The organism is Bradyrhizobium sp. RP6 (genome assembly GCF_003837805.1).
In the GTDB taxonomy this organism is placed as follows: domain Bacteria; phylum Pseudomonadota; class Alphaproteobacteria; order Rhizobiales; family Xanthobacteraceae; genus Bradyrhizobium.
On sequence record NZ_RQIT01000008.1, the window covers coordinates 172,107 to 269,249 of the forward strand.

The window sequence follows — 97,143 nt, forward strand, 5'->3', positions numbered from 1 at the left end:
CCGAGCTTCCCGTCAACGTCGATCCCTCAGATTCCAAATTAACGGATCCGGAAGCCCGCGCGCGGATGGCGCGGGTGTTCTACGAGGGTCTCAACACACCGCGCGGCTTCGTGCTGCCGGTGCAACGCTGGAACGCGCCGCCGCGCTGGCGCAGCGAGCGCTGGCAACTCCGGCGCAATCATCTGTTCCTGGTGCCGGGCGATTCGCCGCTCGGTTTGCGCCTGCCGATCGGTTCACTCGGTCACGTCCCGCCCAACCAATATCCCTACATCGTCGAGCAGGACCCGATGGAGGCGCGGGACAAGCTGCCGGTGTTCACGCTCGCCGCGCGTCCGGAATCCCCGCCGCGGGCCGCGCCCGAGCAACTCAACACTTCCGTCCCCGTTCGCACCGCGATGTCGGTCGAAGTCCGCGACGGCGTGCTCTGTGCGTTCATGCCGCCGGTCGAACGCATCGAGGACTATCTCGAACTGGTCGCCGCGCTCGAAGCCACCGCGGAGGAAATGCAGCTGCAGGTCCATGTCGAGGGCTATCCGCCGCCGTTCGACCCGCGCATCGAGGTCATCAAGGTGACGCCCGATCCTGGTGTCATCGAGATCAACGTCCAGCCGGCGAAGAGCTGGCGCGACGCGGTGGAGATCACCTCCGGCCTCTACGAGGATGCAGCGAAAGTGCGGCTTGGCGCCAACCGCTTCCTGGTCGACGGCCGTCACACCGGCACTGGCGGCGGCAATCACGTCGTGGTCGGCGGTTCGAGCCCACAGGACTCCCCGTTCCTTCGCCGCCCCGATCTCCTGAAGAGCCTCGTGCTGTACTGGCAGCGGCATCCGTCGCTGTCCTATTTCTTCTCCGGCCTCTTCATTGGCCCGACCAGCCAGGCGCCGCGCATCGACGAAGCCCGCCACGACAGCATCTATGAGCTCGAGATCGCGCTCTCCCATGTGCCGCCGCCGGGCACCCAGGCGCCGCTGTGGCTGGTCGACCGCCTGTTCCGGCATCTGCTCGTCGACATCACCGGCAATACCCACCGCGCCGAGATCTGTATCGACAAGCTCTATTCGCCGGAGGCGCCGACCGGGCGGCTCGGCCTCGTCGAATTCCGCGCGCTCGAAATGCCGCCCGATCCGCGCATGTCGCTGGCGCAGCAACTCCTGATCCGCGCGCTGATCGCAAGATTCTGGCGCGAGCCGCAGGCCGGCAAGTTCGTGCGCTGGGGCACCGCGCTGCATGATCGCTTCATGCTGCCGCACTTCATCTGGGACGATTTTCTGGAGGTGCTCACCGAGCTGAAGGAGTTCGGCTACCCGTTCGACCCGGAATGGTATCTGGCCCAGCTCGAATTCCGCTTCCCCGCCTTCGGCCGCGTCCACCATGGCGGCGTGACGCTGGAGCTGCGTCAGGCGCTGGAGCCCTGGCATGTGCTCGGCGAGGAGGGTTCGGCCGGCGGTACCGTGCGCTATGTCGACTCGTCGGTCGAGCGGCTCCAGGTCAAGGCCGAAGGCTTCGTCGAGGGCCGTCACATCGTCTCCTGCAACGGCCGCCGCCTGCCGATGACCCTCACGGGCCGCTCGACCGAAGCGGTGGCCGGCGTCCGCTTCAAGGCCTGGCAGCCGGCCTCCGGCCTGCACCCGACCATCCCCGTTCACGCGCCCCTGACCTTCGATCTGATTGACACCTGGAACGGCCGCTCGCTCGGCGGCTGCGTCTATCACGTCGCCCATCCCGGCGGGCGCAGCTACGACACCAAGCCGGTCAACACCTACGAGGCCGAGGCGCGGCGGCTGGCGCGCTTCCAGGACCACGGCCACACCCCGGGTCCGATGCAGCCGCCGCCTGAGGAACGCACAAATGAGTTTCCGCTGACCCTCGACTTGCGGACCCCGCTCCTGCAATGAGTATGATGCGGGGGCAGGGAGACGCGCATGGGCGAGGGCGCAGCCGAACAGGACGACAAGGCGGGGAAGACGCAAGGCCAGCGTGAAGGCCAGCGCCGCCTCGCGCAATGGGTCCGCGACTATAGAAGGCTGCCCGGTATCCCCGACGAGTTCTTAGGACCGGACGGCGCCCCGCGCGCGGTCTGGAGCCGCTTCTTCGACGCTTTCGGCGCGCTGGCGCCCGATGAGATCGAACGGCGATTCGGCATGGCCGACCGTCATCTGCGCGAGGCCGGCGTCACCTACCGCGCGCCGGGCGACGCCGCCGACCGGCCGTGGTCGATCAGCCATCTGCCGCTCTTGATCGACGAGGCCGACTGGCGGCAGCTCTGCGCCGGCATCACCCAGCGCGCCGAGCTGCTGGAGTGCGTGCTGCGCGACATCTATGGCGAGGGCCGGCTCGTCGCGGAAGGTGCCCTGCCGGCGGCCGCGATCGCCGGCAGCCCCGAATATCTTCGTCCCGTCTGCGGCGTGCCGCCGCCCGGCGGGCGCTATCTCTCGCTCTATGCCGCCGATGTCGGCCGCGGCCCCGACGGCCGCTGGTGGGTGGTCGGCGACCGCACTCAGGCGCCATCGGGCGCGGGCTACGCGCTGGAGAACCGCCTGGTGCTCTCGCGTGCCTTCTCCGACCTCTACAAGTCGATGAACGTGCCGCGCGTCGCGCCGTTCTTCGAGGCGTTCCGCGACTCGCTTCGTGCGCGCGCCGACCGCGACGAGCCCAGGATCGGCGTGCTCACCCCCGGCAGCTTCAGCGAGACCTATTTCGAGCATGCGACTCTGGCGCGGTATCTCGGCTTTCTGCTGGTCGAGGGCGACGACCTCGCGGTCAGCGACAACCGTGTCCACATCCGCACCGTTGCTGGCCTGAAGCGGTTAGATGTGCTGTTGCGCCGGGTCGATTCCAACTCGCTCGATCCGCTCGAGCTCGATGCCTCCTCGCGGCTCGGGGTCCCCGGCCTGATCGACGTGCTGCGCAAGGACGGCGTCGTCGTCGCCAACATGCCGGGCTCGGGCGTCCTGGAGGCGCGCGCGCTGCTCGGCTTCCTGCCGGCGCTCAGCCGCCGCCTGCTCGGCGAAGACCTGAAGATGCCGCATATCGCGACCTGGTGGTGCGGCCAGCGCGCGGCGCGCGACGAGATGCTGGCGCGGCTCGACGAGGTCGCGATCGAAGGCGCCTACCGGCGCGGTGTGCCCGGTATCGACAGCAACGGTCCGGTGCTCGCGAGCGAGCTGGATGCCGCCGACCGCCAGCGCCTGGTCGAAGCCATCACCGCGCGCGGCATGGACTATGTCGGCCAGGAAGTGGTGCGGCTCTCGACCATGCCGGTGTGGGAGCACGGGCAGCTCACGCCGCGTCCCTTCGTGCTGCGCGTGTTCGCGGCCGCCACGCCCGACGGTTGGGCCATCATGCCCGGCGGGTTCTGCCGGATCGCCGAGCAGCCCGATGCGCGCGCTGTGTCGATGGGCGACGGCGCGCGCGCCGCCGACGTCTGGGTGGTCTCCGACAAGCAGGTCGCGACCGCGACGCTGCTGCCGGCGACCGACAAGGTGCGCATCCGCCGTATCGCCGGCGTGCTGCCGAGCCGCGCCGCCGACAATCTGTTCTGGCTCGGCCGCTACCTCGAACGCGCCGAGGCGACGCTGCGGCTGGTGCGCGCGTTGGGCTCGCCGAGCGGACCCAACAAGGGGACCGCGGCCTCGCTGCAATCGGCCGAACGCATCCAGCGCCTGCTGGTGGCCTGGGGCGCGATCTCGCAGACTTCGCGGGCGGCTCCCGGGCGCATCACCGCCGAAGCGTTGCAGAGCGCGGAGCGTTTCGGCTCGGCACTGTCGCTCGTGCGCGCGGCACAGCGCACGGCAACCTCCTTGCGCGAGCGCCTGTCGCCCGACGCCTGGCAGGTGATCACCGAGATGGCCGAGCGCCTCGCCATCGAGGTGGAGGACGACGACAGCGTGCTGAGCGCCGCGGAGCTGACCTTGCAGGAGCTGGCGAGCTTCGCAGGGCTCGCGCAGGAGAACATGAACCGTGCCGCCGGCTGGCGCTTCCTCGACATCGGACGCCGCACTGAACGCGCCATCAACACCACGCGCTTCACGCGCCAGTTCGCCTATGACGAGGCCGGCGACGAGGAACTCGACATCCTGCTGACGCTGGTGGATTGCCAGATCACCTACCGCTCGCGCTATCTGCTGGCGCCGATCCTGGCCCCGGTACGCGACCTCGCCGTGCTCGATCCCTTTAATCCGCGCTCCGTAGCGTTCCAGGTGGCGACGCTGAACGAGCATATTGCCGCGCTGCCGAGCCTGAAGGAGCACGGCCTGATCGAGAAGCCGCAGCGGCTCGCGGTGGCCTTGCAGGCGATGCTCGCGACCGCGGAGGCCGAGAAGCTCGAGGTCAAGACCCTGTTCGCGCTGGAGCAGGATCTGCTCAGCCTAGCCGACGCGATCGGGCAGCACTACTTCCCGCACGGCCCCAATGCCAGCCGGCCGGAAAAGCTGACGGGGCTGGCGTGATCTACGACATCCGTCACGTCACCACCTACGAATACGAAAATCCCGTCAGCTTCGCCCGCTGCACCCTGCGGCTGGAGCCGAGAAGCGGCGGCGGCCAGGAGCTGATCTCGCACCATCTCGAGATTCATCCGCGGCCGGCCGAGCGCAATGTGCGGCGCGACTTCTTCGGCACGCTCACCGAGAGCGTCGTGATCGAAGCCGCGCACCGCAATCTACGCATCGACTCGCGCTCGCGCGTCTCGGTGTCGCGCCGGCCGCCGGCACGCGACGCGTCGAGTCCGTCCTGGGATAGCATCCGCGAGATCGCGTTCGAAGCAACCAGCCTCGGGCCGTCCTCGCCGGTCGGTTATGTCTTTGCCAGCCCACTGGTGCCGGTGCTGCGCCCCGTCAGCGCCTACGCGGCAGACAGCTTTGCGCCGGGGACGGGTATCCTCACCGGCGCCGTCGACCTGATGCGACGCATTCGCAGCGAATTCCGCTACGATCCCAAGGCGACCGTGATCTCGACGCCGCTCGACGAAGTCTTCGACAAGCGGCACGGCGTCTGCCAGGACTTCGCCCATGTGATGATCGCAGGGCTGCGCGGGCTCGGCCTGCCCGCGGCCTATGTCAGCGGATATCTGCGCACCATTCCGCCGCCGGGCCAGTCGCGCCTGCAAGGCACCGACGCCACCCATGCCTGGGTCTCGCTGTGGTGCGGGTCGAAGCTCGGCTGGGTCGATTTCGACCCGACCAATGATCTCTTGATCGGCAACGACCATATCGTGCTTGCGGTCGGGCGCGACTTTTCCGACGTCTCGCCGGTCGACGGCGTCATCGTCGGCTCGCCCAAGCAGAAGCTCGGCGTCGCCGTCGACGTGCTGCAGGTGGAGTAGGGCGGGTACTCAAAAGCGTCGGCTTACCAGCAAGGCGGAGGTCTCGGGAAAACAGGAACAATGCTCGATTGCCTATAGCAAGGAGCGACCGGACCAAACCTCGCGCAGATTTGGTTGCCGCCCCTCAGCCATCTCACGCTGATGCTGCAAGACAACGAATGCTGCCGTCATCCTGCTGGGCGGGAATACCAAGCACGCGCGTGGCGAGAGAGCCGAACAAGGTGCCGAAAGAGGAAGAACCGCCTTTCGGCGGTCCTCCCTGGCGTTAGATAAAAGTGCTCTCGTAGTACTTGTTGACTCGGCTCTCGCTCTGGTCCGACCAGCTCCAACTGCCTTCGTCAGTGTACTTTGGTGCCGCCTTTAGCCGGTCTTCTGTGATGTTCGTCAGGTAACCGCCGAGGCTCTCGTCATACCTCAGCGATTGCCAAGGCAGGGGATAGTAGTCGTCTCCTATCCCTAAGAAGCCGCCGAAACTTAAAACTGCGTACTTCACTTGGCCGCTTCTTTTGTCGATCATAACGCGATCAATACTGCCGATCTCTCGCCGATCGGCGCCGTAGACAGCTGTGCCCTCAACCTTATCACTGCCGATTAGGCTGCTCGTTTCACGATCCTGCATTCCCATTTTAACCCTCCGAATTAGGAGTTCGAATGAGCCATGCCGCGTCTTCAGCGGCACTTACGAAACGGGATAAAGAGGCAAGGGTTTCTGTAAAAAAGATCCTGTGACCGCCTTTTAATGTTCCTGCGAAACAAGCAGCCCGCCCGAGGCGTTGCACTCTTTATTCCATTGAGAGCACAGCGATGGACTACAACCACCTTCAAGACGAGCTGCGACGAATCGAAAACGATGTGGTTGTAGGTGAGCGTCGCTTGGCCGAACTTGAAGCGACGGTCGCGGAGATGAAAAGAGAGAAGCTAGATTTCACTGAGAGGGAAGTCGAGCTGGAAGCCATGCGCGAGAGCCAGCGGCTGCGACAGCAAGAGCGGCTTCGTATCCTTTCGCTGCTGCAACGCTAATCGCGTCAACGCGAGACTGCTCCCTGAACGAAATAGGCCGCAGCATTCGCAAAAATGCTGCGGCCGCTCAAAAGAAGCCGGGTCAAAAAACCTTGGTGAACTATTCAGCCAGCCCCGGTGAAGGAAGCCTAATCCTCACTGAAGTACAGCGCGAGTGATCTGGTCGACCGCTTGGGAAGTTTCGGCAGGTTCCTTAATCTATGTTGGCCTCGAGGGGTGGCCCGCCGACCAGCCGCGACCCCAACCCCGAACCAATGCTCGCCCGGCTTTGATGTTGAAGGCCAGTGAACAGCTCTGCTCATTTGCACACGCTAATGCGACCGCCGTTTCTGGAACAAGTCGCCCGCCTTCGGGTAGCTTTCGCCTGCTAACGAGCGGGCAACGATCTTGCTCGGAGCCGCGGAAGAGTACCGGCTACGCGCCGAGTGCACGCCCTGGTATTGGTCGTGCGCTCGCCGCTCACCGAACCATGGTCTCCCGATCCCACGCCTTGTAGTCGGGCGAACCTTGGGGGCGGATGGGACCATCGTAGCCGTACTCCACCATGTGCACGGTCACATAGTCCTCCCCGAGGAATGCGACGCCGTAGGATTGCGGCAGGTCGCAGGCGCTCAGCAGCTTGGTCTCGGAGAACAGCGGAAAGCTCGCATGGTTGGTGCCGCGCAGCGACGAGACGGGAACGCCTGCAATCGAGCCTGCAAGCGGCAAATGACAATGCCCGAAGAAGACGTGGCGGATCTTGTCCCGATAGCGACTGACGAGGCGGCGGAATGGAGCCGCGTCGAGCAGGCCGATCTGGTCGAACGGGACGAGATGCACCGGCATGGGATTGTGGTGCATGAAGAGCAGGAACGGTCCCTCGTGCTCGGAAAGCCGCGCCTCGAGCCAGCCGAGACGATCGTCGCAATAGCGGCCGGCGTGTGTTTCCGGATGGGCGGTGTCGAGAAACAGGCAGCGGCCGGCGGCGGTATCGTGGATGCCCTGGACGAAGCTGTTGTCGTCGGCGAGGTCGGGGAAGACGCTCAGGAAGGCGGAGCGTCGGTCGTGGTTGCCGATGCACAACCGCACTGGCAGCGGATATTCGTCGAGGCGCTGCTTCAGCCATTGATAATCGGCGAGGTCGCCCCAGTCCGAGAGATCGCCGGTGATCACCATCAATTCGGCGTCGTGATGATCGTCCAGCGCATGCGCCAGCGCCCGCTCGAAATTGGCGCGCGGATCGCGGCCGCCGATGGTCGAGCCCGGCGCCGTCAGGTGAATGTCGCTCAAATGAAGCAGTTTCATCGCTATCTCCAGTCATTGAGGCGACACGGGGTGCCGGAGCACCCCGTGCCGGCGGAACGTCGGGACGCTCAGCGCGCCGCGCCGGTGGTCTTCGGCAGCAGCTTCTGCACGTCCGCGCTCATGTCGGCGAGAACGGCTTCGGGCTCCTTGGCGCGGGCGCCCGAGATGATCGAGTTGAGATGATCCTTGATCACGTCCGTGATCTTCAGGCCGTTGTCGCCGGGGAAGGCGTACCATTTGGTGAGCAGCGCGAGTTGGCTGACCGCGGTGTAGTTATTGGGGTTCTTGACGTAGAAGTCCTTCAGGTAGACGTCGTTGGCGACCTTGTTCGGCGGCATGTAGCCCGTGGTCTCCGCCATGATCGCGGCACCCTTGGGGCCGGTCCAGAACTTCACCGCTTCCCAGGCGGCGTCGCGCTTGGCCTTGTCCTTGGCGAGGATCAGCACGACATTGCCGCCGGCCGGCAGCCTGCCGCTCGGAGCGACGACGTCCGGGAAGGGTATCGTCTTCAGCGCGAACTTGCCGCCTGTCATCTGCGTGACCTTGTTGAGGTCAGAGGTCGAGGTGATGTGGAAGCCGGTCTTGCCGGCCGCGAACGCCGCACGCATCGACGGCTGGTCGAGATTGGGCATGCCGCCCTCGTTGACGAGCCGCGCAATCGTGTTGATGGCCAACTTGCCTTCCGTCCCGTCGAACGCGACCTTGGTCTCGTCGGCGTTGAGCATGGTGCCGCCGCGCGCGAACACCGGCGCCTGCCACAGCCAGTTGCCGGTGATGTCCCAGGCATAGGTGACGCCGTTGGTGTCGTTGCCGAGCGCCTTGATCTTCTTGGCGAGCGCGATCAGCTCGTCCCAGCTCTTCGGCAAATTGTTCACGTCTCCGCCGGCTTGCTTCACGAGGTCGAGATTGACGTAGACGATGGGCAGGGAGATCGCGAACGGAAGGGCGTAGACCTTACCGCTGGCGGCGCCGATGTCGAACATCGCCTGGTGGAAGCCCTGCTTGTCGAAATCCTTTTCGGCCGCGATGTAGCCGTCGAGCTCGGCCGGGATGTTCTTGTCGACCAGGACGCGGATGCGGTTCAGGCCCTGGAAGGAGACATCAGGCATCTGGTTGGTCACGGCTTCGCGCAGCACCTTCTGGGTGGCGTCCTCGTAGGATTCGTAAGGTGCCCGCATCGTGACCTTGATCTCCGGGTGCACCTTGGCGAACTCGTCGGCGATGCGCTTGTGGGTCTCGGTGAACAGCTCCGGATAGGGATACTGCATCACGATCTCGGTCTGGGTCTGCGCGAGCGCAGATCCGGCCGCAAGCGACAGGGCCGCCGCGGCGATGATGGACTTCAGCATGGATACACTCCTGTTTGAGGTGACGTGGTTACTTGATCCCGGTGAGGGTGATGCCCTCGATGAAACGGCGCTGGGCGAAGAGGAAAGCGATGACGAGCGGCGCGATGATCACCATCGCCGCGGCCATCAGCGGGCCGTAGCTGGTGCCGGCCTCGCTGTTGCGGAAATGCGCGACCGCAAGCGGCGGCGTACGCAGCTGCTCGCTGTTGAGCACGATCAGCGGCCAGAAGTAGTCGTTCCAGTGCGCAACCACGGAGAAGATGCCGAAGGCGGTGACAGCCGGGATCGCGGCCGGCAGCATCACCCGCCAGACGATGCCGAATTCGGAGATGCCGTCCATGCGCGCGGCATCGACGAGATCGTCGGGCACCGTCTTGAAGAACTGGCGCATCAGGAAGATGCCGAAGACCGAGATCGTGAAGGGCAGGACGAGCGCGGCATAGCTGTCGAGCAGCCCGGCCTTGTGCAGCATCAGGAAGACGGGGACCGCGGTTGCCTGCGGGGGGATCAGGATCCCGAACAGCACGAGCGCAAACAGCGTCTCGCGGCCGAGGAAGCGAAGCTTTGCGAGCGCGTAGGCCGCCGGCAGCGCCACCATGATCTGCAGCACGAAGATCGAGATCGTGACGATGACGCCATTGAGCAGGAACCGCAGCAGATTGGCCTTGGCGAAGGCCTCGCGCAGGTTCTCCGCCAGCGCGAGCTGGTGCGGGATCAGGTGCAACTCGCTGGAAAAGATCTCGGTCTGCGGCTTGGAGGCGGTCGAGATCATCCAGATGAAGGGCGCCAGCATTAGCGCGGCGCCCGCGATCAGGAGCACGTGGCGGAGGATCGCCCGGAACGGGATGGAATGTGCGTTGCTCATGTGTAGTGCACCCCGCGATCGGCGAGCCTCGATTTGACCAGCGTGAGCAGGAGGACGAAGACCAGGAAGACGACGGTGATCGCCGCGGCATAGCCCGAGCGGAAGAATTCGAAGCCTTCCGTGTACATGGTGTGGATCAGCACCTCGGTCGATTTCGACGGGCCGCCCTTGGTCAATACGTGCACGGTGTCGAACACCTGGAAGGAGCGGATGCCGGAGATCACGACGACGAAGGTCGTGACCGGCCCCAGCATCGGCCAGGTCACGAGGCGGAAGCGAGCCCAGCCGCTCGAGGCGCCGTCGATCTCGGCCGCCTCGTAGAGCTGCTTGGGAATCGAGACGAGGCCGGCGAGGAACAGCACCATGTTGAAGCCGACCGCCTGCCAGATGCCGATCGCGCACAGCGCATAGAGCGCCGTGCTGCGGTCCTGCAGCCAGGCAAAGGCTGGCAGGCCAGCGCCGCGCAAGATCCCGTTTACCAGGCCGAATTGCGGGTGCAGCATGAACTCCCACACGACGGCCATCGCGATCAGGGTCGCCATGACAGGCAGGAAATAGATCGTCCGGTAAAGGCTGCGCAGGCTGGTGCCGCTCTGGATCAGCAGCGCGATCGCAAGACCTGCGATCACGGCACCGGGCACCACGATCAGGACGTAAGCCAGCGTGTTGCGCAGCGCGGTCCAGAACACCTTGTCGGCGAACAGGTCCTGGTAGTTGGCCAGCCCGATCCAGGAGAAATGCGGCGCGCCGAGCTGATAGTCGGTGAAGGAGAGGGCGATCACGCCGGCGAGCGGGCCAAGCAGCATGATCAGCATCAGCGCCGCGGCCGGCGTCACCAGGGCGTAAGCGGAGTATGTGCGTCGGCTGCCGTGGGCCGGCAGTGTGCGCCGTGCCGCGCCTGCGGGAACGGCGGCCGCGCCAATCGTCATGGAGCCGTCAGACATGGGCGGGCTCACGGATGCGCTCGGGCTGCTCCACTCTGAGTTCGATCCGCTTGCCGGCCGGATCGAAAATCCGCACCGCGTCGGGGGCGAAACCGAACGCGACGGAGCTGGCCATCGCTGGCAAATGCCTGACGTCCGCAAGCCGCGCGATCAGGCGCAGTCCGGCGCCTTCGATCGCAAGGTGCACGAATGCCTCGGCGCCGAGATTCTCCAGATGGACGACGGTTCCGGAGAATGGCCCCGTGCCGAGGTCGATCCGCTCCGGGCGGACGCCGACGCGGCATTCGCCGGCCGCCGCACTGCACGCAAGCTTCAGGGCGGTCCCCAGCACGTCGACGCCGCCGTCCGTCCGGATCCGGCCGGGAAGGACGTTGATCTTGGGGCTGCCGATGAATTCGGCAACACGGATGTCGTTAGGGTGATTGTAGATCTCCGCAGGCGTTCCGGCCTGGATCAATTCCCCGCCCATCATGACGGCGATCCGGCTCGACATCGTCATCGCCTCGGCCTGGTCGTGCGTGACGTAGACGAACGTCGCCTTGAGACGGCGATGCAGCTCGGCGAGCTCTGCGCGCATATGGACGCGCAGCTTTGCGTCGAGATTGGAGAGCGGCTCATCGAACAGGAAAGCCCGCGGCTCGCGCACCATGGCGCGTCCCACCGCGACGCGTTGCCGCTGTCCACCAGACAACTGCCCGGGCTTGCGCCGCAGCAATGGAGCGATGTCGAGTTGCTCGGCAATCCCCTCGACGTCGGCGCGAATGTGCCGTTCCTTGGCGCGTCGGCCCGGCAGCAGGGGGCCGAGCAGCGGCAGCCGTTCGATCGCCGAGAGGCGCCGCATCCGCAACGGCACGGCAATGTTGTCGAAGGTACTCAGATGCGGATAGAGCGCGTAGGATTGGAACACCATTGCGAGGTTGCGCGCGCTCGGGCGGATGGCGTCCACGGGGCGGCCGTCAATATGGACCTGGCCGGAATTCTGCGGTTCGAGCCCGGCAATGATGCGGAGCAGGGTCGATTTGCCGCAGCCGGAGGGACCGACCAGCGAGATGAACTCGCCGTCCTCAATTCGGAAATCGATGCCCTTCAGGACGTCGGCGCCGTCAAAGGATTTGCGGATCGCGGAAAGTTCGATTTGCGCCATGCGCTCTGTCCCCTGCTGGCCTGTTGCGGCGCACGAGGAGTTAAGGAGCGCATCTGACATTCACATTACGGTCAATGGCGGTCCCTATGGTCATCCCAGGTTTTGGTTTTGCCGGGTCCAGAGGACGGGGAGTATCGATTTTGGGGTTGTTGTGGTGGCGTTGACGTCGTCGCGCGTCCGGGCGGTGAATGCGGTGTTCGAGACCGGCAGCTTCGCGGCCGGCGCAAGGCGGTTGCGGGTGTCGCAACCGTCAGTTGCCCAACTGGTGCGCGATCTGGAGGCCGAGTTCGCGGTTGCGCTGTTCGACCGGCACGGCCAGAGTCTGATCGCGACACCGCTGTGCCGGCGGCTCTACGCAGCGACGAGCCGGATGCAGGCGATCGAGGCGGACGCACTGGCCATCCTGCAGCAGCGCGACGAGCTCACGGGGGGTGAGCTTCGCATCGGGCTCGGCAATGCCATGCCGGGCATGGCGCTGATCGCGGCGTTCCGCAATCTTTATCCGAAGATCCAGATCAACATCGAGATCGGCAGCTGGTCGGCGATCATGGCCGCGGTGGTCGACCAGCGTGTCGACATCGCCGTGTTGCCGGAGGTGCCGCAGGACAACCGCTTCCGGCGCGAGCCCTGCGTGCAGCAGCGCGTCGTGGCGATCTGTCATCCCGTTCACGAGCTCAGTCGCCAATCGCGCGTGTCGATCGCCGGCCTCGTGCAATATCCGCTGGTCTTTCGCACCCGGGATTCCGCGACGCAGCGCGCCGTGGACAGGGCGTTTCGCGTCGTCAACCTGCGCGCCAGTCCGGCGATCATCGTCAATACACGCGAGGGGATGCTGGAGGCGGTCGCCAACCGGCTCGGTGTCGGCTTTGTCTGGGAGCACGGCTCGAGCCGTATCGATCGGATCGCGAAGGTGGCGATCACGGAGATCGAGGCGGATTCGCCCGAATTCATCTTCTCGCTGGCCGGCAAGCGCGGCAAGCTGGTCGAGCTGTTCTATCTCGCCAGAAGTCTTTCGCGCACGACCGACGGCGTCGACATCCTGGCCGCGCCCTGACGAGGCCGCCAGGTCCGGGGCCTTCCCGCCACCTTTGGTTGTTGTTAACTGTGACGACAGCCGTGATGTTGCGCAGCGGGACGACAAGATATTTACGTATTTTTGCTCCGGGAATTGGTTACCCTGGCCAAGATGGGCTATGCTCCCGCCGCGTCGAAGACAAGAACGAGACGTCGGGAGTGGCATGGGACACGAGCGGCGGACAGGGCTGCATCCATGATAACTTTACCGAGACTGGCGGCCGAAACCCTCGAGAAAATGCTGGGCTCGTTCATGCGTCGCCGGTACGACGAAACCTATGCCAGGGTTCTGGAGGGCTCGACGCGCACGGCGATGGAATGCATCGGCAACAGCGACGCGCTCTATCACAACATCGAGCATACGATGCTGGTGACGCTCGCCGCCCAGGCGATCCTCACCGGACGCAATCTCCATGCGCATCTTGATGCAGAAGATTACCTCCACATCCTGATAGCCTGCCTCGCGCATGACATCGGCTATGTCCGCGGCCTGTTTCCGGAGGACGACGAAGACGGGTTCATCATCGACGAGGCCGGGACCAAGGTATCGCTGCCCCGCGGCGCGTCGGATGCCAGTCTGATGATGTATCACGTCGATCGCTCGAAGCTCTTCGTGCGGCGGCGGTTGCCGCCCATCCGCGGCATCGACTCCGAGCGCGTCGCCCGTGCCATCGAGGGGACGCGCTTTCCGGCCCGTGAAGGGCAGGAATATGACGACGAAGCCTCGATCCTGCGCGCGGCCGATTTCATCGGACAGCTCGGCGATCCCAACTATCTGCGCAAGGCCAACGCGCTCTACTACGAGTTCGAGGAGGTCGGCATCAACCGTCAGCTCGGCTACGACTCGCCCGCCGACATCATAAACCGCTACCCGCAATTCTATTGGAATAGCGTCGCACCGCACATCCAGACCGAGATCGGTTATCTCAACAAGACCGAGATCGGTCGGCAATGGATCGCCAACCTCTACAGCAACGTGTTCCGCGCCGAACGCGATATCTCGCTGTCCGGTCCGCAGAGATAGGCCGGGCTACGATCGCGATCACTCCGCGAGACATGCATGCAACAGAAAACCATCGCCACCGACGTCCTCGACATCGCCTACCGCGAGTACGGCGTGTCGGACGGCTGGCCCTGCATCCTCGGGCACGGCTTTCCCTATGACGTGAACGCCTACGCGGACGCCGCGCCGATCATTGCCGAGGCAGGCGCGCGGGTGCTGGTGCCCTGGCTGCGCGGCTACGGCCCGACGCGGTTTCGTTCCGCCGGGACGCTGCGCTCCGGCGAGCAGGCGGCGCTTGGCGCCGATCTTCTTGCCTTCATGGATGCGCTCGGCATCGAGCGCGCCATCGTCGGTGGCTATGACTGGGGCGGGCGCGCGGCTTGCGTTGTCTCGGCGCTCTATCCGGAGCGCGTGATCGGGCTCGTCTCCGGCAATTCCTACAACATCCAGAACATCGCCCGCGCCATGGAGCCGGCCTCGCCGCCGGAGGAGGCGGCGCTCTGGTATCAATATCTCTTCCACAACGAACGCGGCCGCCGCGCGCTGGAGCGCAACCGCCGCGGCTTTGCCCGCCAGCTCTGGACGATGTGGTCGCCGAAATGGGCATTCGACGACGCGACGTTCGAGACGAGCGCTGTGTCCTTCGACAATCCCGATTTCGTCGATGTCGTGATCCACTCCTACCGCCATCGCTACGCGCTGGTGGCGGGCGACCCCGCCTATGCTGCGATCGAGGCCCGGCTTGCCGCGCAGCCGCCGATCCGCGTCCCGACGATTGCAATCGATGGCGACAGCGACGGCGTCAATCCGGGCACCGCCCACCACGCGCGCAAGTTCGAGGGATTCTTTGAGCGGCGCGTCTTCAAGGATGCAGGCCACAATTTGCCGCAGGAGCGACCCGCCGAATGGGCCCAGGCCGTGCTCGACATTCGCAACGCCGCCGAGCGCGCCTGATCATTGCGGGACACAGCAGACGGATTCGCCGCATTCGATCTTGATTTGCGTCAATGTTGCTGCCGGTGAGGAGTGTTCTGCTGGCTGTCGTCCCGGTCCGGATGGTGCTATCTTGAATTGTGCCTCCGGGCTTTGCAAGAGGAGTGGCGGCCATGACGAGTGCTTCGGATACGTCTCACCATGCGAGCCTCGGCTCGGGTATCGCCGCGCTGCACGCCAAATGGGGCTGGATCGTCGCGCTCGGCGTCGTCTATCTGATCGCCGGCTTCGTCGCGCTCGGCAGCGTCGTGATGGCGACGGTGGCGAGCGTGATCGTGGTTGGCGCGATGATGATCGTGGCCGGTGTCGCCGAGGTGATCGGCGCATTCCAGGTGAAGAGCTGGGGCAAATTCCTGATCTGGGCGCTGCTCGGCGTGCTCTATATCGTTGCCGGCTTCCTGACCTTCGAGAATCCGCTGTTCGCGGCAGTCCTGCTGACGCTGTTTTTGGGGGCATCGCTGATCGCCTCGGGCGCCGTCAGGCTGTTTCTCGCCTTCAGCATGAAACGCGAGAGCCCGTGGGTGTGGGTTGCGCTCTCCGGCGCGATCACGTTGCTGCTCGGCCTGCTCATCGTGGCGCGCTGGCCGGTGAACAGCGTCTACATCCTCGGCCTGTTTCTCGGTATCGACCTGATCATGGCTGGTGCCGGCTGGATCAGCCTCGGCCTTGGCTTGAAGCGACGCGGCTAGGCGCAGGTCTCTCATCGCCTCCGATGGAGGTGAAGCGCAGACTCATATGCTGAGCCGACCCCGAGCCATCAGCAACTCGACGCAAGACCGTGTTGTGGAACTCCGCTGATCTGACGCGCTGACGAAAAGCAGCACGCCGCGTGACTGCCTCGCGCGGCGATAATCAGTGGGAGAAACCATGAAAGCCGCTTTGGTCCTGGCCGCAGCGCTGGCTGCCGCCTGCGTTTCCGCCCCTGTCTCCGCGCAGAAATCCTACGGTCCTGGCGTCAGCGACACCGAGATCAAGATCGGCAACACCATGCCCTATAGCGGCCCGGCCTCGCCGCTCAGCATCACCGGCCGGGTGATCTCCGCCTATTTCGACGAGATCAACGAGAAAGGCGGCGTCAACGGCCGCAAGCTCAATCTGATCTCGCTGGACGACGCCTTCTCTCCGCCGAAGACCATGGAGGCGGCACGGCGCCTCGTCGAGGGTGAAGGCGTCGCCTTCATCTTCGCGACCATGGGCACCGCGCCAAGCTCGGCCATCGCGAAGTATCTCAACGGCAACAAGGTGCCGCAGCTTTTCTTGATCAGCTCGGCGTCGAAGTGGAACGATCCCGCCAACATGCCCTGGTCGATGGCGCTGCCCTGGGCGCCGAACTACACCAGCGAGGCCGCGATCGACGTCGCCTATGCCCGCGCCAAGAACCCGAATGCGCGCTTCGCGGTGCTCTATCAGAACGACGATGCCGGCAAGGAATATCTGCGCGGCGTCAAGGAGGCGCTCGGCGCCGACGCCGACAAGGCGATCGCGATGGCCTCGAGCTTCGAGGTCGCCGACCCCACCGTCGATTCGCAGGTGCTGACGCTGGCCAATACCAAGGCCGACGTCTTCCTGATCTATTCGGTGACGCCGCGCGCCTGCGCGCAGGCGATCCGAAAAGCTCATGAGGTCGGCTGGCAGCCGACGCGCTTTATCGCGAGCGGCTGCGCCAACAAGGCCACGGTGATGGTGCCGGCCGGGCTCGACGCCGGCAAGGGCGTGCTCTCGCTCGGCTCGCTCAAGCCGTTCGTCGCCGAGCCGAAGAACGATCCGGCGATGACGGCCTATATCGATTTCATGAAGCGGCGCCTGCCCAACGCCGACGTCAACAACGTCGCCGGGCTCTACGGCTACACCGTCGCCGAGGCGCTGGTGGTGCTGCTGAGGCAGTGCAAGGACAACCTGACGCGCGAGAACATCATGGCGCAGGCCGCCAACCTGAAGAACGTGCCGCTGTCGCTGCTGATGCCCGGCATCACCCTCAACACCACGCCGCAGGACTTCCGCCCGATCAAGGACGGCTACATGCTCCAGTTCGACGGCAACGATTGGGTCGTGGCGAGCGAGCTCCTGCGCGGGACGTGATGGGTGGGCCGCAGAGACGGTGTACCCTCTTCCCTTGTGGGAGAGGGTGGATGCGCGAAGCGCAGCCGGGTGAGCGGCATGGCTCCGCCAGTCGTCTCTGCATTTGAACGCTCGGAGACAACCCTCATCCGGCGCCATAGCCGAAGCTTTGCTTCGGCGTTCTTAGGAACGGCTGCCGAAGGCAGCCTATGCCACCTTCTCCCAAAGGGGAGAAGGGAACAGGAGCCCACGATGGACTTTCAACACTCTCCCCGTTCGCTCGAGTTGCAGGACCGCGTCCGCCAGTTCATGCGGACGCATGTCGAGCCGGTCGAGGAGCTCTATTACGAGCAGGTCAAGCCGGAAGCATCGCGCTACAAGACGCCGCCAGTCTTGCAGGATCTGAAGCGGCTGGCGCGGGAGCAGGGGCTCTGGAATCTGTTTCTATCCGGCGAGCACGGACCGGGGCTCACCAACCTCGAATATGCGCCCGTGAAGGAGATCATGGGCCGCATCCTCTGGGCGCCCGAGGTGTTCAATTGCTCGGCGCCCGATGTCGGCAACATGGAGGTGCTGGCGAACTACGGCACGCCAGCGCAGCAGGAGCGCTGGCTGAAGCCGCTGCTGGAAGGGCGCATCCGCTCCGGCTTCTCGATGACGGAGCCCCAGGTCGCCTCCAGCGACGCCACCAACATCCAGTGCGAGATCCGCCGCGACGGCGGCGACTACGTCGTCAACGGCCGCAAATGGTTCACGTCAGGCGCGATGAACGAAGATTGCGAGATCCTGATCGTGATGGGCAAGACCGCGCCGGATCATCCCGACCGCCATCGCCAGCAATCCATGATCCTGGTGCCCCGAAATACGCCCGGCGTGCGCATCGTCCGCGACATGCTCACTTACGGCTATGACGATGCGCCGGTCGGCCACCCCGAGATCGTCTACGAGAACGTCCGCGTGCCCGCGGAGAACATTTTGCTCGGCGAAGGCCGCGGCTTCGAGATCGCGCAAGGCCGGCTCGGCCCCGGCCGCATCCACCACTGCATGCGGCTGATCGGCTGTGCCCAGCGCGCGCTGGAATTGATGTGTCGGCGCGTGGTCTCGCGCACGGCTTTCGGCAAGCCGCTCGCCGAGCAGGGCTCGGTGCGCGAGGACATCGCGCACTCCTTCTGCGAGATCGCGCAAGCGCGCCTATTGACGCTGCAGGCCGCCGACAGGATGGACCGCGACGGCAACAAGGCTGCGCGCGACCTGATCGCCGCCGCCAAGATCGTGGTCCCCAGCATGGCCGCCCGCGTCATCGACCGTGCCATCCAGATCCACGGCGCCGCCGGCGTCTCGCAGGATACGTTCCTCGCGCGTGCCTACGTCTACGCCCGCTTCATCCGCATCGGCGATGGGCCGGATCAGGTGCATCTGGCTGCGGTGGGCAAGGAGCTGATCCGGCGGGGCGGGGTGATGGGGTAGTGGTGCTGTGCGCCGCGCCACGCACCCTCGATGCGGGCCAGAGCATTGTCCGCTTTCTGCTCAGGAGCTGCGCCGTCACCACTTGGCGCAACAGAGCCGTTCAAATGCGGAAAGCCTCATCTGATTGCGGGATAGGCGCGCGAGGGCGCCTGGCGACGATGGCCCCGCAATCCATCGGGTTTTACGATGGGATGCTGTCGACATGTTTCGCTGCGTCGTACCCTTCTCGGGCGATCTGTGGGCAGCTCACGAACGAGCATGAATCCGGCTCCAATGGCAGGCTTCGAGAACGCCGAACGCACATCATTCGCTTGGCGCTTTGATGCTGCGGGGCAGGGGCAACGCACGCGCCACCGGCACGATGCGATGTCAGTATTCTGAAATGGGCAGCGGAGAACCGCGACCAAGTTAAGTCCACCCGGCGGTCCATTCATGCCTTACCGGCGACGGCGGACAGGGGGCGCCGCAGGTAAGTCCCGCTGCCAAATCGTCCCATTGTCAAATTGGATCAGCATTCCATCCGGTGAATAGACTGCGCTTTGATCGAACGCATCGACCCAGATCCGGTTGGCCGGCGAATACCAATCGGGCCAAGCACGAGATGGCAAACCGGCTTCAGTCAACAGATTGAGTTCGGGCCCATTCTGGGTGACATAGGCCGGCAGGTCCCCCCGGCACATCTGAATGCATCTGTAGACTCCGGTGAGGTTGATCGACTGAGCCGAAGCGCCCGAGGCGACGATCGCCGCGACCGCACCAGCAATGAGAGACAGCTTCCTGTTGGCCATGAACTTGCTCCTGGAAGGGATTTGCTACTGCTTGTTTCGATTCTTGCTGCCCCCTCTGAGGGGTGAGGCCGGCGCCACCGCACTTGCCGTGTCCGTCATCTGAATGCAGGTGAGCAGATCGACATAGCTTTGGATTCCGCCGGTGGTCGCTTCACCCTCGCACGCGTCGCGAAGAGCGGGCTTGACGGTCAACCAGACTGTAGCCAGTTGCTCTTGCGCCGCGGTCTCGTCACGCATGCAATCTGAAAAGCTCTGCGGCAGCGCGAGCCCCATCGCCTTGTCGGTTTCGGAGGTGGCCTTGCAGAGCGCTTCTACCCGCAGCTCGGGAAGGCGATCGGATACCGGCACGAACGAGTGGCTTCCGAGCATCGCGAATGAGAACACGATCGCCTTCATCTATCTCTCCTTCCGCAGCAATGACAAACACGCGCGAGGCTTGAAGGACATGGCAAAACGCCTCAACGAACAGGGGGATAGCCAGCCACACCGTCCAAAACCGTGCGTTGACGCAAATCAAGAGGCTTCGTGGGAATTGCGGCGCGGTTTGCTTGCCGGCCAGGCTGCACGGCAGCATTGAATGATTTCAATGATTTGCCATCGATGTCTCATGCGTGGCGCGGGATACGTACGTCGCCTCGACTGTGTCGGTGGCCGAAGAACGGCTGCGAAAAGAAGGCTTGTCGGGTCCGACGCCGATGCGCGCGAGCTGTTCGCGGAGCCGGCGGTCTCGCGGGGAATGCGGTGCGCCAAGGATGACATTATGCCGGTGTTTTGCCCGACGAGTCAAACGGGCTTCGTAAAATCAGCAGAGCGTCGGGAGCGCCGCTAATTCCTTGATTTAGTTGCTGCCGCTACTGTGCATGGGGTTGTTTTCGCACTTTTTGCTCGATCGGCCCCACCGCCGGCTTTGCGGACCGCGTCTGCTATCCCGCCTTGGCGACGCGGCTGTCTGCCGCGCCGGATCGCAGGTTCTGGAAGAACTTCTCGAGCTCACGCGACAGCGTGTCCGCCGTCGCCGTCAGGCTGCTCGCCGCCGTCAGCACCGAGGATGCCGCAGTGTCGGTCTCGCCGATGGTGTCGCGGAGCGAGGTGATGTTGGCCACGAGCGTCTCGTTGCCCTGCGCGGCGCTTTGCGCGTTGGACGAGATCTCGCGCGTGGCGGCGTCCTGCTGGCTCACGGCGCCGGCGATCGCCGAGGTGACCTCGTTGATCTCGCGGACCGCGCCGCCGATCTCGCGCACGGCGTCGACCGCGTTGCGGGTCGAGGCCTGGATTATCGCGACGTTCTCGCTGATCTCGGCGGTGGCCTTGGCGGTCTGGCCCGCGAGCGCCTTCACTTCGTGGGCGACGACGGCGAAGCCGCGGCCGGCATCACCGGCGCGCGCGGCCTCGATGGTGGCGTTCAGGGCGAGCAGATTGGTCTGCTCGGCGATCGCCTGGATCAGGCTGAGCACGCCGTCGATGCGCTGCGTGGCCGCGGCGAGGCTCTCGATCTCGGAGATCGACTTCTCGGTGCGCTGGCCGGTCTGCTCGACCGCGCCGGCGCTCTGGCGCACCTGGCGGCCGATCTCCACCACCGAGGCTGACAGTTCTTCCGCTGCGCCGGCCACCGCCGTGACGTTGTGCGAGGCCTGCTCTGTGGCGTTCGCCGCCGTGCCGGCGCGGCTGTTCGCGTCCGCGGTGACGCGGGTGATGGTCTGCGCGGTCTCGCGCATCACCGAGGCGTTGTCGCTGAGGCCGCGCATGATCGCGCCGATCGCCTCGCGAAACTGCTCGACGGACCGTTCGATGTGGCGGGCACGCTCCTCGCGCGCGGCGGCGTCGTGCGACACTTGCGAGGCGAGGTTGCGGTTGCGGCCCATGGCGTCCTGGAAGACCTGGATGGCGCGGGCCAGTGCGCCGATCTCGTCGGCGCGGCCGGAGTGCGGCACCACGACGTTTTCGGCGCCGTCGGCGACCTGCTTGATGGTGGCGGTGATCGAGGCGAGCGGCCGGGCGATCGAGCGGGCGATGATGACGATGCCGATTGCGACGAGGGCCAGCGCCACGCCGCCAAGGCAGGTCAGCACGAACGACAATTCGCGATTGGTCTCGGTCTGCTGCGCGATCTGCCTGGCCCGCTCGGCATAGACCTTGGACAGCGCCTCGAGATCCTTGTTGAGCGCCGAGCGAACGGCGCGGTTGGCGTCGTTGTCACCCCATTCGCGGCCGGCGGCTGCATTGATCTCGACGCCGCGGCGCACCAGCTCTTTGCGGAACTCGACGAACTGCTCGATGCGCTTCTTGAAGGTGGCAAACTGTTCAGCGTCGTCGGCCTTGACGATCGTCTCCCAACGCTTCACGACGTCGAGGATCTGCGCGTTGAACTTGAGCAGGCCATCGCCATATTTCTTCACCACGGCCGGCTCGGTCGACATGTAGACGCCGCGCGATTCCATCACGACCGCATAGACCAGCGAGTTCACCCGCTCGACGTTCAGCGCGGCGGCATTCGCCGTCTCGATCGCGCTGGTCAGGTCGGCGCTGCTGCGGCTGTTGTAGTCGGACAGCATCGCGATCGCGGCCGTGAGCAGCGCCAACAGCGCGAAGATCGCATAGAGCTTGGCGGCAAGCGTGAAACGGCCTGCCAGCTTGGTGGCATTCCCAGATCGGTCTGATGTCATGGTGTGCAGGAGCCCGGAATGGCCCGGAGCGGCCGGTGAACAGGGTCGTGTAGAATTGATGCAAAACTTTGCAGGATGAAGGTGGATGTGGCGTTAACGCGCCCGTCGGCTCCCTTCGTCCTTGGTCGAACGAAAGTAAGATATTTCAGCGTCTTGATCCGAAGGTATAGTTTCAGGACAGTCTTTCAGCATAGTCTTGGGGTCGGCCCTTGGCCGACCAACTCCGGAGAGGCCCGTGGTCTACCGCCACCGCATCGACGCCACGACCTACACCTTCCCTGATCTGCGCGACCTGCTCGCCAAGGCGACACCGCCGCGCTCCGGCGACCGGCTGGCCGGAATTGCCGCTGCCAGTTCCGAGCAAATGATCGCGGCACGGATGGCGCTCGCCGATGTGCCGCTCGGCCAATTCCTCCAGGAAGCCGTCATTCCCTATGAGACCGACGAGGTCACCCGCCTCGTCATCGACAGCCATGACGCCAGGGCCTTTGCGCCCGTGGCATCGCTCACCGTCGGGGCCTTCCGCAACTGGTTGCTGTCCGATGCCGCAACGCCCGATGTCCTGCGCAAGCTGGCCGGCGGCATCACGCCGGAGATGGCGGCCGCGGTGTCAAAGCTGATGCGCAACCAGGATCTGATCCTGGCGGCGCGGAAATGCGAGGTCACCACCGCCTTTCGCAACACCATCGGCCTGAAGGGGCGGATGAGCACGCGGCTCCAGCCCAACCATCCGTTCGACGATGCCAGGGGCATCACCGCCTCGATCCTCGACGGCATCCTGCTCGGGGCCGGCGATGCCTGCATCGGCATCAATCCGGCGAGCGATGATCCGGCCGTGATCGCCCAATTGCTGCGGCTGCTCGACGAGATCATCGCGCGGCTGCAGATCCCGACGCAAGGCTGCGTCCTGACCCATGTCACGACGACGCTGTCACTGATCGGGCAGGGCGTGCCGGTCGACCTCGTCTTCCAGTCGGTCGCCGGCACCGAGGCGGCTAACCGCAGTTTCGGCATCGATCTCGCGCTCCTGAAAGAGGCCCAGCAGGCCGGGCTGTCGCTGCGGCGCGGCACGGTCGGCCGGAACGTGATGTATTTCGAGACGGGCCAGGGGTCGGCGCTGTCGGCGGGCGCCCATCACGGGGTGGACCAGCAGACCTGCGAGGCGCGCGCCTATGCGGTCGCCCGCGCTTTTGCCCCGCTGCTCGTCAACAGCGTGGTCGGCTTCATCGGTCCGGAATATCTCTATGACGGCAAGGAAATCATCCGGGCAGGGCTGGAGGATCATTTCTGCGGCAAGCTGCTCGGCCTGCCGCTCGGGGTCGACATCTGCTACACCAACCATGCCGAGGCGGACCAGGACGACATGGACAATCTCCTGACGCTGCTTGCCGCCGCCGGCGTCACCTTCATCATGGGCGTCCCGGGCGCCGACGACGTCATGCTGAACTACCAGTCGACGTCTTTTCACGACGCGCTCTATGTCCGCGACGTCTTCGGTTTGCGCCGCGCGCCGGAGTTCGACGACTGGCTGGCGCGCTCGGGAATGACAGGCGCCGATTTCCGTCTGGCCGGCGATGCAGGCCTGCTGCCCGATTTTGCCTCGCGGTTGATTGCGTGAGGGGCGGGCCAGCTCGCACCCCGATGAAACTATCGGCGCCTCCCGGAATTGTGCTTCTGCCACAATATTGAGAAATTCCGGCGACAGCATTACCCTGGGTCTGGCTGGCAATTTCCGCACTATCGGTCGAGTGTGGCGGGGGGAGCTTTGATGCGAGCTGAAAGTAACGGAACGTCCCGGCGGATTCTCTGCGTGTTTCCGCGCTACACCTCGTCCTTCGGTACGTTCGAGCATTCCTATCCATTGACCGACGGCGTCCGCGCCTTCATGCCGCCGCAGGGGCTGCTGCTGATCTCCGCCTACCTTCCGAAAGAGTGGCAGGTCAAATTCGTCGACGAGAACCTTCGCCGTACGACGAAGGAGGAATTCGAATGGGCGGAAGCGGTCTTCGTCAGCGGCATGCACATCCAGCGCCAGCAGATGAACGACATCTGCCGCCGCGCCCATGAATTCGATCTGCCGGTCGCGCTCGGCGGGCCCTCGGTCAGCGCCTGCCCGGACTACTATCCGTCCTTCGACTATCTGCATGTCGGCGAACTCGGCGACGCCACCAACCAGCTGATCGAGATCCTGTCGCGCGACACCTCGCGTCCCAAGGCCCAGGTGGTGCTGACCACCAAGGACCGCGTGCCGATGACGGAGTTTCCGATTCCGGCCTACGAGCTCGCCGAGGTGAAGAAGTATTTCCTCGGCAGCATCCAGTACTCCAGCGGCTGTCCCTATCAGTGCGAGTTCTGCGACATCCCCGGACTCTACGGCCGCAATCCGCGCATCAAGTCGCCACAGCAGATCATCGCCGAGCTCGATCGCCTGCGCGAATGCGGCATGACTGACACGGTCTATTTCGTCGACGACAATTTCATCGGCAACCGCAAGGCGGCGCTGGACCTGTTGCCGCATCTGGTCGAATGGCAGAAGCGGACCGGTTACATGGTGCGGCTCGCCTGTGAGGCGACGCTCAACATCGCCAAGAGGCCCGAGATCCTCGAGAAGATGCGCGAGGCCTATTTCGTCACCATCTTCTGCGGCATCGAGACGCCCGATCCCGACGCGCTGAAGGCGATGCAGAAGGACCACAATATGATGGTCCCGATCCTGGAGGGCGTGCGCACGATCAATTCCTACGGCATGGAGGTCGTGTCCGGCATCATCATGGGACTCGATACCGACAAGCCGAACACCTCGGAAGCGCTACTCGCTTTCGTCGAGGAGTCCCGGATTCCGCTGCTCACCATCAATCTGCTCCAGGCGCTGCCGAAGACGCCGCTGTGGGACCGTCTGGATCGCGAGGGCCGCCTGGTCCATGACGACAGTCGCGATTCCAATGTCGACTTCCTGTTGCCTTATGACGAGGTCGTCGCATCCTGGAAGCATGCGATGGCGGTCGCCTACGCGCCCGAGAAGGTTTACGCGCGGTATCAGTATCAATGCGACAATGTTTACGCGCGCCGACTCAAGATGCCGACGCCGGACGAGATGAAGACCTGGCCGAACATCCGGCGCGGTCTCATCATGTTGCGCAACATCTTCTGGAAGGTCGGCGTGCTCGGAGACTACAGGCGCGTGTTCTGGAAGTTCGCCCTTGGACGCATCAAGCGCGGCGACATCGAAGGCCTGATCGGCTGCACGCTGATCGCGCACCATCTCATCACCTTTGCGCGCGCGGCTTCCAGCGGCAAGCAGAACGCCTCGAATTATTCGATCCGCCTGCGCGAAGCCGCCGTTCCCGCCGAATGATGCGATATGTCTGATCCGGCTCCGCCGCGCCGCCCGACCCTCGATTTGCGGGCGTTCACGCCCGCGCGCGTGGCGCTCGGGCGCAGCGGCGCGAGCATGCCGACGAGGGCGCTGCTTGATTTCACGCTGGACCATGCCCGCGCACGCGATGCCGTGCATGCCGCCTTCAATGTGCCGCGTCTGGTCGCCGATCTCGGCGCGCTTGGGCTTGCCGTGACCGAGGTGAGGAGCCAGGCGGTCGATCGCAGCGACTATCTGCGGCGGCCGGACCTCGGACGACAGCTTGACCCCGGCTCGGCGCAGCTTCTGGCACGAAGCGCCTCGGCGCCGTGCCAGCTCGCGCTTGTGATCGGAGGCGGCCTGTCCGCGGCGGCGGTTCACGCCCATGCGACGATCCTGGTGACGCGCCTGTTGCCATTGCTTGCGCAAGGGGATGACGTCGCGATCGGCCATGTCGTTGTCGCATCGGGCGCGCGAGTCGCGCTCGGCGACGAGATTGGCGCCATTCTCGGTGCGCGCATGGTCGTGATGCTGATCGGCGAACGGCCCGGCCTGTCCGCGCCCGACAGTCTCGGCGCCTATCTGACCTTCGACCCGAAGCCCGGCCGTACCGATGCCGAACGCAATTGCGTCTCGAACATCCATCATGCCGGGTTGAGCCATGACGAGGCCGCCTTCAAGATCGCCTGGCTCGTCCGTGAGGGCCTCGCCCGGGGGACCACCGGCGTGGCTCTGAAGGACGAGAGCGCGGACCGGGCGCCGCATCGAATTGGCACAGCCTCGCCGGGATGCTAGGCGGTCGGGACCGGATCGCCGCTTCTTGATCGATTCGGCCAGGCTTCGCCTGCTTGCGAGAAGACCTGTTGACCTGCTAAACCCCTCGCGGCGATTTTCCGCGCATTTTCAAAGGGCAAGCCTCCCATTTGTATGGCGTTCTCAAGCCGTTCGCGGGGCGCAATAAGCTCTCAAGACCGAGCCGATTAGGAACTGGACAAGGCATGCTCGAAAAGCACAGCGAGAATGAGGTTCATGTCGACAAGGTCGAGCAGGGACCTGCGTCCTCGATCGCCTTCGGGCTGGAGCGCCTCGGGCTGATCGCCGTCCGGGCCCCGATCGTCTCCTGCATCGTCCTGCTCGCCCTGATCGTCGGCGCCGTGTTCGGCATCCACAGGATCAAGATCGACGATTCGCTGTCGCAGCTGTTCCGCTCCGACACCCGCGAATTCCGCCAGTACGAAGAGGTGACGAAGAAGTTCCCGGCCGAGGAGTTCGACGTCCTCGTCGTGGTCGAGGGCAAGACCCTGCTGGCACGGAACAACCTGGAGAAGCTGCGCGATTTCGTCACCGACCTGCAGCTGGTCGATGGCACGCGCGGACTGGTCTCGCTGTTCTCGGCACGTCAGGCGCCGGCCCCGGGCAAGCTGCCGGCGGCGCTGTTCCCGGCCGAGTTGCCGGAGGGCGACGCGTACGACAAGTTCATCGAGACCGTCAAAAACAACGAGATCATCCGCGGCAAGCTGCTGTCGGAAGACGGCACGCTGGCGCTCATCGTGCTGTCGCTTGATCCCGAAGTGGTCGCCTCCAACAAGCTGACCAAGACCGTCGCCGACATCCGCGCGCTGATGAAGGAGGACCTCGGCGACACCGGGCTCAACGTGCAGCTCTCCGGCGTGCCGGTGATGCAACTCGAGATCCGTAACGCGGTCGAGCGCGACGGGCTGACCTACAACATCCTCGGCATTCTCGCGGGCTGCATCATCGCCATCATCTTCTTCCGCAAGATCTCGTTCATGATCGCCGCGGCGTTTCCGCCGATGATCGCGATCCTGCTGGCGCTCGGCGCGCTCGGCTGGGCCAATTTCAACCTCAACATGTTCCTGAACGTGATGACGCCACTCATCATGGTCATCAGCTTCTCGGACTCGATGCAGCTCACCTTCGCCGCGCGCGACCGGCTGATTGCAGGACAGGACAAGTTCACCGCGTTCAAGAACGCGGTGCTGGTGGTGGGACCCGCCTGCGTGCTGACGCATGGCACGGCCGGCATTTCCTTCATCGCGCTGCAATTTTCCGACTCCGACCTGATCCGCAAGTTCGGTGAGGCAGGTCTCGCCGCCACTATCATCGCGCTGGTCGCGGTGCTGTCGCTGGTGCCGGTATTCGGCGTGCTGTTCGTGCGCAACGAGAAGGTCTTTGCGGTCAAGTTCCAGGGCGCCGATGCAGGCGTCCAGGCGCTGCGCAATTTCTGCTACTGGATCGCGGTGCGCATGGTGGGCCGTCCCGGCTTGTTCAGCCTGATCGCGGTGCTGTTCGTCGGCGGCCTCGGCGTCATCTATGCCAATCTGGAGCCGCGCTACCGGCTCGCCGACCAGGTGCCGGATAAGCGTCAGGCGGTCGCCGCCAGCGACCGGCTCGATGCCAAGCTGACCGGCGCCAACCCGGTCAACGTGCTGATCCAGTTCCCCAAGGGCGAATCGCTCTATTCGCCGGAGACGCTCCAGACCATCGCCGACGTGCATGCGACCGTGGAGAAGACGGCCGGTGTCGGCAACGTCTGGTCGCTGGAGACGCTGCGCCGCTGGCTGGCCGAAAAGGCGGGCAGCGCCGACGTCGCGACGTTGAAGGAATATGTCAACGTCATCCCCGAGCACCTGGTGCGGCGGTTCATCGATGCCGAGCAGGACGCCGTCGTGGTCGCCGGCCGCGTACCGGACAAGGATTCCAGCCAGCTCCTGCCGATCGTCGACAAGCTCGACCACGAGCTCGACGCCGTCCGCAAGAAGCATCCCGGCTACGAGATCGCGGTCACGGGTCTTGCCGCCATCGCTGCGCGCAACTCGGCCAGCATGATCGAGAAGCTGAACCACGGCCTCACCATCGAATTCGCGCTGGTCGCGATCTTCATCGGCCTCGCCTTCCGCTCCTGGGTGGTGATGCTCGCCTGCATCCTGCCGGGTATCTTCCCGGTGGTGATGTCGGGAACGGTTCTGTGGGCGATGGGCGAGGGCCTGCAATTCGCCAGCGTCGTCGCGCTCACCGTCTCGTTCGGCCTGGGCTTGAGCGCGACCATCCACTTCCTCAACCGCTTGAGGCTCGAGAGCAAGCCGGGCGTCGGCTCGGCGCTCGCGGTGGAGCGGGCCACCGTGCTGGTCGGCCCGGCGCTGATCCTGACCACGGTGGTGCTGGCCTGCGGCCTCGTCGTCACCGTGTTCTCGGACCTGCCGTCGCTGCGGCTGTTCGGCTGGCTCAGCGCCTTCTCGATGGTCATGGCCCTCGTCGCCGACCTCTTCATCCTGCGGCCGACGGCGATGTGGCTGATCAATCTGCATGGCAAGCTGCAGGGCACCGACAAGCCGGCGATCTGAGCGGCTTCATCTGATCCAGGTCAACAAAAAGCCCCCGGCTCGCGAGAGCCGGAGGCTGTATCCTTTCGCAGCGGAAAGGGCGTCAGCCCTTCGTCATCGTGATGTTGACGCCGCGGATCTCGCCCTTGGAGCTGATCTGCACCGTCTGCTTGCTGCCGTTGGTGCGCAGCGAGAGGTTGGCGGCAAAGCCGTTGGCCTCGACGAACACGTCGATCTGGCCGCCGCCGGCGGTGCCCTGCAGATTGCCGAAGATGTTGCGGCTGGACTCGCTCCAATTGCCGGAGATGCGCTCGCCCTGGCTCGTCACGTCGCTGGTGAGGTTGAACTTGTAGCTGTCGGACGCGCAGTGCAGCGCCTGCTTCAGGTTGAGGCCGCTGCCGCCGACCTTGTAGTCCGCCTTGCAGCGAATGCGCTCGGTGGAGCCGTCGGACAACGACACCGTGCCGGTGCCGGTCCATGCGCCATCGAAACCGGCAAACGGTCCGGACGACTGAGCATGGCTCGCCGAAACGGAGAAGAGCAGCGCCGCACCGATGCCGGCCGCCTTGATTGCCAGTCCAGTTCGCCCAATGAATTTCATCGCAATTATCCCGTTTTGGAACGACGCTCGCTTACGATCGAGAACGTCTCGCCACATCGAAAGTTTAGTGCTTCGAGCCAGTGTCAGGTTCAAAGCCTGGCCACCAGAGATGGCGGCTCGCGAGGTCCAGCGCCAGCCTTGATCCGACGATTTGCCTTGTTTCGGCATCTTTCTGGCAGGAAAGGCATGGCGGACAGATGCAGCGCTGCAACAGGTGTGCAGTAAAACGCAGATTCCCTGAATTATGACGTAGTATCAACCCCTTACATCTGCGAATGAAGGCGCGGGGAAGGCCGGATTCGGCGGCCGCGGTGCCAATTTGGCCGCATTTGCCGGTGCTTGTGCCTTCTCTGGGCCGCCGCTCCTGCGGCGACTTGCCATCAGAACAATCCGCTCCGGTCGTCCGCCCTGTGCAGTCCGGGTCCGGTGCGATTCTGCCGTCAGAATGAAGGAATACAATGCGTAATCTTCTCGTCGCTCTCACCCTGCTGTCGGCATCCCTTTCGACCGCGGCGTTCGCTCAGCAAGGGCGTGGCACGGATGCCGAGCAGAAGGCCTGCACGCGCGACGTGCAGAAGTTCTGCCGTCCGGTCATCGATCAGGGCGATTTCACCATCCTCGCCTGCCTCAAGGAGAACCGGGCCAAGATCTCGCAGGCCTGCGACCAGGTGCTGAAGAACCACAACCAGTAAGAGCTCTTGGCCACTGGCCGACAAAGGCGGCCCAGGCGCCGCCTTTTCGGGCTGATCGGCAAAGGGCAGCCATCGAGCGACAGGATTGGTTTTGCGGCATTATTCCCCTATATGGGGGCCGCGGCCGGATCGCCGGCATGAGCCCGCGCGAGCGAAAAAGCCTTCCTGTCCAAACGATTGTAAACCAGCCCTCGATGACCTCTGCGAGCGAATTGCGATCCGGCAAGGGTGACCGCGACGAGAATTTTCCCGTCGCGTCCTGGATCATTCATCCGCGCCATCGCGCCCTGATCCTGGCCTACTACAACTTCGTCCGCACCGCCGACGACATTGCCGACCATGCGACGCTGCCGCCCGATGAGAAGCTTGCTTATCTCGATCTGCTCGAGGCGGAACTGCTCGGCAAGGGCGACACCCAGGCCGAAGCCGTCACCCTGCGCCGCGCGCTGGCCGAGCGCGGCATGGCGCCGCGACATGCGCTCGACGTGCTCATCGCCTTCCGCATGGACGTGACCAAGCTGCGCTATGAGAATTGGGACGAGGTCATCCACTATTGCCGTTATTCGGCGATGCCCGTCGGGCGCTTCATGCTCGACGTCCACGGCGAGAGCACCTCGACCTGGGCCGCATCGGACGCGCTCTGCGCGGCGCTCCAGATCAACAATCACCTGCAGGATTGCGGCAAGGATTTCCGCGAGCTCAACCGCGTCTATCTGCCGCGCGATGCGCTGGCAGCACACGGCGCCTCCGTCGAGCAGCTCGGGCTTGCGCAGTCACCGCCGGCGATGCTGGCCTGCCTTCAGGCGCTTGCCGCGCGCAATGAAGCGCTCCTCAGGCAGAGCAAGTCGCTGAGCGCGGAGGTGAGGGATTTTCGCCTCGGCGTCGACATTTCGGTGATCCAGGCCTATGCCGGCCGCATCGTGCGCCTCTTGAAGGTGCGCGATCCCCTGCGCGAGCGCGTGCATCTGAACAAGTTCGAGCTGCTCGCCTTCAGCCTCGCCGGGATGATCGGCGAAGTCGGCCGCCGCGCGATCGGACGCAAGGCCATTTCCAGACCGGGGACTGCACATGACGCTTGAGGCGACCACGCCCGGCGCCAGTTACGGCTCGGCCGCATCCGGCAGCTCGTTCTATGCCGCGATGCGCATCCTGCCGCGTGACCAGCGCGAAGCGATGTTCCAGATCTACAGCTTTTGCCGCCAGGTCGACGACATCGCCGATTCCGACGGCCCGCGGGAGGAGCGGCTCGCCGCACTTCAGCAATGGCGCAACGACATCGATGCGCTCTATCAGGGCCATCCGCCGCCGCGGCTGAAGGACTACGTCGCCTCGGTGAAGGCCTTCGGGCTCAAGCGCGAGGACTTCCTCGCCATCGTCGACGGCATGGAAATGGATGTGCCGCAGGACATCCGCGCGCCCGACATGGCAACGCTTGATCTGTACTGTGACCGTGTCGCCAGCGCCGTGGGGCGGCTGTCGGTGCGCGTGTTCGGAATGCCCGAGGAAGACGGCATCCTGCTCGCGTACCATCTCGGCCGCGCGCTGCAGCTCACCAACATCCTGCGCGATATCGACGAGGATGCGGGCCTCGGCCGGCTCTATCTGCCGCGCGAAGCGCTGCTGCATGCCGGCATCACCTCCGATGATCCGGACCGCGTGATCGCCGAGCGCGCGCTGCCGAAGGTCTGCCTGCCGCTGGCGCAGCGCGCGAAGGTGCATTTCGAGAAGTCGGACGAGATCATGAACCGCAACAAGCGCCGCGCGGTGCGCGCGCCGCGGATCATGTCGAAATACTATCATTCCATTCTGGACCTGCTGATCGCGCGCGGCTTCACCGCGCCGCGCGAGCCGGTGCGTGTGTCGAAGATCGCACGCATCCTGATCCTGCTCCGCTACGCTTTCATCTGATGCAAAAGACAGCTCATATCATCGGTGCTGGAATTTCCGGCCTCTCCGCCGCTGTGCGGCTCGCCAATGCCGGCTTCAAGGTCGCCGTGCACGAGGCGACCCACCAGGCCGGTGGCCGCTGCCGCTCCTATTTCGACGGCGCCACCAATCTCACCATCGACAATGGCAATCATCTGCTGCTGTCGGGCAACAGTCATGCGCGTGCCTATGCGCGCGCGATCGGCACCGAGGCGGGCCTCGTCGGTCCTGAAAGCGCGCAGTTTCCCTTCGTCGACATCAAGTCGGGGCAGCGCTGGCAGATCGATCTCGGCGCTGGCCGGTGGCCGACCTGGGTGTTCGACGAGAGCCGCCGCGTGCCCGACACCGGCCTCACCGATTATCTGAAGCTGGCGCCGCTGATCTGGGCGTCGGAGGAGACGCTGGTCGGCAAGTCCATTCCTTGTGAGGGCATCCTCTATCAGCGTCTGGTGCAGCCGCTGCTGCTCGCGGCGCTCAACGTCGATCCGCCCGAGGGCTCGGCGGGGCTTGCGGGCGCGATCGTGCGCGAGACGCTGCTCGCGGGCGGGCAGGCCTGCCGTCCCTTGATAGCGCGCGACGGTCTCAGCGCGGTGCTGATCGAGCCTGCGGTGAAGTTCTTGCAGGAGCGCGGCCACTCGGTTCAGCTGGGTCATGAGCTGCGCTCGTTTGCGACCACCGACGGCAAGGTCGGCGCGCTGAATTTCGGCGGCGAGGATGTGATCCAGATCGGTGAGGGCGATGTCATCGTGATGGCGGTGCCGCCGCGCGCCGCCGCGAGCCTGCTGCCCGGCCTGAAGACTCCGACCGAATTCCGCGCCATCGTGAATGCGCATTTCCGTTTTGAGCCGCCGCCGGGTTCGCCGCCGATCCTCGGCGTGATCGGCGGCGTGGTGGAATGGCTGTTCGCATTCCCCAACCGGCTTTCCGTGACCATCAGCAATGGCGACCGTCTGGTCGACATGCCGCGCGAGGAACTCGCACAGGCGATCTGGAGCGACGTCTGCAAGGCCGCTGCCCTGTCCGGTGAGCTGTCGCCGCCACTGCCCCCCTGGCAGATCGTGCGCGAGCGCCGCGCCACATTTGCGGCGACGCCGGCCCAGAATGCCCTGCGTCCGGGGCCGGTCACTGCGCTGAAAAACCTGTTCCTTGCCGGCGACTGGACTGCTACGGGATTGCCGGCAACCATCGAGGGATCGGTCCGGTCCGGCGATCGCGCCGCCGATCTGGTTCTGGCCGCCAAAGGATCCTGAAAGGCGGCCCTGACGGGCAAATGTCCCGGCCAATTTTCAATCGACTATCGGAGCAATCGAGCGACATGGATTCCGTGAACGCGACCAGCCGCGAGACCCTGGAATCGAGCATTGCGTCGGCCACCCAGGGCGTCCTCGGCTTCCAGCAGTCCGACGGCCATTGGGTGTTCGAGCTCGAGGCCGACTGCACGATTCCAGCCGAGTACATCCTGCTGCGCCACTATCTCGCAGAGCCGGTCGACACCGTGCTCGAGGCCAAGATCGGCAACTACCTGCGCCGCGTTCAAGGCGCCCATGGCGGCTGGCCCCTCGTGCATGACGGCGAGTTCGACATGAGCGCGAGCGTGAAGGCTTACTTCGCGCTGAAGATGATCGGAGATTCCGTCGACGCGCCGCACATGGTGCACGCGCGCGAGGCGATCCATGCCCGAGGCGGCGCGATCAACAGCAACGTCTTCACGCGCTTCCTGCTGGCGACGTTCGGCGTCGTGACCTGGCGCGCGGTGCCGGTGCTGCCGATCGAGATCGTGCTGCTGCCGTTCTGGTCGCCGTTCCACCTCAATAAGATCTCCTACTGGGCGCGCACCACCATGGTGCCGCTGATGGTGATCGCCGCGCTGAAGCCGCGCGCGAAGAATCCGCTAGGCGTCGGCATCGACGAGCTGTTCCTCCAGGACCCGCGTTCGATCGGCATGACCGCCAAGGCGCCGCACCAGAGCATGGCCTGGTTCCTGCTGTTCCGCTCGCTCGATGCCATCTTGCGCGTGATCGAGCCGCTGTTTCCGAAGAGCCTGCGCAAGCGTGCGATCGACGCCGCGCTCGCCTTCATCGAGGAGCGGCTCAACGGGGAGGACGGCATGGGCGCGATCTACCCGCCCATGGCCAACATTGTCATGATGTATGACGCGCTCGGCAAGGATGAGAACTATCCGCCGCGCGCGACAACGCGGCGGGGCATCGAAAAGCTGCTCGTGATCGGCGACGACGAGGCCTATTGCCAGCCCTGCGTCTCGCCGGTGTGGGATACGACCCTGACCGCCCATGCTCTGCTGGAGGCCGGTGGAGACAAGGCGGTACCCGCCGCCAAGCAGGGCCTCGACTGGCTGATCCCGAAGCAGGAGCTCGAGGTGAAGGGCGACTGGGCCGTGAAGCGGCCCGACGTCCGCCCCGGCGGCTGGGCCTTCCAGTACAACAACGCCCATTATCCTGACCTCGACGACACCGCGGTCGTGGTGATGTCGATGGATCGCATGCGCCGGGAGCACGGCGCGACCGGCTATGATACCGCGATCGCCCGTGGCCGCGAGTGGATCGCGGGCATGCAGAGCGACGACGGCGGCTGGGCCGCCTTCGACGTCAACAATCTCGAATATTACCTGAACAACATCCCGTTCTCGGACCACGGCGCGCTGCTCGATCCGCCGACCGAGGACGTCACCGCGCGCTGCATCTCGATGCTGGCGCAGCTCGGCGAGACCGAGAAGACCAGCAAGCACGTTGCCGACGGGATCGCGTACTTGCGGAAGACCCAGCACCCGGAGGGGTCCTGGTACGGCCGCTGGGGCATGAACTTCATCTATGGAACCTGGTCGGTGCTGTGCGCTCTCAACATGGCCGGTGTCGACCACAAGGACCCGATGATCCGGAAGGCCGCCGACTGGCTGACCTCGATCCAGAACCAGGATGGCGGCTGGGGCGAGGACGCCGTCAGCTACCGGCTGGACTACAAGGGCTGGGAGGCTGCCCCCTCGACAGCCTCGCAAACGGCATGGGCCTTGCTTGCCCTGATGGCGGCAGGCGAGGTTGATCACCCCGCCGTCGCCCGCGGGGTGGAGTACCTGATTGCAACACAGAACAAAAAAGGACTGTGGGACGAGCAGCGGTACACCGCCACAGGCTTCCCCCGTGTATTCTATCTACGGTATCATGGTTACCCGAAGTTCTTTCCGCTGTGGGCGTTGGCGCGGTATCGGAACTTGCGGAACACCAACAGTAGGGTGGTAGGGGTCGGAATGTGACTTTGGGGACGGGGGACTGTTTCACCGCGGGTAATACCATCGACCCGCGGCCGATACTGATCGTGACCGGACTGGTTCAGGAGGCCCGCATTGCGGCCGGGCCCGGAATGGCGGTCATCTGTTCATCCAGCAGCCCGACCCAGTTGCGGGCGCTGCTGACGGTGGTGGATCCTGATACGATTCGCGGCGTGATCTCCTTCGGCGTGGCCGGCGGGCTCGACCCGACGCTGCGGTCCGGCGACGTCGTGCTGGCGACCGAGGTGCTGTCCGGCGATGCCCGCTGGGCGGCCGGGCTGTCGCTCGGCGACGACCTGATCGAGCGCCTGACCTCCGGCCGCCGCCGCGTCGTGCGCGGCAGCCTCGCCGGAGCCGAGGAGGTGGTCACGAAGCGGGCCTGCAAGGCGGCGCTGCATTCGGAGACGGGAGCCTCCGCCGTCGACATGGAAAGCCACATCGCGGCCGCCTACGCTGCCGAGGCCGGGCTGCCCTTCGCCGCGGTTCGCGTCATCAGCGACCCCGCCCATCGCGCGCTGCCGGCGCTCGCCCGCGCCGCCATCAAGCCGAACGGCCAGATCGATCTCGCCGCCGTTCTGCGCGGCATCGTCCGCAATCCGGCGACGCTGCATGCGCTGGTCTCGACCGGCCTCGACTTCAACCGCGCACTGCGCTCACTTCGCGGCTGCCGCGATTATCTGATCGGAACGGAGCTCATCGAGAGCGAGGCGCTGGTGTCGAAGGCGGCCTGAGCGGCTTCCTCGATTCGACAAAAAAGGCCCGGTCGCCATTGGCACCGGGCCTTTTCCATTCGTGACTATTTCTGTCGCGCCTACGCGGCGGTCGAAGCCTTCTGCGCGGCCTTCGCCTGCGCGGCGGCGGCTTCGTCCTTGCGGATCTCGGACAGCTTCTTCTGGACCTGCTCCGAGAAGATGTACTGCGCCGGGCGCTGCTTGCTCATGTCGATCTCCGGCGCCATCGGGCCGGTCGTCCTGACGCCGCGCAGCGCCACCCACATCGCCTTCAGCGGGTTGTTGAGGGCAGCCGTCGCCGCGGTCGGCTCGTAGCCGCAATGGGCCATACAGTCGGCGCACTTCTCGTAACGGCCGGTGCCGTAGGTTTCCCAGTCGGTGGTCTCCATCAGCTCCTTGAAGGTCTTGGCGTAGCCTTCACCGAGCAGGTAGCAGGGCTTCTGCCAGCCGAAGATGTTGCGCGCGGGCATGCCCCAGGGCGTGCACTCGTATTCCTGGTTGCCGGCGAGGAAGTCCAGGAACAGGCCGGAATGCATGAAGTTCCACTTCTTGCCCTTGCCCATCGCGAAGACGTCGCGGAACAGCTTCTTGGTCTTGGTGCGGTTGAGGAAGTGCTCCTGGTCCGGCGCGCGCTCATAGGCGTAGCCCGGCGACATCGAGACGCCGACGCCGAGCTCGACCGTGAGGTCGAGGAACTTTGCGATCTCCTCGGCCGGATGGCCGTCGAAGATGGTGGCGTTGACGTTGACGGTGAAACCGCGCGCCTTGGCCGCCTTGATCGCCGAGACGGCGCGGTCGAACACGCCCTTCTGCGACACGGCCTTGTCATGGTGGTCGCGCAGGCCGTCGAGATGCACCGAGAAGAACAAGTACGGCGAGGGCTCGAACAGATCGAGCTTCTTCTCAAGCAGCAGCGCGTTGGTGCAGAGCGAGACGAACTTCTTGCGCGCGACGAGGCCACGCACGATCTCGCCGATCTCCTTGTGGATCAGCGGCTCGCCGCCGGGAATGGCGACCATCGGCGCGCCGCACTCGTCGGCCGCGTCCCAGCACTCCTGCGCGGTCATGCGGCGGTTGAGGATCGCATCGGGATAATCGATCTTGCCGCAGCCGACGCAGGCGAGGTTGCAGCGAAACAGCGGCTCCAACATCAGCACGAGCGGATAGCGTTTGCGGCCAAGCAGTTTCTGCTTGAGCAAATAGCCGCCGATACGCATTTCCTTGAAGAACGGGATAGCCATTACAGGTTTCTTTCTGGGCTTTGAATTCGGGTGGGTCAGCTCGCAGCCAGTTGGGCCGGAAGCCGGAATTCGATGTTTTCCTCGCGGCCCGGCAGCACCGAGACCTTGACCGGTCCGATCCGCCGCATCGCTTCGATCACGTCATCCACGAGTACCTCGGGCGCCGAAGCGCCGGCCGTGACGCCGACGGTCCTGGCATCCTTCAACCATTCCGGATTGAGCTCGCTGCCGTCGGCAATCAAATAACTCGCGACGCCGGCCTCAGTGCCGATTTCGCGGAGCCGGTTCGAGTTCGAACTGTTGGCAGCGCCCACCACCAGGATCACGTCGACCAGCTTGCTCAAATCCCTTACCGCAGATTGGCGGTTCTGTGTCGCATAGCAGATATCCCGGATATCCGGGCCTTGAATATCTGTAAAGCGGGCCTGAAGGGCCGCGATGATGTCCTTGGTGTCGTCGACCGACAGGGTGGTCTGGGTGATGTAGGCCACTGGCGTATCCGCCGGCAATGTGAGCGCCTTAACCTCCTCGACGCTCTGGACAAGCTGCACCGGTCCCGGGACCTGGCCCATCGTGCCCTCGACTTCGGGGTGGCCGGCATGGCCGATCAGAATCAGCGTCCGGCCCTTGCCGATGTAGCGCTTCCCCTGATTGTGAACTTTCGTGACCAGGGGGCAGGTGGCATTGAGGACCGGAAGGTCGCGCGCGGCAGCCTCTTCCTCGACACTGCGGGCGACGCCATGGGCGCTGAAGACCGTCACCGCCTTCGGCGGCACCTCGGAGAGTTCCTCGACGAAGATTGCGCCTTTGCTCTTCAGGCTCTCGACGACGTACTTGTTGTGCACGATCTCATGGCGCACGTAGACTGGCGGGCCGTACTTCTCCAGCGCCCGTTCCACGATTTCGATCGCACGCACCACGCCCGCGCAGAAACCGCGCGGTTGCGCCAGATAAACTTCCATTGGACGTCCATCACGCAAGTTGCACCAATCCGCTCTGTAAGTTCCCCGGCGGCACCCGATACTGACCAATGAGTTGCAATATCCGCACCATTGGTTCGCACACGCGGTAGCCGCCCACCCTCATGGGGCTCCGGCGCATGGAGGCGCAATACTTTGTGTCAAAAAATCGGCAATAAGGAAAGAAGGGAACGCTGGCAGCTCATTTCTTAGGTATTATAGTACGCTGCACCCTGTGCGCAAATGCGTGACATCGGTGCATCGTTCTTCGTCACTTTCCCGCCTCAAGTCCCCGGGTATACCGACCGCCCGCATGATTTTGCCACGGTCCCCCGCCGTTTACCTCGAACCTTCGCGCGGCGAGAACCGCTCAAAACAGCAATAGGTTTCGCCGGGGAACTCCGATAAACAGCGGGCGTTTCCGGCAAGCTGTTTAACCGCAGAAAGAAAAGAAGTGCTGCAAAGCGTAGTCGTTGCCATCGTCAGGGCCTGCACCCGGTTTGCCTCCCTCGTCGTCGTTCTCGGGCTCCTGCTGTCGGTGGGGGCGGGCTATTACACTGCGCGCCACTTCGCCATCAACACCGACATCAATTCGCTGATTTCCCAGAATCTCGACTGGCGCAAACGTGACCAGCAATTCGACCAGGCGTTTGATCAGAACGAAACGATCCTCGCTGTGATCGAGGCCCGGACGCCGGAGATGGCGAGCGCCGCGGCAGACGCGCTCTATGCCAAGCTGAAGGACGACAAGACCAACTTCCAGTCGATGCAGCAACTCGGTAGCGGCGAGTTCTTCGAGAGGAATGGACTGCTGTTCCTGCCGACGGAAGAAGTCGCCAAGGTCACCGGCCAGTTCGAATCCGCCGCGCCCCTGATCGAGATCATGGCCGGCGATCCCTCGATCCGCGGCCTCACCGGCGCGCTTGAAACCGGCCTTGCCGGGGTCAAGCGAGGCCAGGTCAAGCTCGACAATACCGAGCGGCCCTTCAACCTGATCGCGCAGACCGTCGAGACCGTGCTCAACAAGGGCAATGCCAGCTTCTCCTGGCGCGAGCTCGTCAGCGACGAGCCGTTGAAGGATTCGGACAAGCGCACCTTCATCGAGTTCAAACCGGTCCTCGACTACAACGCGCTGGAGCCGGGCAAGGACGCCACCGACGCGATCCGGAAAGCGGCGGCCGATCTGGACTTTCCCACCAAATACCAGGCGCGGGTGCGCCTGACCGGACCGGTCCCGATCGCCAACGAGGAGTACGCGACCGTACAGGAGGGGGCCGTCGTCAACGGCGTCGGCACCGTTCTTGTCGTGCTGGTCATCCTGTGGCTGGCGCTGCATTCGGCGAAGATCATCTTTGCGGTGTTCGTCAATCTCTTCGTGGGCCTAGCGATCACGACCGCGGCCGGCCTGATGATGGTCGGCTCGCTCAATCTGCTGTCGATCGCGTTCGCGGTGTTGTTCGTCGGTCTCGGCGTCGATTTCGGCATCCAGTACAGCGTCCGCTATCGCTCCGAGCGCTACAAGCACAATGACCTCTCGGGCGCGCTGGTGCTGGCCGCCAAGCGCTCGGCGGTGCCGCTGTCGCTCGCGGCGATGGCCACCGCGGCGGGCTTCCTCTGCTTCATGCCGACCGACTACAAGGGCATCTCGGAGCTCGGACAGATCGCCGGTGTCGGCATGCTGGTGGCGTTCGTGTCCAGCATCACTGTGCTGCCGGCGCTGCTCAAGCTTCTGAACCCGCCCGGCGAGCCGGAGCCCGTCGGCTACGCCTTCCTGGCGCCGCTCGATCACTTCCTGGAGAAGCATCGCGTGCTGATCGTCGGCGGCACGCTGCTGCTCGCGCTTGGCGGCCTGCCGCTGCTCTACTTCATGAAGTTCGACTTCAACCCGATGAACCTGCGCAACCCGAAGGCCGAATCGATCGCCACCTTCCTCGATTTGCGCAAGGACCCCAACACCGGCGCCAATGCCATCAACGTGATGACGACGTCGGAGGAGCAGGCGAGGCAGGTCGAGGCGAAGCTGGAGAAGGTGCCAGAGGTGCTCAGGGTGATGTCTCTCGACAGCTTCGTGCCACAGGACCAGCCGCCGAAGCTGAAGCTGCTCGCACAGGGGGCCAAGGTGCTCAATCCTGCGCTGAACCCCGATCAGATCGATGCGGCGCCGTCGGATCAGGAAAATGTCGAGTCGCTGAAATCGTCAGTCGACAATCTGCGCCGGACCGCGGGCGACGCGAAGGGACCTGGGGCGGTCGCCTCGCGCCGTCTTGCAGACGCGCTCGAAAAGCTCGCCGATGGCGACGAGGCCACGCGCAACAAGGCGCAGGACGTGTTCGTCACGCCGATGAAGATCGTGTTTGACCAGCTCAGGAACGCCATGCAGGCCGAGCCGGTCACCCTGAAGTCACTGCCGCCCGAGCTCGTCAGCGCCTGGAAGAGCAAGGACGGCATCATCCGCGTCGAGGCGCTGCCCAAGGGCGATCCCAACGACAACGACACGCTGCGCAAATTCGCGGCGGCGGTGCTCGCGGCCGAGCCGACCGCGATCGGCGGACCGGTCTCGATCCTGAAATCCGGCGACACCGTGGTGAAGGCGTTCATCCACGCCGGCATCTACGCGCTGGTGGTGATCGGGCTCCTGCTGTGGATCACGCTACGCCGGTTCGTCGACGTGCTGATGACGCTGGTGCCGCTTCTGGTTGCCGGCGCAGTGACGCTCGAGATCTGCGTGTTGATCGGCCTGCCGCTGAACTTCGCCAATATCGTTGCATTCCCGCTGCTGCTCGGCGTCGGTGTTGCCTTCAAGATCTATTATGTCGTCGCGTGGCGCTCGGGCAGAACAAACCTGCTCCAGACCAGCCTCACGCGCGCGATCTTTTTCAGCGCGCTGACGACGGCAACAGCGTTCGGCAGCCTGTGGCTGTCGAGTCATCCCGGCACGTCCAGCATGGGCAAGCTGCTGGCACTCTCGCTGGTGACGACGCTGGCTGCCGTGCTGCTGTTTCAGCCGGCCCTAATGGGCAAACCCCGCAATCTCGGGGAGTAGGCAGATGTCGCCGACGGGGTCGGCGGCGCTCTTCTGACCGGGCTTGGCGGCGCCAGCAGCCTTCGGAGCTGCAGGCGCAGGCGCCGTGGCGCCGGTCGTGGCTTGAGCTGCCTGCGCCCCTTGAGGCTTCGGCGGCGCCGCGCCGCCGGATTTCGGCGCGCCCTTGGCCATGGCGTTGACAGGACTCGAGGGGATTGGCGGGCCGACCCGGGTCCAGGTCTCGCCGCCGCAGAGAAAGCCCATCACGCAGCCCTTGATTTCGAGTTGGTCGGGACCAGCCGGCGTGATGGTCGCGCTGTAGAGCTGTCCATCCTTGGCGTTGTAGACCTGTCCTTCCCACTGATCGATACCGGGCTTCTTCTTCATGTCGATCAGGGTAGCCATGCCCAGCGTCGGCCTGTTCTTTTTCGAGACATCCGGATTGTTCTCGTCGCGCCCGCCGGGTTGCTTTTCCCAGGAAACCGCGCCCCACATGCTGCCATAACATTGGGCGACACGAATGTTGGCAACGCTGTCGGCTACCCGCCAGTCGCCGGTCGGGTCTGCAGCGAGCGCGGGTGTCAGGCAGGTGTAACCGCCAGCCAGTATTAGTCCGGTGTAAAGGGCCAAACGCATGATAGTTCCTTGGCAGTGCAACATGATCTAAAAGCTGTGCTTGCGAAGATGGTCCGAAAAAGGGCAAAAGGCCGCACAGAGCGTTTTCAGTAACGGTCCGTTTTCAGTTGACGAGTCGGCCTCCAATCGAAGTATGTAGCGGATGCACAGCCCAAATCCAGACATGTCTCAGCTATTCGCGGACCGTCAGGCCCAGCGCAGCACCCTGCATAACCGATATCTCAACGAGCAGTTCGTCCGGGTTCTCAAGACCATCGGCTACGATGTCGGCTTCCAGAAGGGCCAGGGGCAGTACCTGTACGATCGCGACGGCGCTCGCTACCTTGACCTGTTGTCCGGCTTTGGCGTGTTTGCGATCGGGCGCAATCATCCTGTCATGCGCGATGCGCTCAAGAGCGTGCTCGATGCCGATCTGCCCAACCTCGTCCAGTTCGACGTCTCGACGCTCGCCGGCGTGCTGGCCGAACGGCTGCTGAAATACGTTCCCTATCTCGACAAGGCGTTCTTCGCCAATTCCGGCGCGGAATGCGTCGAAGCCGCGATCAAATTCGCGCGTGGCGCGACCGGCCGTCCCGGCATCGTCTATTGCGCCCACGGCTACCACGGCCTGACCTATGGCGCGCTGTCGCTGACCGGCGACTCGAACTTCCGCACCGGATTCGAGCCGCTGTTGCCGGGCTGCACCCCGGTCCCGTTCAACGATCTGGCCGCGCTGGAAAAGGCCCTGGCCTCGCGCGAGGTTGCGGCCTTCGTCGTCGAGCCGATCCAGGGCAAGGGCGTCAACATGCCCACGGACGAGTTCCTGCCCGGCGCGGCCGCACTCTGCAAGAAGTACGGCACGCTGTTCGTCGCCGACGAGATCCAGACCGGCATGGGCCGCACCGGCCGCTTCCTCGCGGTCGAGCACTGGAATGTCGAGCCCGACATGGTGCTGCTGTCGAAGTCGCTGTCGGGCGGCCACGTGCCGGTCGGCGCCGTGCTGACGCGCAAGAGCATCTTCGACAAGATCTTCAACCAGATGGACCGCGCGGTGGTGCACGGCTCCACCTTCTCCAAGAACGACCTCGCCATGGCCGCGGGCATCGCCACGCTCGACGTCATGGAATCGGAGAAGCTGATCGATGCGGCCGCCAAGCGCGGCGCCGAGCTGCGCCTCGCGCTGACGCGCATGGTGCCGGGCTACGAGTTGCTCAAGGAAGTCCGCGGCAAGGGCTTGATGATCGGCATCGAATTCGGCCCCCCGAAGTCGCTGCGCCTGCGGGCCTCCTGGAACGTGCTGGAGACCGCCAACAAGGGCCTGTTCTGCCAGCTCATCACCGTGCCCCTGTTCAAGGATCACAAGATCCTGACGCAAGTTGCCGGCCACGGCAGCCACACCATCAAGCTCTTGCCTCCACTCACCATCACCGAGGAAGATTGCGCCTGGATCGAGCGCGCCTTTGACGACGTCATCGCGGGCAGCCACAAGGTCCCAGGCGCGATCTGGTCGCTCGGCAAGACGCTGGTGGACAACGCGGTAAGAAGGTCGGCCTGATTTTCGGCCAAGCCATCTCGGCATTCGTCGTTGTCATTCGCAATGACGTTGCGGGCTGAATCTACCCCTCCACATTCGCCTTCATTGCCGCCTCGAACTTCTCGACAAACTCGGCGAGCTCGTCGGCGCCGATATCGCTGACGGCCCAGAAATTCAGGCCGCGCTCGCCCCAGCGGCGGCAGTTGAAGCCCTGCATGGTCTGGGTCTTCGGCGGCCGGTGCTCGGTGCTCGCGGTTTGCGACACGAACAGATTGATCACGTGTTGCCGGCGCTTGTAGACGACGGCACCGAGGGCGCGGGCGTCGATATAGTCGAGCCGGCCGCCGACCAGCGTAAACCCTTGTGCGGTGAGGTCGATCACCGGCGGGGCGACGTCGAGCTTGCCGTTGAACCAGGGCTTGACGGTGTGCTGGTCGGTCGAGACCACGTCCGTGAGGTGGCCGGCCTGGAGCGAGCGCAGATGCGCGGAGACGACCTCCGACAGGATGCGCTGCTGGTCGTCCTGGCGCAGCACCACGACGACGATTCCGGTGGCGGCGAGCGCGGAGACGGCCGAGCCCATCGCAAAACCGCGCAGCACGGAGCGGCGGCTCGGCTGCTGGCGCTGCGGCTGCGGCAGCGAGGCTTCGATGCGAGCACGCAAGTCCGCCGGCGCGGTGTAGCGCAAATTGGTGTCGGCGAGCACGCGCTGCATCTCGCGCTGGGCGGCAAACTCGGCGGCGCAGTCCGGGCAGCTTGCGATATGCGCTTCGACCTCGCGCGCGTGGCCGGCGTCGAGCTCGTTGTCGAGCAGCGCGTGAAGCAGGATCCTTGCTTCGTCGCAGGTCATTTCGCTTGCTCCTCTTCCGCCGTCCAGGCCGCGCGCAGCATGGCGCGGGCGCGGGCGAGGCGGGACATCACGGTGCCGACGGGGACGCCGACGGCCTCGGCGATTTCACGATAAGACAGGTTGTTGATCTCGCGCAGCACGAAGGTTTCCCTGAACGGTTCGGCGAGCGCGTCGATCAGCCTGCGGATCGCGCCGGCATCGCGGCTGCGCAGCACTTCGGTCTCGGGGCTCGTCTCGGCCTCCTGCCAGAGCGGCGTCTGCTCGGCGGCGCCGGGCGTGCCCTCGATCGCGCTGGGCCGGTGCGCGCGGCGTGCGTATTCGGCGTTGCAGACGTTGCGCAGGATCGCGAACAGCCAGGGCTTCATCGCCGGGCCGCGGTAGCTGTCAAAATGCTTCAGCGCGCGCAGATAGCATTCCTGCACCGCGTCCTCGGCGTCGGAAGCATCGCGCAACAGATAGCGCGCGAGCGTGTAGACGTCGTCGAGATAGGGCAGCGCCGCTTCGCGGAAGCGCTGTGCCTTCTGCACATCGTCGGTGGCCGGCATCGCTCCTCGCTTTGCCTCTGTTTCTTGTTTTGCCGTGATCGAAGGCGCACGCGCCCGGCCGGCGTGGGGCCACCGGCCGGGCAGGACGTTGATGCCTTGGGTGGAGACGTTACTCAACCTTGATAATCCCCGTCATGTGCGGGTGCAGCGAACAAAAATATTCGTAGTCTCCTGCATTGGTGAAGGTGAAGGAGAACTTGTCGTCGGTGTCCAGGGTCTTGGACCTGAACTTGCCGGCAGACACGATGGTGTGCGGGATGTCGTCCCGGTTGGTCCAGGTCACGGTGGCGCCGACCTTGATCTTGAGCTCGGCCGGCTGGAACACGAAATTGTCGATGTGGATTTCCAGGTCGTCGGCGCGGGCTTTTGTTGCGGGCAACAGCACAGCCGCGGCCAAAGCGAGACCGAGGTCGACACCGAAGTCGCGGCGATTGAGTGTCTTCATTGTCTGCTTCCGTTCAGCCTTAGCCTTGCAGCGGCGTGTCGATGATCGCGAGCCGCTGCTCGTTCTGCTTGAAGTTGATGCTGGCGACGCCGAGCATGGAACGGAGCTTTGCGTCCTCGACCTTCATCGGACCGGGCGAGGGCGCTGTTCCCGGCGCCGGCTGCGGGAAGGCGGTCGAGCGCGCCGTGTGAAAGGTGACGTTGCCTTCGACCTTCTGCATCACCTGGTGGATGTGGCCGTTCAGCACGGTGACCGAGCCAAAACCCTTGACGTATTCGAGCGCGCGGCCGCCGTCCTCGGTGCCCCAGCCCCATTCCGGATAGACGGTCCAGAGCGGGATATGAGCGAACAGCACGATCGGCGTCGATTTCGACTTGCCGCGCAGATCGTCCTCGAGCCAGGCGAGCTGCTCGGCGCCGAGATTGCCGAGGCCGCCGGCCTTGAGATCGACGACGTTGACGAGGCCGACGAAGTGCACGCCGCCGGCATCGAACGAATACCAGCCCTGGCCCCTGGTGCCGCGGCCGTAGCGCTCGCGATAAAGTTTCACGTCCTCGTCGAGGAAATCGTGCTCGCCCGGTACGTAGTGCACGTCGAGCTTGCTCTGCGAGATGATGCGATCGGCATTATCGAACTCGGCGGCTTTCGATAGATGGGTGATGTCGCCGGTGTGAATCATGAAGGAAGGCTTGGTCGGCATCGCGTTGATCTTGCTGACGGCCTCCTCCAGCGTGCCGAGCGCGTTGGGATTGGCCGGCTTGTCGAAGCCGACATGGCTGTCGCTGATCTGGAGGAAGCTCATGCCGGGCGCCACCGCGTTCGCGGCTTGCGCGGAATCGATGATGCCGAGCGAGCGCGGCACGCCGCCCGTGACAGTCCAGAGCACCCCGGTGCCAGCCCAGGTCATGCATTCCAGCACCTTGCGGCGGCTGACGCCGTCATCCCCGTGATCTTGTCCGCTCATCGCGCATCTCCACGTCGCCCGGAATTGGGCTGCGGGGAGGTGATCGAGGCACGGGCGGGTTTATTCCATGGTGGGATGACGATTTCGTGAGGTGGGAGGATCTGTAGCCCGCATGGAGGGAAGCGAGGTACGGGAGGCGCCTGCCCCGGATTGCGCTCGCTCCAGGGCTACGAACCGGAGTTCGCCAGGATTGCCTCGACCACGCGCTCCGGCACTTCCTGCGCCACGCAGTGCCCGACTTCCTCGAAGGCCAGGGTGCTGACCCGCGGAATCAGGGTCGCGGCGCGTCGCGCCATCTCCTTGTAGATCGGCCCCGACTTCGCGGCGGTCGTGATGCGCACCGGGCAATTGATCTCGGTGAGCGCGGAAAACGGGTTGCCGCGGGCATCGCCAACATAGACCTGCTCCATGGCCTCATAGATCGGAAGCAGGATAGCGGATTCGATTTCGGGCATGCAGCAGAGCCGGACGCGGCCGTCGTCGAGCCGCGTGAAGCCGTGGTGTACATAGGCCCATAGCGACGTCTCGGTCCAATCCGCGAACGCCGGCGCTTCGCGGTAGCGCGCGAATACGGCATCTGCGCTGTCGAATTCAGCCCGCCGGCGCAGCGTGCCCTGCACGCGGGCGAGGGATTCCTCGCTCAAATCCCCGGAGCGCGCCGTGCGCGGATCCATGACCGTCGGCTCCATCACGAACAGGCGTGTGAAGCATCCCGGCCGCATTTTTGCTGCCAGCAGCAGGTCGGTCGCGCCCGCGCTGTGGCCAATGCCGTAGATGTCGCGGAGATCGAGCGCATCGATCACCCGGCAGACGTCGTCGGCGTAATCCAGGAAGTGATAAGCGCCGGGCTTGTGGCTGGCGCCGTGGCCGCGGCGGTCGAGCGCGTAGACGGTGTAGGTCAATGCAAGCTCTCGCGCGACCTCGTCCCAGACATCGGCCACGAAGCCGGTGCCATGCAGGAGCAACGCGGGCGGCCTGCCGCTCTCGCCCCATTGCAATATGGCGATCTGCGCGTTGGCCGGGCCGATGGAAAAACGGTGCGGATTGATCATGGGTGAAGTAGTGATGCGCTACGGGTTGACTACTTCGCGTCCTCCAGGATCATCGTGGCCCCTTTCTCCGCAATCATCGCCGTCGGCGTGTTGGTATTGCCCGAGGTGATGGTCGGCATGATCGAGGCATCGACGATGCGCAAGCTTCCGAGGCCGTAGAAGCGCAGGCGCTCGTCGACCACCGCCAAGGGATCGTTCGCCGCGCCCATCTTCGCCGTGCCGACGGGGTGAAAAATGGTGGTACCGATATCGCCGGCGGCCTTCGCCAACGAGGCGTCGTCATCGCCGACCGTCGGCCCCGGCAGATATTCGCTGGGCCGATATTTTGCCAGCGCCTTCTGCTGCATCAAGCGGCGCGTGGTGCGAATGGCGTCGGCGGCGACCTGGCGGTCGTCGTCGGTCGACAGGTAATTTGGCGCGATGATCGGCTTCTCATCAGGCGTTGTTGCGCGCAACCGCACGGTGCCGCGCGAGGTCGGCTGCAGATTGCAGGCGCTGACGGTGATGGCGGGAAAGCGGTGCAGGGGATCGCCGAACTTGTCGAGCGAGAGCGGCTGCACGTGAAACTGAATGTTGGCGCGGGCGCGCGTCGCATCCGAGCGTGTGAAGATGCCGAGCTGCGAAGGTGCCATGGTCAGAGGACCGCGGCGGCGGAAGGCGTAGTCGAGACCCATCAGGCCGCGGCGGAACAGGTTGTAATAGGTCTCGTTCAACGTACGGACGCCCTCGACCCTGTAGATCGCGCGCTGCTGGAGGTGATCCTGCAGATTGCGCCCCACACCCGGCTTGTCCATGACGATGTCGATGCCGAGCGGCGACAGCCAGTCGGCCGGTCCGATGCCGGAGCGATGCAGCACCTGCACCGAGCCGATCGCGCCGGCCGAGAGCACCACCTCGCGTTTCGCGCGCGCCTCGACGATCTCGCCGTTCTGGATGAAGCGGACGCCGACGGCGCGGCCCTGCTCGACGACGAGGCGGTCGACCAGCACATGCTTCTCGAGCCGCAGATTGGGGCGGTTCAGTGCGGGCTTGAGGAAGCCGCGCGCCGAAGACCAGCGCCGGCCGCGCTTCTGGTTGACGTGGAAATAGCTCGTGCCTTCGTTGTCGCCGGTGTTGAAATCCGGGATGCGCTTGATACCCATCTCCTCGGCGGCATCGCCGACGGCGTCGAGAATGGCCCAGGACAGCCGCGGCGCCTCGATGCGCCAGCCGCCGCCGGCGCCGTGATGCTCGCTGGCTCCGAGGAAGTGGTCTTCCAGACGCTTGAACAACGGCAGCACGTCGTCATAGCCCCAGCCGGTCAGCCCAAGCTGGCGCCAATGATCGTAATCGGCGGCCTGTCCGCGCATCGAGATCATGGCATTGATCGCCGAGCAGCCGCCGATCACCTTGCCGCGGGGATAGGCGAGCGCGCGGCCGTTCAGGCCGGGCTCCGCCTCGGTCTTGAACATCCAGTCGGAGCGGGGATTGCCGATCGCGAAGAGATAGCCGACCGGGATGTGGAACCAGATCCAATTGTCGTCGCCGCCGGCTTCCAGGATGAGCACGCGGTTGTTGCGATCGGCCGAGAGCCGGTTGGCGACGATGCAGCCGGCCGTGCCGGCCCCCACGACGATGTAGTCAAACTCACCTTCGAGCCGCCTTGGCATTCTGCTTCCACCCGGATGGTCACTGTGCGTTCCGTCTAATAGGCAGACGCAGCGGATCGGGACAAGCCCGGCCATGACGAGAGAACAGAGCTACCCCGGACCCTCCGCCGGTTGGGTGGACCGGCGCTTGCATGGTAGAGAGTCGTATTCCAACAAAGCTCGAGACCTTGCATGCCTATCGTGAACCGCGTCGCCGACCTTCAGCCCGACATCCAGGCCTGGCGGCGGGACATCCATGAGCACCCCGAGCTGCTGTACGACGTCCACCGCACCGCAGCATTCGTCGCGGATCGTCTGCGGGAGTTCGGCTGCGACGAGGTCGTGACCGGTCTCGGTCAGACCGGCGTGGTCGGAGTGATCAAGGGCAACAAGCCGGCCGGCGAAGGGCTCAAGGTGATCGGCATGCGTGCCGACATGGACGCGCTGCCGGTCGAGGAGCAGACCAATCTACCTTACGCCTCCAAGAGCCCCGGCAAGATGCACGCCTGCGGCCATGACGGCCATACTGCGATGCTGCTAGGGGCCGCCCGCTATCTCGCCGAAACCCGCAACTTCGCCGGCGATGCGGTGGTGATCTTCCAGCCCGCCGAGGAGGGCGGCGCCGGCGGTGCGGCCATGGTCAAGGACGGCCTGATGGAACGCTTCGGCATCGACCAGGTCTACGGCATGCACAACGGGCCGGGCATCCCGATCGGCTCGTTCGCGATCCGCCCGGGTCCGATCATGGCAGCGACCGACGAGGTCGACATCATGATCGAGGGCGTCGGCGGCCACGCCGCGCGTCCGCACAAATGCGTCGATTCCGTGCTGGTCGGTGCGCAGGTGATCACGGCACTGCAGTCGATCGTCGCGCGCAGCGTCGATCCGCTTGAATCGGCCGTGATCTCGATCTGCGAATTCCACGCCGGCAACGCCCGTAACGTCATTCCGCAGACCGCGACGCTGCGAGGCACGATCCGCACGCTGACGCCGGAGGTGCGCAAGCTGGTCGAGAAGCGCGTGCACGAAGTCGTGGCAGGCGTTGCGCAGATCACGGGCGCCAAGATCGACCTGCGCTACAAGCGCAATTATCCGGTCGTGAACAATCATGCGGCGGAGACCGAAGTGGCGCGGCGCGTCGCCGAGCAGGTCGCGGGCGAGGCCAATGTGCACGACATGGCGCCGCTGATGGGCGGCGAGGATTTCGCCTACATGCTCGAAGCGCGGCCCGGCGCCTTCATCTTCTGCGGCAACGGCGACAGCGCCGGCTTGCATCACCCCGCCTACAATTTCAATGACGAGGCGATCGTCTACGGCACGTCCTACTGGGTCAAGCTGATCGAGGAATCGCTCGCGGCCTAACCACCGACGTCATCCCGGGCGCCGGAGGCGAAGCCGGAATATCGAGATTCCGGGGTCGGCCCTGCGGCCGCCCCGGAATGACGACCTGAAAAGGGCCGGGACATCAGGCAGCCCGGGCGGCCTTCTTCTGCAAGGCAGCGGCGATCTTCAGATCCTCGACAAAGCGCCGATATTCCAGCGCCTTGGCTTCAGGATCGGGCAGCCGCAGCAGATAGGACGGATGCACCGTCACGAGTGCTTTGCGTCCGTCGGGAAGGTCTATCAGCCGGCCGCGGTTCTTGCCGATCGGGGTGATCTTGCCGAACACGCTTTGCGCGGCGGTTGCGCCCATCGCCACGATGAGATCGGGCTGGATCGCCGCAACTTCCCGCTCGTACCATTGCCGGCAGGCCCGGATCTCAGGTGTGTTCGGCTTCTGGTGCAGGCGAATTTTTCCACGTGGCACGAATTTGAAGTGCTTGACCGCGTTGGTGACGTAGACCTTCTTGCGGTCGACGCCGGCTTCCTCCAGCGCGCGGTCGAGCATCTGGCCGGCCGGGCCGACGAAGGGATGGCCGGCGAGGTCTTCCTTGTCGCCGGGCTGCTCGCCGACCAGCATGATGTTGGCATTCCTCGGCCCTTCGCCGAACACGGTCTGGGTCGCGTCCTTATAGAGATGGCAGGCGCGACAATGCGCGGCCTCCTCGCGGAGCGCTTCGAGATCGTCGACAGCTGGCTTGCGTTTCATCGGAGCCTCCGGCCGCTTCTGAGGCTTGCGCGGATCGGTTGCGGCATTGGCGATCATAGCACCGGTCATGCGTTCGGCGTCCTCGATCAAGGGCTTAATGATCGAAGCCTCGGGCAGGTTCCTCCAATATTTTTTTGGCATTTCGGCCTGCATCGCCTTCACCTTGAGACGGGCTGGATTGAAGATGCTGGCGTAATAGCGCCGCCAGGTTTCTTCCAGCCGGTCTTCGCGCGGTGCTTCGCTCCTGCTGACGCCGGATGTGAACGAAAGTGCGTGGCCATCCCAATGCGCGCAGAGGTCCGGTGTCAGGATCGACCACGGCATGTCGGAAAAGCGCTTGGCGAAGAACGGCGCGGCGAGCTCGACGATGTGATGCTCCGGCTCGAACCAGGCGACGTAGTGTGCCTGGCGTTCCCGGCCGATCTCGCGGAAGCGGACGAAGGCGTGCATCTTGTGCTCGTCGCGATGGACCGCCTTTGCCATGGCCGTGACCTGCGCGACATCAGGATCGGTCGCAACCTCGATGAGGTCGTGATTGTCCTTCAATCGCCAGAGCAGGCGATAGAGGATCGCAAAACGCTTGATATCACGGTGCAGGATTGCGGCCTTGGCGAGCTCGATGAATTTTGCTGATACGTTGAAGGTGCCGTCATGCGCCTCGAGGATCGGAGACGGCGAGGGCGGCGCGAATAATTCCGCTTCGCCACCTCGCACGGTCCAGGTGACATCGCGCGGCTCCACATGATGTAGAACGAGCGTGCGGGCGGCTTTGCGCCAGCCGTCGAAATCGGTTTCGGTGTCGAGTGTGATGTACTGCATCAGAAGCCAAATCCGAGTTGCATCGCTTTCGGCTTGAACCGTTCGATCAGCCGCGCCTCTTCGAGCCGATGTGGCGAGGGGCGGTGATCGCTGAGGACGATGAACGGCAGCGCCTTGTTGCGGGGCACGTGCAGCCGCGCGAGATCGGCAAGACGGATCGTGGTGGTGCGCCGCGTCGCGATGATGCGTTCGACCGCCTTGGTGCCGAAGCCCGGCACCCGCAGCAGCTCCTCGCGGCTGGCGCGGTTGACGTCGAGCGGGAAGCGGTCGCGATGGCGCAGTGCCCAGGCGAGCTTGGGATCGATGTCGAGCGGCAGCATCGCGCTGTCGTCGACGATCTCGCCGACATCGAAGCCGTAGAACCGCATCAGCCAGTCGGCCTGGTAGAGCCGGTGCTCGCGCAGCAAGGGCGGCGCCCGCAGGGGCAGGGCGCGGCTGGCATCGGGGATCGGGCTGAAGGCGGAGTAATAGACGCGCCGCAGACGGTAGGCGCCGTAGAGATTGGCGCTGGTGTGGAGAATGGTGTGATCGGACGCCGCGTCGGCGCCGACGATCATCTGCGTGCTCTGGCCGGCCGGCGCGAAGCGCTGCGGCTTGGCCTTCGTCTTCGTGCTGCGGCTGTCCTCGGCCTCGTCCAGCTTCAGCCGCAGCCGGCCCATGGTGCGGCGGATCGCGCGGACGTCCTTCTCCGGCGCGAATTGCTGCAGGCTGGTCTCCTGCGGCATCTCGATATTGATGGAGAGGCGGTCGGCATATTTGCCGGCCTCCGCGATCAGCGCGTCGTCGGCTTCGGGAATGGTCTTCAGGTGAATGTAGCCGCGGAAGTGATGCTCCTCGCGCAGTTTGCGCGCGACGCTCACCACCTGCTCCATGGTGTAATCGGGACTGCGGATGATGCCGGAGGAGAGGAAGAGGCCCTCGATGTAGTTGCGCCGGTAGAAGTCGAGCGTCAGCTTGACGACCTCGTCGATGGTGAAGCGGGCGCGCGGCACGTTGGAGGAGGCGCGGTTGACGCAATAGAGACAATCGTAATTGCAGGCATTGGTCAGCAGCACCTTGAGCAGGGAGATGCAGCGTCCGTCCGGCGCATAGGAGTGGCAGATGCCCATGCCGGGCGCGGTCGAGCCCATGCCCTTGCCGTCGCTGGAATCCCGCTTCTCGGTGCCGCTGGAGGCACAGGATGCGTCGTACTTGGCGGCATCCGCCAGAATCTCCAGCTTGCGTTGTACGTCCATCCTGGAATCCCTTTGATTCAGCTCATGAATCCGATTGAGCGCCAATTCGATTGACTCTTCTGGTCCCGTTAGCTTTATATTAGAACATATCATGAACAAATGAGCCAGCCGTTGGTTCTTCTTTTGAGGACCACGGCATCAATCTCTGAAGGAGCGGCGAGCATGAGCGGCGCACGTGGAAGCGCGCTTGCGATCTTGCGCGGCCAGATCGAGCGCATCGAGACCGCGGAGGTCGTGCATCCGCGCGATCGCGTCGCGCTTGGCCACAATGCGGCCGACAGCGCGCTGAAGGGCGGGCTCGCGCGTGCGGCGATCCACGAGGTGTTTTGCGAAGGGCGTCAGGGCGCTGCCGCGACCGGCTTCGTCATGGGGCTTGCGGGACGCGTGAGCGCGCGTCGGCCGCTGCTGTGGGTGCGGCAGGATTTTTCGGAGATCGAGACGGGTGCGCTGTCGATGAGCGGGCTATCCGAGCTCGGCCTCGATCCGCGCCGGGTGGTGATGGTGCGCGCCGCCGATGTCGAGAGCGCGCTACGCACCTCGGCCGATGCGTTCGCCTGCGATGCGCTGGGCGCCGTCGTGCTCGAGCTCTGGGGCGAGATCAGACAGTTCGATCTCGTGGCGAGCCGCAAGCTGACGCTCGCCGCGCAATCTTCCGGCGTCGCCGGGTTGCTCCTGCGCATGGCCGCACGACCTTTGCCCTCGACTGCGGAGACGCGATGGATGCTGCGCGCGGCACATTCACCGCCGGGGCAGGCATGGAGCACATGGGGCGCGCCGCGCTTCGATGCCGAGCTCTTGCGCAATCGTCATGGCCCGTGCGGCCGGTGGATCATGGAATGGAATTGTGATGAGTGCCAGTTCAGTGAACCGTCGACGTATCCTCAGCCTGTGGCTGCCGCGCCTGCCCATCGACCGGCTCCAGCGGTTTTTCGGCAGCGCCGGGCTGGGTAAAGCCAATCATGAGCCCAGCATCGTCGTCATCAAGGACAACAATGCGCTGGTGATCCATGCGCTGGACGAGGCCGCCGAGCGCCTCGGCCTGTACATCGGCCAACCCCTGGCCAATGCGCGGGCGATGTGTCCTGACCTGAAGGTGTTCGATGCCGATGTCGTGGCCGATGCGAAGACGCTCGGCGATATCGCCGACTGGTGCGACCGCTTCACGCCGCTGGTGGCGCTCGATCCGCCGCACGGGCTGTTCCTCGATATCACCGGCTGCGCGCATCTGTTCGGCGGCGAGGCCGCGCTGCTCACGACGCTGGTCCGCGCGCTGGCCCGCCAGGGCTTTGCCGTCAGCGCCGCGATCGCCGGGACCTCGGTCTGTGCGCGCACGCTGACGCGGCAGGCCTCAGGCACCATCGTCGCGGATGGCGAAGAGGCGGCGGCGATCAGCGCATTTCCGGTGTCCGCGCTTGGTGCGGGCGAGGTCACCACCACCGGCCTGCGCCGCGCCGGCCTGAAGACCATCGGCGATGTCGCCGCGCGCGCGCCGGGCGAGATCACCGCGCGGTTCGGCGCGCGCTTCTCCACGCTGCTCGCGCATGCGCTGGGACAGGGCGATGCGCCGATCAACCCGCGCAAGCCGCTGCCCGATTACATCGTGGAGAAGCGCTTCGCCGAGCCGATCGCGACCGACACCATGATTGCGATGACGCTGTCGCGGCTCGCCGACACGTTGATCGCCTCCATGGAGAAACAGGGCAAGGGCGCGCGCCGTCTCGAAGCGGCGTTCTTCCGCACCGACGGCGTGGTGCGCGCGATCATGGTCGAGACCGGACGTCCGGTAACGCGAAGCGACGTGATCGACCGGCTGTTCCGCGAACGCCTCGATGCGCTCGCCGATCCGCTCGATCCCGGCTTCGGCTTCGACATGGTGCGGCTGTCGGCGAGCCGCACCGAGATCGTGGTACAGGAGCAGCGCGATCTCGATGCCCATGTCCACGACAATGACGAGCTTGCCGCGCTGATCGACCGCATCGCCGCCCGCATCGGCGGAAAGCGCGTCGTCGTGCACCTGCCGCAGGACACCCATATCCCTGAAAGCGCGGTGCTGGCCGCGCCGGCGCAGCATCATCTCACGGCTGCCATGCAAGCCGAATGGCCGGCGCGTGCCGAGAGCGAGCCGCCGCTGCGCCCCTTGCGGCTGTTCGACAAGCCGGAGCCGATCAAGGTGCCGTTCGCGACCGTGCCTGATGGTCCGCCGCATCAATTCACCTGGCGCCGCGCGCTGCATGCGGTGGTGCGGGTGGAGGGGCCCGAGCGTGTCGCGATGGAATGGTGGCGGCAGGACGGCAAGCAGCTGACGCGGGACTATTTCCGCATCGAGGATGCCGAAGGCCTGCGCTTCTGGATCTTTCGCGACGGACTTTATGAGGGAGAGTGCTTCGATGCCGACGGCAAGCCCGTTCCTCCCGGCTGGTATGTGCACGGTCTCTTCGCATGAATACGCTTAGCTATGCCGAGATCGGCATCACCACCAATTTCTCCTTCCTGCGCGGCGGCTCGGATCCGCGCGCCTATGTGCATCAGGCGAGCGCTTTGGGGATTTCGGTGATCGGCATTGCCGATCACAATACGCTCGCGGGCGTGGTGCGGGCCTATAAGGAGCTCGACAATGACAAGGTGCTGCACAAGCCGAAGCTGCTGATCGGTGCGCGCATTGTCTTCATCGACGGCACGCCCGACATCCTGGTCTATCCGCGTGATCGCGCGGCCTATGGCCGGCTCTGTCAGCTTCTCACCCGGGGCAAGCGCGGCGACGACATCACGCGGATCGAGAAGGGCGAGTGCCGTCTCACTTTTGCCGATCTCCTGGAATTTTCGGAAGGCCAATTGCTCATCCTGACGCTGCCGCACCGCTTTGATCCGGCCCAGGCGCTGGATGTTCTCGCAAAGCTCAAGGGCAGCCGCGCCGCGGGCGTGTGGCTGGCGGCGAGCCTGGTCTATCGCGGCGACGACCGGCGCCGTCTGGCGCGGCTCGATGATCTCGCCACCACAGCAAAAGTGCCCCTGCTTGCGACTAACGAAGTCCTCTATCATCATCCCGGTCGCCGTCCTCTTCAGGATGTGCTGACCTGCATCCGGGAAAAGACCACGATCGAGGCGATCGGGCGGAAGCTCGAGGTCAATGCGGAGCGATTTCTGAAGACGCCGCAGGAAATGGCGAGGTTGTTCCGCGATTTTCCCGAAGCGATCGCGGAGACCATGCGCTTTGCGGACAGGATCGACTTCTCGCTCGACCAGCTCAAATACCAATATCCGGACGAGCCGGTGCCGCCGGGCAAGACCGCGCAGGGGCATCTGGAGGACCTGACCTGGGCGGGGGTCGACAAATATTTCGGCGGCGAGATCGACGACAAGCTGCGCGCCACGTTGAACAAGGAGCTCGCGCTGATCGCCGAGCTGAAATACGCGCATTACTTTCTCACCGTGCACGACATCGTCCACTACGCGCGCAACCAGAACATTTTGTGCCAGGGCCGCGGCTCGGCGGCGAACTCGGCCGTGTGCTATGTGCTCGGCATCACCTCGGTCGATCCAACCAAGGTCGATCTGTTGTTCGAGCGCTTCATCTCCAAGGAGCGGCTGGAGCCGCCCGACATCGACGTCGATTTCGAGCATTCGCGGCGCGAGGAAGTGATGCAATATGTCTATCGTCGCTACGGCCGCCACCGTGCCGCGATCATCGCCACCGTCATCCATTATCGCCCGCGCAGCGCCATCCGCGACGTCGGCAAGGCGCTGGGCCTGACCGAGGACGTCACCGCCGCGCTCGCCGATACCGTGTGGGGCAGCTGGGGCAAGGGCCTCAACGACATGCAGGTCAGGCAGGCCGGGCTCGATCCCAACAATCCCATGATCAACCTCGCGGTCGAGCTTGCGACCGAGCTGATCGAATTCCCGCGCCATCTCTCCCAGCATGTCGGCGGCTATGTACTGACGCAGGACCGGCTCGACACCTATGTGCCGATCGGCAATGCCGCGATGGACGATCGCACCTTCATCGAATGGGACAAGGACGACGTCGACGCGCTCAGCATGATGAAAGTCGACGTGCTGGCGCTGGGCATGCTGACCTGCATCCGGAAATGTTTCGATCTGATCGACCAGCACAAGGGCGAGCGTTTTGTGCTGGCGAGCATCCCGCAGGACGATCCCAGGGTTTACGACATGCTGTGTGCCGGGGAATCGCTCGGCGTGTTCCAGGTCGAGAGCCGCGCCCAGATGAACATGCTGCCACGGCTGAGGCCGCGGACGTTCTACGATCTCGTCATCGAAGTCGCGATCGTGCGCCCCGGGCCGATCCAGGGCGACATGGTACATCCGTACTTGCGGCGGCGGAACGGACTTGAGAAGGTGAGCTATCCCTCGCCGTCGCCGGAGCATGGCGACAAAGACGAGCTCTACAAGGTGCTGTACAAGACGAAGGGCGTTCCCCTGTTTCAGGAACAGGCGATGCGCATCGCCATCGAGGCGGCAAAATTCACTCCCGAGGAGGCCAACGGTCTTCGCCGCTCGATGTCGACCTTCCGCAACCTTGGTACGATTGGCAAATACGAAGATAAGCTGATCGGCAATATGGTGGCGCGCGGCTACGACCCTAATTTCGCCAGAAGCTGCTTTGACCAGATCAAGGGTTTTGGCTCCTACGGTTTTCCTGAGAGCCATGCCGCGAGCTTTGCGCAACTGGTCTACATTTCGTCGTGGCTGAAGCACTACCATCCCGACGCATTCTGCTGCGGCTTGTTGAACTCGCAACCGATGGGGTTTTATGCGCCTGCGCAGATCGTCGGCGATGCCCGCAAGAACGGCGTCGAGGTTCGCGACATCGACGTGTCCTACAGCTTTGCGCAGAACACGCTGGAGGAGGGGAGCGGCAAATTCTGCGCCGTGCGCCTGGGCTTTCGCCAGATCGACGGATTCCACTGGCTGGACGAGGATGAGGAGCGCTTGAAGCGGGCCAAGGCGCTGCGCAAGCGAAGCGTTGATGAACACGAGTCAGGGACGCACGAACGGTTGGGCTCTCTCCCCCCTTGCGGGGGAGAGTTGGAGAGAGGGGTAAGCCACGACCAGCGTCCGCGCGGCTCACCCCTCTCCCTAACTCTCCCCCGAAAGGGGGGAGGGAACCTATCCACCTCCCGTGCGGCCCTGGACCAGATGCGCGTTGAAAAAGCTGAACTCGACTGGGCCGACCGCATCGTCGCCGCCCGCAACCGCCGTCCTTTCACTTCGCTCGAAGACTTCGCCCGCGACACCGGCCTGCCCAAGCGCGCGCTGATCCTGCTCGCGGATGCCGACGCGTTCCGCTCGCTCGGGCTCGACCGCCGCGAGGCGCTGTGGCAGGTGCGGCGGTTGCCCGACGATGTGCCGCTGCCGCTGTTCGAGGCGGCGACCGCGCGCGAACAGCCGGACGAGCACGCTAAGCCGCTGCCGGTGATGCCGCGCGCCGAGCAGGTGGTCGCGGACTACCAGACTATCCGGCTGTCGCTGAAGGGCCACCCGATGGAATTTTTGCGCGAGATGTTTTCGCGCGAGCGCATCGTTGCCTGCAAGGACATCAGCCACGAGAACGAGCGACGCCGCGTCCGCTGTGCCGGCGTGGTCTTGGTCCGGCAGCGGCCGGGCAGCGCCAGCGGCGTCGTATTCATGACGCTTGAGGACGAGACCGGCATCGCCAATGTCGTGGTCTGGCCCAAGATCATGGAGCAGTACCGGAAAGAAGTAATGGGCGCGCGTCTCATCCTGGTCGAAGGCTACATCCAGAGCAGCCCTGAAAAGGTGACGCATCTCATCGCCCAGCGCATGGTCGACCGCTCGCACGATCTGGTTGGATTGGCCAACGATGCACTCGGCCGCAAACATCCGCTGCCCGCAGGCGCCACCGTGGTCGAGCCGCTCAACGAAGACCCCCGCGCCCTCGTGGACATGCCCGCGCAGAAAGTCCGCCACCCCCGCAATGTCCGCATCCTGCCGCCGTCGCGGGATTTCCATTGAAGGCTGCGGCGCGGGATGCCGCCCACGAGATCGTTGAAGCGATCGCACGCGATGCCCACAGCTTATCATGCCCTGGCTTGAGCGGGCATCCACGCCTCTCGGTGTGTGCGGTACGGCATGGATGGCCGGGACAAGCCCGGCCACGACGGCGGAGGGAGCGCCGGAACGAACGTTCTAGAAATTCACGCGGTTCGAGATCGCGCCGTCCACAACGAGATTGGATCCCGTCGTGAATCCCGACACCGGGCTTGCCAGAAACACCGCCGCGCTCGCGATCTCCTGGGGCGTTGCCATGCGTCCCGTCGGGTTGCGGCTCATCGCATCCTTGTAGCGCTCGGGCATGTTCTGCTCGATCATCTCCCAGACGCCGCCCTTGAAATAGACCGTGCCGGGCGAGACCACGTTGACCCGGATGTTCTTCTTTGCATATTGCCGGGCCAGTCCCTTGGCCATGTGGATCAGCGCGGCCTTGATCGGGCCGTAGGAGCTGGCTGCGTCCGCCTGCGCCGCGGCGATCGACGAGATGATCACGAAGGCCGCGTCGCCGCGGCTCGCGCTGCTGGCTTCGAGGAACGGCCGCGCGGCATCGAACGCATGCACGGCGCCGAGCACGTCGAGCCGGAAATTCTGCTCCCAGGACGCGGGATCGCCGCCTTGCGCCATCGCGCCGGCGTTGGAGAACAGCAAGTCGACGCCGCCGAGCTCGCTTGCAGCATTCTCGATCCAGGATTTCAGTGCTGCGCCGTCGGTGACGTCGACCGGGCTGCCGGTGGCCTTGATACCGCTCGCCTTCAACTCGCCCACGGTGGCCGCAACCTGATCGGCGTTGCGCGCGCACACCGCGACATTGGCGCCTTCACCGGCCAGCGTCGCCGCAATCGCCCGCCCGATGCCGCGCGTGCCGCCGAGGACGATGGCGTTCTTGCCTTTGAGACCGAGATCCATTGTTTGGCTCCTTCTTGTTGATGAGAGAGTGTAGCTGTTTCGAGGGACGCCCAGAAGCCTCCACGTCGTCATTGCGAGCCAACGGGTCCGCGCAAAGCGCGGCCCGATGACAGGCTCCGCGAAGCAATCCAGACTGCATCCGCAGCAACAGTCTGGATTGCTTCGTCGCAAGGGCCCCTCGCAATGACGCGGAGAGACCTCACTCCGGCGCGGCCCCCACCGGCGGTCCGCCGGGCGGGCGGTGCAGGAAGGTCAGCGACGCATAGGCGCCGGCCCAGGAGCCGATCGCCGCGAACGCGACATAGAACGCGTTATCGGTGTAGCTGATCACGGCGTAGGAGGAGAGCAGGTACCAGACCGCGCTCCAGTTCGCCGCCGGCACGCGCTTGCGCGCGATCACCGCCGAGGTGAACATCACATAGACCGCGTCGGTGGCCGCCGTCGCGACGAACACGGCGCCTGCGGTGAGAGGATCGATGGCGGCCATTGCAGTCCTTTCCATGCTAATGGGATGGTTGCGAAGCTAAAGCGAGAGAAGCGGTCATGCAAAGCCCCGCCGACATTCTGAAGGGTATCTGGACCTCCGCCGGCGGTGATGCGGCCGCGCTCGATCGCGTGCGGCTGACCGGCACCGAGCCACAAATCCCATCCTCGTTTCGTGTCGCCGTCGCCGGCCAGACGACGATAGCTGCCGCGGGGCTCGCCGCCGCCGAAATCCGGCGACTGCGCGGCGGCGAGACGCAGGACGTCTCCGTCGACATGCGCCACGCCGTCGCCGAATGTCGTTCCGAGCGCTATCTGCGCGTCGACGACAAGCCGCCGCCGCCGGCCTGGGACGCGATCGCCGGCGTTTACAGGACCGGCGATGGCCGTTTCGTCCGCTGCCACACCAATTTCCCGCATCACCGCGATGCCGTCTGCGAGGTGCTCGGCTGCGAGGCGGAGCGCGAGAAGGTGCAGGCGGCATTGATGCAATGGAGGGGGGAGGATTTCGAAACCGCGGCTTACGCAGCAGGCGGCGTTGTCGCGCTGATGCGGTCCTACGACGAATGGTCCGCATTGCCGCAGGCGCGTGCGCTCGGGCAATTGCCGCTGGTCTCGATCGAGAGGATCGGCGAGGCCCCGCCGAAGCCGTGGCCCAAAGGCGATCGCCCGCTCTCGGGTCTTCGTGTGCTCGATCTCTCCCGCGTCATCGCGGGCCCCGTCGCCGGCCGCACGCTCGCCGCGCACGGCGCGGACGTGTTGCTGGTGTCAGGGCCGGAGCTGCCCGCGATTCCCTGGCTCAGCATCGATACCGGCCGCGGCAAGCTTACCACCTTCATCGAACTGAAGAGCGAAGCCGGGCGGAAGCAGCTGCGCGAGCTGTTGAAGGACGCCGACATCTTCTCGCAAGGCTATCGTCCGCGTGCGCTTGCCGCCCTCGGCTTCGCGCCGGAGGACGCAGCGCAAATCAATCCCGGCATCGTCTATGTCACGTTGTCGGCGTATGGCCACGCCGGCCCCTGGGCCGAGCGTCGCGGCTTCGACTCGCTGGTGCAGACCACGACCGGCTTCAATCACGCCGAGGGGCAGGCTTCCGGCATCGACACTCCCAAGGAATTGCCGGCGCAAATCCTCGACCACGCCACCGGCTATCTGATGGCGTTCGGCGCGATGATGGCCAGGGCACGCCAGGCCCGCGAAGGCGGCAGCTGGCACGTGCGCGTCTCGCTGGCGCAGACCGGGCGATGGTTGTGGAATCTCGGCCGGCTGGACGGTGGGCTGAACACCCCGGATCTTACGGGCGAGGCCGTACATGCTGCGTTCATCGAAAGCATGCCATCTGGGTTCGGGACGTTGAAGGCGGTGCGTCATTCAGCAGTGCTGTCGAAGACGCCGGCACAATGGAGCCGTCCTGCGATGCCACTCGGCAGTCATCCTGCGCAATGGCCTGCGCGAAGCTGACATGAAGCTGACATGTCGCAAAACTTTAACGCAAACCGCAAGAGACCCAGCGTTTTTAAGGTTGTTTGAAATCCCAATTCGGCACTATTAGCGCGACCGATGAGGCAGCATTTGCCGAGATCGTCGCAGACACGACCGGGACCCATGGTAGTTGAGAATACCAAGCGATTGCACGTGATTACAAAACAACGGGTGATCACATCCGTAGTTTTACTAGCTCTTGCAGGCGCCGGTGCCTACGGCTTCCATTCTTCGGGGCCAAAGCAAAAAAAACACTCCGAGATTTCCAGCCAGTCGCGCAGAAATGCGCAGACCTTCACGCCCACGCCGTCCGAATGGGCGACGCTGACGATCGAGCCGGTCAAGGCCAAGAGCTTCCGAGCCGAGTATGTCACCGAGGGCAAGGTCGCGGTCGACGAGGACCGCTCGACGCCGGTATTCTCGCCCTATGCCGGCCGGGTCACCAAGCTGCTGGCCAAGCCGGGCGAGATGCTGAAGCAAGGTCAACCGCTGTTTACGATCGAGGCCGCCGACACCGTGCAGGCCCAGAACGATTTCATCGCGGCGATGACCTCGCAGAACAAGGCGAAGTCTGCGCTCGAGCTTTCCGACATCCAGTTCAAGCGCGCCAAGGATCTCTATGAGGGCCATGCCATTCCGCTGAAGGACTATCAGCAGGCGGAAGCAACTCAGGTCCAGGCGCAGAACGACATGCGCTCCTCGGTGACGGCGCTGGAAGCCGCGCGCAACAAGCTTCGCATCCTCGGCTTCACGGACGAGACCATCAAGGCGTTCCAGGACAAGGGCACGATCAATCGGGAGGTCACGATCTATTCGCCGATCTCCGGCACGGTCGTGCAGCGCAAGATCGGGCCCGGGCAGTACGTCAATTCCGGCGCCAGCGATCCGGTCTTCGTGATCGGCGATCTCTCCACGGTCTGGCTCACCGCCTTCGTGCGCGAGAGCGACGCAGCCGCGGTGTGCATCGGCCAGGACATCGCCGTCAACGTGATGGCGCTCCCAGGCCATCCGTTCACCGCCAGGATCAACTACGTCGCCGCTGCGATCGACCCCGGCACCCGCCGCCTTCTGGTTCGCGCGACCATCGACAACAAGGACGGCCTGCTGAAGCCGGAGATGTTCGCCAACGTCACGATCTATTCGGCCGGCGACCGGGCCGCGCCGGCAGTGCCGAAGCAGGCGTTGATCTATGAAGCCGACAACGTCCGTATCTGGGTCGCGCGCGAGGACAAGTCGGTCGAGCTGCGTCAGATCAAGATCGGTCTCATCAACGGCAACCTCGTCGAGGTCACCAGCAATCTCAAGCCCGGCGAGCAGATTATCACCAAGGGCAGCCTGTTCATCGACCGTGCGGCCTCCGGCAGCTGATCGACGACCCCAAGAAGTTGAAGACCTGAATGGATCGTCTCGTTGCCCTTGCCGTCGACCGGCGCTTCCTGATGGTCGGAATGTTTGCGGCCGTTCTGATCGGCGGCCTGATCGCGTTCAACCAGCTCAACATCGAGGCTTATCCCGATCCGACGCCGCCGATGGTCGACATCGTGACGCAGAGCCCGGGGCTGTCGGCGGAGGAGATCGAGCGCTACATCACGATCCCGATCGAGACGCAGGTCGCGGGCCTGAAGAACATCACGACCATCCGCACCATCTCGCTCTACGGTCTGTCCGACGTCAAAATCCAGTTCTCCTTCGCCTACACCTATGACGAGGCGTTGCAGCAGGTCTTGAACCGCCTGGCTCAGCTCGCTCCGCTGCCCGGCAACGTGCAGCCGCAGATCTCGCCGCTTAGTCCGATCGGAGAAATCTTCCGCTATCGCCTGGTCGGCCCACCCAATTACAGCGTGCTCGACCTCAAGACCATCCAGGACTGGATTCTCCAGCGCCGTTTCCGCGCTGTGCCCGGCGTCATCGACGTCACCGGCTGGGGCGGCAAGAGCAAGACCTACGAGATTCAGGTCGATTTCAACAAGCTGGTCGCCAACGGGCTGACGCTGCCGCAACTGCTCCAGGCGGTCGGCAACTCCAATGTCAATGTCGGCGGCAACACCGTCGATATCGGCCAGCAATCGGCCGTGGTGCGCGGCGTCGGGCTGATCCGCTCGATCGACGACCTCGCCAATACCATGGTGGCGCAGACCGGCGGCAACCCGGTGCTGGTCAAGGACGTCGCATCCGTCACCGTCGGTCAGAAGCCGCGTCTCGGTATCGCCGGCCTCGACGACGACGACGATATCGTGCAAGGCATCGTCCTGATGCGCCGCGGCGAGCAGAGCACGCCGACCATCAAACGGGTCGAGCAGCTCGTTCAGCAAATCAACAACTCCACCATTCTGCCGCCGGGAGTGCGCATCGAGCGCATCTACGACCGCAAGGACCTGATCGATCTCACCACCCACACCGTGCTGCACAATATGGTGGTCGGCATCCTGCTGATCGTGCTGTTGCAGTGGATATTCCTCGGCGATCTTCGCAGCGCGCTGATCGTCGGCGCGACCATTCCGTTCGCGTTGTTCTTCGCCGTCATCATCCTGGTGCTGCGCGGGGAATCGGCAAACCTGTTGTCGGTCGGCGCGATCGATTTCGGCCTGATCGTCGACGCCACCGTCATCATGGTGGAGGCGATCTTCCGCCGCCTGACGCAGACGACGCCGATCTCGGAATCCGAGCACATATCGCCCGAGACGCTGTTCGGCATGAAGAGCCATGCCATCCTCAGCGCGGCTGCCGACGTCTCGCGTTCGATCTTCTTCGCCGCGGCGATCATCATCGCGGCCTTCCTGCCGCTGTTCACCCTGTCCGGGGTCGAGGGCAACATCTTCGGGCCGATGGCCCGCACCTATGCCTATGCGCTTGCCGGCGGCTTGCTCGCCACCTTCACGGTGACGCCCGCACTGTCCGCGATCATCCTGCCCGCGCATGTCGAGGAAACCGAGACGAAGGTGATGCTGATCCTGCACCGGTTGTATTCGCCGTTGCTGCATTGGGCGGTCGCCAATCGCAACATCGTCCTCGGCGGTGCGGTCGGCCTGGTGCTGATGACGGTGGCGCTCAGCCGGCTGCTCGGCCTCGAATTCCTGCCGAAGCTGGAGGAGGGCAATCTCTGGATCCGTGCCACGCTGCCGCCGACCATTTCGCTCCAGGAAGGCAACAGCTACGTCAACGAGATGCGCAAGGTGATCCGCGCCCGGCCCGAGGTCGAGTCCGTCGTGTCGCAGCACGGCCGTCCCGATGACGGCACCGACGCTGCCGGCTTCTTCAATGCCGAGTTCTTCGCGCCGCTCAAGCCCGTGAGCCAGTGGCCCGGCACGAGCGACAAGGAAGAGCTGACCGCGCAACTGCTCAAGCAGCTCGACGACCGCTTTCCCGGCGTCGAGTTCAACTTCTCGCAATATCTCCAGGACAACGTTTCCGAAGCCGTTTCCGGCGTGAAGGGCGAGAACTCGATCAAGCTGTTCGGCAGCGACCTCCAGGCGCTGACCGACACCGCCAACAAGATCAAGTCGGTACTGGCGACCGTACAAGGCGTCACCGACCTTGCCGTGTTCACCTCGCTCGGGCAGCCGACCATCCAGATCGACATCGATCGCGCCAAGGCCGCGCGCTACGGCCTCGCGCCCGGCGACATCAACGCCACCATCAAGGTCGCGATTGGCGGCGACACGGCGGGGGATCTCTACGAGCCGGGCAGCGATCGTCACTTCCCGATCATCGTCCGTCTTGCGCCGGAATATCGCAGGAGCGCGGAGGCGATCCAGAATTTGCGGATCGGCGCGCCCGGTCCGAACGGCACCGTCACGCAAATCCCTCTGAGCGAGGTCGCCAACATCAGCCTCGTCTCCGGCGCCGCCTACATCTATCGCGAGCAGCAGGAGCGCTATCTACCGATCAAGTTCTCGGTGCGCGAGCGCGATCTCGGCAGCGCCATCCGCGAGGCGCAGGACAAGATCGCCGAGCAGGTGCAGCTGCCTCCGGGCTCGCACATGGAATGGGTCGGCGAGTTCGGCAATCTCCAGGACGCGATCCGGCGGCTGTCGATCGTGGTGCCGATCTCTCTGGCGCTGATCGGCGTGCTGCTCTGGTTCAATTTCGGCTCGATGACCGACACGCTGCTCGCGATGAGCGTGATTCCGATGGCGATCTTCGGCGGCGTGCTCGGCCTGCTGATAACAGGCACGGCGTTCAGCGTTTCCGCGGCGATCGGCTTCATCGCGCTGTTCGGCATCGCCGTGATGGACGGCATCATCATCCTGTCGCAGTTCAACCAGCTTATCGAAGAGGGCATGGACCGCATGAGCGCGGTGGTGCGCACCGGCGAGCTTCAGCTCCGCCCCGTGCTGATGACCTGCGTCGTCGCAGGCGTCGGCCTGTTGCCGGCGGCACTATCGGAAGGCATCGGCTCGCAGGTGCAGAAGCCGCTCGCGGTCGTCGTCGTCACCGGCATGATGCTGGCGCCGGTCGTGATCCTGGTGACCTTGCCGGTCTTGATCTCGTTCTTCTCCCGAAGCGGGCGCTGACCGTCAGAACCCGTAGAGCCGCGCCGGATTGTCGACCAGGATCTTCTTGCGCACATCCGCCTCCGGCGCCCACACCGGAAGCTGGTTGAGCAGGCGGCCATCGTCGATTTGATAGAGAGGTGCGATGTCGGTGGGCTTGCGTCCCTCGACGCGGCTGGAATCCGGATGCGGCCAGTCGGAGCCCCAGACGATGCGGTCCGCATTGGCCGCGATCAGCGCGCGGGCATAGGGCACCATATCCTGATAGTCGGGTGCGAGCTTCGACGAGCGATAGGCGCCGGAGATCTTCACATAGGCCTTGCCGGACTTGACGAGGGCCATCAGGTCGGAAAATCCCGGTTGCTCCAGCCCAAGTGGGGCCTCGAGCCCGCCGAAATGGTCGAACACGGCGGGCACGGGCGATGCCACCACGAGATCCTTGATCGCAGAGATCATCACCGGCGTGGTGTAGAGCTGCACATGCCAGCCGCGCGCCTTCACGCGCTCGACGGCTGTGGTGAAGCGGGCGCGGCCGATATTGGTGTCGTTGATGCCCCCAGTCGCCAGATTGATGCGGATGCCGCGGAAGCCTTCCGCCTGCATCGCATCGAGCTGCGCCTCGGTGGTCCTGTCGTCGATCACGGCGACCCCGCGCGCGGTCGCACCACGCGCCTTCATGCCGAACAAGGTGGAGGAATTGTCGGTGCCGTAGACGCTCGGCGTCACGATCACCACGCGCTCGATATGCAGCGCCTTGTGCAGCGCCGCCATTTCTTCGGGGCTCGCCGGCTCCGGCGTATAGACGCGCCCCGCGAAGAACGGAAACCTCTGGGGATCGCCGTGAATGTGGGTGTGGCAGTCGCAGGCATGCGCCGGGACGTCGAAATTGATCGGCGTTGCGGGCTGCGCCGCACGGGCGCGGGCTTTGCTGGTCATGCTACTCCGGCGGCAAGGGAGGCGAGCAGGATGCTGCGTCGGCTGTGCATGGCTTCTCTCCCTGTTTCGTTCTTTGGAAATGCGGCTGGGACGGTATCAGATCAGCCGGGTCAGGTGCTGCGCTTGGCTGCATAGCTGCTCAACAAGGTTCGCAAGCGGACGCGAGTCGTCAACGTGCACGACCGGGCACCGTCAAAGACGGCGAGGGAGGCAGAGCGCTGGAGATGCCGCGCGCCGGCTGCTACTGTCCCGACGGCGTGCGCAGGCCGTGCCAGGCGTCGCGGACCTGGTGGTAATGAACCTCGGGCAGGTAGTCCGGCGTGTTCAGGTTCAGCGTCTTGACGTCGAGATGGCCGATGGCGCTGAGCAGCGTGTAGGAGGCGATCACGCGGTCGCGTTGCGCGCCGATGAGGCGGGCCTTGGCCTGGATCAGATCGGCTTGCGAGTTCAAGACGTCCACGGTCGTGCGCTGTCCGCCGGCCGCCTCGCGCTGCACGCCCTGCAGCGCGACGGTCGCCGCCTTCACCTCGGACTCCGAGGCCGAGACCGTGACCTTGGCACCTTCATTGGCAACCCATGCGCTGACCGCCGCCGTGCGCGCCTGGTTGCGAACCTGGTCGAGCACGAGCCGGCTCTGTGCCGTGATCTCCTTGGCCTGCCGGGTCTGCGCCGCGGCCTGACCGCCGTCGTAGATCGGCGCGGTGACGTTGGCGACGATCGAGGCCTGGTCTTCGGCGAAGGTGCCTAGCGTCGGGTCGTTGTTGCGGCTCTTGCTTGCGCTGCCCTGGATGGTGGCGCTCGGCAGCAGCGTGCCCTCGGCGATGCGGATATTGGTGGAGGCGACATCGACGTCGAAACTTGCGGCCATCACCGCCGGATGCTGGCGGATCGCCATCGACATGGCGTCCTCGCGGCTCTTCGGCAGATAGCGGTCGACGGCCTCGGCCGGCCGAAGCTGCGACGGCGCATTGCCGACCACCTGCGCATAAATCGCCTGGCTGACGGCGAGCGCGATCTCGGCCGCGTTGAGATCGGCAAGGCCGCGGTTGAGGCGGGCCTCGGCCTGCGCGGTGTCGGTCGGCGTGACGTCGCCGGCGTTGAGGCGGCGCTGGGTGACCGACAATGTTTCGCGCAGGAAGGCGACGTTGGAGCGCTGTGCTTCCACCAACGACTGGTTGGCGAGCACGTTGGTGTAGGCGGTGACCGCATCGAGCAGGACGCCCTGGCCGACATTGCGCAGCGCTTCGCGACCCGACTGCACCTGAAGTTCCGCGGCCCGCACGCTGTTGGCGGTGCGGAAACCGTTGAACAGGGTCTGCGTCACGGTGACGCCGATGATCCAGGGTTTCAGGTTGGCGGTCTGGATGGTGTTGTCGGGCAACAGATTGCGCACCGATTGAAGGCCGGCGCTGAGGCTGGCCAGGATCTGCGGCCGATAGCCGGCAAGCGCCTGCGGCACGTTCTCGTCGGTCGCGCGCTGGCGCGCGCGCTCGGCATTGAGCTGCGGGTTGGTCTGGTAGGCCTTGGACAGCGCTTCCGGCAGGGCTTCGGCCCAGGCGGCGGAGGGCAGGGCGCACGAGAGCGCCAGCGTGGCCCATGTTGCAAATGCGGGACCCACGCCCGATCGATGCCGCGTCACCCCGCGACCAGCTCTGGCGATACGCCCAATCATATGTTCCCGCAAAATTCCCGGCTGTCCGCCCCCGCCGACGGCGGTCGTCTTAACTGTTAAACCAGCCCAGGTCCCGCAGGCAAACTGCCGCGGGAAAAACCCCCATGAAATCCGTGCTTGTTGCAGCTCCGTCACAGGGGGCCGCGGGAACGCGGCAGGGCCTTACACCTGCCTGACCGGTTTGCCTTACCGGTTTTTGTTCACCGGCTTGCGCTTCTCGATGAACGCAGCCATGCCCTCAGAGCGATCCTCGAGCGCAAAGGTCGAGTGGAACAGGTTGCGCTCGACGCTCATGCCCTCGGCCAGCGTGGTCTCGAAGGCGCGGTTCACCGCTTCCTTGGCCATCGCGGCCGCAGGGCGCGACATCGCGGCGATCTTCTCGGCTGCCGCCATCACTTCGTCCATCAGCTTGTCAGCAGGTACGATGCGGCTGACGAGGCCCGACCGTTCGGCTTCCTCCGCATCCATCATCCGGCCGGTGAGGCAGAGATCCATTGCCTTGGACTTGCCGATCGCGCGCGTCAGGCGCTGGGTGCCGCCGATGCCGGGAATGGTGCCCAGCGTGATCTCGGGCTGGCCGAACTTTGCGGTGTCGGCGGCGATGATGAAATCGCACATCATGGCGAGCTCGCAGCCGCCGCCGAGCGCGTAGCCGGCGACCGCGGCGATGGTCGGCTTGCGACAGCGCGCGATGCGGTCGCCGCCGATCGCGGCGAAATCCTCGGAGAACATGTCAATGAAGCCCTTGGGCTGCATCTCCTTGATGTCGGCGCCGGCGGCAAAGGCCTTCTCGTTACCGGTCACGACGATGCAGCCGACGGCGTCATCGGCCTCGAGATCGTCGACCGCCGCGGCAATCTCGCGGAAGACGCCGAAAGAGAGCGCGTTGAGCATCTTCGGCCGGTTCAGCTTGACGATGCCGACCGCGCCTTTGCTCTCGACGATGATGTGTTCGAACGTGCTCATGCTCCACCCACGCTTTTGATTGAGCAGGCAATGTGCCCGCTGGCGCGGTGGGCTTCAAGAGGCTACCGGCCGCCGGAACGCGACGAGAGGCGCGTTCCGGACGGGGTCCATCAGCCGGTTACCCAGGCCGGAAATCGGCCGGCAATCACGCCATGAACATCCGGGCGGCGGACGCCAGCGTCAGCAGCGTGCCGACGCCGATGAAGATCTTGCCGATCAGCGAGCTCTGGTCCCAGGCCGAGCTCTGCTGGCTGCTTGCCATCACCGGCGCGGGCCGCGGCTGCGCCTCGGTTGCGGCAATCACCGCCTTCTGCGCCGGCGGGCTCTCCTGTTGCACGGCGCGATCGATATCGTTGAGCTGATCGGGCGCGACGACCTGGCTTTCGGGGGGCGCGACGTTGGTATTGTCGGCTGCAGCGTGAACATTATCGTTGGCGCGGTTCGTCATCGCGGAGGCGGCAGCCGCAGTTGGCGTATCGGTGGCGAGCTGCGCGTTGGCATTGGCGACCTCCGGCGGCATCTGGCTCGACGTCGGCACCTCACTGCCTGTCTTGTTGTCGTTCCTGTTCTCGTTCCTGGCCTCGTCCGTCCTTGTCGCGGCGCCCTTCCCGGCGGACTTGTCGTCGGATTTCTGCGCCGTCTTGCTGCTGCCGGTGCGGCGCGAGTCATGGCGCCGGTGCTTGGCCGTGTCGGCCTGCTTCTCCGCGCTGTCCGATTTATTGCCTGCGGCCGAACTCGGCTCCGCCTGTGCAAAGCCCCCGAACAGCAGGAAAAGCCCGGCCGAGACAATCAGGGCCGCGCGTGCGCTGGCTTTCATCATGTTGACGATCTCCCCAATTCCGCCCGTCCCGGCAACCAACAGAGACCCTGGGGCGTGACGACAGCGGGGCAGAAAATGGGAATCTTCGGGTTAGACCCGGCAAAAACGGGGCAAACCGCCCCTCGCGGCCGGGCGCACGATGCGGAACGCGCCGATCGGTGTTATGAGCCGCCCCAGAGATGTTAATGGCCGCATCGGTCGCGAGGCCCCGGCTAGATCACGAATTCGTGATCTATTCGACGCCGCGTAACAAATTGAAAGAGCGGCCGAATTGCTTGGTGAGGGCGCGCGTGCGCGGACGTGAGGACGAATGGACCGGCCTGATGCGGTCGGCCATGGCTGGCGATGACGCAGCGTATCATCGCTTGTTGAAGGCAATCACGCCGGTGCTGCGCGCTGCCGCGAGGCGCGGGTTGGCGCGGGCAGGTCAGCCTCCCGACCAGGCCGAGGATATCGTGCAGGAGATTCTGTTGGCGGTGCATCTGAAGCGGCACACCTGGGACAGCGAAGCCCCCTTCGCGCCCTGGCTGTTTGCGATCGGCCGCAACAAGCTGATCGACACGCTCCGCCGGCGCGGCAAGCGCGTGTTCGTCAACATCGACGACTTCGCCGAGGCGCTGCCGGGCGAGGTGCCGCAGGAGACCGCGTCAGCCGGCGAGGTCGCCGCCCAACTGGGCACGCTGCCGCAGCGTCAGCGCGACGTGCTGCAATCGATCGCGGTCGAGGCGGCCTCGATCAAGGATACGGCGGCAAAGTTATCGATGAGCGAGGGTGCGGTGCGGGTCGCGCTGCATCGCGGACTTGCCGCGCTGACGGCCAAACTGCGGGACCATTAGTCATGGACACCGATCAACTCATTCGCTCGCTCGCAGCCGACAACGCGAACCGCGCTCCACGCGTCGGCGCCGTGCTGACCATGGCGCTGCTGGTGGCCGCGCCGTTTTCGATCCTGTTTTTTGCGACATTCCTCGGCGTGCGCGCCGACGTGATGAGCGCGATGCACAACCCGTTCTTCGACATGAAGTTCGCGGTGACGCTGTCGCTCGCAATTCCCGCGATCATCATCAGCCTGCATTTGTCGCGTCCCGAAGCCCTGCTGCGCGGCTGGGCCTGGCTGCTGCTGCTGCCGGTCGGGCTGCTGGCGGTTGCGATCGGCAGCGAGGCGATGATGGCCCCGGCCATGCCGATGACGATGCGCTTGATGGGCAGGAACTCCAGGGTGTGCCTGGTCGCGATCCCTGCGATGTCGCTGCCGCTGCTTGCGGGGGCGCTGTTCGGCCTGCGCCACGGCGCGCCGTCAAGCCCCGCGCTCGCCGGCGCGCTCGCCGGGCTGGTGTCGGCCGGCCTCGCCGCGACCCTCTATGCCTCGCACTGCACCGACGACTCGCCCCTGTTCGTCGCGACCTGGTACACGCTCGCGACCGCGCTGGTGACTGCGATCGGCGCGCTGGTGGGATCGAAGGTCCTGCGCTATTAGAGAATGATCCGGAAAAGTGTGCAGCGGTTTTCCGAAAAGATCATGCTCAAACGACAACCTGAAGCGCGATGACGATTCATCCTGGTCTCATCGCATTTTAGCGTGCCGGCTTCACGCCACCGGCGTCGCGCCCAGCTGCATGCGGTGGAAGCGTAGCACCTGCTGCGCAGTGGATGGACGCAGCGCCTCATAGGTGTCGCGCAGCGTCAGAATGTCGGTCTGCGACCCGCCAGATAGCTTCTCGCGCATGGCGATGATGGCCCGCACGCTCGACCATTGCATGCCGGCGACCTTGGCGAGGATCATCACGCCCTCGGTGCGGCTCTCGATCATCATGGTTTCGGCGGTCTCGACCGCGACGCCCGCGAGTGCAGCCAGCCCCGCATTGGTTTCGTCGAACTTGCCCTGCTCGGCGAAGGTGGTGACCTGGAGCTCGTTGAGGCGGCCGTCGTCGTGCAGCGATTTCACCAGCGCGCGGGCCATCTCGGTCTGCTTCGTCATGGCGGCAGCGCGAGCCCGTTGGGCCGCTTGCTGGACTACGCTCGACACTTCGTCAGCAAGCTCGGGATGCGCGGCCGCAAGCTTCCTGCGCACGCTCAAGGATGCCTTGGCGACCAGCCTCAAATAGTGATGGCGCGGCAGGTCGGACCGCAGGCCGATGCAGCTGGCGAGGTCGTCGTCGCGTTCGGCGCGGATGACGAGCTCGGTGAGACTTCCCTCGGAAAGCCGCGCGCCCGGATTGCTGACGGTCGATTGCACCACGTCCTCATTGCCCCGCATCACCAGCACGTCGGTCAGCGCTTCCGACAGTATCCGCCGCAGCGAGATCGCCTTGAGATGCGCCTGGCCCCTGGTGTGCGCGATCTCGATCAGCGTCGCCTCGTCCAGCCGTTCCGATTTCGACAGCACCGGGCCGGAGACCTCGATGACCTCGTCGAGTGCGAGCGTGCGGATGATTTTCGGCGGCGCAGCCGCGATCGGTGCGAGGCGTTCGGCGAGCAGCGCCCTGGCCGACGTCTCGATCTGCCCGATCAGGCACTGGAACACGTCGTCGAACACGCGGATGTGGTCGTCGGAATAGTCCACTGCGTTGCCCGCGAAGAGATCGGTGACACGGCGCAGCGTCTCGACCCGGCGCGCAACGGTGCCGTGCGAGAGGGCGGCCTGCAATTCCTCGAGCAGGTTTTCGGATGGTCTTGCGGATTTGGATCTCATTGCCCTGTCCTGGAGCGTTCGGCCCGGCTACGGCTTCTGTCGCAGCGGGAGAAAATGGATTGGTCAGCTCGTTACAATAGAATTGCGCCCTTGCGCCTTGGCGGAATAAAGCGCGCGATCGGCACGCGCGAGAAAGGTGTCTGCAGTATCAATGTCGCGCAGCGTCGCGACGCCCGCGGAAATGGTCACCCGCATGCCCGGAGAGAATGCACTCCAGTCGAGATCGGCAACGATGCCGCGCAAGCGCTCGAGCATACGGTGCGCGACGTCGCCCGACGTGTCCGGCAGCAGCAGCAGGAATTCCTCACCGCCGTAGCGGCCGAAACTGTCGGCCGGGCGGAGGTTGGCGAAAATAGTGATCGCGAAGGTCCGCAGCACCTCGTCGCCGATGGGATGGCCGTGGGCGTCGTTGATGCGCTTGAACCAGTCGATATCGATCAGCGCGATCGCGCAAGGCGTGGATGCCTGACGCGACTTCTCGATCTCGGCATCTAGAAGCCGCATGATGCAGCCGCGGTTATAGGCGCCGGTGAGTTCGTCGAGCTCGGCCAGTTCCTCGATACGCCGATACGCGGCCTTCAGTTCGATGCTGCGCCGGTACAGGATCTTGCGCAAGGTGGCGCCGAACAGGCCGAGGAAGGCGCACTGGCCGATCACCAGCACGAAGCAGAGCATCGAGGCGGCTCGCTGCAGCCGGGTCGTGACCGGCAGTCCGATCGGCAGATCCGAGCCCAGGAAAACCGTGGCGAGCCCGCAGGTGGCAAGGCCCCAGGTGAGCATCGCCTGGCTCGACGTCATACGGAGCGTGCCGAAGGCGAAGATCAGGAACAACACTGCGAGAAACGCGACCCCGACCGTGGGCACCGCGAGCAGGAACACCAGCTGCAGCGCCATGTGGGCCGAGATCTGATAGACGGTGAGGTAATGATCCTCGAACCGGTCGCCGAAACCGGCTTCGGACAGCACCGTGAACGTCCCGATGATCAGGAGGCCGCCGACCCAGAACAGCGACGGAACTCCCATGGAGATCGTGCCGTCATAAGCGTAGAGCAGCAGGACCGAGGCTCCCAGCGAGTAGCTCGCGACCTGGCCGACATACATCTGGCGGCGCTGCCGGGTCCGGCGTGCCCTGACTTCTGAAGCGGCCGTCTCGGGCGCGAGGACGAGTTCCGCGACCTCTGCGGCATTCCTCTCGGGAAAGGACGTCGCGGCCGTGCTCATGGTCCCGCCAATGGTAGATGTCAGCGCAAAAATCTACGTGGCAAGCCTTTAGGTTTGGTATCCTTTGGAGCCGAATCCGAACCGTGCAGCACGGAACAAGATGATCAGCGATCGTGCGATTCTTGCCGGCGATCATGCATCGTGTGCGATGCGATCGAGCCAAAACAGGGCTTGGTGCGACAAACCTGGACAGGGCTGCTATGGAACCGGACCAGGCCGGCTCCTGTGCCTTTCGCAGGGAAAGTGTCTTAGTATTATGTTACCGATTTGGATTGACGCCGCTGACCGCCGCGGATGGGACCATAAAAATGGGCTTGTGTGGGGTAGCTCACACTGGCCCCCGCATGATTGCGGTAATCTGAACAATTTTGCACCCCCCGTCGAACCGCCCGCCGCATCGACCCGACCAACTTTGCGAGACGGCCATTGAGCGCGACACAGGCGGCTTCCGACGAGGTTCTGATCGCCAGGATCGCCCAAGGTGACCGGCTCGCCATGCAGGTGCTGTACGGGCGGCACCATGTCAGGGTCTACAGGTTCGGACTGCGGCTCGTGCGCGACGAGCAGGCGGCGGAAGACCTCATCAGCGAGGTGTTTCTCGACGTCTGGCGTCAAGCCGGCAAGTTCGAAGGCCGATCAGCCGTTTCCACCTGGCTGCTGGCAATCACCCGATTCAAGGCCCTGTCTGCGCTTCGGCGCAGGAAGGATTTTGAGTTGGACGAAGAAGCCGCCAACGCGATCGAGGATACGTCCGACGATCCGGAGACGGTGGCGCAGAAGAAGGATACCAGTGAGGCCTTGCGGGAGTGTCTGACGGGCCTCTCGCCGGAACACCGGGAAATCGTCGATCTCGTCTACTACCACGAGAAGTCCGTGGAAGAGGTGGCCGAAATCGTCGGAATTCCGGAGAACACTGTGAAGACGCGCTTGTTCTATGCGCGCAAGAAACTGGCCGAACTGCTGAAGGCAGCCGGCGTTGAGCGAGGCTGGCCATGATGGCATTGAGCAAGAAGATGCTGGAGCAAGAGCCCAGTGACATTGAACTGCTGCTGCCCTGGCACGCCGCCGGCACGCTGAGCGCGCGCGATGCGCGCCGCGTCGAGGAAGCCCTGGCGCGCGATCCCGAGCTTGCCAGGCAATATGCCGCGGTCCGCGGCGAGTACGCAGAGACCATCCATCTGAACGAGAGCCTGGGTGCTCCGTCGGCGCGCGCGATGCAGAAGCTGTTCGCCGCGATCGACGCTGAGCCGGCGCGGGCGAGCGGCTCGCTGCCGCTGTCGGCGCGCATCTCGACCTTCTTCGCGAGCCTGTCGCCGCGCACGCTGGCATGGTCGGCGAGCCTTGGCGCCATCGCGCTCGTGCTGCAAGCCGGAATCATCGGGGCCGTGCTGATGAAGAACCAGCCGTCGACCTTCCAGACGGCTTCGCTCTCGACCAGCGCGCCGATCACGCGCGAACTTGGCAGCACGGCCGCGCCGGCGCGCGCGCTGGTGCGATTCACGCCAGAGGCACGCGTCGCCGACATCACCGCGCTGCTCGACAGCTACCAGGCTTCGATCATCGGCGACGCCAAGGGCGGCATGTTCCGCCTCCAGTTCGACAAGGCGATGAGCCAGGACGAGCTCGCCTCGCTGCTCGGCAGAATGCAGCGCGAGAAGTTCGTCAACCTCGCCGTCGCGGTGCCCTAGGCGCGCCGCTGAGCCGATGACGGGCAAGTCCGAGAGCTGGGTGCGTGCCGGGGCCTACGCCTCATCGGTCGGGGCCGCCCTTCTGGTCGCCTCCTGTCTCGGCATCGAGGTTGCGCAGGCGCAGGCGATCATGCGAACGCCGACGATCAGCGTTCCCTCGCGCACGCCGACCATCTCTCCGAGCATTGCCCCGCGGGTCAGCCCGCCCCTATCCGCCAGGGCGGTGTCGGTCGATCGCGCTCCGCGTTCGATCACGACCGCCCGGATTCCTTCGGCGCGGATGGGACCGATGCGGGTGCTGCCTTATGCGCGCTACTCCCCCAACCTCTACCCGGCCTGCTCGGCGCCCTACCGGGCTGCCGACGGCGAATGCCTGGCACAGCCGAATGCGGGCGGCGAGGGCAGTGGAAAATCGGGCAACAAGAAGAGCGCCCGCAAGGGGCGCGGCAACAACACGCCGGTCGCGATGAACCAGCGCAGCTTCGCAGGCGAATTCGTCGCCGAGATCGACGGCGCTCTGTCGGTGACGGAGGCCGACGAGCTTGCGCGTCGCCACGGCCTCGCGCGCGTCGCATCCGAGAATTTTCCGTTGATCGGGGCGACGTTCGGCCTGTTCCGCATCACCGACGGCCGGCCGGCCGAGACGGTGCGGCGTGAGTTCGCGGCCGACGGCAGCGTGCGCTCGGTCCAGCCGAACTTCCGCTACGTGCTCCAGGACCAGAAATCGTCGGTACCCGCCGAGGGCGATCCCGCGCAATATGCGCTGGCAAAACTCCGCTTGCCGCAGGCGCATTCGCTGGCGCACGGAGCCAATGTCACGGTTGCCGTGATCGACTCCGGCATCGATGCCAAGCATCCCGAACTCGCCAATTCCGTCGCCGACAATTTCGACGCGCTCGGCAGTCCCGAGGGGCCGCACGTCCACGGCACCGGCATCGCCGGCGCCATCGTGGCGCATGCCCGCCTGATGGGCAGCGCGCCCGAGGCGCGCATCATCGCCATCCGGGCCTTCGGCGGCGCCAATGGTGGTGCCGAGAGCTCGTCCTACATCATCCTGCGCTCACTGAACTACGCCGCCGAGCACGGCGCGCAGATCATCAATATGAGCTTTGCCGGCCCGAAGGACGCGATCATCGAGCGCGCGATCGCGGCGACGGCCGCTCGCGGCCTCGTGCTGATCGCGGCCGCCGGCAATGCCGGCGCCAAATCGCCGCCGCTCTATCCGGCTGCCAATCCCAATGTGATCGCGGTCAGCGCGACGGATCAGCAGGACAGGCTGTTCTCCGCCTCGAACCGCGGCAACTACATCGCGGTCGCAGCCCCCGGCGTCGACATCTTCCTGCCGGCACCTGCCGGTAAATACCAGATGACCTCGGGAACCTCGTTCTCGGCCGCCTATGTCTCTGGCGTGGCGGCGCTGCTCCTCGAGCGCAATCACGCCTTGAAGCCGGAGGCGCTACGCATGACGCTGGCAAGGACCGCGCGCGACCTCGGCTCACCCGGACGTGACGATCTTTTCGGAGACGGGCAGACCGACGCCTTTGCCGCCGTCATGGCCGTTTCCGCCGACAGCGCGACGCCGGTTGCGGCTGCGTCCGGTACAACAAAACGTGAAGATGCGGAGAAGCGTCAGGGCGAGCCCGACAGCCGTGCGATCGAGCAACCATCGCTGTCCAGCGGAGACGATAAATCCGCGGTTTCTCAGGCAGATAGACCGGCTGCGCGATAGCCGCCGCGACAAAGATGCGCGCGGGCCGAAGGTCAAAAAAGCGAACCCTCGCATTGAACGTTCAGCCAGCTGCCACGACCAACTGATGTGGGAGCGGTCATCCCTCCCCATCAGTCATATCAGGCGCGAGCGCCCATCCACCCCAAGCGCCCATATGGCTTGACCCGTCCGGTTGTCCCCCCGGACGGGTCTTTTCTTTTCAGCGCGTTTTTGAGCGAGGTTGCCGCCGGTTCGCGCGACGAAAACGCGTCGAAACAAGAATCTGGAGCGTCGATTCAGATTCAATCCGAACCGAAGCTCCAACAGGCATCTGGTCTTCTGAAGCTCCGCATTCGTTCAGCTTGGGGTTGAGGATCGCCCGGGCGTTCTCGGCCGTCGCTCGCGGGGCGTGCCGCAACTCCGCTATGCTTGTGCGAAGCTTGACTCGAAAACGCAGCAAATTTCCGGAAGAGTACGGTATTTGATGACGAAGGCCGTGTCGCTGCTGGACAAGTCAAATCTTTTCCACAAAATATTCATGTCGCGTCCAGATTGATTCGTGTGCGTTGCGTCCCCGCGTCCGTATTTTTTCCTGACGGGCTGGTTCATGACACATCGCCAAGAGTTCGTTCGCGACGCGGCCGCGGGCCGCGCCATTGCGGCGCGCTGGTGCGCTCTCGCCGAACAGCGCCTGCAGCATCTCTCCGAGATGTTCGAGACCGGCCGCTGGCGTCGGTATCATTCAGAGATCGCGTTCCTTGAAAACATCCAGGAAGCCAAGCGGGCCGTCCAGACCTGGCGCGCGCTCGCAACCGGCGGGGACGTCGCCGAGGCGGCTGCAAGTGTGACGCCTGCATTCGGTTGGTCGCCGGCGACGATGCCCCGTATGGCCCCGCGCGAGCAGCAGGCGCAGACCGTCCAGCCCAAGGCCGTTCATATCGCTCACGCGACCGCAATGCCGCTCAGGCTCGATCTGAAGCCGAACGTGCTCGCGGAGATCACCGAAGCTTCGCTCGCCGCGCCCCTCGCGCCCGCAGCGAGGCCGTCGTTCGCCGCGCCTGCCGAGATGCCGCCCCTCAAAGCTCCCGTTGCGAGGGCACCGCTTACCGCACCTGCTGTGAGGTCGCCGCTCGCGCCTGCCGCAGCGGCGCCATTTACCGCGCCGGAAGTGAGGCCGCCGCTCGCAGTAGCTGCCGCGAAGCCGACGAAGACCGCGCCTGCAGAGATGGCGGCGCTTCTGCCGCAGTTCGCCCCGCCGGCCGAGGAGATCGTCGCAGCGCCCGAGCGCGTCGTCGAATTCACCTTCAGCCTCGACGGCCTGCAAGCAAAGTACCCGCTGCTGCGGAACGCGTTCTAACGTCGCACTGCGTTGCCGCCGACCATTATCTGCGAGAAGCGTTGCGCCCCGTCGGCCGACAGATCCGAGGTCACGGCGCGGGCGTGGTCGAGGCCGACCACGGCGCCGCGCGGGGTCTCGGAGATCATGTTGTTGTTGACGAGCGCGGTGCCGGCGCCCGGCACGACCGAGACGCCGACGCCGGCCAGCGCTTTTCGGATCACGTTGCCCGTGATCGCGACGTCGCGCAGATATTTGCCCCAGCCGGCGACGATGCCGTAGGAGGGCGCATTCTCGATCACGTTGCCGGTGACCGATGTGTCAGCCTCGATGTAGATGCCGACGCCGGCATCGTCGTCCGGCGCGGTGCCGATCGGCCGTTTTGGGATCAGGTTGCGGATGATGTTGCCCTGGACCACGGCGATACGGCCGCCTTCGTTGAAATTGCAGATGGAGACGCCGACGGCGGCGCCGTCGACCGTGTTGTTGGCGATTACGGCCGCGTCGAATGCGAACTCTGAGTAGAGCGCGACCTCGCGCACGTCGCTGACGCTGTTGCCGGTGATGTGAATGTTCGAGGCCGAGTTGCCGCGCACCGCCGAGTAGTCGCAGTTCCTGATGCGGTTGCCGCGCACGATCACGTTGCCGGCGCGAAACGCGTTGATGGCATTGCCGTACTGGCCCGAGCCGCCGGGGCCGGCCTTGATGTCCTCGATGCGGTTGTCGGCGACCAGCGTGCCGTCGTCGCCAATCGCGGTGCGCAGGATCTCGATGCCGTTGTCGTTGGTGCCGATGATAGTGTTGCGGGAAACGCTGAGGCCCCTGGCGTCGAACGAGACCACCGCAGTCGACGCGATGTTGGTGAAGATGTTGCCGGAGACGTCGCCCGCGACCTGCTCGAGCCAGATGCCGCTGCCGCCGGATCCGGTAACCGCAGAATCGGCGACTCGAATGTCCCGACCGCCGAGCACATGAATCAGCCCCCGCCGGGTCGGCAGCGGAATGTTGCCGCCGTCGAAGGTGATGCCGGTGAGGCCGATCGCATCGGAGCCGTCGCTCTGGATCATCGAGGCTCCGCCCGTGAGGACCAGCCTGGTCGCACCGCGCACGCCGATCAGCTGCGCGCCGTTCGGCAGCCGCAACAGTCCGGTCCGGTAGACGCCCGGCGGCAGCGCCAGCGGCATTTGCGCCCGCGCGGCTTCGTCGATCGCGCGCTGCAGCGCGCGTGTCTGATCGTCGCTGCTTCCGGGTCGCACGCCATATTGTGTGGCATCGCGCCCGAGCAGGGACGTCAGCGGTGCCGCGCGCGCAGCGTCAGCCGGCATGGCGAGCGCGCCGGCAATGCCCGCGGTCGAGGCTCCGATGAGATAGCGGCGACTGAGGTCCATGGCGCGTCCTCCGGCGGACGCGGGGGTCCGCGCGGGCTTACGTAGCGCAGGGCGGAGGGACCGGTGAGGATTGTTCGCGGTAGGGTTAAATGTTTATCCCCGCGGAGGTCCTGCCAAGGGCCGCTTGCGCGCCAATTGCACCATTTCCATCAGCATGGCTTCCCCCGCATCCACCAGTTCCTCCAATGTGATCCGGGCTGCGCCCTTGCGCTGCGCCGCGCCGTTGCGTGCCAGCAGGGGGATGTGGATGAACGCCGCAAGCCGCGGACCGCCGGCCTTCACGTTCTCGATCGCGCGCCAGCTCAGGTAATTGCAGAGATAAGCGCCGCCATCGCGCGAGGGACGCGCGTCGATGCCGGTGAGGCGCGCGGCGCGCAGCAGCCTTGCGGTGTGCGGGCCGAACGTCATCGCATCGGCATGGCCGGCGATGCCGCGCTTGCTCGAGCGGGTGTTGGCGGCATCCGGCCAAAGCATGGTGACGGCGTTGCGGGCGCGGGTCTCGACGCGCAAATAGGGCGTGCGTGCCGCGAGGCCGAACATCAAGAGCGCATCGGGCTTCTGCGCGGCGAGCACCTCAGGCAATTGCCGGTCGACTGCGGCGTAAGTGACCGGAAAGATGTGGCTCGCGATTGCGACATTGTCGAGCGCCGGGCGGCGCAGTCGCGTCAGCCGCGCGACCAGCGGCTGAGTCGGATTATGGGGCGCGCCCGGAAACGGCCCGAAGCCGGTGAGGAGGATGCGGAGCTTGTCGCTCATTGCAGCAACTCCAGGATCTGCTCGGCGGCGAGCGCAGGGGTGAGATGGCCGTCGGCGACTTCCGCCTCGATCTTCCGGACCTTGGTCCGCACCGAAGCCTCGCTGCGCAATCTTGCCAGCATGCGCTGCTCCAGCATCGACCACATCCATTTCACCTGCTGCTCGCGCCGCCGTGCGGCGAAGTCACCGGACGCATTCATCGCCTTGCGGTGGTCCAAGACCTTCTGCCAGAGTTCGGCGATGCCGGTGCCGGCCAGCGCCGAATAGGTGATAACGGGCGGATGCCAATGCTCGGACCGGGCGCTGAGAATATGCAGCGCACCGCGATAGTCGGCGGCGGTCATGTTGGCGCGCTTGAGATTGTCGCCGTCGGCCTTGTTGATGGCGATCATGTCGGCGAGCTCGACGAGGCCCTTCTTGATGCCTTGCAGCTCGTCGCCGCCGCCCGGCAGCATCAGCGCCAGGAAGAAATCCGTCATGTCGCAGACCGCGGTTTCGGACTGGCCGATGCCGACGGTCTCGACCAGCACGACGTCGAATCCGGCCGCCTCGCACAGCAGCATCGCCTCGCGCGTCTTCGCCGCGACGCCGCCGAGCGTGCCCGAGGACGGCGAGGGGCGGATGAAGGCCTCGCTCGAGGCCGATAGCCGCGCCATTCGCGTCTTGTCGCCGAGGATCGAGCCACCGCTGCGTGCCGAGGACGGATCCACCGCGAGCACCGCGACCTTGTGGCCCCGCTCGATCAGATACGTCCCGAGCACATCGATGGTGGTGGATTTGCCGACGCCGGGCGAGCCGGTGATGCCGACGCGAAACGCCTTGCCGGTGTCGGGCAGGAGCATCTGCACCAGCTCGCGCGCCAGCGCCTGATGGTCGCCGCGCCGGCTCTCGACCAGCGTGATGGCGCGGGCAAGCGCCGCGCGACTGCCTGCGCGCAAGTCGCGGGCGAGGGATTTGATGTCCAGCGAGGCCTTCTTTTCAGTCATGCCCTGCTTTACAACGGCCGGGCGGGGCAGGCGAGGGTCGCCCGCGCCATATCACCGGGATGTTGCTGCCGCCGCCTGCGCCGGTTTCAGCTTCCGCCACACCCACACCATCACAGGCCAGAGCAGCGCGCCGATCGCCATGGCGGCCAGGATGGCGGCGACCGGCCGCTCGAAGAACGGCAGGACGCTGCCGTCGGACTTGATCAGCGAGGTGACGAAGGCCTGCTCGACCATGGTGCCCATGACGATGCCGAGCACCATCGCGGCGACGGGATAGCCGTTTGCCTCCATGACGTAGCCGATCACGCCAAAGGCGGCGACGGTGACGACGCCGAACATGTTGTTGCCGATCGCGAACGAGCCGACTGCGCAGCACAGCATGATGATCGGCATGATGGCGGAGCGCGGCGCCAGCAGGATGTAGGCGGCGACTCGGATCATGGCGATGCCGAGCGGGATCATCAGGATGTTCGCGATGATGAACATCAGATAGATCGCGTACATGCTCGACGCCTTCTCGGTGAACAGCGTCGGGCCGGGATTGAGCCCCTTCATGTAGAGCACGCCGATCGCGATCGCGGCGATGGTGTCGCCGGGGATGCCGAACAGCAGCGAGGGCACCCAGCCGGAGGCGATGCTGGCGTTGTTGCTGGCGCCGGCCTCGACCAGCCCCTCGACATGGCCGGTGCCGAATTTCTCCGGCTCCTTGGAGAAGCGCTTCGACATCGCGTAGGAGACCCAGGCGGCCATGTCTGCGCCGGCGCCGGGCAGCACGCCGATGATGATGCCGACGATGTTTCCGCGCGTCATCTGCCAGTGATACAGCTTCGTCAGCTTCCACTGGCCGGCCATGATGCTTCCGAATTTGCGGCGCGGCAGCGGCGGGGGTTCGGGCGTCAGCATCGCGCGCATCACCTGCGCCACCGCGAACACGCCGACCAGCGCCGGGATCGGCTCGATGCCGCCGAACAGATCGGTGAGGCCGAAGGTGAAGCGCGGGACGCCGCCGGGATTCTCGATGCCGATGCAGGCGACGAGCAGGCCGATGAACATGCCCGCGATCGCCTTCACCGGAGAAGAGCGCGCGACCAAGGTGGCGCACATCAGGCCGAGCAGCGCCAGCCAGAAATATTCGAAGGTGGAGAACGACAGGGCGATCTCGGCGAGCGGGGGCGCCAGGATCATCAGCGACAGCACGCCGGCGATGCCGCCGACGGCGGAGAACCACACGCCGGCACCCAGCGCGAGCTCGGCCTGGCCCTTGCGCGTCATGGCGTAGGCCTCGTCAGCATAGGCGGCGGAAGCGGGCGTGCCGGGGATGCGCAGCAGCGCGCCGGGAATGTCGCCGGAGAAGATCGCCATCGAGGAGGCCGCGACAATGGTCGCGATCGCCGCGATCGGCGAGAGATAAAAGGTGACCGGGACGAGCAGCGCGGTCGCCATCGTTGCCGACAGGCCCGGCAGCGAGCCGATCACGAGGCCATACACGGAGGCCGCGACCATCGCGATGATGACCTCCCAGGTGGAGATCAGCGCGAATGCATCAATCAGGGTCTTCAGCATGGGATTACCAGGGCGCCGGCAACAGGCCGGCGGGCAGCGGCACGCGGAGCAGCTTGCCGAAGATGAGGTGGATGGCGAGAGGCGAGAGCGCCGCGAGCGGCAGGGCCAGCTTCCACCTGGCCCCGAGCGCGGTCGAGGTGACATAGACCATGATCGCCGCGGTGATGATGAAACCAAGCCGGTCGGCCGCGACGACGTAGAACAGCAGCAACGCCGGCGGCAGCAGCGCGCGCAGGCCATAGAGCTTGCCTTGGAGTTTTTCTTGCGGCGGCGAGGCAGCTGCCTGGCCGTCCTCGAACGGGACCAGCACTTCCTCCTCCTCGAAGGAACGGCCGATGCCGAACACGATCGCGAGCCCGCATAGTGCAAGGCCGCAGCCGATCACCAGCGGAAACACGTTGGGGCCGACCGGCTGGCCCGGCACCGGCGGCAGGATCCAGCCGCCATAGGCAGCTGCTGCGCCGAGCACGACGAGAAACGATCCCGTCACGGAGTCGGGAAGACGCATGGGAGGGAGTCCTGTCAGAATTCCGGGAGGTGCGCGCCCTCTCGCCGCGTGAGCTGGGCCAGCGCATGTGCCGAAGGTGCTCGGCCTGCATGGTTCGAGACGCCCGCTTTTGCAGGCTCCTCACCATGAGGGTCTGGTATCTCGCTGCAAAACGCGACCTCGTCCTGAGGGCCCGCCACGGGCGGGCGTCTCGAAGGATGGGCTGCAAGCGAGCTACTCGCCACGTTCTTCTTCACATGCAATAGCCCCGCCGCCAGCGGGAAGAGGTAAAGCATCACGCCTTGCTCAGGCCTGCCGCCTTCATGGCCTCGCCCATCTGGGCGTCGCCCTTGTCCATGAAGCTGGCGAAGTGAGCGGCATCGCCCCACACGGTGCCGAAGCCGCGATTGCTCATGAAGTCCTTGTACTCGGCGGAATCGTAAACCTTCTTCAGTGCTGCAGTGAGCTTCGTTGCGATCTCCGGCGGAAGGTTCTTTGGCCCGGCGATGCCGCGCCAGGCGCCCGTCGCGTAGTCGATGCCCATCGCCTCCTTCAGCGTCGGCACGTCCTTGAAGATCGGGTTGCGGGCCGGCGCCATGATGGCAAGGCTCCTGGCCTTGCCGGCCTCGATGATGGCGCGCGCCTCCGGCACCGAGCAGGTGGTGAGGTCGAGGCCGCCGGCGGCGAGATCCTGCATCGCCGGGGCCGCGCCGTTCGAGGGCACCCACGCGACCTGGTTGGCAGGCAGGCCCATCGCCTGCATCCAGCCGACCAGCGCCAGGTGCCAGATGCCGCCCTGGCCCGTGCCGGAGGCCTTGAACTTGCCGGGAGGCGCCGCCTTGATCGCATCGGCGAGCTCCTTGACCGTCTTGTAGGGCGAGGAGGAGGAGACCTGGATGCCCGGAGGGTCCTCGTTCATCAGTGCCAGCGGGGTGTAGCTCTTCGGCGTCAGGTCGGTCAGGCCCTGCCAGTGCATCATCGAGATTTCGACGGTGAGCATGCCGATGGTGTAACCGTCGGGCTGCGCGGTCGCGATCGCGCTGTGGCCGACTACGCCGGAGCCGCCGGTGCGGTTGACCACGTTGAAGGGCTGACCGAGATCCTTTTCGAGCAGCGCTGCGACAATGCGCGCGGTGGCGTCGGTGCCTCCGCCGGCGCCCCAGGGCACGATCACGGTGACAGGCCGGGCCGGATAGGCCTGCGCAAGTGCGGGCTTGAAGCCGAAGGCGGCGGATGCAGCGACTGCTGCGGTCGAGGCCGCAAAGGTGCGGCGCGAAATCTTGGACATTGAATGCCTCCCAGCGGCGCCCGTGATGCCGGGCGCTCTTGTCAATGGCGGCATTCTAGTCGGCTTTGCAGAGCCGCCGCAAGATAGCGCTACCAACGAGATTGCCGGTTGTGCGAGAAAGTTGGATGGCCATCGGATGGGCAGTCGGAAACCGGGTGGGTTTTGCCCGCGCGAGCAGCCAACCTCAGCGCGTAGCGAAACCAAGGGGAAGCCACCGATGACCCAAGCCTATTACAGCGCCGTGCTGGACCACCCGCTCGACGAAGTCTGGTCGCTGATCCGCGATTTCAACAACTATCCCGCCTATATCGACGGGGTGAGCGAGAGCGTGATCGAAGACGACAAGCGCGGCGATGAAGTCGGCGCCATCAGACGCTTCTGCTATCTCGGAAACTGGATCCGTCAGCGCCTGGTCGATCACTCGGACAGGCAGCACAACCTGACTTATGCCGGCCTCGAAGCGTTGTCGTATCCGCAAGACGACGGAAGCCGGTCGCCAGCGCCGGCGCACTATCAAGGCACCATGCATCTGCGCCCGATCATCGCGGACGATCGCACCCTCATTGAATGGTCGGTTGCACTCGAGACGGAGCCTGCTGACGCCGATCGCTGGCAGGCTCTGTTCGCGTGCTGGATTCCTGATTGGACGGATTCGCTGGCGCGGACACTGGCGCGAGCCCATCCGCGATCCAGCTAGCGATCGTTCACTGCTCCTCCGCGTCGCCCTTCGGCCGCGCGCCGCCGAAGATTCGTGTGCCTTCTGCGCTGAGATACGGCTTCAGCGCCTCCCACGGCACGAATGCAACATACTCGCCCTCGGCGTAGGGACCGACGGCGTAGGGCGGGTAGTGAAAGGTGAGGCCGGAGCTCTTGCCTGCTTCAGTTGACGGCGCAAGCGTCACCGCGCCGATCTTGAGCAGGCTTGGCTCCACGCTCTTGAACCATTCGTCGGTCGCGGTCTCGCCGGCATCGCGCTTCTTCTTCTCGGCCTTGAGCGAGGTGATGATGGCCTTCACCATCGCCTTCATGGCCGGACCCTTGTCGGCGGTCTCGGTGAAGAACGGGCGGATCGAGATGCGCTTGTTCGCCGCCTTGTCCCACAGGATCGTGTTCACGTCCGAATTAGGATGGGCGCCGCGTGTGTTCATGTAGTCGTTGCGCAGGACACTGACATAGCGGTCGGCAACCACGGAGCGGATTTCATATTTGCGCTCGAACTCCCAGCCGCCCTCCTTGAAGAACTGCGGGTCCGCTTTGCGCGCGGCGGCAGCTTCCGCGGCATTCTTATCGAGCCATTTCCTGCCTTCGGCCAGGCCATCCGCCGCCAGCGCCGCATCCGCCTTGATCCTGTCGTCGAGGAAAACGCGCGCCTCGATGCTCTTGGTCTTGACGACGGCGTCGGGCTTGGGGTCGGCGGCGAGGGCGGAAAACGCGCACGTTGCGCTCAGCGCCAGGGCGACGCTCAAACCCGCGATGAATTTCAAGGCTAGTGCTCCTGCGTGAGCGTCAGAATATTTCAACAATGTCGTCTGCGCTGTGCGGCGCAAAGCGGGGAGACGTCGAGCGGCGAACGGTTGCCTGTGTCTGCAACCCGGTCGCATCTTCGATGATATTGTCGACATCGATCAGCTTGAGCAGTGAAAAAGTCGTATCCGGTTCGATCTCGAGCAGAATGTCGATGTCGCTGCCGTAATCTTCGCCGGCCCGCGAGCCGACAATGGCAAGCTTCGAGACGCCCTTGCCTTTGATGGCGTCCGCATTTTCGCGTATCGCAGCGATGATCTCGTCACGCGTCATGGACACACTTGGCCGGTTGCGGCCAGTCTATCATCTACTCGGCTGCCTCGCTATGGCCGAGCCGGGCATTCAGCTTGCGGATCAGCTCCTCGGCCGCTTCCGCGATCACCGTGCCCGGCGGGAAGATGGCCTCGGCGCCGGCGGCATAGAGCGCGTCGTAATCCTGCGGCGGCACCACGCCGCCGACGATGATCATGATGTCGTCACGGCCCTGCTTCTTCAGCGCGGCCTTCAGCTCCGGCACGGCGGTGAGGTGGGCGGCAGCGAGCGAGGAGACGCCGAGGATGTGGACGTCGTTCTCGACCGCCTGCCGCGCGGCTTCATCCGCCGTGGCGAACAGCGGCCCGATGTCGACGTCGAAGCCGATATCGGCAAAAGCAGACGCAATCACCTTCTGGCCGCGGTCGTGGCCGTCCTGGCCGATCTTGGCGACCAGGATGCGCGGGCGGCGGCCTTCCGCCTCCTCGAAAGCATCGATCAGCGCCTGAACCTTCTCGACCTGGTTGCCCATGCTGGACGCCTCCCGCTTGTAGACGCCGGTGATGGACTTGATCTCGGCGCGGTGCCGGCCGAACACCTTCTCCATCGCGTCCGAGATTTCGCCGACGGTCGCCTTCGCCCGCGCCGCGTCGATGGCGAGCGCGAGCAGATTGCCGTTGCCTTCGCCGGCAGAGCGCGTCAGCGCGGCAAGCGCGGCATCGACGTCCTTCTGGTTGCGCTCGGCTTTCAGCCGCTTGAGCTTGTCGATCTGCAAGCGCCGGACGTTGGTATTGTCGACCTTCAGGATCTCGATCCTGTCCTCGTCGGTCGGCTTGTACTTGTTGACGCCGATCACCGCCTGCTTGCCGGCGTCGATGCGCGCCTGGGTCTTGGCCGAGGCCTCCTCGATGCGCAGTTTTGGCACGCCGGCCTCGATCGCCTTCGCCATTCCGCCGAGCTCCTCGACCTCCTGAATGTGGCTCCATGCCTTCGCCGCGAGGTCGCGCGTCAGCCGCTCGACGTAGTACGAGCCGCCCCAGGGATCGATGATGCGGGTGGTGCCGCTCTCCTGCTGCAGGAAGAGCTGGGTGTTGCGCGCGATGCGCGCCGAGAAATCCGTCGGCAGCGCCAGCGCTTCGTCGAGCGCGTTGGTATGCAGCGACTGGGTGTGGCCTTGAGTTGCCGCCATCGCCTCGACGGTGGTGCGCATCACGTTGTTGAAGACGTCCTGCGCGGTCAGCGACCAGCCCGAGGTCTGGCTGTGCGTGCGCAGCGACAGCGAGCGCGGGTCCTTCGGGTTGAAGGGCTTGAGCAGCTTCGCCCAGAGCAGGCGCGCGGCGCGCAGCTTGGCGACTTCCATGAAGAAGTTCATGCCGATCGCCCAGAAGAACGATAGCCGCGGCGCGAAACGATCGACGTCGAGCCCGGCGGCAAGGCCGGCGCGCAGATATTCGACGCCGTCGGCGAGCGTGTAGGCGAGTTCGAGGTCCTGCGTCGCGCCGGCCTCCTGCATGTGATAGCCGGAGATCGAGATCGAATTGTACTTCGGCATTTTTTGCGAGGTGTACGCAAAGATGTCGGAGATGATCCGCATCGAGGGCGCCGGCGGATAGATATAGGTGTTGCGCACCATGAACTCTTTCAGAATATCGTTCTGAATCGTTCCTGAGAGCTTCTCCGGCGGCACGCCCTGTTCCTCGGCGGCGGCGACGTAGAGCGCGAGGATCGGCAGCACCGCTCCGTTCATGGTCATGGACACGCTCATCTGGTCGAGCGGGATGCCTGCAAACAGCGTGCGCATGTCGTAGATGGAATCGATGGCCACGCCGGCCATGCCGACATCGCCGCCGACGCGCGGATGATCGCTGTCATAGCCGCGGTGGGTGGCGAGATCGAACGCGACCGAGAGGCCCTTCTGTCCGGCCGCGAGGTTGCGGCGGTAGAACGCGTTGGAATCCTCCGCCGTGGAGAAGCCGGCATATTGCCTGACCGTCCAGGGCTGGTTGACATACATGGTCGGATAGGGACCGCGCAGATAGGGCGCGATGCCGGGATAGGTCTCGAGGAAATCGAGCCCGGCGAGATCAGCCTCGCCATAGGCGGGCTTCACCAGGATGCCCTCGGGCGTGAGCCACGGCTCGGCGCTGCCGGCGGGGGCGGCTGTGGCGGCTCGCTCGAAAGCGACATCGGCGAAATTGGGAATGCGGCTCATGGTGTCAACCATATCATAGACGCTCAATCGTGATCCGGATGCTGATGGCTGACGATGGTCGCCATCTTCTCCGGTCCGTAATTCTGCTGCGTGGTCTGGCTCGGCAAGTTGGCGATGCCGACCACCCAGCCGAGGCGGGATTCGGTGCCGAACTGGCGGGTCGGGATCACCCAGTCGGGGTGGTCGAAGGTGCCGGTCATGATCTCGATCCGGTCGCCGTCAATGCGGCCGAAGCTCAGCGGCGTGCCACAGGCGGAGCAAAAGCCGCGCTCGGCGATGGTGGAGGAGCGGAAGAACGAGGGTTGCCCCTTGGTCCAGGCGAAGTCCGTCTTGTTGATATCGGCAAAGGAGGCGAATGGCGCACCGGCTGCCTTCTGGCACATACGGCAGTGGCAGATCGAGACCCTGGTCGGCGCCGTCATGACGGCGAAGCGCACGGCACCGCATTGGCAGCCGCCGGTGAGAACGGGTTTGCTGGTGCCGGTCATGGCTGCTCCATCCGTCGATAGGCGTCTTGCAGTGTCGCAAGTGCATCGCCTCCGGCGAAGACAAAAGCCGTGACGCCGGCGGCCCGCAGCGCCGCCTCGGCATCAGTCGGGCGGCCTGCCAGATAGATAAGTCTGCTGCCTGCCGATTGCAGGGCCTGGGCGGCGGGTTCCGCCTGACCGGCATAGACCTTGTCGCTGGAACAGAGGCACGCAAGCTCCGCACCTGAAGCATTGAACGCGGCTGCCAATTTGGCCGGATCGGCAAAGCCCTCGCTGTCCAGGGCCTCGATGCCGCCTGCTTCGAAGAAGCTCTTCGCGAAGGTGGCGCGCGCCGTGAAATCGGCGGGCGTGCCGAGATTGGCCAGGAACACCTTTGGCCGCGTGCCGCGCGCCTTCAACACCGCGTCGGATTTGTCGCGCAGCGCCTCGAACGGCTCTGCCAGCCGGATCGGCGGCAGCGCATCGAACTTGTATTTCTGTTCGCCGTAGGGAGCGAGTGCGACCGGTGTCGCCTTTAGTACGGTGGCTTCGCTCTCATGCAGGTTCGGAAACTCGCTGGCGCCGGTCAGCACGTCGCGGCGCTTTGCGATGTTGGCCTCGCGCGCCTTTCGCGCGGCCGTCACCTTGCTCTGGAACACGCCCTGCTGAAGCGCGGCAAAGGCGCCGCCGGCTTTCTCGCTTTCCTGGAACAGCGTCCAGGCAGCGTCGCAAAGCTGCGCCGTCAGCGTCTCGATGCCGCCGGCGCCTGCTGCGGGATCGCTGACCTTGGCGAGGTTGCTTTCTTCCAGCAGCAGAAGCTGCGTGTTGCGCGCCACGCGCCGCGCGAACGGATCGGGCAGGCCGAGCGCCAGCGTATGCGGCAGCACGGTAATCGCGTCGGCGCCGGCAAGGCCCGCCGCGAATGTCGCGATGGTCGCGCGCAGCATGTTCACGTAAGGGTCGCGCTGTGTCAGCATGCGCCAGGCCGTATCGGCGGCGATGAACAGCGGCTTCGGCGTCAGCCCGCAGGCCGTTTCAACGCGCGCCCACAGCAGCCGCAGCGCGCGGAATTTGGCCATGGTCAGGAACTGGTCGGCATCTGCGGCAAGCCGCGCATAGACCATGCCCTGCGCCTTCTCGAGGGGAATGCCGGCGCCTTCGATCGCACGCAGATAAGCGACCCCGCAGGCGAGCACGAAGGCAAGCTCCTGCACCTCCGAGCCACCGGCATCATGGATCACGCGCCCGTCGGCGGACGCAAACGGTCCCTTGAAGCCGAGCGCGGCAAGGCCCTTGATGGCGTCGACAATGGCAGGAACGATCTCGTCCCAGGTATAGGGGCTGTGCCCCCACATTGCGGCGGCCGCGAGCGGATCGAGGCCGAAGCGGATGTTGCAGGCTGCGGGATCGAACCCCTTGCTCTTGACATATTCCGCGACATGGATCGCGGCCATCCGCGATTGCGGGCCGATCTGGAGTTCGAGGCCGATGCCTGCGTCGAGATGAATATCCTTCAAGACCTTTGCGACCGCATCCGCCGAAGGTTCCAGGCCGAAACCATGGGCCCCGCTGCCACCGGCGAACACCAGCGCGAGCCCCGTCGCGCCGTTCTCGAGGTCGGTCAGCGCCTGCGCATTTGCGAGCGCCGCGTCGGGATGGTCGATCCGCTGTACGATCTGCCATGGCGCAGCAAGCGGCCGTCCCACCACGGGTGCAACGCCCTTGGCGCGCGGATAGAGCGGATCGATCTTGATGCCGTCATAGGTCTTGCCGACCAGCTTCTCGAACGGCGCGCCCTTCAGCACGCCGTCGACCAGCTTGCGCCACTCCTCGACGGTGGCCTTGGGAAAATCCGCCGCCAGCGGCAGGTCGTCAGTCACGGAGGTCATGCGGCGAAGGGCTCCCGAACATCTTGTTATTCGCAGGCGAAATTGCCACGGCAGACCGTCCCTGCAAACGGTTGTTTTTGGTTAACCGGTATCCGGAAGCCGCTCAATGCCTTGCGTGGAGACGCTGGCGAGCCCGTCACGCACACGAATGCCCGAGATCACGCGCTCGGGCGCGATTTCGGCCAGCGGCACCAGCACGAAAGCGCGCTCGAACAGGCGGGGATGCGGCAGCGTCAGGTCGGGATTCTGCAAGAAGACATCGTCGTAGGCGATCATGTCGAGATCGAGCGTGCGCGGGCCCCAGCGCCGCTCCTTGTCTCGCGTGCGGCCGAACTTCTGCTCGACTTTCTGCAGCACGAACAATAGCGCGTGTGGATCGAGACCGGTCTCGATCTCGATGCAGGCATTGATGAAGGGATCCTGGTCCTCGTCGCCCCAGGGCGAGGTGGCATAATCCGAGGAGCGCGCGATCAGCGCGGCCTGCGCCATGCCGCAGACATGGGCGATTGCCTTTTTGAACGTCGCGCGGACATCGCCGACATTGCCGCCCAGTGCGATCAGCACGCTCGCCACGCTACGGATGCCGCGAGCGTGTGAGCATGATGCCGACATCGTCGAAGATCGCGGCGATCGGCGCATGCGGCTTGTGCACCGTGATCTTGACGGCGCGGACGCGCGGGAAGTTCGACAGGATGGCGTCGGCCACCGCGCCGGCCGCGCGCTCCAGCAGCTTGTAACTGGTGTTCTTGAACGCCGCCGTCGTCGTCGCCACGACGTCGGCGTAGGACACCGTGTCCGCGAGCCGGTCGCTGCGCGAGGGCTCAGAGAGATCGGTGTAGAGTTCGAGATCGATGACGAAACGCTGGCCGACTTCGGTTTCGTGATCCATCACGCCGTGGCGGGCATGGATCGACAGGCCGGTGACGAAGATCGTATCGGTCATTGCTTGCTCTCGATTGCATGCGCCACCCGCAGGGCCTGCAGGGTTTCGCCGACATCATGGGTCCGGATGATCTTCGCGCCGCGCTGCGCGGCGATCAGATGGGCCGCGATCGAGCCGGCGAGCCGCGCCGATGGTTCCGACGGCGACACCGTGGCGATGAAGCGCTTGCGCGAGGCGCCGACCAGGATCGGCCGGCCGAACACGTCCAGTTCGCGCAGCCGCGCCAGCGCGGTCATGCTCTGCTCTGCCGTCTTGCCGAAGCCGATGCCGGGATCGAGCACGATCTTGTCGCGCACGATGCCGGCTTGTGCGGCGATATCGAGCGAGTGCCGAAAGAACGTCTTCATGTCCGCAATGATATCGATCGCGGGATCGACGCTGTCGCGGTTGTGCATGACGATGACGGGGACACCTCTTGCGGCGATCAGCGGCGCCATGTCGGCATCGCGTTGCAGGCCCCAGACGTCGTTGGCGATCGCTGCGCCATGGTCGAGTGCGAAGGCCACCACCTGCGCCTTCATGCTGTCGATCGAGACGGGCACGCCGAGCGCCACCACGTCGGCCAGCACCGGCTTTAGTCGCGCCAATTCGTCTTCCGCGGCGATCGGGCGGGCGCCCTTGTAGGGCCGGGTGGATTCGGCGCCGATATCGATGATGTCGACGCCATCGGCGATCATCGCCCGCGCCCGCTCCAGCGCCCGCGCAGGCGCGATGAACGCGCCGCCATCGGAGAAGGAATCCGGGGTGACGTTGAGCACGCCCATCACCGCAGGAAGAGGCCGCTCCAGCAGCGTCCGAAGCGCGTCGATCCCGGCCGAGCCGGCCGGCGGGACGGAAGGGGAGAGCGAGGCGTTCATGCGGCCCGCTTTGCGCGGTCGGGCAGGGGGAGTCAAGACGGGAAGGGGGCGCCGATGGCTACGGGCGTCGCTTTCTCGCCGTCACCCTGAGGTGGCCCCTTCTTCAGCGGCCCTCGAAGGGCGACGGCCCGGCTCTTTCCGTGGAGATGCAGCCTGCCCGTGCATCCTTCGAGGCTCTCCATGGGACGTCTTGCGTCCCATGCCTCGCACCACCAGCGACAACCGCTTCGCGGTTGCGCGGGGATGACGGGGACAGAGTCTAAGCTAATACGTGATCTTCGGCGGCAGCTTCTTGGCCTTGGCGATGATGTCGCCGACCGATTTCTCTGATGGCAGGATGCGGACGAGCTTCTTCTTCTCGTTGGCTTCGCGCATGCTCTGGGCGAGCCTCGCCGGATTTCGATAGGCGAGCTCGCGCACGGTGGTGACGCCGGCGGCGCGGATCAGGCCGACCTTGGCCCTGCCCATACCGGGAATGCGCATGTAGTCGGAGACGTTGGCCCATTCCAGCAGCGACTGCTCGCTGATGCCGGTCTTGGCGGACAGAGCCTTGCGGCCCTTCACGGTCGAGGCCGCCTCGAGCAGCGCGTCAGTGGTGCGGATTCCATGCGCCTTCAACTTGTTGGCTGCAAAGGCCGACAGGCCCTCAATCTCGGAGATTGGATATGTCATGATACTCGGTATGAAATGCGTGGCTTCAGGCGAATTGGCTGAGGCCCGGAGTCCCAGCGATGATCTTGCCCATCTGATCCGCTCCGATTTTGTCTCGCCCGTAGCGGAAAAGTTCACGGGCGACCTTTTGAATATCGGACATGCCAAGTCCCAGGCCCATCAGGCGCGTGCCGACCGTCATCAAGCCGCCGCCCATCAGCCGCGACAGGCCGCCGCCGCTCCGGGACGCCTCAATCGCAGCTTCTGCTCCGGGGATCTGGTCGATCAGGGCCTGCACGCTATCGGAAGGACCCTCGCTGCGGAGGAAGCCCAGGATAATGCCGACGGTCTTTTCAGCGACAGCACCATCTATGCTGGCGTTTGCCGCCAGCCGTCCGATCAGCTCGTCCATAAGGCCCCTCAGCCGGTTTGCGTGCCGGAGTATTGCTTTCGAAAATGATCTTGAGCCGGTGTGATGTGAAATTCAAGCGATGAACGCATGCGCCGTCGCGATTCATCCTCGAAGGCGCGAAAAGTGTTGCAGCCGTGCAAGAGCCGAGATCGAATCGGCAAAAAATTGCCGCGCTGCGAATAACTCGTTCCTACTTTCGGCTGATCTCGTCCATTCGTGTCCGACAATCTCGCATGGTCGGGTCGCGTTGAACGGTTTTAATCGGTGTGCGACATGCGTTAAACTACGGAACTGGCGCAATCGGGTTTCAATACGCGAAACTCGGCATAGAGATCAGAGAGAATAATGACCGCACAGGACAGCAAGCTCGGCGATACCGACGACAAGATTTTCGTCGGCAAGGGAAACGAGCAGGCATGGCTGACGTTGGCGCTCGCCAATCGCCACGGCCTCGTCACGGGCGCGACCGGAACCGGCAAGACCGTGTCGCTGCAGGTGCTGGCGGAAGGATTTGCGCGCGCCGGTGTTCCCGTATTCGCGGCCGACATCAAAGGTGACCTCTCCGGAATCTCGGAAGTCGGCGAGGCCAAAGACTTCATTCTCAAGCGCGCCGGCGATATGGGTCTCAAGTTTCAGCCGGACCAGTTCTCGACCGTGTTCTGGGACGTGTTCGGCGAGCAGGGACATCCGGTCCGCGCCACCGTCACTGAAATGGGGCCGCTACTGCTGGCGCGGATGCTCGATCTGAACGAGGTGCAGGAAGGGGTTCTCAACGTCGCCTTCCGCGTCGCGGACGAGAATGGCCTGCCATTGTTGGATATGAAGGATCTGCGATCGCTGTTGGATGCGATCGTTCCCGCCAGTGGCAAGAAGGGACCGGATGCTGAGGAAGATCCGTTAGCCGAGGTCCGCAAGGCCGCGCAGAGCTTCGGCAATGTCAGCAAGGCGACGGTTGGAACGATTCAACGCCAGCTGCTGGTGCTGGAAAACCAGGGCGGAGCGAAATTCTTCGGTGAGCCGGCACTGGAGCTGAAGGACTTCATGAAGACCGATAGCGACGGTCGAGGCATGGTCAACATTCTGGTTGCCGACAAGCTGATGGAGAGCCCCAGGCTCTACGCGACCTTCCTGTTGTGGTTGCTGTCGGAGTTGTTTGAGGAATTGCCGGAGGCCGGCGATCTGCCGAAGCCAAAACTTGTGTTCTTTTTCGACGAGGCGCATCTGCTGTTCAACGATGCGCCGAAGGCGTTGATGGACAAGATCGAGCAGGTGGTTCGTCTGATCCGTTCCAAGGGCGTCGGCGTCTATTTCGTCACGCAGAATCCGATCGACGTGCCGGACAAAGTGTTGGCCCAGTTGGGCGGCCGCGTGCAGCACGCGCTGCGCGCCTTCACTCCGCGCGACCAGAAGGCCGTCGCTGCTGCAGCCCAGACCTTCCGGCCCAATCCGAAGCTCGACACGGCCAAGGTGATCACGGAGCTCGGCAAGGGCGAGGCGCTGGTGTCCTTCCTCGAGGGCAACGGCACGCCGTCGATGGTGGAGCGGGTGATGATCAGGCCACCGTCGGCCCGCATCGGACCGATCACGCCGGACGAGCGCAAGGCAATCATGGCTGCAAGCCCGGTGAAGGGCAAATATGACACCGCCGTCGATTCCGAATCCGCCTCCGAGATGCTCCAGAAGCGCATCGCCGACACCGCGGCCACAGCGGACAGTCCAGCGGGTGGAAGCGGCGGCGGCATCCTGGGCCAGATCGGCTCGATCGTCGGCACCATCTTCGGCACCAACGTCAAGCGAGGCCGTCTGTCGACCGGCCAGGTCATTGCGCGGGACGTGACGCGATCGGTCACCAATCAAGTGATCGGCGGGATGGCCGCCAATATCGGCAAGTCGGTCGGCGGCCAGCTCGGCGGCTCGATCGGCCGCACGCTTGTCCGCGGCGCGCTCGGTGGATTGCTGCGGCGGTAGGCAGGACGCCCGACGGGAAGGCAATTCGTCCGCCGAGCTCATCGACCTGTCCCGATCGAGGGGCCGAACGTCGCACACATTCAGGTGAGGGGGCTCTCCAAGCCCCCGCGGGTCTGCTACGTCCTGTTTCGTCGCCGCACCGGACCCCCGCCCCGTGAG

Annotated in this window: 81 protein-coding genes and 1 pseudogene (1 of these 82 cut by a window edge); 37 read left to right on the forward strand and 45 right to left on the reverse strand. The window is 64.9% G+C overall.

Going from position 1 to position 97,143, the window contains the following annotated elements; translation table 11 throughout:
• The 3 genes in view from EHH60_RS17715 to EHH60_RS17725 are tightly spaced (at most 27 nt apart) and all read left to right on the forward strand, a layout consistent with a single transcriptional unit that may run on beyond the window.
• Positions 1-1,895: the 3' portion of a transglutaminase family protein gene (locus EHH60_RS17715; RefSeq protein WP_124160744.1), read on the forward strand. The gene continues 1,375 nt to the left of window position 1, outside the view; the window shows 1,895 of its 3,270 coding nt (coding positions 1,376-3,270); its start codon lies off the left edge, out of view; it ends in the stop codon at positions 1,893-1,895.
• Positions 1,896-1,922: 27 nt separating this feature from the next.
• Complete coding sequence (locus EHH60_RS17720; RefSeq protein ID WP_124160745.1) at positions 1,923-4,448, forward strand: circularly permuted type 2 ATP-grasp protein; 2,526 nt, start codon at positions 1,923-1,925, stop codon at positions 4,446-4,448.
• On the forward strand, positions 4,445-5,323 hold the full coding sequence (locus tag EHH60_RS17725) for a transglutaminase family protein (protein ID WP_124160746.1): 879 nt from the start codon (positions 4,445-4,447) through the stop codon (positions 5,321-5,323). Before EHH60_RS17720 ends, EHH60_RS17725 begins: the two co-directional genes overlap by 4 nt.
• Before the next feature lie 265 nt (positions 5,324-5,588).
• Here EHH60_RS17725 and EHH60_RS17730 read toward each other — a convergent pair whose 3' ends face one another.
• Entirely contained in the window at positions 5,589-5,948 is a 360-nt protein-coding gene (locus tag EHH60_RS17730; protein ID WP_124160747.1) for a PRC-barrel domain-containing protein, read from the reverse strand.
• 179 nt (positions 5,949-6,127) lie between these two features.
• Between EHH60_RS17730 and EHH60_RS17735 the strand changes: the two genes are divergently transcribed.
• A complete protein-coding gene (locus EHH60_RS17735; RefSeq protein WP_124160748.1) occupies positions 6,128-6,343 on the forward strand; it encodes a hypothetical protein in 216 nt (71 codons plus the stop codon).
• A 459-nt stretch (positions 6,344-6,802) separates the two neighbouring features.
• Here EHH60_RS17735 and EHH60_RS17740 read toward each other — a convergent pair whose 3' ends face one another.
• The 5 genes from EHH60_RS17740 to EHH60_RS17760 all read right to left on the reverse strand — a co-directional run bounded on the left by EHH60_RS17740 (position 6,803) and on the right by EHH60_RS17760 (position 11,929).
• On the reverse strand, positions 6,803-7,627 hold the full coding sequence (locus EHH60_RS17740) for a phosphodiesterase (RefSeq protein ID WP_124160749.1): 825 nt from the start codon (positions 7,625-7,627) through the stop codon (positions 6,803-6,805).
• Positions 7,628-7,695: 68 nt separating this feature from the next.
• Positions 7,696-8,976: an ABC transporter substrate-binding protein gene (locus EHH60_RS17745; protein WP_124160750.1), complete on the reverse strand. Its 1,281-nt coding sequence runs from the start codon at positions 8,974-8,976 to the stop codon at positions 7,696-7,698.
• Between the two features lie 28 nt (positions 8,977-9,004).
• Positions 9,005-9,841, reverse strand: coding sequence for a carbohydrate ABC transporter permease (locus EHH60_RS17750; RefSeq protein ID WP_124160751.1), 837 nt, complete (start codon positions 9,839-9,841; stop codon positions 9,005-9,007).
• Entirely contained in the window at positions 9,838-10,785 is a 948-nt protein-coding gene (locus tag EHH60_RS17755; protein WP_124160752.1) for a carbohydrate ABC transporter permease, read from the reverse strand. Before EHH60_RS17755 ends, EHH60_RS17750 begins: the two co-directional genes overlap by 4 nt.
• Complete coding sequence (locus EHH60_RS17760) at positions 10,778-11,929, reverse strand: ABC transporter ATP-binding protein (RefSeq protein ID WP_124160753.1); 1,152 nt, start codon at positions 11,927-11,929, stop codon at positions 10,778-10,780. Before EHH60_RS17760 ends, EHH60_RS17755 begins: the two co-directional genes overlap by 8 nt.
• Before the next feature lie 154 nt (positions 11,930-12,083).
• Here EHH60_RS17760 and EHH60_RS17765 point away from each other — a divergent pair, with 154 nt between their 5' ends.
• The 6 genes from EHH60_RS17765 to EHH60_RS17790 all read left to right on the forward strand — a co-directional run bounded on the left by EHH60_RS17765 (position 12,084) and on the right by EHH60_RS17790 (position 18,524).
• Positions 12,084-12,983: a LysR family transcriptional regulator gene (locus tag EHH60_RS17765; protein WP_124160754.1), complete on the forward strand. Its 900-nt coding sequence runs from the start codon at positions 12,084-12,086 to the stop codon at positions 12,981-12,983.
• Between the two features lie 216 nt (positions 12,984-13,199).
• Positions 13,200-14,027 carry an HD domain-containing protein gene (locus tag EHH60_RS17770; protein ID WP_124160755.1) on the forward strand — a complete coding sequence of 276 codons (828 nt, stop codon included), beginning with the start codon at positions 13,200-13,202 and terminating at the stop codon, positions 14,025-14,027.
• A 36-nt stretch (positions 14,028-14,063) separates the two neighbouring features.
• Positions 14,064-14,960 (forward strand): alpha/beta fold hydrolase, encoded by an 897-nt coding sequence (locus tag EHH60_RS17775; RefSeq protein ID WP_124160756.1) that lies wholly within the window; start codon positions 14,064-14,066, stop codon positions 14,958-14,960.
• A 152-nt stretch (positions 14,961-15,112) separates the two neighbouring features.
• Positions 15,113-15,688, forward strand: coding sequence for an HdeD family acid-resistance protein (locus EHH60_RS17780; protein WP_124160757.1), 576 nt, complete (start codon positions 15,113-15,115; stop codon positions 15,686-15,688).
• 178 nt (positions 15,689-15,866) lie between these two features.
• A complete protein-coding gene (locus EHH60_RS17785) occupies positions 15,867-17,078 on the forward strand; it encodes an ABC transporter substrate-binding protein (RefSeq protein WP_124160758.1) in 1,212 nt (403 codons plus the stop codon).
• Between the two features lie 231 nt (positions 17,079-17,309).
• Positions 17,310-18,524, forward strand: coding sequence for an acyl-CoA dehydrogenase family protein (locus EHH60_RS17790; RefSeq protein WP_124160759.1), 1,215 nt, complete (start codon positions 17,310-17,312; stop codon positions 18,522-18,524).
• Between the two features lie 437 nt (positions 18,525-18,961).
• On the opposite strand, the gene EHH60_RS17795 is transcribed toward EHH60_RS17790, so the two are convergent.
• The 3 genes from EHH60_RS17795 to EHH60_RS17805 form a co-directional block, all read right to left on the reverse strand.
• Positions 18,962-19,312 carry a hypothetical protein gene (locus EHH60_RS17795; protein WP_124160760.1) on the reverse strand — a complete coding sequence of 117 codons (351 nt, stop codon included), beginning with the start codon at positions 19,310-19,312 and terminating at the stop codon, positions 18,962-18,964.
• A gap of 24 nt (positions 19,313-19,336) precedes the next feature.
• The gene (locus EHH60_RS17800) at positions 19,337-19,708 is read right to left on the reverse strand and encodes a hypothetical protein (RefSeq protein WP_124160761.1); all 372 of its coding nucleotides are present in this window, start codon (positions 19,706-19,708) and stop codon (positions 19,337-19,339) included.
• Positions 19,709-20,235: 527 nt separating this feature from the next.
• The gene (locus tag EHH60_RS17805; RefSeq protein WP_124160762.1) at positions 20,236-21,975 is read right to left on the reverse strand and encodes a methyl-accepting chemotaxis protein; all 1,740 of its coding nucleotides are present in this window, start codon (positions 21,973-21,975) and stop codon (positions 20,236-20,238) included.
• Positions 21,976-22,210: 235 nt separating this feature from the next.
• On the opposite strand from EHH60_RS17805, the gene EHH60_RS17810 reads away from it, so the two are divergent.
• The 4 genes from EHH60_RS17810 to EHH60_RS17825 all read left to right on the forward strand — a co-directional run bounded on the left by EHH60_RS17810 (position 22,211) and on the right by EHH60_RS17825 (position 28,695).
• Positions 22,211-23,593: an ethanolamine ammonia-lyase subunit EutB gene (locus EHH60_RS17810; RefSeq protein WP_124160763.1), complete on the forward strand. Its 1,383-nt coding sequence runs from the start codon at positions 22,211-22,213 to the stop codon at positions 23,591-23,593.
• A gap of 150 nt (positions 23,594-23,743) precedes the next feature.
• Positions 23,744-25,330 (forward strand): B12-binding domain-containing radical SAM protein, encoded by a 1,587-nt coding sequence (locus EHH60_RS17815; RefSeq protein ID WP_124160764.1) that lies wholly within the window; start codon positions 23,744-23,746, stop codon positions 25,328-25,330.
• Positions 25,331-25,336: 6 nt separating this feature from the next.
• Positions 25,337-26,125, forward strand: a complete 789-nt coding sequence (eutC, locus tag EHH60_RS17820; protein ID WP_124160765.1) for an ethanolamine ammonia-lyase subunit EutC — start codon at positions 25,337-25,339, stop codon at positions 26,123-26,125.
• 203 nt (positions 26,126-26,328) lie between these two features.
• Positions 26,329-28,695 carry an efflux RND transporter permease subunit gene (locus EHH60_RS17825; RefSeq protein ID WP_124160766.1) on the forward strand — a complete coding sequence of 789 codons (2,367 nt, stop codon included), beginning with the start codon at positions 26,329-26,331 and terminating at the stop codon, positions 28,693-28,695.
• 82 nt (positions 28,696-28,777) lie between these two features.
• Here the strand turns inward: EHH60_RS17825 and EHH60_RS17830 are convergent, their stop codons facing one another.
• On the reverse strand, positions 28,778-29,275 hold the full coding sequence (locus EHH60_RS17830) for a hypothetical protein (RefSeq protein ID WP_061878080.1): 498 nt from the start codon (positions 29,273-29,275) through the stop codon (positions 28,778-28,780).
• Positions 29,276-29,733: 458 nt separating this feature from the next.
• Here EHH60_RS17830 and EHH60_RS17840 point away from each other — a divergent pair, with 458 nt between their 5' ends.
• The 6 genes from EHH60_RS17840 to EHH60_RS17865 all read left to right on the forward strand — a co-directional run bounded on the left by EHH60_RS17840 (position 29,734) and on the right by EHH60_RS17865 (position 35,907).
• On the forward strand, positions 29,734-29,967 hold the full coding sequence (locus EHH60_RS17840; protein ID WP_025035011.1) for a hypothetical protein: 234 nt from the start codon (positions 29,734-29,736) through the stop codon (positions 29,965-29,967).
• A 194-nt stretch (positions 29,968-30,161) separates the two neighbouring features.
• Positions 30,162-31,046: a squalene synthase HpnC gene (gene hpnC, locus EHH60_RS17845; protein ID WP_124160767.1), complete on the forward strand. Its 885-nt coding sequence runs from the start codon at positions 30,162-30,164 to the stop codon at positions 31,044-31,046.
• The gene (gene hpnD, locus EHH60_RS17850) at positions 31,036-31,875 is read left to right on the forward strand and encodes a presqualene diphosphate synthase HpnD (RefSeq protein WP_124160768.1); all 840 of its coding nucleotides are present in this window, start codon (positions 31,036-31,038) and stop codon (positions 31,873-31,875) included. Before hpnC ends, hpnD begins: the two co-directional genes overlap by 11 nt.
• A complete protein-coding gene (gene hpnE / locus EHH60_RS17855) occupies positions 31,875-33,143 on the forward strand; it encodes a hydroxysqualene dehydroxylase HpnE (protein WP_124160769.1) in 1,269 nt (422 codons plus the stop codon). The genes hpnD and hpnE overlap by 1 nt, the downstream gene beginning before the upstream one ends.
• 65 nt (positions 33,144-33,208) lie before the next feature.
• Positions 33,209-35,161, forward strand: a complete 1,953-nt coding sequence (shc, locus tag EHH60_RS17860) for a squalene--hopene cyclase (RefSeq protein ID WP_124160770.1) — start codon at positions 33,209-33,211, stop codon at positions 35,159-35,161.
• Entirely contained in the window at positions 35,158-35,907 is a 750-nt protein-coding gene (locus EHH60_RS17865; RefSeq protein ID WP_124160771.1) for a phosphorylase, read from the forward strand. The genes shc and EHH60_RS17865 overlap by 4 nt, the downstream gene beginning before the upstream one ends.
• Positions 35,908-35,987: 80 nt before the next feature.
• Here the strand turns inward: EHH60_RS17865 and hpnH are convergent, their stop codons facing one another.
• The gene (hpnH, locus tag EHH60_RS17870; RefSeq protein WP_124160772.1) at positions 35,988-37,148 is read right to left on the reverse strand and encodes an adenosyl-hopene transferase HpnH; all 1,161 of its coding nucleotides are present in this window, start codon (positions 37,146-37,148) and stop codon (positions 35,988-35,990) included.
• A gap of 35 nt (positions 37,149-37,183) precedes the next feature.
• Complete coding sequence (gene ispH / locus EHH60_RS17875; protein ID WP_124160819.1) at positions 37,184-38,110, reverse strand: 4-hydroxy-3-methylbut-2-enyl diphosphate reductase; 927 nt, start codon at positions 38,108-38,110, stop codon at positions 37,184-37,186.
• Positions 38,111-38,561: 451 nt separating this feature from the next.
• Between ispH and hpnN the strand changes: the two genes are divergently transcribed.
• Complete coding sequence (gene hpnN / locus EHH60_RS17880) at positions 38,562-41,150, forward strand: hopanoid transporter HpnN (RefSeq protein WP_124160773.1); 2,589 nt, start codon at positions 38,562-38,564, stop codon at positions 41,148-41,150.
• Here the strand turns inward: hpnN and EHH60_RS17885 are convergent.
• Entirely contained in the window at positions 41,118-41,765 is a 648-nt protein-coding gene (locus EHH60_RS17885; RefSeq protein ID WP_199751539.1) for a DUF2147 domain-containing protein, read from the reverse strand. The genes hpnN and EHH60_RS17885 overlap by 33 nt on opposite strands.
• 142 nt (positions 41,766-41,907) lie before the next feature.
• Between EHH60_RS17885 and hpnO the strand changes: the two genes are divergently transcribed.
• Positions 41,908-43,299, forward strand: coding sequence for an aminobacteriohopanetriol synthase HpnO (gene hpnO / locus EHH60_RS17890; RefSeq protein WP_124160775.1), 1,392 nt, complete (start codon positions 41,908-41,910; stop codon positions 43,297-43,299).
• A gap of 61 nt (positions 43,300-43,360) precedes the next feature.
• On the opposite strand, the gene EHH60_RS17895 is transcribed toward hpnO, so the two are convergent.
• The 6 genes from EHH60_RS17895 to EHH60_RS17920 form a co-directional block, all read right to left on the reverse strand.
• A complete protein-coding gene (locus EHH60_RS17895) occupies positions 43,361-44,128 on the reverse strand; it encodes an anti-sigma factor family protein (protein WP_124160776.1) in 768 nt (255 codons plus the stop codon).
• A complete protein-coding gene (locus EHH60_RS17900) occupies positions 44,125-44,673 on the reverse strand; it encodes a sigma-70 family RNA polymerase sigma factor (RefSeq protein WP_199751540.1) in 549 nt (182 codons plus the stop codon). The genes EHH60_RS17895 and EHH60_RS17900 overlap by 4 nt, the downstream gene beginning before the upstream one ends.
• 109 nt (positions 44,674-44,782) lie before the next feature.
• Positions 44,783-45,118: a cupredoxin domain-containing protein gene (locus EHH60_RS17905; RefSeq protein WP_124160777.1), complete on the reverse strand. Its 336-nt coding sequence runs from the start codon at positions 45,116-45,118 to the stop codon at positions 44,783-44,785.
• 19 nt (positions 45,119-45,137) lie between these two features.
• Complete coding sequence (locus tag EHH60_RS17910; RefSeq protein ID WP_124160778.1) at positions 45,138-46,082, reverse strand: metallophosphoesterase family protein; 945 nt, start codon at positions 46,080-46,082, stop codon at positions 45,138-45,140.
• 167 nt (positions 46,083-46,249) lie between these two features.
• On the reverse strand, positions 46,250-47,134 hold the full coding sequence (locus tag EHH60_RS17915; RefSeq protein WP_124160779.1) for an alpha/beta fold hydrolase: 885 nt from the start codon (positions 47,132-47,134) through the stop codon (positions 46,250-46,252).
• Positions 47,135-47,163: 29 nt separating this feature from the next.
• Positions 47,164-48,783, reverse strand: coding sequence for a GMC family oxidoreductase (locus tag EHH60_RS17920; RefSeq protein WP_124160780.1), 1,620 nt, complete (start codon positions 48,781-48,783; stop codon positions 47,164-47,166).
• Positions 48,784-48,954: 171 nt separating this feature from the next.
• On the opposite strand from EHH60_RS17920, the gene EHH60_RS17925 reads away from it, so the two are divergent.
• Complete coding sequence (locus EHH60_RS17925) at positions 48,955-50,124, forward strand: M20 aminoacylase family protein (protein ID WP_124160781.1); 1,170 nt, start codon at positions 48,955-48,957, stop codon at positions 50,122-50,124.
• 103 nt (positions 50,125-50,227) lie between these two features.
• Here the strand turns inward: EHH60_RS17925 and EHH60_RS17930 are convergent, their stop codons facing one another.
• Positions 50,228-51,670 (reverse strand): UdgX family uracil-DNA binding protein, encoded by a 1,443-nt coding sequence (locus EHH60_RS17930; protein ID WP_124160782.1) that lies wholly within the window; start codon positions 51,668-51,670, stop codon positions 50,228-50,230.
• Positions 51,670-52,905 carry a putative DNA modification/repair radical SAM protein gene (locus tag EHH60_RS17935; protein WP_124160783.1) on the reverse strand — a complete coding sequence of 412 codons (1,236 nt, stop codon included), beginning with the start codon at positions 52,903-52,905 and terminating at the stop codon, positions 51,670-51,672. The genes EHH60_RS17930 and EHH60_RS17935 overlap by 1 nt, the downstream gene beginning before the upstream one ends.
• A gap of 162 nt (positions 52,906-53,067) precedes the next feature.
• On the opposite strand from EHH60_RS17935, the gene EHH60_RS17940 reads away from it, so the two are divergent.
• Genes EHH60_RS17940 through EHH60_RS17950 form a run of 3 tightly spaced genes read left to right on the forward strand, consistent with a single transcriptional unit; the run spans position 53,068 to position 58,899 of the window.
• Positions 53,068-53,856 (forward strand): ImuA family protein, encoded by a 789-nt coding sequence (locus EHH60_RS17940; protein ID WP_124160784.1) that lies wholly within the window; start codon positions 53,068-53,070, stop codon positions 53,854-53,856.
• On the forward strand, positions 53,753-55,348 hold the full coding sequence (locus tag EHH60_RS17945) for a Y-family DNA polymerase (RefSeq protein ID WP_199751541.1): 1,596 nt from the start codon (positions 53,753-53,755) through the stop codon (positions 55,346-55,348). Before EHH60_RS17940 ends, EHH60_RS17945 begins: the two co-directional genes overlap by 104 nt.
• On the forward strand, positions 55,345-58,899 hold the full coding sequence (locus tag EHH60_RS17950; RefSeq protein ID WP_124160785.1) for an error-prone DNA polymerase: 3,555 nt from the start codon (positions 55,345-55,347) through the stop codon (positions 58,897-58,899). Before EHH60_RS17945 ends, EHH60_RS17950 begins: the two co-directional genes overlap by 4 nt.
• 174 nt (positions 58,900-59,073) lie before the next feature.
• On the opposite strand, the gene EHH60_RS17955 is transcribed toward EHH60_RS17950, so the two are convergent.
• Positions 59,074-59,844, reverse strand: coding sequence for an SDR family NAD(P)-dependent oxidoreductase (locus EHH60_RS17955; RefSeq protein ID WP_124160786.1), 771 nt, complete (start codon positions 59,842-59,844; stop codon positions 59,074-59,076).
• 199 nt (positions 59,845-60,043) lie between these two features.
• A complete protein-coding gene (locus EHH60_RS17960; RefSeq protein WP_124160822.1) occupies positions 60,044-60,331 on the reverse strand; it encodes a hypothetical protein in 288 nt (95 codons plus the stop codon).
• 56 nt (positions 60,332-60,387) lie between these two features.
• Here EHH60_RS17960 and EHH60_RS17965 point away from each other — a divergent pair, with 56 nt between their 5' ends.
• From EHH60_RS17965 to EHH60_RS17975, 3 genes are all read left to right on the forward strand, one after another.
• A complete protein-coding gene (locus tag EHH60_RS17965) occupies positions 60,388-61,788 on the forward strand; it encodes a CoA transferase (RefSeq protein ID WP_124160787.1) in 1,401 nt (466 codons plus the stop codon).
• A 144-nt stretch (positions 61,789-61,932) separates the two neighbouring features.
• Positions 61,933-63,177 carry an efflux RND transporter periplasmic adaptor subunit gene (locus EHH60_RS17970; RefSeq protein WP_124160788.1) on the forward strand — a complete coding sequence of 415 codons (1,245 nt, stop codon included), beginning with the start codon at positions 61,933-61,935 and terminating at the stop codon, positions 63,175-63,177.
• A gap of 29 nt (positions 63,178-63,206) precedes the next feature.
• Positions 63,207-66,323 carry an efflux RND transporter permease subunit gene (locus EHH60_RS17975; RefSeq protein WP_124160789.1) on the forward strand — a complete coding sequence of 1,039 codons (3,117 nt, stop codon included), beginning with the start codon at positions 63,207-63,209 and terminating at the stop codon, positions 66,321-66,323.
• Between the two features lie 3 nt (positions 66,324-66,326).
• On the opposite strand, the pseudogene EHH60_RS17980 reads toward EHH60_RS17975, so the two are convergent.
• The 4 genes and pseudogenes from EHH60_RS17980 to EHH60_RS17995 form a co-directional block, all read right to left on the reverse strand.
• Positions 66,327-67,288, reverse strand: a pseudogene (locus EHH60_RS17980) (amidohydrolase family protein).
• Positions 67,289-67,479: 191 nt separating this feature from the next.
• Positions 67,480-68,910, reverse strand: coding sequence for a TolC family outer membrane protein (locus EHH60_RS17985; RefSeq protein ID WP_124160791.1), 1,431 nt, complete (start codon positions 68,908-68,910; stop codon positions 67,480-67,482).
• A gap of 186 nt (positions 68,911-69,096) precedes the next feature.
• Positions 69,097-69,876, reverse strand: a complete 780-nt coding sequence (locus EHH60_RS17990) for an enoyl-CoA hydratase (protein ID WP_124160792.1) — start codon at positions 69,874-69,876, stop codon at positions 69,097-69,099.
• A 145-nt stretch (positions 69,877-70,021) separates the two neighbouring features.
• Positions 70,022-70,696, reverse strand: a complete 675-nt coding sequence (locus EHH60_RS17995; protein ID WP_124160793.1) for a hypothetical protein — start codon at positions 70,694-70,696, stop codon at positions 70,022-70,024.
• 290 nt (positions 70,697-70,986) lie between these two features.
• Here EHH60_RS17995 and EHH60_RS18000 point away from each other — a divergent pair, with 290 nt between their 5' ends.
• Both EHH60_RS18000 and EHH60_RS18005 read left to right on the forward strand, forming a co-directional pair.
• Complete coding sequence (locus EHH60_RS18000; protein WP_199751542.1) at positions 70,987-71,532, forward strand: sigma-70 family RNA polymerase sigma factor; 546 nt, start codon at positions 70,987-70,989, stop codon at positions 71,530-71,532.
• A gap of 2 nt (positions 71,533-71,534) precedes the next feature.
• Positions 71,535-72,173, forward strand: a complete 639-nt coding sequence (locus EHH60_RS18005) for an NrsF family protein (RefSeq protein ID WP_124160794.1) — start codon at positions 71,535-71,537, stop codon at positions 72,171-72,173.
• A 111-nt stretch (positions 72,174-72,284) separates the two neighbouring features.
• On the opposite strand, the gene EHH60_RS18010 is transcribed toward EHH60_RS18005, so the two are convergent.
• Entirely contained in the window at positions 72,285-73,388 is a 1,104-nt protein-coding gene (locus EHH60_RS18010; protein ID WP_124160795.1) for a DUF2336 domain-containing protein, read from the reverse strand.
• 63 nt (positions 73,389-73,451) lie between these two features.
• Complete coding sequence (locus EHH60_RS18015) at positions 73,452-74,609, reverse strand: GGDEF domain-containing protein (RefSeq protein WP_124160796.1); 1,158 nt, start codon at positions 74,607-74,609, stop codon at positions 73,452-73,454.
• A gap of 426 nt (positions 74,610-75,035) precedes the next feature.
• On the opposite strand from EHH60_RS18015, the gene EHH60_RS18020 reads away from it, so the two are divergent.
• From EHH60_RS18020 to EHH60_RS18035, 4 genes are all read left to right on the forward strand, one after another.
• Positions 75,036-75,605: a sigma-70 family RNA polymerase sigma factor gene (locus tag EHH60_RS18020; RefSeq protein WP_124160797.1), complete on the forward strand. Its 570-nt coding sequence runs from the start codon at positions 75,036-75,038 to the stop codon at positions 75,603-75,605.
• Positions 75,602-76,297, forward strand: coding sequence for a zf-HC2 domain-containing protein (locus EHH60_RS18025; RefSeq protein WP_124160798.1), 696 nt, complete (start codon positions 75,602-75,604; stop codon positions 76,295-76,297). The genes EHH60_RS18020 and EHH60_RS18025 overlap by 4 nt, the downstream gene beginning before the upstream one ends.
• Positions 76,298-76,313: 16 nt before the next feature.
• A complete protein-coding gene (locus EHH60_RS18030; protein ID WP_124160799.1) occupies positions 76,314-78,026 on the forward strand; it encodes a S8 family serine peptidase in 1,713 nt (570 codons plus the stop codon).
• 586 nt (positions 78,027-78,612) lie between these two features.
• Positions 78,613-79,362, forward strand: coding sequence for a TIGR03809 family protein (locus tag EHH60_RS18035; protein WP_124160800.1), 750 nt, complete (start codon positions 78,613-78,615; stop codon positions 79,360-79,362).
• On the opposite strand, the gene EHH60_RS18040 is transcribed toward EHH60_RS18035, so the two are convergent.
• From EHH60_RS18040 to EHH60_RS18065, 6 genes are all read right to left on the reverse strand, one after another.
• On the reverse strand, positions 79,359-80,729 hold the full coding sequence (locus EHH60_RS18040; protein ID WP_124160801.1) for a TIGR03808 family TAT-translocated repetitive protein: 1,371 nt from the start codon (positions 80,727-80,729) through the stop codon (positions 79,359-79,361). The genes EHH60_RS18035 and EHH60_RS18040 overlap by 4 nt on opposite strands.
• Positions 80,730-80,822: 93 nt before the next feature.
• Positions 80,823-81,485: a pyroglutamyl-peptidase I gene (locus EHH60_RS18045; protein ID WP_124160802.1), complete on the reverse strand. Its 663-nt coding sequence runs from the start codon at positions 81,483-81,485 to the stop codon at positions 80,823-80,825.
• The gene (meaB, locus tag EHH60_RS18050; protein WP_124160803.1) at positions 81,482-82,471 is read right to left on the reverse strand and encodes a methylmalonyl Co-A mutase-associated GTPase MeaB; all 990 of its coding nucleotides are present in this window, start codon (positions 82,469-82,471) and stop codon (positions 81,482-81,484) included. The genes EHH60_RS18045 and meaB overlap by 4 nt, the downstream gene beginning before the upstream one ends.
• Positions 82,472-82,522: 51 nt before the next feature.
• Entirely contained in the window at positions 82,523-84,034 is a 1,512-nt protein-coding gene (locus EHH60_RS18055; protein WP_124160804.1) for a tripartite tricarboxylate transporter permease, read from the reverse strand.
• A gap of 4 nt (positions 84,035-84,038) precedes the next feature.
• Positions 84,039-84,542, reverse strand: coding sequence for a tripartite tricarboxylate transporter TctB family protein (locus EHH60_RS18060; RefSeq protein ID WP_124160805.1), 504 nt, complete (start codon positions 84,540-84,542; stop codon positions 84,039-84,041).
• Positions 84,543-84,816: 274 nt separating this feature from the next.
• Complete coding sequence (locus EHH60_RS18065; RefSeq protein ID WP_124160806.1) at positions 84,817-85,809, reverse strand: tripartite tricarboxylate transporter substrate binding protein; 993 nt, start codon at positions 85,807-85,809, stop codon at positions 84,817-84,819.
• A 25-nt stretch (positions 85,810-85,834) separates the two neighbouring features.
• On the opposite strand from EHH60_RS18065, the gene EHH60_RS18070 reads away from it, so the two are divergent.
• Positions 85,835-86,506 carry an SRPBCC family protein gene (locus EHH60_RS18070; protein ID WP_245454514.1) on the forward strand — a complete coding sequence of 224 codons (672 nt, stop codon included), beginning with the start codon at positions 85,835-85,837 and terminating at the stop codon, positions 86,504-86,506.
• Between the two features lie 7 nt (positions 86,507-86,513).
• Here EHH60_RS18070 and EHH60_RS18075 read toward each other — a convergent pair whose 3' ends face one another.
• The 10 genes from EHH60_RS18075 to EHH60_RS18120 all read right to left on the reverse strand — a co-directional run bounded on the left by EHH60_RS18075 (position 86,514) and on the right by EHH60_RS18120 (position 95,016).
• Positions 86,514-87,293 (reverse strand): RsiV family protein, encoded by a 780-nt coding sequence (locus EHH60_RS18075; protein ID WP_502697411.1) that lies wholly within the window; start codon positions 87,291-87,293, stop codon positions 86,514-86,516.
• Between the two features lie 22 nt (positions 87,294-87,315).
• Positions 87,316-87,606, reverse strand: a complete 291-nt coding sequence (locus EHH60_RS18080; protein WP_124160807.1) for a nucleotidyltransferase family protein — start codon at positions 87,604-87,606, stop codon at positions 87,316-87,318.
• 34 nt (positions 87,607-87,640) lie between these two features.
• Positions 87,641-89,797 carry a methylmalonyl-CoA mutase gene (gene scpA / locus EHH60_RS18085; protein ID WP_124160808.1) on the reverse strand — a complete coding sequence of 719 codons (2,157 nt, stop codon included), beginning with the start codon at positions 89,795-89,797 and terminating at the stop codon, positions 87,641-87,643.
• 23 nt (positions 89,798-89,820) lie between these two features.
• Entirely contained in the window at positions 89,821-90,285 is a 465-nt protein-coding gene (locus EHH60_RS18090) for a GFA family protein (protein WP_124160809.1), read from the reverse strand.
• On the reverse strand, positions 90,282-92,153 hold the full coding sequence (locus EHH60_RS18095) for a methylmalonyl-CoA mutase family protein (protein WP_124160810.1): 1,872 nt from the start codon (positions 92,151-92,153) through the stop codon (positions 90,282-90,284). Before EHH60_RS18095 ends, EHH60_RS18090 begins: the two co-directional genes overlap by 4 nt.
• Before the next feature lie 81 nt (positions 92,154-92,234).
• Positions 92,235-92,726 (reverse strand): 2-amino-4-hydroxy-6-hydroxymethyldihydropteridine diphosphokinase, encoded by a 492-nt coding sequence (folK, locus tag EHH60_RS18100; RefSeq protein ID WP_124160811.1) that lies wholly within the window; start codon positions 92,724-92,726, stop codon positions 92,235-92,237.
• Between the two features lies 1 nt (position 92,727).
• Complete coding sequence (gene folB / locus EHH60_RS18105; protein ID WP_124160812.1) at positions 92,728-93,096, reverse strand: dihydroneopterin aldolase; 369 nt, start codon at positions 93,094-93,096, stop codon at positions 92,728-92,730.
• Positions 93,093-93,953 carry a dihydropteroate synthase gene (folP, locus tag EHH60_RS18110; protein ID WP_124160813.1) on the reverse strand — a complete coding sequence of 287 codons (861 nt, stop codon included), beginning with the start codon at positions 93,951-93,953 and terminating at the stop codon, positions 93,093-93,095. Before folP ends, folB begins: the two co-directional genes overlap by 4 nt.
• A gap of 264 nt (positions 93,954-94,217) precedes the next feature.
• Positions 94,218-94,625: a DUF4332 domain-containing protein gene (locus EHH60_RS18115; RefSeq protein WP_124160814.1), complete on the reverse strand. Its 408-nt coding sequence runs from the start codon at positions 94,623-94,625 to the stop codon at positions 94,218-94,220.
• Between the two features lie 25 nt (positions 94,626-94,650).
• Complete coding sequence (locus EHH60_RS18120) at positions 94,651-95,016, reverse strand: DUF2267 domain-containing protein (protein ID WP_124160815.1); 366 nt, start codon at positions 95,014-95,016, stop codon at positions 94,651-94,653.
• Between the two features lie 345 nt (positions 95,017-95,361).
• Between EHH60_RS18120 and EHH60_RS18125 the strand changes: the two genes are divergently transcribed.
• The gene (locus EHH60_RS18125; protein ID WP_124160816.1) at positions 95,362-96,984 is read left to right on the forward strand and encodes a helicase HerA-like domain-containing protein; all 1,623 of its coding nucleotides are present in this window, start codon (positions 95,362-95,364) and stop codon (positions 96,982-96,984) included.
• Positions 96,985-97,143: the final 159 nt, after the last annotated feature.

What these genes read in the sequence shown, in the direction of transcription:
- hpnH (WP_124160772.1), bottom strand. Translation starts at nt 37,148, where the DNA reads ATGGCTATCCCGTTCTTCAAGGAAATGCGTATCGGCGGCTATTTGCTC.
- hpnO (WP_124160775.1), top strand. Translation starts at nt 41,908, where the DNA reads ATGCACAGCCCAAATCCAGACATGTCTCAGCTATTCGCGGACCGTCAG.
- EHH60_RS17910 (WP_124160778.1), bottom strand. Translation starts at nt 46,082, where the DNA reads ATGAGCGGACAAGATCACGGGGATGACGGCGTCAGCCGCCGCAAGGTG.
- EHH60_RS18045 (WP_124160802.1), bottom strand. Translation starts at nt 81,485, where the DNA reads ATGAGCGACAAGCTCCGCATCCTCCTCACCGGCTTCGGGCCGTTTCCG.
- EHH60_RS17730 (WP_124160747.1), bottom strand. Translation starts at nt 5,948, where the DNA reads ATGGGAATGCAGGATCGTGAAACGAGCAGCCTAATCGGCAGTGATAAG.
- EHH60_RS17770 (WP_124160755.1), top strand. Translation starts at nt 13,200, where the DNA reads ATGATAACTTTACCGAGACTGGCGGCCGAAACCCTCGAGAAAATGCTG.
- EHH60_RS18040 (WP_124160801.1), bottom strand. Translation starts at nt 80,729, where the DNA reads ATGGACCTCAGTCGCCGCTATCTCATCGGAGCCTCGACCGCGGGCATT.
- EHH60_RS17900 (WP_199751540.1), bottom strand. Translation starts at nt 44,673, where the DNA reads ATGCCGGCCACCGACGATGTGCAGAAGGCACAGCGCTTCCGCGAAGCG.
- EHH60_RS18115 (WP_124160814.1), bottom strand. Translation starts at nt 94,625, where the DNA reads ATGACATATCCAATCTCCGAGATTGAGGGCCTGTCGGCCTTTGCAGCC.
- EHH60_RS17995 (WP_124160793.1), bottom strand. Translation starts at nt 70,696, where the DNA reads ATGATGAAAGCCAGCGCACGCGCGGCCCTGATTGTCTCGGCCGGGCTT.
- EHH60_RS17815 (WP_124160764.1), top strand. Translation starts at nt 23,744, where the DNA reads ATGCGAGCTGAAAGTAACGGAACGTCCCGGCGGATTCTCTGCGTGTTT.
- EHH60_RS17940 (WP_124160784.1), top strand. Translation starts at nt 53,068, where the DNA reads ATGAGCGGCGCACGTGGAAGCGCGCTTGCGATCTTGCGCGGCCAGATC.
- EHH60_RS17840 (WP_025035011.1), top strand. Translation starts at nt 29,734, where the DNA reads ATGCGTAATCTTCTCGTCGCTCTCACCCTGCTGTCGGCATCCCTTTCG.
- EHH60_RS17720 (WP_124160745.1), top strand. Translation starts at nt 1,923, where the DNA reads ATGGGCGAGGGCGCAGCCGAACAGGACGACAAGGCGGGGAAGACGCAA.
- EHH60_RS17970 (WP_124160788.1), top strand. Translation starts at nt 61,933, where the DNA reads ATGGTAGTTGAGAATACCAAGCGATTGCACGTGATTACAAAACAACGG.
- EHH60_RS17805 (WP_124160762.1), bottom strand. Translation starts at nt 21,975, where the DNA reads ATGACATCAGACCGATCTGGGAATGCCACCAAGCTGGCAGGCCGTTTC.
- EHH60_RS17755 (WP_124160752.1), bottom strand. Translation starts at nt 10,785, where the DNA reads ATGTCTGACGGCTCCATGACGATTGGCGCGGCCGCCGTTCCCGCAGGC.
- EHH60_RS17985 (WP_124160791.1), bottom strand. Translation starts at nt 68,910, where the DNA reads ATGATTGGGCGTATCGCCAGAGCTGGTCGCGGGGTGACGCGGCATCGA.
- EHH60_RS17830 (WP_061878080.1), bottom strand. Translation starts at nt 29,275, where the DNA reads ATGAAATTCATTGGGCGAACTGGACTGGCAATCAAGGCGGCCGGCATC.
- EHH60_RS17935 (WP_124160783.1), bottom strand. Translation starts at nt 52,905, where the DNA reads ATGGACGTACAACGCAAGCTGGAGATTCTGGCGGATGCCGCCAAGTAC.
- EHH60_RS17740 (WP_124160749.1), bottom strand. Translation starts at nt 7,627, where the DNA reads ATGAAACTGCTTCATTTGAGCGACATTCACCTGACGGCGCCGGGCTCG.
- EHH60_RS18055 (WP_124160804.1), bottom strand. Translation starts at nt 84,034, where the DNA reads ATGCTGAAGACCCTGATTGATGCATTCGCGCTGATCTCCACCTGGGAG.
- shc (WP_124160770.1), top strand. Translation starts at nt 33,209, where the DNA reads ATGGATTCCGTGAACGCGACCAGCCGCGAGACCCTGGAATCGAGCATT.
- EHH60_RS17975 (WP_124160789.1), top strand. Translation starts at nt 63,207, where the DNA reads ATGGATCGTCTCGTTGCCCTTGCCGTCGACCGGCGCTTCCTGATGGTC.
- EHH60_RS18095 (WP_124160810.1), bottom strand. Translation starts at nt 92,153, where the DNA reads ATGACCTCCGTGACTGACGACCTGCCGCTGGCGGCGGATTTTCCCAAG.
- EHH60_RS18070 (WP_245454514.1), top strand. Translation starts at nt 85,835, where the DNA reads ATGCCGGGCGCTCTTGTCAATGGCGGCATTCTAGTCGGCTTTGCAGAG.
- scpA (WP_124160808.1), bottom strand. Translation starts at nt 89,797, where the DNA reads ATGAGCCGCATTCCCAATTTCGCCGATGTCGCTTTCGAGCGAGCCGCC.
- EHH60_RS17905 (WP_124160777.1), bottom strand. Translation starts at nt 45,118, where the DNA reads ATGAAGACACTCAATCGCCGCGACTTCGGTGTCGACCTCGGTCTCGCT.
- EHH60_RS18125 (WP_124160816.1), top strand. Translation starts at nt 95,362, where the DNA reads ATGACCGCACAGGACAGCAAGCTCGGCGATACCGACGACAAGATTTTC.
- ispH (WP_124160819.1), bottom strand. Translation starts at nt 38,110, where the DNA reads ATGGAAGTTTATCTGGCGCAACCGCGCGGTTTCTGCGCGGGCGTGGTG.
- folB (WP_124160812.1), bottom strand. Translation starts at nt 93,096, where the DNA reads ATGACCGATACGATCTTCGTCACCGGCCTGTCGATCCATGCCCGCCAC.
- EHH60_RS17795 (WP_124160760.1), bottom strand. Translation starts at nt 19,312, where the DNA reads ATGGCCAACAGGAAGCTGTCTCTCATTGCTGGTGCGGTCGCGGCGATC.
- EHH60_RS18060 (WP_124160805.1), bottom strand. Translation starts at nt 84,542, where the DNA reads ATGCGTCTTCCCGACTCCGTGACGGGATCGTTTCTCGTCGTGCTCGGC.
- EHH60_RS18120 (WP_124160815.1), bottom strand. Translation starts at nt 95,016, where the DNA reads ATGGACGAGCTGATCGGACGGCTGGCGGCAAACGCCAGCATAGATGGT.
- EHH60_RS18035 (WP_124160800.1), top strand. Translation starts at nt 78,613, where the DNA reads ATGACACATCGCCAAGAGTTCGTTCGCGACGCGGCCGCGGGCCGCGCC.
- EHH60_RS18015 (WP_124160796.1), bottom strand. Translation starts at nt 74,609, where the DNA reads ATGAGCACGGCCGCGACGTCCTTTCCCGAGAGGAATGCCGCAGAGGTC.
- EHH60_RS17885 (WP_199751539.1), bottom strand. Translation starts at nt 41,765, where the DNA reads ATGCGTTTGGCCCTTTACACCGGACTAATACTGGCTGGCGGTTACACC.
- EHH60_RS17915 (WP_124160779.1), bottom strand. Translation starts at nt 47,134, where the DNA reads ATGATCAATCCGCACCGTTTTTCCATCGGCCCGGCCAACGCGCAGATC.
- EHH60_RS17930 (WP_124160782.1), bottom strand. Translation starts at nt 51,670, where the DNA reads ATGCAGTACATCACACTCGACACCGAAACCGATTTCGACGGCTGGCGC.
- EHH60_RS17960 (WP_124160822.1), bottom strand. Translation starts at nt 60,331, where the DNA reads ATGGCCGCCATCGATCCTCTCACCGCAGGCGCCGTGTTCGTCGCGACG.
- EHH60_RS18005 (WP_124160794.1), top strand. Translation starts at nt 71,535, where the DNA reads ATGGACACCGATCAACTCATTCGCTCGCTCGCAGCCGACAACGCGAAC.
- hpnD (WP_124160768.1), top strand. Translation starts at nt 31,036, where the DNA reads ATGACGCTTGAGGCGACCACGCCCGGCGCCAGTTACGGCTCGGCCGCA.
- EHH60_RS17955 (WP_124160786.1), bottom strand. Translation starts at nt 59,844, where the DNA reads ATGGATCTCGGTCTCAAAGGCAAGAACGCCATCGTCCTCGGCGGCACG.
- EHH60_RS17800 (WP_124160761.1), bottom strand. Translation starts at nt 19,708, where the DNA reads ATGAAGGCGATCGTGTTCTCATTCGCGATGCTCGGAAGCCACTCGTTC.
- EHH60_RS17920 (WP_124160780.1), bottom strand. Translation starts at nt 48,783, where the DNA reads ATGCCAAGGCGGCTCGAAGGTGAGTTTGACTACATCGTCGTGGGGGCC.
- EHH60_RS17735 (WP_124160748.1), top strand. Translation starts at nt 6,128, where the DNA reads ATGGACTACAACCACCTTCAAGACGAGCTGCGACGAATCGAAAACGAT.
- EHH60_RS18010 (WP_124160795.1), bottom strand. Translation starts at nt 73,388, where the DNA reads ATGAGATCCAAATCCGCAAGACCATCCGAAAACCTGCTCGAGGAATTG.
- EHH60_RS18090 (WP_124160809.1), bottom strand. Translation starts at nt 90,285, where the DNA reads ATGACCGGCACCAGCAAACCCGTTCTCACCGGCGGCTGCCAATGCGGT.
- EHH60_RS17780 (WP_124160757.1), top strand. Translation starts at nt 15,113, where the DNA reads ATGACGAGTGCTTCGGATACGTCTCACCATGCGAGCCTCGGCTCGGGT.
- EHH60_RS18080 (WP_124160807.1), bottom strand. Translation starts at nt 87,606, where the DNA reads ATGACGCGTGACGAGATCATCGCTGCGATACGCGAAAATGCGGACGCC.
- EHH60_RS17825 (WP_124160766.1), top strand. Translation starts at nt 26,329, where the DNA reads ATGCTCGAAAAGCACAGCGAGAATGAGGTTCATGTCGACAAGGTCGAG.
- EHH60_RS17760 (WP_124160753.1), bottom strand. Translation starts at nt 11,929, where the DNA reads ATGGCGCAAATCGAACTTTCCGCGATCCGCAAATCCTTTGACGGCGCC.
- EHH60_RS18065 (WP_124160806.1), bottom strand. Translation starts at nt 85,809, where the DNA reads ATGTCCAAGATTTCGCGCCGCACCTTTGCGGCCTCGACCGCAGCAGTC.
- hpnE (WP_124160769.1), top strand. Translation starts at nt 31,875, where the DNA reads ATGCAAAAGACAGCTCATATCATCGGTGCTGGAATTTCCGGCCTCTCC.
- hpnC (WP_124160767.1), top strand. Translation starts at nt 30,162, where the DNA reads ATGACCTCTGCGAGCGAATTGCGATCCGGCAAGGGTGACCGCGACGAG.
- EHH60_RS17785 (WP_124160758.1), top strand. Translation starts at nt 15,867, where the DNA reads ATGAAAGCCGCTTTGGTCCTGGCCGCAGCGCTGGCTGCCGCCTGCGTT.
- EHH60_RS17965 (WP_124160787.1), top strand. Translation starts at nt 60,388, where the DNA reads ATGCAAAGCCCCGCCGACATTCTGAAGGGTATCTGGACCTCCGCCGGC.
- meaB (WP_124160803.1), bottom strand. Translation starts at nt 82,471, where the DNA reads ATGACTGAAAAGAAGGCCTCGCTGGACATCAAATCCCTCGCCCGCGAC.
- EHH60_RS17895 (WP_124160776.1), bottom strand. Translation starts at nt 44,128, where the DNA reads ATGACCTGCGACGAAGCAAGGATCCTGCTTCACGCGCTGCTCGACAAC.
- folP (WP_124160813.1), bottom strand. Translation starts at nt 93,953, where the DNA reads ATGAACGCCTCGCTCTCCCCTTCCGTCCCGCCGGCCGGCTCGGCCGGG.
- eutC (WP_124160765.1), top strand. Translation starts at nt 25,337, where the DNA reads ATGTCTGATCCGGCTCCGCCGCGCCGCCCGACCCTCGATTTGCGGGCG.
- EHH60_RS17745 (WP_124160750.1), bottom strand. Translation starts at nt 8,976, where the DNA reads ATGCTGAAGTCCATCATCGCCGCGGCGGCCCTGTCGCTTGCGGCCGGA.
- EHH60_RS17990 (WP_124160792.1), bottom strand. Translation starts at nt 69,876, where the DNA reads ATGAGCACGTTCGAACACATCATCGTCGAGAGCAAAGGCGCGGTCGGC.
- EHH60_RS17790 (WP_124160759.1), top strand. Translation starts at nt 17,310, where the DNA reads ATGGACTTTCAACACTCTCCCCGTTCGCTCGAGTTGCAGGACCGCGTC.
- EHH60_RS17925 (WP_124160781.1), top strand. Translation starts at nt 48,955, where the DNA reads ATGCCTATCGTGAACCGCGTCGCCGACCTTCAGCCCGACATCCAGGCC.
- EHH60_RS17750 (WP_124160751.1), bottom strand. Translation starts at nt 9,841, where the DNA reads ATGAGCAACGCACATTCCATCCCGTTCCGGGCGATCCTCCGCCACGTG.
- EHH60_RS17950 (WP_124160785.1), top strand. Translation starts at nt 55,345, where the DNA reads ATGAATACGCTTAGCTATGCCGAGATCGGCATCACCACCAATTTCTCC.
- EHH60_RS18025 (WP_124160798.1), top strand. Translation starts at nt 75,602, where the DNA reads ATGATGGCATTGAGCAAGAAGATGCTGGAGCAAGAGCCCAGTGACATT.
- EHH60_RS17945 (WP_199751541.1), top strand. Translation starts at nt 53,753, where the DNA reads ATGAGTGCCAGTTCAGTGAACCGTCGACGTATCCTCAGCCTGTGGCTG.
- EHH60_RS18030 (WP_124160799.1), top strand. Translation starts at nt 76,314, where the DNA reads ATGACGGGCAAGTCCGAGAGCTGGGTGCGTGCCGGGGCCTACGCCTCA.
- EHH60_RS17775 (WP_124160756.1), top strand. Translation starts at nt 14,064, where the DNA reads ATGCAACAGAAAACCATCGCCACCGACGTCCTCGACATCGCCTACCGC.